The organism is Bifidobacterium sp. W8104 (assembly GCF_016100735.1).
GTDB classification, from domain to species: domain Bacteria; phylum Actinomycetota; class Actinomycetes; order Actinomycetales; family Bifidobacteriaceae; genus Bombiscardovia; species Bombiscardovia choladohabitans.
Genome location: NZ_JACFRW010000001.1, coordinates 576,716 through 692,058, shown reverse-complemented (window position 1 = coordinate 692,058; position 115,343 = coordinate 576,716). Strand labels below are relative to the sequence as shown.

Annotated in this window: 89 protein-coding genes and 3 tRNA genes (2 of these 92 running past the window's edge); 54 read left to right on the top strand and 38 right to left on the bottom strand. The window is 58.8% G+C overall.

Annotated elements, in window-relative coordinates; translation table 11 throughout:
- From H3U89_RS02655 to H3U89_RS02630, 6 genes are all read left to right on the top strand, one after another.
- Nucleotides 1-1,888, top strand: the 3' portion of a protein-coding gene (locus H3U89_RS02655) for a family 43 glycosylhydrolase (protein WP_198178596.1). 947 nt of this gene lie to the left of the window's left edge; only the last 1,888 of its 2,835 coding nucleotides appear in the window; its start codon lies off the left edge, out of view; it ends in the stop codon at nt 1,886-1,888.
- Between the two features lie 138 nt (nt 1,889-2,026).
- Nucleotides 2,027-3,019, top strand: a complete 993-nt coding sequence (locus H3U89_RS02650) for a glycoside hydrolase family 43 protein (protein ID WP_198178597.1) — start codon at nt 2,027-2,029, stop codon at nt 3,017-3,019.
- Between the two features lie 228 nt (nt 3,020-3,247).
- Entirely contained in the window at nt 3,248-4,567 is a 1,320-nt protein-coding gene (locus H3U89_RS02645; RefSeq protein WP_045934945.1) for an ABC transporter substrate-binding protein, read from the top strand.
- 112 nt (nt 4,568-4,679) lie between these two features.
- Complete coding sequence (locus H3U89_RS02640; protein ID WP_045934946.1) at nt 4,680-5,630, top strand: carbohydrate ABC transporter permease; 951 nt, start codon at nt 4,680-4,682, stop codon at nt 5,628-5,630.
- Nucleotides 5,627-6,508: a carbohydrate ABC transporter permease gene (locus H3U89_RS02635; RefSeq protein WP_198176935.1), complete on the top strand. Its 882-nt coding sequence runs from the start codon at nt 5,627-5,629 to the stop codon at nt 6,506-6,508. Before H3U89_RS02640 ends, H3U89_RS02635 begins: the two co-directional genes overlap by 4 nt.
- 164 nt (nt 6,509-6,672) lie before the next feature.
- Entirely contained in the window at nt 6,673-7,404 is a 732-nt protein-coding gene (locus H3U89_RS02630) for a hypothetical protein (RefSeq protein WP_198178598.1), read from the top strand.
- 117 nt (nt 7,405-7,521) lie between these two features.
- On the opposite strand, the gene H3U89_RS02625 is transcribed toward H3U89_RS02630, so the two are convergent.
- Nucleotides 7,522-8,586, bottom strand: coding sequence for a glycoside hydrolase family 43 protein (locus H3U89_RS02625; protein WP_198178599.1), 1,065 nt, complete (start codon nt 8,584-8,586; stop codon nt 7,522-7,524).
- A gap of 198 nt (nt 8,587-8,784) precedes the next feature.
- Between H3U89_RS02625 and H3U89_RS02620 the strand changes: the two genes are divergently transcribed.
- The 3 genes from H3U89_RS02620 to gndA all read left to right on the top strand — a co-directional run bounded on the left by H3U89_RS02620 (nt 8,785) and on the right by gndA (nt 13,817).
- Entirely contained in the window at nt 8,785-9,741 is a 957-nt protein-coding gene (locus H3U89_RS02620; protein ID WP_198178600.1) for a TatD family hydrolase, read from the top strand.
- Nucleotides 9,742-9,916: 175 nt separating this feature from the next.
- Entirely contained in the window at nt 9,917-12,238 is a 2,322-nt protein-coding gene (locus H3U89_RS02615) for a KUP/HAK/KT family potassium transporter (protein ID WP_198178601.1), read from the top strand.
- A gap of 112 nt (nt 12,239-12,350) precedes the next feature.
- Entirely contained in the window at nt 12,351-13,817 is a 1,467-nt protein-coding gene (gndA, locus tag H3U89_RS02610; protein ID WP_198178602.1) for an NADP-dependent phosphogluconate dehydrogenase, read from the top strand.
- A 69-nt stretch (nt 13,818-13,886) separates the two neighbouring features.
- Here the strand turns inward: gndA and H3U89_RS02605 are convergent, their stop codons facing one another.
- Nucleotides 13,887-14,921, bottom strand: a complete 1,035-nt coding sequence (locus tag H3U89_RS02605) for a LacI family DNA-binding transcriptional regulator (RefSeq protein WP_198178603.1) — start codon at nt 14,919-14,921, stop codon at nt 13,887-13,889.
- 185 nt (nt 14,922-15,106) lie between these two features.
- Here H3U89_RS02605 and H3U89_RS02600 point away from each other — a divergent pair, with 185 nt between their 5' ends.
- The 4 genes from H3U89_RS02600 (at nt 15,107) to H3U89_RS02585 (ending at nt 19,167) form a co-directional block, all read left to right on the top strand.
- Complete coding sequence (locus H3U89_RS02600; protein WP_198178604.1) at nt 15,107-16,357, top strand: ABC transporter substrate-binding protein; 1,251 nt, start codon at nt 15,107-15,109, stop codon at nt 16,355-16,357.
- Nucleotides 16,358-16,370: 13 nt separating this feature from the next.
- Nucleotides 16,371-17,300 carry a carbohydrate ABC transporter permease gene (locus tag H3U89_RS02595; protein WP_183122227.1) on the top strand — a complete coding sequence of 310 codons (930 nt, stop codon included), beginning with the start codon at nt 16,371-16,373 and terminating at the stop codon, nt 17,298-17,300.
- A complete protein-coding gene (locus tag H3U89_RS02590) occupies nt 17,297-18,154 on the top strand; it encodes a carbohydrate ABC transporter permease (protein WP_198176926.1) in 858 nt (285 codons plus the stop codon). Before H3U89_RS02595 ends, H3U89_RS02590 begins: the two co-directional genes overlap by 4 nt.
- Before the next feature lie 83 nt (nt 18,155-18,237).
- Nucleotides 18,238-19,167, top strand: coding sequence for a family 43 glycosylhydrolase (locus H3U89_RS02585; protein WP_198178605.1), 930 nt, complete (start codon nt 18,238-18,240; stop codon nt 19,165-19,167).
- On the opposite strand, the gene gnd is transcribed toward H3U89_RS02585, so the two are convergent.
- From gnd to H3U89_RS02570, 3 genes are read right to left on the bottom strand one after another with little or no spacing between them, the layout of a single operon-like run.
- On the bottom strand, nt 19,157-20,113 hold the full coding sequence (gene gnd / locus H3U89_RS02580; RefSeq protein WP_332460527.1) for a phosphogluconate dehydrogenase (NAD(+)-dependent, decarboxylating): 957 nt from the start codon (nt 20,111-20,113) through the stop codon (nt 19,157-19,159). The genes H3U89_RS02585 and gnd overlap by 11 nt on opposite strands.
- Before the next feature lie 9 nt (nt 20,114-20,122).
- Entirely contained in the window at nt 20,123-20,800 is a 678-nt protein-coding gene (locus H3U89_RS02575) for a gluconokinase (protein ID WP_232345454.1), read from the bottom strand.
- Nucleotides 20,801-20,836: 36 nt separating this feature from the next.
- On the bottom strand, nt 20,837-22,282 hold the full coding sequence (locus H3U89_RS02570) for a GntP family permease (protein WP_198178606.1): 1,446 nt from the start codon (nt 22,280-22,282) through the stop codon (nt 20,837-20,839).
- Nucleotides 22,283-22,514: 232 nt separating this feature from the next.
- Between H3U89_RS02570 and H3U89_RS08355 the strand changes: the two genes are divergently transcribed.
- Entirely contained in the window at nt 22,515-23,300 is a 786-nt protein-coding gene (locus H3U89_RS08355) for a FadR/GntR family transcriptional regulator (RefSeq protein WP_198202408.1), read from the top strand.
- A gap of 20 nt (nt 23,301-23,320) precedes the next feature.
- On the opposite strand, the gene pgl is transcribed toward H3U89_RS08355, so the two are convergent.
- The 3 genes from pgl to zwf all read right to left on the bottom strand — a co-directional run bounded on the left by pgl (nt 23,321) and on the right by zwf (nt 26,678).
- Entirely contained in the window at nt 23,321-24,112 is a 792-nt protein-coding gene (gene pgl, locus H3U89_RS02560; RefSeq protein ID WP_198178608.1) for a 6-phosphogluconolactonase, read from the bottom strand.
- Nucleotides 24,113-24,192: 80 nt separating this feature from the next.
- Complete coding sequence (locus H3U89_RS02555; protein ID WP_198178609.1) at nt 24,193-25,200, bottom strand: glucose-6-phosphate dehydrogenase assembly protein OpcA; 1,008 nt, start codon at nt 25,198-25,200, stop codon at nt 24,193-24,195.
- Nucleotides 25,197-26,678 carry a glucose-6-phosphate dehydrogenase gene (zwf, locus tag H3U89_RS02550; protein WP_232345712.1) on the bottom strand — a complete coding sequence of 494 codons (1,482 nt, stop codon included), beginning with the start codon at nt 26,676-26,678 and terminating at the stop codon, nt 25,197-25,199. Before zwf ends, H3U89_RS02555 begins: the two co-directional genes overlap by 4 nt.
- A 231-nt stretch (nt 26,679-26,909) precedes the next feature.
- Here zwf and H3U89_RS02545 point away from each other — a divergent pair, with 231 nt between their 5' ends.
- Nucleotides 26,910-27,575 carry an HD domain-containing protein gene (locus H3U89_RS02545; RefSeq protein ID WP_198176919.1) on the top strand — a complete coding sequence of 222 codons (666 nt, stop codon included), beginning with the start codon at nt 26,910-26,912 and terminating at the stop codon, nt 27,573-27,575.
- Here H3U89_RS02545 and H3U89_RS02540 read toward each other — a convergent pair.
- The 4 genes from H3U89_RS02540 to H3U89_RS02525 all read right to left on the bottom strand — a co-directional run bounded on the left by H3U89_RS02540 (nt 27,554) and on the right by H3U89_RS02525 (nt 32,286).
- Entirely contained in the window at nt 27,554-28,435 is an 882-nt protein-coding gene (locus H3U89_RS02540) for a hypothetical protein (RefSeq protein WP_198178610.1), read from the bottom strand. The genes H3U89_RS02545 and H3U89_RS02540 overlap by 22 nt on opposite strands.
- A gap of 82 nt (nt 28,436-28,517) precedes the next feature.
- The gene (locus H3U89_RS02535; protein ID WP_198178611.1) at nt 28,518-29,480 is read right to left on the bottom strand and encodes an ATP-binding cassette domain-containing protein; all 963 of its coding nucleotides are present in this window, start codon (nt 29,478-29,480) and stop codon (nt 28,518-28,520) included.
- On the bottom strand, nt 29,477-30,712 hold the full coding sequence (locus H3U89_RS02530; protein WP_198178612.1) for an FtsX-like permease family protein: 1,236 nt from the start codon (nt 30,710-30,712) through the stop codon (nt 29,477-29,479). The genes H3U89_RS02535 and H3U89_RS02530 overlap by 4 nt, the downstream gene beginning before the upstream one ends.
- Before the next feature lie 101 nt (nt 30,713-30,813).
- Nucleotides 30,814-32,286: a DHA2 family efflux MFS transporter permease subunit gene (locus tag H3U89_RS02525; protein WP_198178613.1), complete on the bottom strand. Its 1,473-nt coding sequence runs from the start codon at nt 32,284-32,286 to the stop codon at nt 30,814-30,816.
- A 160-nt stretch (nt 32,287-32,446) separates the two neighbouring features.
- Here H3U89_RS02525 and H3U89_RS02520 point away from each other — a divergent pair, with 160 nt between their 5' ends.
- From H3U89_RS02520 to H3U89_RS02505, 4 genes are all read left to right on the top strand, one after another.
- Nucleotides 32,447-35,941: an SNF2-related protein gene (locus tag H3U89_RS02520; RefSeq protein ID WP_198178614.1), complete on the top strand. Its 3,495-nt coding sequence runs from the start codon at nt 32,447-32,449 to the stop codon at nt 35,939-35,941.
- 617 nt (nt 35,942-36,558) lie between these two features.
- Nucleotides 36,559-38,586 (top strand): alpha-glucuronidase, encoded by a 2,028-nt coding sequence (locus tag H3U89_RS02515; protein ID WP_198178615.1) that lies wholly within the window; start codon nt 36,559-36,561, stop codon nt 38,584-38,586.
- A gap of 13 nt (nt 38,587-38,599) precedes the next feature.
- A complete protein-coding gene (locus H3U89_RS02510; protein ID WP_198178616.1) occupies nt 38,600-40,234 on the top strand; it encodes a glycoside hydrolase family 43 protein in 1,635 nt (544 codons plus the stop codon).
- Nucleotides 40,231-41,001 (top strand): MIP/aquaporin family protein, encoded by a 771-nt coding sequence (locus H3U89_RS02505; protein ID WP_198178617.1) that lies wholly within the window; start codon nt 40,231-40,233, stop codon nt 40,999-41,001. The genes H3U89_RS02510 and H3U89_RS02505 overlap by 4 nt, the downstream gene beginning before the upstream one ends.
- Nucleotides 41,002-41,084: 83 nt before the next feature.
- Here the strand turns inward: H3U89_RS02505 and H3U89_RS02500 are convergent, their stop codons facing one another.
- On the bottom strand, nt 41,085-41,501 hold the full coding sequence (locus H3U89_RS02500; RefSeq protein WP_045934962.1) for a hypothetical protein: 417 nt from the start codon (nt 41,499-41,501) through the stop codon (nt 41,085-41,087).
- A 236-nt stretch (nt 41,502-41,737) separates the two neighbouring features.
- Nucleotides 41,738-46,864 (bottom strand): Spy0128 family protein, encoded by a 5,127-nt coding sequence (locus tag H3U89_RS08485; RefSeq protein WP_198178618.1) that lies wholly within the window; start codon nt 46,862-46,864, stop codon nt 41,738-41,740.
- Between the two features lie 205 nt (nt 46,865-47,069).
- Here H3U89_RS08485 and H3U89_RS02490 point away from each other — a divergent pair, with 205 nt between their 5' ends.
- Nucleotides 47,070-48,320, top strand: a complete 1,251-nt coding sequence (locus tag H3U89_RS02490; protein ID WP_198178619.1) for an MFS transporter — start codon at nt 47,070-47,072, stop codon at nt 48,318-48,320.
- On the opposite strand, the gene H3U89_RS02485 is transcribed toward H3U89_RS02490, so the two are convergent.
- The 6 genes from H3U89_RS02485 to H3U89_RS02460 all read right to left on the bottom strand — a co-directional run bounded on the left by H3U89_RS02485 (nt 48,307) and on the right by H3U89_RS02460 (nt 55,699).
- Nucleotides 48,307-49,011 carry a hypothetical protein gene (locus tag H3U89_RS02485; protein ID WP_198178620.1) on the bottom strand — a complete coding sequence of 235 codons (705 nt, stop codon included), beginning with the start codon at nt 49,009-49,011 and terminating at the stop codon, nt 48,307-48,309. The two genes, H3U89_RS02490 and H3U89_RS02485, sit on opposite strands and share 14 nt — an antisense overlap.
- Before the next feature lie 89 nt (nt 49,012-49,100).
- Nucleotides 49,101-49,469 (bottom strand): TIGR02328 family protein, encoded by a 369-nt coding sequence (locus H3U89_RS02480; protein ID WP_045934968.1) that lies wholly within the window; start codon nt 49,467-49,469, stop codon nt 49,101-49,103.
- Nucleotides 49,470-49,580: 111 nt separating this feature from the next.
- Nucleotides 49,581-50,321 carry an SDR family oxidoreductase gene (locus H3U89_RS02475; protein ID WP_198178621.1) on the bottom strand — a complete coding sequence of 247 codons (741 nt, stop codon included), beginning with the start codon at nt 50,319-50,321 and terminating at the stop codon, nt 49,581-49,583.
- A gap of 190 nt (nt 50,322-50,511) precedes the next feature.
- Nucleotides 50,512-53,664 (bottom strand): DUF3427 domain-containing protein, encoded by a 3,153-nt coding sequence (locus H3U89_RS02470; protein WP_198178622.1) that lies wholly within the window; start codon nt 53,662-53,664, stop codon nt 50,512-50,514.
- 72 nt (nt 53,665-53,736) lie between these two features.
- Nucleotides 53,737-54,174, bottom strand: coding sequence for a (deoxy)nucleoside triphosphate pyrophosphohydrolase (locus tag H3U89_RS02465; protein ID WP_198179444.1), 438 nt, complete (start codon nt 54,172-54,174; stop codon nt 53,737-53,739).
- A 199-nt stretch (nt 54,175-54,373) separates the two neighbouring features.
- Nucleotides 54,374-55,699 carry an MFS transporter gene (locus H3U89_RS02460; RefSeq protein ID WP_198178623.1) on the bottom strand — a complete coding sequence of 442 codons (1,326 nt, stop codon included), beginning with the start codon at nt 55,697-55,699 and terminating at the stop codon, nt 54,374-54,376.
- 162 nt (nt 55,700-55,861) lie between these two features.
- Between H3U89_RS02460 and H3U89_RS02455 the strand changes: the two genes are divergently transcribed.
- Complete coding sequence (locus H3U89_RS02455) at nt 55,862-56,848, top strand: glycosyltransferase (protein WP_232345452.1); 987 nt, start codon at nt 55,862-55,864, stop codon at nt 56,846-56,848.
- Here H3U89_RS02455 and H3U89_RS02450 read toward each other — a convergent pair.
- Complete coding sequence (locus H3U89_RS02450) at nt 56,821-58,857, bottom strand: DUF6541 family protein (RefSeq protein ID WP_198178625.1); 2,037 nt, start codon at nt 58,855-58,857, stop codon at nt 56,821-56,823. The two genes, H3U89_RS02455 and H3U89_RS02450, sit on opposite strands and share 28 nt — an antisense overlap.
- Before the next feature lie 18 nt (nt 58,858-58,875).
- Nucleotides 58,876-59,757, bottom strand: a complete 882-nt coding sequence (locus H3U89_RS02445; protein WP_232345450.1) for a glycosyltransferase — start codon at nt 59,755-59,757, stop codon at nt 58,876-58,878.
- Nucleotides 59,758-60,019: 262 nt separating this feature from the next.
- Between H3U89_RS02445 and H3U89_RS02440 the strand changes: the two genes are divergently transcribed.
- A complete protein-coding gene (locus tag H3U89_RS02440) occupies nt 60,020-60,766 on the top strand; it encodes an SDR family oxidoreductase (RefSeq protein ID WP_198178627.1) in 747 nt (248 codons plus the stop codon).
- Nucleotides 60,767-60,784: 18 nt separating this feature from the next.
- On the opposite strand, the gene H3U89_RS02435 is transcribed toward H3U89_RS02440, so the two are convergent.
- On the bottom strand, nt 60,785-61,405 hold the full coding sequence (locus H3U89_RS02435) for an isochorismatase family protein (protein WP_198178628.1): 621 nt from the start codon (nt 61,403-61,405) through the stop codon (nt 60,785-60,787).
- 353 nt (nt 61,406-61,758) lie between these two features.
- On the opposite strand from H3U89_RS02435, the gene H3U89_RS02430 reads away from it, so the two are divergent.
- Nucleotides 61,759-62,529 (top strand): GNAT family N-acetyltransferase, encoded by a 771-nt coding sequence (locus H3U89_RS02430; RefSeq protein ID WP_232345449.1) that lies wholly within the window; start codon nt 61,759-61,761, stop codon nt 62,527-62,529.
- Between the two features lie 26 nt (nt 62,530-62,555).
- On the opposite strand, the gene H3U89_RS02425 is transcribed toward H3U89_RS02430, so the two are convergent.
- Both H3U89_RS02425 and H3U89_RS02420 read right to left on the bottom strand, forming a co-directional pair.
- Nucleotides 62,556-63,977, bottom strand: coding sequence for an ATP-binding cassette domain-containing protein (locus H3U89_RS02425; RefSeq protein WP_198178629.1), 1,422 nt, complete (start codon nt 63,975-63,977; stop codon nt 62,556-62,558).
- Between the two features lie 847 nt (nt 63,978-64,824).
- Nucleotides 64,825-65,262 carry a MarR family winged helix-turn-helix transcriptional regulator gene (locus tag H3U89_RS02420; RefSeq protein ID WP_198178630.1) on the bottom strand — a complete coding sequence of 146 codons (438 nt, stop codon included), beginning with the start codon at nt 65,260-65,262 and terminating at the stop codon, nt 64,825-64,827.
- A 524-nt stretch (nt 65,263-65,786) separates the two neighbouring features.
- Between H3U89_RS02420 and H3U89_RS02415 the strand changes: the two genes are divergently transcribed.
- Nucleotides 65,787-66,236, top strand: a complete 450-nt coding sequence (locus H3U89_RS02415; RefSeq protein ID WP_198178631.1) for a MarR family winged helix-turn-helix transcriptional regulator — start codon at nt 65,787-65,789, stop codon at nt 66,234-66,236.
- Nucleotides 66,237-66,299: 63 nt separating this feature from the next.
- The gene (locus H3U89_RS02410) at nt 66,300-67,733 is read left to right on the top strand and encodes an MDR family MFS transporter (protein WP_198178632.1); all 1,434 of its coding nucleotides are present in this window, start codon (nt 66,300-66,302) and stop codon (nt 67,731-67,733) included.
- A gap of 441 nt (nt 67,734-68,174) precedes the next feature.
- Here the strand turns inward: H3U89_RS02410 and H3U89_RS02405 are convergent, their stop codons facing one another.
- Nucleotides 68,175-69,023: an HNH endonuclease gene (locus H3U89_RS02405; RefSeq protein WP_232345447.1), complete on the bottom strand. Its 849-nt coding sequence runs from the start codon at nt 69,021-69,023 to the stop codon at nt 68,175-68,177.
- Nucleotides 69,024-69,208: 185 nt separating this feature from the next.
- Between H3U89_RS02405 and H3U89_RS02400 the strand changes: the two genes are divergently transcribed.
- A complete protein-coding gene (locus H3U89_RS02400; protein WP_198178633.1) occupies nt 69,209-71,623 on the top strand; it encodes a hypothetical protein in 2,415 nt (804 codons plus the stop codon).
- Between the two features lie 175 nt (nt 71,624-71,798).
- Here H3U89_RS02400 and H3U89_RS02395 read toward each other — a convergent pair.
- The 3 genes from H3U89_RS02395 to H3U89_RS02385 form a co-directional block, all read right to left on the bottom strand.
- A tRNA-Ser gene (locus H3U89_RS02395) sits at nt 71,799-71,886 on the bottom strand.
- Nucleotides 71,887-72,012: 126 nt separating this feature from the next.
- The gene (locus H3U89_RS02390; RefSeq protein WP_198178634.1) at nt 72,013-73,455 is read right to left on the bottom strand and encodes a catalase; all 1,443 of its coding nucleotides are present in this window, start codon (nt 73,453-73,455) and stop codon (nt 72,013-72,015) included.
- Nucleotides 73,456-73,776: 321 nt separating this feature from the next.
- The gene (locus H3U89_RS02385) at nt 73,777-75,219 is read right to left on the bottom strand and encodes an Nramp family divalent metal transporter (protein WP_232345445.1); all 1,443 of its coding nucleotides are present in this window, start codon (nt 75,217-75,219) and stop codon (nt 73,777-73,779) included.
- Between the two features lie 176 nt (nt 75,220-75,395).
- On the opposite strand from H3U89_RS02385, the gene H3U89_RS02380 reads away from it, so the two are divergent.
- Entirely contained in the window at nt 75,396-76,097 is a 702-nt protein-coding gene (locus tag H3U89_RS02380) for a metal-dependent transcriptional regulator (RefSeq protein WP_198178635.1), read from the top strand.
- Between the two features lie 19 nt (nt 76,098-76,116).
- Here H3U89_RS02380 and H3U89_RS02375 read toward each other — a convergent pair whose 3' ends face one another.
- Nucleotides 76,117-77,094, bottom strand: a complete 978-nt coding sequence (locus H3U89_RS02375; protein ID WP_198178636.1) for a glycosyltransferase family 2 protein — start codon at nt 77,092-77,094, stop codon at nt 76,117-76,119.
- 118 nt (nt 77,095-77,212) lie between these two features.
- On the opposite strand from H3U89_RS02375, the gene H3U89_RS02370 reads away from it, so the two are divergent.
- The 3 genes from H3U89_RS02370 to H3U89_RS02360 all read left to right on the top strand — a co-directional run bounded on the left by H3U89_RS02370 (nt 77,213) and on the right by H3U89_RS02360 (nt 82,038).
- A complete protein-coding gene (locus H3U89_RS02370; RefSeq protein ID WP_198178637.1) occupies nt 77,213-78,910 on the top strand; it encodes a glycosyltransferase in 1,698 nt (565 codons plus the stop codon).
- Nucleotides 78,910-79,851 (top strand): glycosyltransferase family 2 protein, encoded by a 942-nt coding sequence (locus tag H3U89_RS02365; RefSeq protein WP_232345443.1) that lies wholly within the window; start codon nt 78,910-78,912, stop codon nt 79,849-79,851. Before H3U89_RS02370 ends, H3U89_RS02365 begins: the two co-directional genes overlap by 1 nt.
- Nucleotides 79,852-79,959: 108 nt before the next feature.
- The gene (locus H3U89_RS02360) at nt 79,960-82,038 is read left to right on the top strand and encodes a DUF6541 family protein (RefSeq protein WP_198178639.1); all 2,079 of its coding nucleotides are present in this window, start codon (nt 79,960-79,962) and stop codon (nt 82,036-82,038) included.
- A gap of 6 nt (nt 82,039-82,044) precedes the next feature.
- On the opposite strand, the gene H3U89_RS02355 is transcribed toward H3U89_RS02360, so the two are convergent.
- Entirely contained in the window at nt 82,045-83,289 is a 1,245-nt protein-coding gene (locus H3U89_RS02355; protein ID WP_198178640.1) for an acyltransferase family protein, read from the bottom strand.
- Between the two features lie 74 nt (nt 83,290-83,363).
- Between H3U89_RS02355 and H3U89_RS02350 the strand changes: the two genes are divergently transcribed.
- The 10 genes from H3U89_RS02350 (at nt 83,364) to rplI (ending at nt 91,496) form a co-directional block, all read left to right on the top strand.
- Nucleotides 83,364-84,203, top strand: a complete 840-nt coding sequence (locus H3U89_RS02350) for an ABC transporter permease (RefSeq protein ID WP_198178641.1) — start codon at nt 83,364-83,366, stop codon at nt 84,201-84,203.
- Nucleotides 84,203-85,480: an ABC transporter ATP-binding protein gene (locus tag H3U89_RS02345; protein WP_198178642.1), complete on the top strand. Its 1,278-nt coding sequence runs from the start codon at nt 84,203-84,205 to the stop codon at nt 85,478-85,480. The genes H3U89_RS02350 and H3U89_RS02345 overlap by 1 nt, the downstream gene beginning before the upstream one ends.
- A 38-nt stretch (nt 85,481-85,518) precedes the next feature.
- Nucleotides 85,519-86,277: an IspD/TarI family cytidylyltransferase gene (locus H3U89_RS02340; protein WP_198178643.1), complete on the top strand. Its 759-nt coding sequence runs from the start codon at nt 85,519-85,521 to the stop codon at nt 86,275-86,277.
- Nucleotides 86,277-87,407, top strand: a complete 1,131-nt coding sequence (locus H3U89_RS02335; protein WP_198178645.1) for an NAD-dependent epimerase/dehydratase family protein — start codon at nt 86,277-86,279, stop codon at nt 87,405-87,407. The genes H3U89_RS02340 and H3U89_RS02335 overlap by 1 nt, the downstream gene beginning before the upstream one ends.
- Complete coding sequence (locus H3U89_RS02330) at nt 87,376-88,548, top strand: LicD family protein (RefSeq protein WP_198178647.1); 1,173 nt, start codon at nt 87,376-87,378, stop codon at nt 88,546-88,548. Before H3U89_RS02335 ends, H3U89_RS02330 begins: the two co-directional genes overlap by 32 nt.
- Nucleotides 88,549-88,609: 61 nt before the next feature.
- The gene (gene rfbB / locus H3U89_RS02325; RefSeq protein ID WP_198179452.1) at nt 88,610-89,605 is read left to right on the top strand and encodes a dTDP-glucose 4,6-dehydratase; all 996 of its coding nucleotides are present in this window, start codon (nt 88,610-88,612) and stop codon (nt 89,603-89,605) included.
- Nucleotides 89,606-89,744: 139 nt separating this feature from the next.
- Nucleotides 89,745-90,041, top strand: coding sequence for a 30S ribosomal protein S6 (gene rpsF / locus H3U89_RS02320; protein ID WP_015021308.1), 297 nt, complete (start codon nt 89,745-89,747; stop codon nt 90,039-90,041).
- 88 nt (nt 90,042-90,129) lie between these two features.
- Nucleotides 90,130-90,747, top strand: coding sequence for a single-stranded DNA-binding protein (locus H3U89_RS02315; protein WP_029677658.1), 618 nt, complete (start codon nt 90,130-90,132; stop codon nt 90,745-90,747).
- Nucleotides 90,748-90,783: 36 nt separating this feature from the next.
- Nucleotides 90,784-91,032, top strand: coding sequence for a 30S ribosomal protein S18 (rpsR, locus tag H3U89_RS02310; RefSeq protein ID WP_015021310.1), 249 nt, complete (start codon nt 90,784-90,786; stop codon nt 91,030-91,032).
- Between the two features lie 14 nt (nt 91,033-91,046).
- The gene (gene rplI / locus H3U89_RS02305) at nt 91,047-91,496 is read left to right on the top strand and encodes a 50S ribosomal protein L9 (protein ID WP_045934996.1); all 450 of its coding nucleotides are present in this window, start codon (nt 91,047-91,049) and stop codon (nt 91,494-91,496) included.
- 118 nt (nt 91,497-91,614) lie between these two features.
- Here the strand turns inward: rplI and H3U89_RS02300 are convergent, their stop codons facing one another.
- The 3 genes from H3U89_RS02300 to H3U89_RS02290 form a co-directional block, all read right to left on the bottom strand.
- Nucleotides 91,615-91,962, bottom strand: a complete 348-nt coding sequence (locus tag H3U89_RS02300; protein ID WP_045934997.1) for a phenylpyruvate tautomerase MIF-related protein — start codon at nt 91,960-91,962, stop codon at nt 91,615-91,617.
- 108 nt (nt 91,963-92,070) lie between these two features.
- Nucleotides 92,071-92,577 (bottom strand): GtrA family protein, encoded by a 507-nt coding sequence (locus H3U89_RS02295; RefSeq protein WP_198179455.1) that lies wholly within the window; start codon nt 92,575-92,577, stop codon nt 92,071-92,073.
- 78 nt (nt 92,578-92,655) lie between these two features.
- Nucleotides 92,656-93,993, bottom strand: a complete 1,338-nt coding sequence (locus H3U89_RS02290) for an MFS transporter (RefSeq protein WP_198178649.1) — start codon at nt 93,991-93,993, stop codon at nt 92,656-92,658.
- A 214-nt stretch (nt 93,994-94,207) separates the two neighbouring features.
- Here H3U89_RS02290 and H3U89_RS02285 point away from each other — a divergent pair, with 214 nt between their 5' ends.
- Nucleotides 94,208-94,864, top strand: coding sequence for a histidine phosphatase family protein (locus H3U89_RS02285; protein WP_198178651.1), 657 nt, complete (start codon nt 94,208-94,210; stop codon nt 94,862-94,864).
- 81 nt (nt 94,865-94,945) lie between these two features.
- Nucleotides 94,946-95,806 carry a hypothetical protein gene (locus H3U89_RS02280; protein WP_198178653.1) on the top strand — a complete coding sequence of 287 codons (861 nt, stop codon included), beginning with the start codon at nt 94,946-94,948 and terminating at the stop codon, nt 95,804-95,806.
- A gap of 50 nt (nt 95,807-95,856) precedes the next feature.
- On the opposite strand, the gene H3U89_RS02275 is transcribed toward H3U89_RS02280, so the two are convergent.
- The 3 genes from H3U89_RS02275 to H3U89_RS02265 all read right to left on the bottom strand — a co-directional run bounded on the left by H3U89_RS02275 (nt 95,857) and on the right by H3U89_RS02265 (nt 98,971).
- Nucleotides 95,857-96,909 (bottom strand): DUF805 domain-containing protein, encoded by a 1,053-nt coding sequence (locus tag H3U89_RS02275; protein WP_198178655.1) that lies wholly within the window; start codon nt 96,907-96,909, stop codon nt 95,857-95,859.
- 179 nt (nt 96,910-97,088) lie between these two features.
- Nucleotides 97,089-97,877 carry an ABC transporter permease gene (locus H3U89_RS02270; RefSeq protein ID WP_198178657.1) on the bottom strand — a complete coding sequence of 263 codons (789 nt, stop codon included), beginning with the start codon at nt 97,875-97,877 and terminating at the stop codon, nt 97,089-97,091.
- Nucleotides 97,874-98,971: an ABC transporter substrate-binding protein gene (locus H3U89_RS02265; protein WP_198178659.1), complete on the bottom strand. Its 1,098-nt coding sequence runs from the start codon at nt 98,969-98,971 to the stop codon at nt 97,874-97,876. Before H3U89_RS02265 ends, H3U89_RS02270 begins: the two co-directional genes overlap by 4 nt.
- A 320-nt stretch (nt 98,972-99,291) precedes the next feature.
- On the opposite strand from H3U89_RS02265, the gene H3U89_RS02260 reads away from it, so the two are divergent.
- From H3U89_RS02260 to H3U89_RS02205, 12 genes are all read left to right on the top strand, one after another.
- On the top strand, nt 99,292-100,296 hold the full coding sequence (locus H3U89_RS02260) for a LacI family DNA-binding transcriptional regulator (RefSeq protein WP_198178661.1): 1,005 nt from the start codon (nt 99,292-99,294) through the stop codon (nt 100,294-100,296).
- Between the two features lie 349 nt (nt 100,297-100,645).
- A complete protein-coding gene (gene nrdD, locus H3U89_RS02255) occupies nt 100,646-103,042 on the top strand; it encodes an anaerobic ribonucleoside-triphosphate reductase (protein WP_154313218.1) in 2,397 nt (798 codons plus the stop codon).
- Between the two features lie 69 nt (nt 103,043-103,111).
- Nucleotides 103,112-103,834: an anaerobic ribonucleoside-triphosphate reductase activating protein gene (gene nrdG, locus H3U89_RS02250; RefSeq protein WP_154313217.1), complete on the top strand. Its 723-nt coding sequence runs from the start codon at nt 103,112-103,114 to the stop codon at nt 103,832-103,834.
- A 56-nt stretch (nt 103,835-103,890) separates the two neighbouring features.
- Nucleotides 103,891-105,417 (top strand): glutamate--tRNA ligase, encoded by a 1,527-nt coding sequence (gene gltX / locus H3U89_RS02245; RefSeq protein ID WP_198178663.1) that lies wholly within the window; start codon nt 103,891-103,893, stop codon nt 105,415-105,417.
- A 68-nt stretch (nt 105,418-105,485) separates the two neighbouring features.
- Nucleotides 105,486-105,558 (top strand) — tRNA-Glu (locus tag H3U89_RS02240).
- Between the two features lie 41 nt (nt 105,559-105,599).
- Nucleotides 105,600-105,671: transfer RNA gene (locus tag H3U89_RS02235), tRNA-Gln, on the top strand.
- Between the two features lie 315 nt (nt 105,672-105,986).
- Nucleotides 105,987-107,162 (top strand): NAD(P)/FAD-dependent oxidoreductase, encoded by a 1,176-nt coding sequence (locus H3U89_RS02230; protein WP_198178665.1) that lies wholly within the window; start codon nt 105,987-105,989, stop codon nt 107,160-107,162.
- Between the two features lie 54 nt (nt 107,163-107,216).
- The gene (locus tag H3U89_RS02225) at nt 107,217-107,447 is read left to right on the top strand and encodes a hypothetical protein (protein WP_198178667.1); all 231 of its coding nucleotides are present in this window, start codon (nt 107,217-107,219) and stop codon (nt 107,445-107,447) included.
- Nucleotides 107,444-108,496 carry a cytochrome d ubiquinol oxidase subunit II gene (gene cydB, locus H3U89_RS02220; RefSeq protein WP_198176868.1) on the top strand — a complete coding sequence of 351 codons (1,053 nt, stop codon included), beginning with the start codon at nt 107,444-107,446 and terminating at the stop codon, nt 108,494-108,496. The genes H3U89_RS02225 and cydB overlap by 4 nt, the downstream gene beginning before the upstream one ends.
- 61 nt (nt 108,497-108,557) lie before the next feature.
- Nucleotides 108,558-110,522 carry an ABC transporter ATP-binding protein/permease gene (locus H3U89_RS02215; protein ID WP_232345441.1) on the top strand — a complete coding sequence of 655 codons (1,965 nt, stop codon included), beginning with the start codon at nt 108,558-108,560 and terminating at the stop codon, nt 110,520-110,522.
- Between the two features lie 25 nt (nt 110,523-110,547).
- Nucleotides 110,548-112,407, top strand: coding sequence for a thiol reductant ABC exporter subunit CydC (cydC, locus tag H3U89_RS02210; RefSeq protein WP_198178669.1), 1,860 nt, complete (start codon nt 110,548-110,550; stop codon nt 112,405-112,407).
- A gap of 261 nt (nt 112,408-112,668) precedes the next feature.
- Nucleotides 112,669-114,162, top strand: coding sequence for a cytochrome ubiquinol oxidase subunit I (locus H3U89_RS02205; protein ID WP_198178671.1), 1,494 nt, complete (start codon nt 112,669-112,671; stop codon nt 114,160-114,162).
- 252 nt (nt 114,163-114,414) lie between these two features.
- Here the strand turns inward: H3U89_RS02205 and H3U89_RS02200 are convergent, their stop codons facing one another.
- Nucleotides 114,415-115,343, bottom strand: the 3' portion of a protein-coding gene (locus H3U89_RS02200; protein WP_198178673.1) for a polyprenyl synthetase family protein. 31 nt of this gene lie beyond the right edge of the window; the window shows 929 of its 960 coding nt (coding positions 32-960); the start codon falls outside the window, past its right edge — the gene reads right to left on this strand; its stop codon occupies nt 114,415-114,417.

The following is a 115,343-nucleotide window of genomic DNA, read 5'->3' as shown; positions in this document are numbered from 1 at the left end:
GGCTCCCGGAACGGTCAGCGTCAATGCGGCCACGGGCAGGGCGCATGTGGTCCCCGGCAAGCGTGATGTCCCCGTTACGCTGACGGCCCGGCTGCAGGCGAACAGGGCCTCGAGGTCCTCCCTGAAGGCCAAAGCCATCCAGCAGGACTACCGGCTTGTTGTCAGGGGCACCTCCAAGGACGGTCAGAACGCCTACTCGCGCGTCTCCGTACATGACCCCTCCGTGGTCAAGGCCGGAGGGCGCTACTACGTCTTCGGCTCCCACCGGGCCTGGGCCCGCAGCACCGACCTCAAGCATTGGGAGCCGTTCACCAACAATCTGAGCCGGGATTACCAGCGCATTCTAGATCCCATCTGGAAGGCATGGCCCAAGCAGTCCTCCAATCCGGACGTGACCGGCAACATGTGGGCGCCCGAGGTCTACTACAACGCCACCATGAAGAAGTGGTGCATGTACCTGAGCCTGAACGGGGGAGGATTCCCCTTCCAGAAGTCGGTCATCGTCCTGCTGACCGCCGACGACATCGAGGGGGACTGGAGCCTGGTGGGACCGGTGGTCTACTCCGGCTTCCAGAAGTCCAACGTGGCGGCCACCGACGTGCCCAAGGTGCTGGGTCCCAATGCCGATCTGTCGCGCTATGCCAGCCTCACGGATACGGGTATCAATGCGATTGACGCCTGTGTCAAGGATGACGGGCAGGGGGGCCTGTGGATGAGCTTCGGCTCCTGGTTCGGCGGCATCTGGATGATCCGCCTGGACCCCAGGACCGGGCTGCGCGACTACTCCACCACCTACCCCACCCAGGCCAACCAGTCCGACGCCTACTACGGGCACAAACTCGCCGGAGGCTTCGGCAACTCAGGCGAAGGCACCGCCCTGGTCCATCAGGGCGACTGGTGGTATCTGATGCTTTCCTACGGCGGACTCGGGCAGACCGGGGGCTACCAGATGCGTGAATTCCGTTCCCGTTCCATTACCGGCCCCTACCTGGACCAGAACGGCAAGCCGGCCGTCTATGGGCGTGCAATGAATGATCTGGATGCCAACCGGGGCCTGCGTATCGACTCCTCCTTCGCCCAGCCCGGACAGGACCAGGTGCTGACCTCCCAGGGGGGCAACGCGCTGTTGGTTGACGACGATCGTGTCTTTAACGTTTACCACACACGCTTCGTGCGTGCTGAGGGCAACCTGGAAGAACATCAGGTCCGGGTCAAGCAGATGGTGCAGACCCCTGACGGATGGCTGGTCATGACGCCCTTCGAATACCGGGATTCGGTGGGCAGGGTCTCCGCCAGCCAGGTGGTCGGCGACTACCAGGTGGTGGTCCATGATCCGGTCCGTTACTATGCGGGGTCCGGTCTGTCCAGCCCGGCCATCTACCGGTCGGTGTCAGTGAGCCTGCTGGCCGGCGGTCGGCTGGGCGGCCAGGTGCAGGGCTCCTGGAAGGCGACCGCCGGCAATCTGACCATCAAGGTGGACTCGGCGGATCCGGGCACCCTGTTGCACGGCGTCTATCGGGCCAGGCTGGGCCGACAGCTTGATGAGCAGGGCCATCCGGTCGTCTTCTTCTCAGGGCTGGGCGGCGATGTCTTCACCGATGCCGGTGCCGATGTCTCCAGGGCAGCAGGTGCCGCGGCAATCTGGGGTTCGCGTCCCCTGACCGATGCCAAGGTTCAAGAGGAGGCCGATGGCGATGCCAATCATGCGACTGTTCCCGCCGCGGACCCCACTCCTGCACCCGCAGATCGGTCCGGCAAGGAAGGCAGGGCCGGTCGCCTGCCCTTGACCGGATCGGCCCTGTCGGCTCCCGTCGCTGCTGCATCTGCGGCACTTGTCCTGGGGCTGGGCGCACTGGTGTTCACCGCCATTCGCCGAGCCCGGGGCTGAACCCGAACGGGCCCGCTGCACAAGCCACCCTCCGCCTTCAACTTCGTTCGCCCGGCGGAGGGTGGCGGCCCGTTAATATTCAACGTTGTATATTGGTCATACAGACCAGTACCTCTGTCTTCGTGATAGGAACACATGATGAGCGCATACCACAATCCCCTGGTACTCCAGCGGGCCGATCCCTGGGTCATCAAGCACAGGGACCTCTACTATTTCACCGCCTCCTACCCGGCCTACGACAGGATCATCCTGCGCGCCGCCGCCAGGCTGGACGACCTGCAGGCCGCCCCTGAGCGCACCATTTGGCGCAAGCACGAGTCCGGTCCCATGAGCAGGTACATCTGGGCGCCCGAACTCCACCGGGTCAATGGGGCCTGGTACATCTACTTTGCGGCTGCAGAGGAGGACTTCGGCTCTGCCGATCTGCCCACCCACCGCATGTACGTACTGGAGAATACCGGCGAAGACCCCATGGATGGCGAGTGGACCGAGAAGGGGCAGATCCATACCTCGATCGATTCCTTCTCCCTGGATGCCACCACAACGGTGATCGGGGGCAGTCAGTACCTGATCTGGGCCCAGAAGGATCCGGCCATCGAGGGCAATTCCAATCTCTACATCGCCCGTATGGCCGATCCTTGGACGTTGGCCACCGATCCTGTCCTGCTCTCCAAACCCGAATATGACTGGGAATGCATCGATTTCAAGGTCAACGAGGGGCCGGCCGTTCTGCTTCACCAGGGCATGATCTACCTGACCTACTCAGCCTCGGGCACCGGGGTCCCCTACGCAGTGGGCATGCTGACCGCCCGTGAGGATGCCGACCTGCTGGATCCGGCCTCCTGGACCAAGAGCGATCATCCCGTCTTCAAAACGGCTGAGGAGAACCACCAGTATGGGCCCGGCCACAACTGCTTCACGGTCAGCGAGGACGGCAGCCAGGACCTGATGGTCTATCATGCCCGCAACTACACGCATATCGAAGGGGACCCACTCTTCGATCCCAACCGCCATGCCAGGGTGGGACTGGTCACCTGGACCGACCATGGCCCGGACTTCGGACGGCCTCTGCCTGACGATCGGTGGACCCCGACGAGCCGCCAGATCCTGCCTCCCGATGGCAGTCATTGAGGGCATTGCCGGGCCATGCCCGACACGCTTGTACATCGTTGGAGAAGCGAGTATTATATAATTTGCAACGTTAGAAAGATGTCGGTTTACAAAGGCGTGGGCTACGTTCACGTATCTGGGAGCGTGACCAGGCGATGCAAGCCATTGGACCAGATGGGCAGGACATGGTTGTTCCGGTCGTCATCGGTTCCTTTGTAACCGTTGCTTGATGTCGAAAGGACAGAGACAATGAAGGCAATCAGAAAGGCTGCGGTAGCCGCAATCGCGCTCGCCACGCTCAGCACCGTGGGGCTCTCGGCCTGCGGTTCCGGCAGTGGTGGCAAGGATGCCAAGGGCAAGGACGGCGTCACCAACATTGTCATGTGGCACGGATTCTCCGAGGCCGATGGCAAGACTCTGAAGAAGATCGTCGAGAACTTCAACAAGTCGCAGAAGAAGTACCACATCGACGCCCAGCTGCAGCCCTGGAGCACCATCGGCGAGACCATGGTCACCAAGGTCACCTCGGGCGACGGCCCCGACTTCGTCACCACCGGCGCCGACAACGGTCAGGGTTGGTCCATCGACGGCACCTTCCAGTGCGTGCAGGACTTCTATGACGATCCCTCCAACGAGACCAAGAATTATCTGCCCAACGTGACCAAGCAGACCGAGTTCACCATTGACGGCAAGAAGCAGCAGTGCGCGGTCCCCATGGGCTACGCGCCCACCACCGTCTGGTACAACACCGATATGTGGAAGGCTGCCGGTCTGACCGATCAGGACTATCCCAAGACATGGGACCAGCTCCTGGATGTGGCCAAGAAGCTGACCAAGGGTGACGGTTCCCAGTACGGCATGGCCCTGTCCGACTCCGGATGGGCGGCCTTCATGAAGGGCAACGGCACCGGTCTTTACGACACCAAGGGCAAGGTCACCATCAATTCCGAGCAGAACAAGGCCTTCCTGCAGAAGATGCGCGAGTTCTACAAGGGCGGTTACTCCAAGACCGGTATGGATGACACCGCTGCACGCGAGTCCTTCGAGTCCGGCCAGTCCGCCATGGTCATCGTCGGCCCCTGGGAGGACCAGGCAGCCACCGACAAGGGTATCAATCACGATCTGTTCCCCGTACCCAACGGAGATGGCACCTATGTCTACCCCGACGGCAGGAAGGGCTCCAACACCGGTTCAACCGGACTGTATTGGTGGGTCACCTCGCAGGTCAAGGACGAGGCCAAGAAGAAGGGCATCTACGCCTTCTTCAAGTACTACAACAACCATGACAATCAGGTCATGTGGTCCCTGGGCTCCGCCTATCCGCCGAACAACAAGACCGTGACCACCGAAGAGCTCTCCAAGCGCCCTCTGATCGCCAAGGTCTCCGAGAACACGGACAACTCCTACATCGGCATCGCCGGCCTCAAGGGCGGCTTCGGGGATATCTCGGCCACCCTGGATTCGGTGACCCAGAACACCGCCCGTACCGACGATGACATTTCCGCCTCGCTGTCCAAAGCCTCCAACAAGATCCAGAAGTATCTGGACGAGTACAAGGCTGAGGACTGATTGACCATCCACCCCTGAGGAGCCGGTCTGGCGGCCAGTAGTGCCGCCGGCCGGTCCCCTCATGGCTGACCGTCGCCCGGGCCCGGCGTCCGGGCGGCACTTTGGAGTACCTATGTCCACTACCACTGGGATCCCACCCGCGCAGGGCGCCGACGCGGTCATCAAGGACAACAAGAAAACCCTTTCAAGGCGCAATATCCGGATTGGGCTGAGCTTTATAGCCCCGGCCCTGATCGTCCTGTCGGTCTTCGTCTTTTACCCGACCATCAAGACCTTCTTCACCTCGCTGACTACAGACCGCATCAACCGCAAGGGCATCTTTGTCGGTCTGCACAACTATGCCGAGCTTTTCACGAACGCGGACTTCTGGACCGACTTCCGCAACACGGTCATCTACGCGGTCGCCTACGCGCCGCTGGTGGTCATCGTGGCCCTGGCTTTCGCCCTGTTGCTCAACCGCAAGGACATCAAGGGGGTCGGTTTCTTCCGCACCTGCCTGTTCATGCCCTACATCATCTCGCTGACTGTGGCCTCCATAGCCTGGAGCTTCATCCTCTCGCCCTCCCTGGGTCTTATACCTTACTGGGGCAAGGTGCTCTTCGGCATCCAGCACATGGATCTGCTGGGAACCAAGTCCACGGCCTTGGCCACCATCATCTTCATCACCGTCTGGAAGAACTTCGGCTATTTCATGGTCATCTTCCTGGCCGGTCTGCAGGGGATCAACCCGGACCTGTACGAGGCGGCCTCCCTGGATGGGGCCAACGCCTGGCAGCGCTTCCTGCACATCACCCTGCCCGGTCTGCTGCCTACCTTCAACTACGTGGTCATCTTCGGACTGATCGGATCCTTCCAGGTCTTCGACCAGGTCTTCATCCTGACCTCCGGAGGCCCCGACCGTGCCACGGAGACCATCGTCTACCGTATCTACACCGAGGCCTTCGGCAACGGCAAGATGGGCTATGCATCCGCCCTGTCCTATGTCCTGCTGATCATGACGCTGATCATCGGTGTCATCCAGCTGGTCTGGAACAACAAGCATGAGAAGGAGGAAATCGGATGAGCCAGTCGACTCCTACCGCAATCGAGCACGATAAGCTGCTCAGGAGGGCCCATGCCAGGCACATGGTGGCCAGGGTCCTGACCTACTTCCTGCTGATCCTGATGACGGTGATCATCATCTTCCCCTTGTTGATTGTGCTGATCACCTCCTTCACGCCCAACAAGCTGACCCAGACCTGGCCGCCCAAGGTGATTCCCTCCTCGTTCACCCTGGACAACTACACCTCGCTCTTCCAGCGGATGCCCATCGGCAAGCAGCTGATGAACACAGTGATCTTCGCCGGGGCCGTGACGGTCTTCTCGGTCTTCTTCGACTCCCTGGCCGCCTACGGGCTCTCCAGGATCGACTTCAAGGGGCGCGGCTTCCTGCTGGGAATCCTGATCGCCACCATGATGATCCCTGGCATGGCCCTGCTGATCCCGGTCTACAAGCTGCTGGCAAGCATGGGTCTGGTCAACTCCTACTGGGGCATCATCATCCCCAGGCTGGCTGATGTGGGCGGCATCTTCCTGCTGCGGCAGTTCTTCATCTCCCTGCCCAAGGATCTGGACAACGCGGCCCGCATCGACGGTGCCGGTGAGTTCCGCATCTTCTGGCAGATCATCCTGCCCAACGCCAAGTCCGCGGTGCTGGTGGTGACCATGTTCAACTTCATGGGCAACTGGAACGACCTGCTCTGGCCATTGATCATGACCAGCCGCCCGGAGACCAGGACCATCACCGCCGGTCTGGCCATGCTGACCGGCCATGGCTCATCGGTCACGCCTTACGGCGTGGTCATGGCAGGTGCCCTGATTTCGGCGCTGCCTCTGCTGATCGTCTTCTTCTTCATTCAGAAGAGCTTCGTGCAGGGCATCGCCATGACGGGCATCAAGTGAGCGACGAGGCAGACATCATCGGCACCAGGTACAGGGCCCGTTGAAGGATGGGTCGCTGTGCTTGATGCCTAAGGGGCCGACGGGGGATGACCACCCTCCGTCGGCCCCTTGTTTGTTCCGAATCTAGACTGGGCTGGTGAGCGTCATGGACGGGGAGGTCAGGCATGGATGAGCGTCAGGATGATCAGTATGGGCTGAGCTCCGACCAGGAGGATGCCCTGGGGGTTCTGGCATCGGCGGATCCCCACGCCGGTCAGTCCAAGTGGACCATCTTCAGGCAATTGCCGCCGGGCAAGCGTTGGCCCTACTTCGCCCAGCACTTCCTTCCGGGTATTCTGACCGCTGGTCTGGTACTGGCCCTTCTGGTCAGCCTGGTCGTCACCAGACTGACCAGGCCGCCGGACCCGCTTATTTCAGTCCAGGGCTTCAACATGAGCGCCCAGGAGGAGGGGTTCGACCGGCTCAAACAGGGATTCATGCGCGACAGGGGAATCAAGGATGGTCGGCTGGTCGACATGGAGGCGACCCTGACCCTGAATGGCCAGGGCTACGACGATTCGGCCAAGGCCCTGACCCAGGTCACTGCGGGTCAGATCAACATGGTGATCGCCCCCACAGACCTCTTTCCGACCCTGTGTGAGCGCGGGCTGGTGGCTAAGCCCTCGCAAGGATTGAAGGACGGCGACCTGCGGCGATTGGCTGGACAGGGCGTTCTGGTGGATTCCAAGGGCCGGCAGGTATCGAATCCGTCCCATGCCATGGGTCTGGATCTCTCCCGATCATCACGCTGGAGGCAGGTGCCCGGGCTACCCGATCATGCCATCCTGGGGCTGAGCAACGTAGCCGACACCGTATCCTACATCCGGGCCTTCGTCGACTACATGGACTTCGGCTGAGTCGGCGAGTATTTATTCATATACCTGCATGGGATGGAGAGGGGATTGCCGTTACGCCCATGTGGGCACGACTGACAGGCACGGACTCACGCGTGCCCGAACCTGCCGAGAAGCCGTTCAGCGGGTCAGGGTCCGCTTCAAAACCCGATACTCGCTCTGAGTGATGGGCATGATGGAGCCGTGGCGCTTGGTCAACCGACCGAAGTCCATGTCCGTGACCAAGGCCCAGTCCTGTTGCCGCCTGGATGACAAATCCGCCGAGCGGAAGGGCAGGTAGCCCCGGCCCTCCGCGAACTGGTCGCAGATCAGGCCGAAGGGCATGGCCCGTCCGTCAGGTCCAGCGGCATCGGCATCGTTGTAGAGGAAGAGCTCGGGGCCCTCCAGATAGCGTGAGGAGTAGCGTCCCTGGCCGAAGATGTCGGTCAGGTTGGACAGATATGACCAGGCCTGATCGTCGTCCGTGCGCACCAGCTCATGGGTGACCGCATAGGGGTTGTGCGTGCGTTCCAGGGTGATCTGGTCATCCTTGGAGGCCCGGTACCACCAGCCGTCGGGCGCCTTGAGCATGGTCGTGTCGATGATTCCGTCGCTGCGGTCGATCCACTTGACCGGGCGGGAGAAGGTGATCAGATCGGTGCTGGTGGCGTAGTACATGTTGATGCCGTCGCCCAGCTCGTTGGCCAGATCGGCTGCAGCCGGATCTTCGGCGCTGTCGGCCGCCGCCGTGGCCCAGAAGACTATCCATTGCTCCCTGTCGGCATCCCAGCAGGCCTCCGGTGCCCAGGCCATGCCGGCCCTGGGAATGGCCGAGGCCACATCCACCAGGCGGGGCCTGCCCCAGTGGGCCAGATCAGGCGAATCCCAGATGACCAGGCCGGTGGATCCGTTCACGGTGGCCCGGCCCTCCTGCCAGCCGCCCCTGTGGTAGACGGACAGATCGGTGGCGATGATGTGGAAGAGGCCGTCTGGTCCCCGGACGACATAGGGGTCGCGCACGCCGCCCTCGCCCTCGCTCCAGGTCAGCACCGGGTCTCCCAGGGCCCGCAGGTCATGCCAATGCAGGCCATCGCGGCTGAGGGCGAAGTAGAGCTGCTCGTCCGTCTCAGCCTGTTCGTGGCCGGTGAAGTGGACGAAGAGGTAGGCGCTTGTCGCCTCCAACGAGGGTTGCCAATCCGTAGACATGTTTTACCTTTCCTGCTTACGGCAACGGTACCGCAACGGCGGGGGACTGGCGGGACGGACGACGGGCGCTTCTTCGCTCTTCCGTTCCGGCCGTTCCGGGGCCGTCATGAGCGATTCTAGCTGCCGACCCTCCCTTTGGCGGAGCGGCCGTCCGGGCGGGTCGTGGTTTGGGCCGCACGGGTTCCTAGACTGTGGACCATGAGCAGGCATCATCGCGACCGCAGCTGGGCTCCCGACCCCGAGCCGCTGCCCGAAGGCATTGGAGTCATTGACGATCACACCCACATGGCCTCCGTGGTCCCCTTCGCCCAGGAGATGGATCGGCAGGCCAGGGAGCGCGGGCAGGATCCGGTCCCCGTCCGCACGGTCGACCAGCAGTTGGAAAGGGCCCGGGCTGTGGGCGTGATAGGGGCCATCGACGTAGGCTGCGAGCTGCCCCACCTGCAGACGGCTGTGGACCTGGCCCTGGCCCATCCCGGGGTGGTCCACGCGGCCCTGGCCATCCACCCCAATGAGGCAGTCCTTCACGGCCATCGGGGGGTGCCGGGACCGGACGGCCTGCCACTGAAATATCAGCCCTGGCATGAGGTCACCTTCGAGCAGGCGCTTGAGGAGGTCGCCCGCCTGGCTCGCGCATATCCCGATCAGGTGGTGGCCATCGGGGAAACGGGCATGGACCTCTTCCGGACCGGTCAGGGGGCCGAAGAGATCCAGCGGCAGGCCTTCCGCGATCACATCGCCTTGGCCAAGGAGCTGGACCTGCCCATGCAGATCCACGACCGCGACGCCCACCGCCAGGTCATTGAGACCCTGCTGGAGGACGGCGCTCCCGGGTTCACAATCTTCCACTCCTATTCGGGGGATGCACGGATGGCCCAGGTGGCTGCCGAGCATGGCTGGTATCTGAGTTTCTCGGGGACGGTCTCCTATAAGGGCAACGAGGGAATCCGGCAGGCCCTGTCCGTGGTCGGCATGGACCACATCATGGTGGAGACCGATGCACCCTATTTGAGTCCCATGCCCTACCGGGGACGTACCAACTCCCCCTACATGATTCCCTACACCCTGCGTGCCATGGCCGATGCCTTGGACTGCCCCCTGGAACAGGTGGCCAAAGCGACGGCAGCCACCACGCGCCGGGTTTACGGCCTGTGAGGGATGTTGGACGGACGGTGCCGGACCGGGATTAAGCTAATGGTGTGTCGCGGTCTGAATCGCCCCTGCCAAGTGTGGGGGGAGAGTGCTACGGTTGTCGTCGCACGTGTGCGCAAACAGCAACATACGGCACCCGGAAGTAGATGAGTGAAGGCATTGGCCGATGGAGGGCTCTATGGCGGATGAGCGGCATGAGTTGGCGGCTCAGGATGATGGCAGGGGCGCTGACGAACCACCCCGGTTATCCGGTGAAAAAGCGGCGAAGCCGACGGCAGCCTCTCGTAAGGGTCGGCTGACGAAAGAATCGATACTTCCTCCGGAGAGCTTTACCAAGGCTCCCAAGATCTCAGCCAAGTCCCGCACGCGCGAGGAGGAGAACGAGCTCAAGCGGGTCCGGCGCGAAGCCCAGAGGGCGGCCCAGCGTCGCCGTACCCCGCCGAAGGGCCCTCTGGGCCGCTGGTGGCGGCGGGTGCAGTCCTCGCCGGACAGGATCAGCCTGGGCATGTGCATCGTGGCCCTGGGCGTGGTCTACGGCGACATCGGCACCTCGCCCCTGTACACCATGCAGGCCTTCGTGGCCGGGCAGGGCGGCATGGCCCGTGTGGACAGGGCGGCCGTGCTTGGCATGCTCTCCCTGGTCTTCTGGTCCATCACGCTGATCACCACGGTCAAATACGTTCTGGTGGCCATGCGCATCGACAACAAGGGCGAGGGCGGCATCTTTGCCCTGTACACCCTGGTCCGGCACTACGGCAAATGGCTGGCCATCCCTGCCATGGTCGGTGGCGCAGCCTTCCTGGCTGACTCGGTGCTGACCCCCGCGGTCTCCATATCCTCGGCAGTGGAAGGCCTCAAGACCATCCCTGTGCTGACTCCGATCTTCCGTGAAAACGGAAATCTGACCATGGTCATCACCTTCGTGATCATCCTGATCCTGTTTGCGGTCCAGTCGCGTGGAACTGAGCGGATCGGCAAGGTCTTCGGCAGCGTGGTCATGGTCTGGTTCGCCTTCCTGGCCCTGATCGGCATCTACTGCATAGACAACGACTGGTCCATCTTCGAGGCCCTGAATCCGGTCTACGGGATTCGCTTCCTCTTCAGTCCGCAGAACCCGGTGGGCCTGACCATCATGGGCACGGTCTTCCTGTCGACCACGGGAGCCGAGGCTCTTTATTCCGATATGGGCCACGTGGGCCGTGGCAACATCTATGCCACCTGGCCCTTCATCAACGTCGCCCTGGTCTTCAATTACTTCGGCCAGGGGGCCTGGATCCTGCGCAACAGCGACAATAAGGCACTGCAAGGTGTGGACGGGCTCAACCCCTTCTTCCAGATGATGCCCACCACCGTGCGTTACGTGGCGGTCCTCCTGTCGGTGACGGCCGGTGTCATCGCCTCGCAGGCCCTCATCACGGGCGCCTTCACCATGGTCTCGGAGGCCACCGGACTCAACTGGATGCCCCACCTGCAGGTGCGCTACCCGGCGCGTACCCGCGGCCAGCTCTACATCCCCACCATCAACTGGGTTCTGTGCGTGGCCACGCTGACTGTGCTGGCCATCTTCAAGGATTCCGAGCACATTTCGGCCGCCTACGGACTGGCCCTGACGGTGACCATGATCACCACAACCGTCCTGCTGGCCGACTACATCTGGCATGACGGCAAGAGGGCGCTCTCCCTGCTCTTCGCCCTGGTCTTCCTGGCCATCCAGATCCTCTTCTTCATGGCCTCCATGGCCAAGTTCATGCACGGTGGCTGGTTCACCATGCTGCTGACCGCGGCCATCCTCTACATCATGTACACCTGGGACGTGGGCACCAAGGTGGAGCGCTCGCAGCGGCGGCATATGACGGCCAAGGAGTGCCTGCCCGCCCTGGAGATGCTCCACAACGACTTCCGCGTCCCCTACTATGCGGACAACCTGGTCTATCTGACCTCGGACGCGGAGATGCGGCGGCTGGACACCGACATCTTCTTCTCCATCTTCGCCAACCGACCCAAGCGGGCCCGGGCCTGGTGGGCGGTCTCGGTCCAGACCACGGACGCCCCCTACACCCGCAAGTACTCGGTGGAGAACTTCGGCACCAACTACCTCTTCCGCGTGCGCATGAGGCTGGGCTTCAAGGTGGACCAGAATGTGGCCACCTACCTGCACCAGATCATGCACGAGCTGATCGATAGCGGCGAGCTGCCCAAGCAGCCCTCCATCTACCCCAAGGTGGACGAGGACCCACAGATCGGCACAGTCACCTATGTGCTGGTCCACAAGGCCCTGATGCCCGAGTCCAAGATCGACTCCCGCGGTGCCTTCTCGCTGAAGGTCAAGTACGCCATCCGCAAGGTGGCGGGCTCGCCGATCAAGTGGTTTGGTCTGGCTCCCTACAACCCCATCGTGGAAGTGCAGCCCCTGTTCGTCTCCACGCGGGCGGTTCCCAAGCTGACGCGCGTGGTCCTGCCATCCCGCAAGATCAAGGGCGGCAAGCATCACAAGGGCTGAGTGAGTGGAATCTCACCCTATGGAGCCTGGCTCAAATCGGGTCCGGGCCATAGAATTGACGGCATGGAACCTGGTGCCCGGCCTTTCCGGGCTACCGTCGAAAGGTGATGTGATGACACAAGCTCAAGCCAATATCGGAGTCGTGGGTCTGGCCGCCATGGGTGCCAGCCTGTCCAGGAACCTGGCACGGCACGGCAATACCGTAGCGGTCTACAACCGCCACTATTCGCGTACCGAGACCCTGATCCACGATCATGGCCAGGAGGGCCACTTCGTTCCGGCCAAGACCCTGCAGGAGTTCGTGGCCTCGCTGACCAAGCCCCGCACGGCCATCATCATGGTCAAGGCCGGGGATCCCACCGACCAGATGATCAACGACCTGGCCGACCTGATGGAGCCGGGTGACATCATCGTGGATGCCGGCAACGCCTACTTCAAGGACACCATCCGCCGTGAGAAGGCCATCAGGGCCCGTGGGCTGCACTTCGTGGGTTGCGGAGTCTCCGGAGGCGAGCAGGGCGCCCTCCTGGGTCCCTCCATGATGCCCGGCGGGACCGATGAGTCATGGAAGACCCTGGGACCCATCCTGGAGTCCATCGCCGCCAAGGTCGATGGCGAACCCTGCGTCACCCACATCGGCACCGATGGGGCGGGCCACTTCGTCAAGATGGTCCACAATGGCATCGAATACGCCGATATGCAGGTTATCGCCGAGTCCTATGACCTGATGCGTAGGGGCCTGGGCATGGAGCCCGAGGCCATCGCCCAGGTCTTCGAGGAGTGGAACCGGGGGGATTTGAACTCCTACCTGGTGCAGATCACCGCCGAGGTGCTCCACCACACCGATGCCGCCACCGGCAAGCCCTTCATTGACATCGTCACCGACCAGGCTGGCATGAAGGGCACCGGCACCTGGACCGTGCAGACCGCGCTGGATTTGGCCGTGCCCGTGACCGGCATCGGCGAGGCCGTCTTCGCGCGGGGGCTGTCCTCCTCGCCCGAGCTGCGCAGCCAGGCTGCCCAGGAGGGCCTGAAGGGTCCGCAGCCCAAGGCCGTCATGGCCGACCTGGCCGCCGATTCCGAGGCCCGCAAGTCCTTCATCGAGGACATTCGCCAGGCTCTCTACGCTTCCAAGATCGTGGCCTATGCCCAGGGATTCAACGAGATGCAGGAGGGCGCCCGGGTCTATGGCTGGAAGCTGGACATGGGGGCCATCGCCCGCATCTGGCGTGGCGGCTGCATCATCCGGGCCAAGTTCCTGAACCGGATCTCCGATGCTTACGCCTCTGGCCGTGAGCCGGGCTCACTGCTCTTCGACCCCTTCTTCAAACAGGCGGTCGAGCAGGCCCAGGATTCCTGGCGGCGTGTCGTGGCCCGCGCCACCCAGTCCGGCATCCCCATCCCCGTCTTCGCCAGCTCGCTGTCCTACTACGACGGGCTGCGTTCCGATAGGCTCCCCGCCGCCCTGATCCAGGGGCAGCGCGACCTCTTCGGCGCCCACACCTATGGGCGCGTGGATCAGCCAGGCGCCTTCCACACCCTCTGGGCCGAGGACAAGTCCGAGATCAAGCAGGACTGAGCTTCTCGCCGGAATCGCAAGGGTCCGTACAGCCGCTGAGACGGCAGTGCGGACCCTTCTGCCATCCTGTCAGCGGATCCTGGCTGTGGATTCCCGGACCACCAGTCGGCATGCGGCAGTCGTCCGAGTGGGAGGACGATCATCGTCCTCGCCCTGCAGACGGGCCAGGAGGGCATCCACCGCCTTGCGGGCCAGGTCCTCCTTGTCGGTGCTGATGGTGGTCAGCGAAGGGATATAGGACTCTCCCTCCTGGATGCCGTCGAATCCCACAACGGCCAAGTCCCGGGGAACCTCCACGCCGCATTCGTGCAGTCCTCGGATCAGGCCCAGGGCCAGGGAGTCGGTCATGCAGAAGATGCCGTCAAAGGGCAGGTCGGACGTGTCCGTCAGATGATGGCCCAGGTCGCGGGCCATCTCCCCGTCCCAGCGCTCCAGGGGCAGGAAGTCTTCGCGCCGGGCCTTGATTCCGGCGGCTTTAAGGGTCTTCAGGCAGCCGGCCACCCTGCGGCCACGGACCGAGTGCCGTTGGACCGGATCGGTGCTGTCCGCCATGTCGGCACCCACCACGCCTATCCGTCGGCATCCGCAGTCCAACAGGTGCCGCACGGCCATGGCGGCTCCCTCGAATCCGGCCGTCATGACCGAATCGAAGACCGGCTCGGCTGAGGGGTCGTCCAGCAGGACCAGAGGCTTGCCATCGGCCAGCTCCTGCATCTCCTCATTGGTGATGCTGCCTGGGCTGAAGATGGTCCCGTCGCAGAGTTGGCTGGTCACATGCCGGAGGATGGAGACCTCGTCCTGTTTGGAGTTGGAGGTCTGCTGGATGATGGCCTGCATGCCGTGGGCATTGATCTGCCGGGAGATGGCCGCGCTCATCTGCGAAGGGTAAGGCTTGTCCAGCTCGAAGATGGCCACGCCGATGATGCCGCTCTTGCCTGAGCGCAGGCTTCTGGCCGACAGGTTGGCCGAGTAGCGGAGCTTGTGGGCGGCAAGCAGGACCCTGCGCCTGGTGTCATCCGCTATGCGTCTATCGCCTCGAAGGGCATAGGAGGCAGTGGCCCGAGAGACCTGCGCCTCCTTGGCCACATCGCTCATCGTCACCATCTCGCACCTTTCCCGGGGTTCAGCCATCATCTTAGGCACCCGGGTGGCCTTGTCGGCATATAATTGACACGATTCAACCAACGTGCTATACCATATTGTGACAGCAGTTGAATCGTGTCAATTCCCGGGTCTCGACGTTGAACAGCCCGGACGGATGTTCAGAGGATTGATTGCAAGGAGGAGTCATGAAGCTGAAGCGAGCATGGAAGGGCATAGCTGCGGCGTTGGGGGTCGGCGTGTTGGTGTCGGCCATGGGTGCCTGCGGGGCTGGTGGCGCTGACGGGTCCAAGACCACGCTGACCTTCCTGTCATGGAACAACGAACAGGTCATGAGGCCATACATCGACCAATTCGAGCAACAGAACCCGGGGATCAAGGTGGACTTCAGCTACTCGCCGCCGACCCCCGAGTACATCCAGACCCTGCAGACCCGACTGGTCGGCAACCAGGCCCCGGATGTGTTCATCATCACCTCCGAGAACAAGGCCGACCTGATCAAGAACGGCTACGTGCGGGACCTGACCAACGAGCCCTTCATGCGCAACATCTCCCAGGCCAACAAGGACTTCGTCAGTCATGAGGGCAAGGTCTACGGTATGTCTGTGTCCTCCTGGGCCTCCGGCATCGTCTACAACAAGGACCTGCTGGCCAAGGCTGGCGCCAAGGAGGTTCCGGAGACCTGGGACGGGTTCCTGCAGCTGTGCAAGAAGCTCAAGGCCGCCGGGGTCACGCCCTTCCTGGAGACCATCGCCGATGGCCCCAGCAGGATTCCCGATGCCTTCATGGGCTCGCAGTTCGACAGGGACAAGGTCGATGTGACCAGTCTGATCGACCGTCGCCCCCAAAAGCCCGGCAGCGACCAACGCGAGGCGGCTGCGGCCTGGATGAAGCTCTACGACCAGGGCCTGGTCACCCGGGATACGGTCGGCATCAGCGGCGACGACATGAAGACCCAGTTCATCAATGGCCAGGTGGCCATGATCTGCACCGGCCCCTGGGACCTGCCATCCATCGGCCAGGCCGGGCTCAAGTATGGCATGGCCCCCATGCCGCTCATGGAGAAGGGCATGGTCAATTACGCCCAGGGATCGCCATCGCCTGCCTACGCCATCTACTCCCATCTCAAGGGCGACAAGCTCAAGGCCGCCCGGAAGTTCCTGGCCTTCATGGACAGCCACTGGGCCCTGCAGCGTTCGGCCGACAACGGGGATGCCATCACCGTCCAGGGGTTCAAGGCCAAGGTCAAGCCCGAGTACGAGCAGGTCTATCGAGCCAACGTGCAGCCGGGCCATTACTTCCTGTTGATGAACTTCTATGCCAAGCCTGATGTGCTGACCACGGTCCGCCAGTCCGAGACCCAGCAGCTGGTGCAGGGGTCCATCAATCTGGATCAGTGGGCCAAGGCCATCGACGACAAGATGGCCTCGGTCAAGTAGGAAGGGCTGGAACATGGCTTCCCAATCCTCGGCAGAACGTGCCAACGCCCATCGGCGGCGCATGGTCGGCCTGCGGCAGGATCTGACCTCTTTCTGGTTCCTCCTGCCCATTCTGGCCGTCTTCGTCATCCTCTTCGCGGTGCCGCTGGTGCAGACCATCATCTACTCGGTGACCGACTTCAACGGCTACAGCCTGAACATGCACTATGTGGGCTGGAAGAACTATCACAGCGTGTTCACCGATTCCTCGACCATGCAGGGTCTGGTGTTCACCATCCTGTATGCCGTGGCCCAGACGGTTCTGGTGACCATCTTCGCCATCCCCCTGGCCGTCACCCTGAACCGGAAGTTCTGGGGCCGCAACTTCGCCCGTTCCCTGTTCTTCTTCTTCAGCGTGCCTTCGCTGGCCATCATGGGCATGGTCTGGAAGTACATCTTCTCGCCCATGAAGTCAGGTGTCTTCAACACCATCCTGGGCGTCTTCGGCCTGGGACCGGTGCCCTGGCTGTCCAATTCGACCCTGGCCCGGTGCTGCGTCATCTTTATCGCAGTCTGGGCGCAGATCGGCTGGCATGCCACACTCTACCTGGCCTTCCTGCAGTCCATTCCCGGAGACCTCTATGAGCAGGCCACGGTGGACGGGGCAAGCAGCCGCCAGCAGTTCGTCCACATCACCCTGCCCCAGCTGATCCCAGGCATCGTCACCTCCAGCTTCCTGCTTATGTCAGGAGGCCTCAAGGTCTACGACCTGCCCTACACCATGACCAAGGGCGGCCCCGGGTACTCCACCTATACGGTGACCCAGTCCATCATTCAGCAGGGCATCGGCCAGTCCCAGTACGGGCTGGGCTCGGCCCTGGCGGTCCTGTTCACCGTGGCCACGGCCCTGGTGGTCTTCGCTCAGATGGGCGCCGCCAGTCTGATTTCCAGGAGGTTCCAATGAGCAGCAGCAAGAGCTCGACCCTGACTCTGAGCCAGCGGGAACGGCGGCGTTCGGTGATCAGGAGCGTGGTGGTCCTGATCATTGCCCTGATCTGCGCCGTGCCCCTCTGGTACATCCTGATCAACACTTTCAAGACCGTGCCCGATATGGCCACCAATCCACTGGGTCTGCCCAAGCAGTGGACGCTGCGCAACTACACGCGGGCCTTCGCCACGGTGCCCATCGTCCGCAGCCTGGTCAACACCCTGATCGTCACCTTCTTCGGCGTTCTCTTCCAGGTGCTGATCGGAGCTCTGGCTGCCTACGGGATGATTCTGCGCAAGTCGATCTTCACCTCGGTCATCGGGGTGATCCTCATGATCGCCTTCGTCATTCCCACCCAGTCCACCCTGATCCCCCTCTACCGGATGGAGTCCAGCGTGGGGCTGGTCAACACGCTCCTGGGTCTGATCATCATGTACCTGGGCGGGGCGGTCTTCTGCTACTTCCTGATCGTGGGCTACATGCAGTCCCTGCCCTTCGAGGTCATCGAGGCCGCCAGGATCGACGGGGCCGGCCCCCTAAGGATCTTCTGGAGCATCGTGCTGCCCCTGATCAGGCCCATCCTGACCACGGTGGTGGTCTTCCAGACCATGTCGACCTGGAACGACTTCATGACGGCCAACGTCTTCATCAGCAGCTCCAACCTGCGCACCATCGTTCTGCAGGTCTATAACGCAGTCGGCCAGTTCACCACAGATTGGCCTAGCTTCATGACCATTACGGTCCTGGCCCTGATTCCGGTCTTCGTCTTCTTCATCTTCTGCCAGAAGTGGATCGTCTCCGGACTGGTTGCCGGTGCGGTCAAGGGGTAAGGCGGCCCATCGGAAGGTCGTAGTCAATGGCGGCGGTCGGAGGTTCCGGCCGCCGCATTCATGAAGGATCGGAGTCAAAATCCATGCAGGAATTCGCAAGCACACATCAAGGGTCGGAGGGGACGGGATTGGCGAGCAACCCCCTGCATCGCTACTGCGCGGACCCGGATCTGGTCATGATCGGGGACCGCTGGTACCTCTATTGCACCGAGGATGGTCTGCCTGAATGGTCCTCGCATGCCTTCTACGTCTATGAATCAGGGGACCTGTGCCACTGGACCCGCAGAAAAATCCTGGACCTGGACCAGGTTCCCTGGTGGCATGGGGGACAGGGTGCCTGGGCTCCCTGCCTGTTGGTGCGCCGGGGACGCTGCATCCTGTATTTTGTGGCCGACGGGCAGATAGGCCAGGCCGTCGCTCCTGGGCCAGCCGGTCCCTTCCGGGCGGCCCAGGAGCCATTCATCGCCCGGGGGGACTACGACTGCCTGCCCATCGATCCCTCGGTCTTTGTGGATGACGGCGATGTGCCCTATCTGCTCTGGGGCAATGGCCGTGCCTACATGGCGCGGCTGAGTCCGGACGGCCTGCGTCTGGAAGATGGCTCAGTGCGCTCCGCCGTGCCTGACAACTTCCGCGAGGCCGTCACCATCTGCCGACGTGGGGACACCTACTATGCCTCCTGGTCGGAGAACGACACCAGGGATCCGAGCTACCGGATCCGCTGGTCCAGCGCGCCATCGCTGGATGGGCCCTGGACCGCGCCTCAGATTCTGATAAAGGCCGATCGTGCCAAGGGGATTCTGGCTACTGGGCACCACTGCATCACCCGTGTGCCGGGCCGGGACGACTGGATTGTGGCCTACCACAGATTCGCCAGGGACGGCCAGGGTGACGGTTGCCATCGCGAAATCGTCTTTGCCCCCCTGAACTTCACTGATGACGGCGCCCTGGTCCAGGTCCGTCCGCAGGTGGGATCCTACTGGTATCCGGCCCGGAATCCGGTCACTCCCTGACGATGGGGTGGCCGCCGAAGGCGCTGCGCAGGGCGGAGACCACCTTCATGGTCATGGGGTCCTCGATCTTGGAGGACTGGCGGGCGTAGAGGGCCGAGGTGATGGCCGGTGTGGGTACTCCCAGTTCCAGGGCATCCGCAATCATCCACTTGGTCTCGCCGGTCTCATCGGCTTTGCCGGCGATTCCGCTCAGGTGCGGGTCCTCCTTCAGAGCCTGGGCCAGCAGGTCCAGCAGCCAGGACTGGATGACCGAGCCCTTGCGCCAGGACTCCACCACTTCGCCCGGCTCCTTGATCAGGTCGGAGGCCTCCAGGACCGCATACCCCTCGGCCAGGGCCTGCATCATTCCGTACTCGATGCCGTTGTGGACCATCTTGGCATAGTGGCCTGCACCGGTGCCTCCTGCGTGGACCAGACCATAGTCGCCCTCGGGCTTCAGGGTGTCCAGAACGGGCTGGATCCGGGCCACGTCCTGGTCCGATCCGCCGACCATCAGGGCATAGCCCTTCTCTTTGCCCCAGATGCCGTTGGAGGTGCCCACGTCCACCAGGCCTATGCCCTTGGCGGCCAAGGCTTGGGCGTGCTCCTGGTCCTGGGTGAAGCGGGTGTTGCCCCCATCCACGACCAGGTCGCCGCGCTCCATCAGCTCGCCCAACTGATCAAGAGTGGACTCGATGGGCTTGCCGGCCGGGACCATGACCCAGATTACCCGGGGGGCCTCCAGGGCCTGGACCAGGGCCCCAAGGCTGTCCACATCCCTGCCCGAGTCCGGCGCGATGTCGTAGCCGACCACCTGGTGGCCGCCGGTGCGCAGGCGGTCCGCCATGTTCTTGCCCATGCGTCCCAGGCCGATCATGCCAATCTTCATAGTGTCAGTTCCTCTCCATTGACTGCAACAGTGTGAAGTTGACCGCGATGGTTGGTGGTCGGCCGCGGTCGGGCCGATTTGTCGGTGCTACTGGCGGGCTGCCTGCCGGGCGCGCTCGGCCTGGACCTGGGTGGTGTGCGCCTTGACGTCGCACTGCAGGCCCAGGGTGTCGATGACCTCTTCGGCCTCGATCTCAGGAGACATGCGCAGACCCACGTCGATGGTCAGGTGAACCTCGTCCGGTCCCAGGGGCTCCAGGTCATCGAACTGGGAGCGCAGCATCTGCGGCTTCATGAAGTGGCCCTTCCGCTTGGAGAGCCGTTCCATGATGGAGTCGTAGTCCCCGCTCAGGTGGATGAAGACCACGCCCGGCATCCGCAGCCGGTCACGATAGATCCGCTTCAGGGCCGAGCAGGTGACGGTCCCAGGCACCCCACGGCGTATGTGGTCCTCAATCCATTCATGGATGCTGTCCAGCCAGGGCCATCGGTCCTGGTCGTTCAGGGGGATGCCACGGGCCATCTTGTCGATGTTGGCCTGGGGGTGGAAGTCGTCGGCCTCGGCCATGTCCCAACCCAGCTTGTTGCCCAGGTGCTCGTTCATGGTGGTCTTGCCGCAGCCGGCGACCCCCATGATGACCAGAACAGGGGTGCGGCCTTGGAAGTAATCCGGGGGAACCGTGTTGTCCACTGCTGAGGGCACCTGGGGTTCCGGGTGGACTTCTGCGCTCAGTGCGTCTGAATTCTTCAACGATGTGTCGACCATGTGCAACCTTTCTGAAAAGTGATCCGGCAATGATGCTCAGGCGGTGATGGGCACAAAGATGCTGGCGATCATGACCAGGACCAGGACCACTACCGACAGCAGGCATTCCAGAACCGACCAGGTCTTCAGGGTCTCGCCGACACTGAGGCCGAAGTACTCCTTGATCAGCCAGAAGCCCGCGTCGTTGAGGTGGGAGAGGAATATGGATCCGGCGCCGATGGCGATGACCAGCAGGGTGGTGGCCGTGGAGCCTGCATGCATCATGGTCATGGCGTTGCTGAGGATGCCGGCCGTGGTCAGGATGGAGACGGTGGCCGAGCCTGTGGCGATGCGCACGAAGACGGCGATGACCCAGCCCAGCAGGAAGATGGAGATGTTGGAGTGCTCCACAAAGGTGCCGATGATCTTGCCGATGCCGGTGGAGACCAGAACGCCCTTGAAGCCACCGCCCGCGCCCACGATCAGCAGGATGCCTGCCACAGCGGGCAGCGAGGCTCCCAGGGAGTCATTGACGGTCTTCCAGGAGATGCCCGAGGCGGCCTTGAGGACCAGCATGGAGACGATCAGCGCTATGGCCAGGGCCATGACCGGGTTGCCGATGAAGTTGATGGTCTGTGCCAGGCCGTCAGTGCGATCCTTGAACCCGGGGACGGCGATTTCGAAGATGGAGGTCAGCAGCATGAGGACTGCCGGCAGCAGGATGCAGCAGACCGAGAGGCCGAAGGAGGGCAGCCGGGTCTCCTCCTTGCCCGCCTGCTCGCTCTTGGCCACGAAATCTGCCGGTGCCTGGATGGGCACCCAGCGGGAAGCCAGCCGGGAGAAGGCCGGGCCCACGACGACCAGGGTGATCAGGGCGAAGGGGATGCCGAACATCATGGTCAGGCCCACGTTGCCGGTCTGCTTGAACTGGCTCAGGGCAGCCAGGGGACCAGGGTGGGGAGGCACGCAGGCGTGCATGATGGACAGGCCTGCCAGGGTGGGGATGGCCACCCGCATCAGGGGGAGCTTGGTGCGGCGGGCCACCAGAATGATGACCGGGACCAGAATGACCAGACCGACCTCGAAGAACATGGGCAGGCCGATCAGGGCGCCGATCAGGGCCATGATCCAGGGGATGGTGGCGGGCTTGGACTTGGCCACCAGGGTGTTGACCACCTGGTCGGTGGCTCCGGTGTCCATGAGGACCTTGCCGATCATGGCTCCCAGGCCGATCAGAATGCCCACGGAGCCCATGGTGGAGCCGAACTCGCCGGTAAAGCTGGCCAGGGTGGCCACTGGACCGTAGCCGGAACCGATGCCGACCACCAGGGCGGCACCCAGCAGGGAGACAAAGGGATGAAGTTTGACGACAGTGACCAGGAAAATGAGCACCGCCAGGCTGAGCACCAGGCTGATGCCCAGTTGGGTGGTGTTCAGGGAAACGGCCTGACTCGCCGCCAGGGTCAGGTACCCGTCGGCTGTCGGCTGCGACGCTAAAAGCATGGCTGCCTCTTCTCTGAGGATGCGAACCGTCCGGCCTGATCAGCTTTCCGGCTCTTATTTTTGCATTACTTAATATCGACAGCGTGATATTAAGTATGCCTTAACAGACAATATCTTACACGAACCTGGGACGGATTGGAAGATGGCATGCTGAGGGCAGGATTGAGCCTCTGCTTGTCTGCAGAATCGTCTGATGGCTCTGGGCGCGAGTCCGGTTGCTAGAGTGGAATTCGTGGAAAGCGCGAGCAAGCCTGATGACGAAACGGCTACAGAAGGCACCCTGCATGACCGGCTGCTGGACCAGTGGGGGGCAGCCATCGTCGACGGCACCATCGCACCGGGTGACAGGCTGCCCGCCCCGGACCTGGATAGCCAGAGGCCTTCGCGCACAGTGACCCGGGAGGTCACCAGGGTTCTTGAGGCCATGGGTCTGGTCACTGTCAAACGCAAGGTCGGTGCCACGGTCAACCCCTGCCGGCTCTGGAATATCTATGACCCGCGGGTGATCGAGTGGAGGCTGCGCGGACCTGACCGGGGGCGGACCCTGCATGAGCTGTCCGAGCTCAGGGCATGCGTGGAGCCCATGGCTGCCCAGCTGGCGGCCAGCCACGCTGATCATGATCAATGGGCGAAGCTGACGCGGGCCGCTATAGACATGGTGGCCAACGCTGACCGGGCCGACGGGCCAGACTATCTTCGGGCTGACGAAACCTTCCATCGAACCCTGCTCGAGGCATCGGGCAACGCCATGTTCGCGGCGCTGGGCGATGTGATTGCCTCAGTGCTGTCTGGGCGGACCCGACATGAGCTTATGCCCAGGAGGGCCGACGAGAAGGCTCTGAGGCTGCACGGCGACGTGGCTGCCCTGATACGTCGGGGCGACGCAGAGGGGGCACGGCATGCCATGGATTGGATCGTCGACGAATCCGATCGGGCTGTCGAACAAATGACACGAAAGGACTCCGAAGATTCCGCTCGTGCTGCGGATAAGGAATCTTCGGAGTCCCCAGGTCTGTAGAGGTTTTTGGCGCAGAGGGTTCAGCTCAGTTTCGAGGCGGCATCAGCGTCCAGGAGCCAGAGGGTCTCCAGGGTGCCCCTGGCATATGAGGAGGGGACATGGGGATCGTCCGTGGTTCCCAGGGCGGCAGCCACGGCCGAGGCCTTCTCTGCAGTTGAGGTGAAGAGCCAGACCTTGGGGGTCCGGCGGATGAATGGCGTGGTCATGGTGACCCTGAGCGGGGGAAGCTTGGGGGAATTACTGACACCCGTCACCAGCAGAGCGTCGTCCTGCAACCTGACCTCGGGGCGGTCGGGGAAGAGAGAGGCATAGTGACCGTCGGGGCCTACGCCAAAGACGGCCAGATCCATCCGGCCCTCAGGCCCCAGCTGGTCGATGATCTCCTGTTGATACGCGGCTGCCGCCTGGGTCAGAGCCCGTTCGTTCTCCTGCTGGTCGGCGGCCTCAACCTGGGCTGGGCTGCGGGTATCCACAGGCATGGAATGCACGTTGGCCTGCGGCAGCAGCCCCTGGTCGATCAGCGCGCCGTACCAGGCCCGTCGTGCCTGCTCGTCGTTGCGGTCCGGGTCTTCCAGGCCCACGAACCGCTCATCGCTCCACCAGAGGTGGACCCGACTCCAGTCCACGCTCTGGCTCAGGGGATCAGCGCCCATCAGGGCATAGACATCCGCCGCGTCCCGCCCGCCGGTCAGCGCCAGGTCGGCCCGATCCTGACGGGCCAGGAGGTCTCCCAGCTCCAGCAGGATGCGGGCTGCTGTAGCCTGGTTGAGCAACTTGGTTGTGGTATAGGTCACGGTACGACGATCGGTCATCTGATCCTCCTTGCATGCAGGTGATGCTGGCCTCAGCCTACACCCGGGCATTTGCATTGAATTGAGTCGCTGCGGGGCGCCTACTGGTGGTCGACCATTCCCCAGCCGGTGTGGATGACCTCCTGATAGACCTCGTCAGGATCCAACCGACCCAGTTCCTCGCTCATGCAGTCCACAGCAGTGCGCAGGGGCATGGAGATGGTCTGTGGGGCTTGGTCGGGCTGGTTGATCCGGGCCTGGTCGTCGTGATGGCGCTCCATGCTCATGATCCCGTCCGGGCGTTCGAAGTAGACGCCGGTGACGGCCTGGGCCTTCGGGTCACGCTCGACAGAGACCGGCACCTGCAATTTCAGGGCCAGCCACGAGGCCAGCAGCTCCAATGGCAGGTAGTGGGCCTGGCCGGTCACCTTGACTGAACGGATGGGCAGGTGGGGCGGCTGCTGCACCATGGAGGTCAGCAGTGCTCGCCAGATGGTGATCCTGGTCCAGGACAGGTCCACGTCCTGATCGCGCGAATGGGCCAGTAGCCCGGCGAAGGTGGCCTGGCGATCGTCGGCATCCATGGCATCGGTGATTCTGCTGGCGGCCATGGTCCCGATGGGATCCTGTGAGGGATCCTGGGGCGGATTGGTGGGCCACCAGACCACCAGAGGGGCATCCGGCACCAGAAGGGGGATGACCAGAGCATCGGAATGGTCCAGCAGAGCAGCCACTGGTCGCAGGACCACCACCTCGCCGGCACCGGCATCCGAGCCGAAGCGGATTTCGGCATCCAGTGTGCGGTCACCGTCATGGTTGGTGTCCTTGTAGGAGACGCAGTCTTCAGAGGACTGTGCCGCAGCGGTCCGCTGGTCCGCCTCCTGCCCGGCCTGATGGTCTTCGGCATTGGTCACTATGGCGATGACCCGGCAGGGGTGTTCACGACTTGCGGCGTTTACGGTCTCCAGGGCCGTCTCCAGATGGGCCTGTTCGGTGACGATGACCAGGGTCAGCACCCTTCCCTGGGCGGCCTCTCCGCGTTCAACGTGGAGCTCGTCGATCTCCCGGGCGATGGCGGAGGTAGTGGTGTTGTTCAGTCTGACGATCATGGCATCCTCCAGTGGTATCCGTCGCGGGCCAGCATCAGATCAGCCTCCTGCGGACCCCAGGTGCCGGCGCGGTAGGGCTGGGGCTGGCCCTGTCCGGCCCAGAACTCCTCGATGGGGTCCAGGATCTTCCAGGAGAGATTGACTTCCTCGGTGGTGGGGAAGAGGGGCGGGTCTCCCAGGAGTACGTCCAGGATCAGCCGCTCATAGGCCTCGGGGGAGGCCTCGGTGAAAGAACGCCCGTAGGAGAAGTCCATGTTGACGTCACGCACCTCCATGGCCGATCCAGGGGTCTTGGCCCCGAAACGCAGGGTCACACCCTCGTCGGGCTGCACGCGGATGACCACTGCATTGGCGCCCAGTTCCCGGGTGGCCGTGGCCTCGAAGGGCAGGTGGGGGGCACGCTTGAAGACGATGGCGATCTCGCTGACCCGCTTGCCCAGGCGCTTGCCCGTGCGCAGGTAGAAGGGGACGCCGGCCCAGCGGCGGGTGTCCACATCCAGCCTGATGGCCGCATAGGTCTCGGTGGTGGAGGAGGGGTCGATCCCGTCTTCATCCAGGTAACCGACCACGTGCTGGGAGCCCTGCCAGCCTGCCGTGTACTGGCCTCGGGCGGTGTGGGCCGCCAGATCCTTGGGAAGACGGACGGCGGAAAGAATCTTGGTCTTCTCAGCAGTCAAATCTGATGCCGAGAAGGAGACAGGCTCTTCCATGGCCGTCAGGGCCATCAGCTGCAGCAGGTGGTTCTGGATGACGTCCCTGGCTGCTCCGATTCCGTCGTAGTAGCCGGCCCTGCCGCCGATGCCCATGTCCTCGGCCATGGTGATCTGCACATGGGAGACATAGTTGGAGTTCCAGACCGGCTCGAACATCATGTTGGCAAAGCGCAGGGCCAGGATGTTCTGCACGGTCTCCTTGCCTAGGTAGTGGTCGATGCGGAAGACCGAATCCGGTTCGAAGACCTCGGAGACCACCCGGTCAAGTTCCTTGGCAGAGGCCAGGTCGTGACCGAAGGGCTTCTCGATGATGACGCGGCGCCAGGCCCCTTCAGTGGAGTGGGAGAGTCCCGACTCGGCCAGCTGACGGGCAACCTGGGGGAAGGCCTTGGGCGGCACCGACATGTAGAAGGCGTGGTTGCCACGGGTGCCCCGGACCCGGTCCAGCTCCGAGACGGTGGCCGACAGGCGGCGGAAGGCCTCGGCATCGTCGAAGCTGCCCGTGACGAAGCGCATGCCCTGGCTCAGATGTCGCCAGGTGGACTCGTTGAAGGGTGTGCGGCAGTGGGCGCGGACGTTCTCCTCTGCAAAGGCGACGAACTGTTGGTCGCTCCAGTCGCGCCGCCCGAAACCAATCAGCCCGAAGCTGGCTGGCAGCAGTCCCCGGTTGGCCAGGTCATAGACGGCCGGCAAGAGCTTTTTCTTGGCCAGATCGCCGGTGACGCCGAAGATGACCAATGAGCTGGGTCCTGCGATGCGCGGCATGCGCAGATCGCGCGGGTCCAGCAGGGGGTTGTGCCAAGGCGCCTGTCGGCCGCCGTCCTCATCGGGGGGAGCGGGCTGGTCGGCGGAGCGCACAAGTGGTGAAGTGTCCATAGTGCTCCTCGTAAAATACCGTGGCTCCCAGTCTACTGTCGGCAGTGGAAGGGCAGGGCTGATTATCCGCTGAAGTGTGCATAGCGTCGCAAAGGTCACATTTGCGACAGGGTTCCTAGAATGGTCGGTATGATTCCCAATGTTCCCATGGCTGAGGCCCTGCATCGTCAGTACGCGCCCTCCCGAGCCGCCTATGAACTGATACACACCCACTGCCAGATCATCGCCGCCCTTGCGGTGCGTATGGCCGACCAGGTCAACGAACGCCTGCTGCGTGGTGACGACCCTGATGGGATCCTGCCCGAGCGGCCCCTGAATCGTGACCTGGTACGCACAGGTGCCCTGCTGCACGACATCGGCACCTACCGGATTCTCAAGGATGACGGCTCCCAGGGCCGGCCGCTGACCTTCCAGGGCGAGCGGTACATCGAGCACGGCCTGGAGGGTTATCGTCTGCTGCTGGATGCCGGGGTGGACGAGTCGGTGGCTCAGTTCGCCCGCAACCACACCGGGGTGGGGCTGACCCGTCGCCAGGTGGAGGAGGAGCATCTGAACCTGCCGCCGGACGACTACCTGCCGGTCAACCCTGAGCAGGAGGTGGTCATGTACGCGGACAAGTTCCACAGCAAGCACCAGCCGCCCATCTTCGTCTCCGAGCCCACTGCCGCCAAGCGCACGGCCAAGTATGGTCCCGACAATCTGGCCCGCTGGAGGCAACTGGTGGCCCGGTACGGGGTGCCGGACCTGCAGCCCCTGGCCAAGCACTACGGCATGACCATCGTCTGATCCTGCCGGACCGGACCCCAGGAACTGCGGAAGCGACCGCTGAATTCGCGCAGCATCCACGGGTCTGGTTGATAGGGGTCAACTGGATCGGTTCGGCAGGTCGCTACGGCTTTCAGGAAAGAGACCATGCCCTGTGGTCCGTAAGCGTAAGGGGCTGCGCACCAGACCGGGTTTCCCTCCAGGACGAGAGGCCGATCCGACCCACGGAGGAAGGCCAGATCCACGCTGATTGGGGCAGGAGATCGACCCTTGGCTGCCTGGAGGGCGCAGTCTTCGGCGATTGTTCGATGCCTGGGATCGAAGACGGCACCGTCAAAGACCGTGGTGATGACCCTGGAGTCCTCGCCCTCATGCAGGCAGTATCCGCTGGAGGCCGCAATTCGATCCCTGTCGATGATGACCCGCCACTCCTCATGGATATCGGGCAAGTGGGTCTGGATGCGAATCAGCGATTGCGGAGGGGCTGTCCGTAGATTGCGCTGCAGGTCTTCAAGGGTTCGTCGGGCTGCAGGCAGGCCTGATACCCGGCCGGCGGCCAGCTGCGACCAGGGGCGCTGCCCCAGGCCCGATGGCAGTAGGTGCCAGGCCAGGATGGTTGCGGCCGTCACGGTCAGAATCCTGCGTTCGATCAGGGACCGGTCCAGCCCGTCCAGCCACATGGTCGGTGGCGCTGACAGGGCCCATGAGGGACGACCTTGGGAGGCCAGCCAGGCGTTCTGGGCGATCAGGAGCCCCGGGGTGATCCATATGGCTTCCTTGGCGCCGACCCCCCGAACGGGTCCGAATCCATGGTGATGGTGCAGGATGATGCTCCGCTGCCGGTGTAGGTCCTTGCTGCACGAATCGATTTGTTCGGCCATGACCCGGGGTATCCACTCCTCATGGGTGATGACCGAACAGACCAGTGCAGTGCCGTCCGTCCCCGGCCCGGAAGGTCGGGGCTCAATCCACGATGAATCGGTCGTCGTAGGTACCCTCGTCTACGGTGTCCGAACCGCCCGAGGTCAGGATGATCACGGTGCAGTCATGACGGCGGGAGACCCGCTTCAGTGTGGCCAGCAGGGTGTCCCAGTCGCCAGGCTCCAGCCCCTCGGTGGGTTCGTCGGCGATGAGCACGTCGCACTCGCAGCACAGTGCGCGGGCCACGGAGGCCAGACGGAAGTCCAGGTGTCCCAGATCAACGGTCAGCGTGTCCTGCAGACGCTCCGGGAAGCCCACCTCGTCCAGCAGTTGACGGGCCAGATTGTCCTTGGGGCCCAGGAAGGTGCGCCCGCTGGCATCCATGGTGTAGACAAGATTCTGCACGGGGGTCAGGTCGCGCCTCAGGGCATCGGTGCCAAAGATGGCCCCGATCTGGTGGCCGCGATAGTCGGAGGCCAGCAACTGGCGTAGATCCGTGCCCCGGAAGAGCACGCTGCCCTGTGTGGGGGCGCGCAGGCCTGTCATCAGGGCCATCAGAGCGGCCCGTCCGGAAGGCGAGGTGGTCTCCACCGAGTAGATGCGGCGGCGCTGGAAGTCCAGATCGACATCGTCCAGGATCTGTTCGGGGCGGCCCTGGACCTTGCGCGTGTAATCCACATGCTTCAGGGAAAGCACGGGGTAGCCGCCAGGAACCAGCACCCGTTGGTCATCGGTCTCCAACAGCGGGTCCTCCTGATCGCCGTCGGAATCTTCGGCGTTTTCATGTTCGATGACCACTTTGAAGGCAGCCAGCGGGACATCTTCTTCCGAAGAACCATCCTCTTCGGACTTTTCGTCCGTCTGAGCGGCTGCCTCTTCCCCGGATTCGGGCAGAGGTTCGGCGCTGGTGTTCTCGTCGGTCTTCTGCTCAGCGTCGGCCGTTGTCTGATCGGCCTTTGCCTGGGACTCTTCGTTAGGCTGCTGGTCCGATGTCTTTTCGCTCATGCCTCGTCCTCCAGGTCGTTGGTGTATAGCTGGGCGGTTCTGAAGGCCGCTACCCTGGCGGCTGCTGCCAGAGCGAGGACCAGACAGACGGCCAGGCCAATCAGGATCATTTTCCAGATCAGACCAGCATGAGGCATGCTGGCCAGGCTCCCCAGCCGGAAGAGCGACCGGCCCAGCGGTCGGCTGATTGCGGCACCCAGCGCCAGGCCCAGGGCCAGACCGGGCAGGGTGGGCAAGAGGGTCTCCAGGGCGAACTGCCAGCCCAGCCGGGCCTTGTGGACTCCGATGGTGACAGCCATGCCGATTTCGTTGGTACGGCCGCGCAGCATGAGGATCAGGCAACCCAGCAGAATCAGCCCGCCCAGCAGGCAGACCAGGATGATGGTGGTTCGTGCCTGGCCGGCAGCCTGGTGGACCGGCTCCATCCGCCGCTGGTAGTCCTTCAGACTGGGAGAGTCGATGTCGTACTGCGAGGCCTTGAGTCCGTCCTTGCGCAGCTCCTTGATGAACTTCTGGTAGGTGCTCGGCGAATCCAGGACGAAGGCCACTAGTAGTTCATGGCCAGGGTCTCCCGGCTTGCTGGCCGTATCCAGCCCCAGCATGGCAAAGGTGGGATAGGCCGTGTAAATGGCCCGGTCGGCTGCCTGGCCGGCGGCCTTGCGGTAGTGATAGATGCCCGAGACGGTCAGCTTGACCTGCTGATCCTGCTGACGGGGATCCTTGATGGTCAGGGTGTCGCCCACCTTGAGCTTGTTGGCCTGTGCCATCTGCTTGGAGATCAGCACGGTCTGGGTGCCTGAGACATTCTGCGAGGCGTAGTCCAGTCCCTTGCCCTGGTCCAGCACGAAGGGGCCGTGAGGCAGGGTGGGCTCGGCCGCCTTGTCGGAGACGCCCACCAGGGAGTAGCTGCCTGACTGGGGCAATCCCTCCGGGTCGATGTTCGCGGTCTCATGGAAGTAGGCCTTGTACTGCATGCCATCCATCTGCAGGCGCTGGGCGTACTTGGAATACTCGTTCCAGCCCAGGGGGGAGACCTTGGTCCCCTTGCGCGGGCTGATGACGGCATCCACCTGTTGGGATTCGTAGTCGGTGGTACGTGCCTTGGTGTCAGCCTGGAGCACGGTGGCCGCCGTCGTAGCCAGCGCCGTCACGACCAGGCAGGCCAGAACCATGACCAGGCTCCGCGCCGCATGCCGCCTGATGGTGAACCAGGCGTTCTTGAGAACGAACATGACACCCTTCCTGATAGCGTTCCAGGGATGACCGGGCGGCCCTCTATGACGGGCCTTAAGTCCGGTCGTCGTCCTCCAGTCTAGCCAGGGACGTTCCCAAGCTAGCGGTGCGAACTTGGAGCTTGCTGAATGTCCTGCTCGGCCTCTGGCTGCTCGGCGTGGGAGAAGTTGCGCACCTTCAGGGAGACGGCCAAGGCGGCCAGAATCAGCACCAGGGTGAAGACCAATCCGTAGTGGGTGCCCCTGGTGAAGGCCTGGGCTTTATCAACTCCGGCTGCCTGTCCTTCGCCCATGGCCAGCAGGGAGGTGGTGATGGCCGTGGCCACGGCTCCCACAATCTGCTGCATGGTGTTGATGATCGTGCTTCCGTCGCCGGACTGCGGGCCGCTCAGGGAGTTGAGCGCGTAGGTCTGGGCCGGTGACATGGCCAGGGGGCAGCCGATCATCAAAATGATGTGGGCCGTCACCACCAGGGCCACAGGCGTGTGCGGGCCGGTGAACAGAAGGATGACCGTGCCCACCAGTGCGATAAGGAATCCGCAGCGGACGGGCACACGAGCCCCGAAGCCGTCATAGAGCCGGCCCGCGAAGGCCGAGACCAGGGCGTTGATGGCGCCGCCGGGCAGCATGAGGATGCCGGTCATCGCCACGGGCAGGAGCAGCCCCCGCTGCAGGAACTGGGGCAGTAGATACATGGAGGAGAGGATGACTGCGAAGTCCAGCATGACCAGGGTGGCGCCGTAGCGGAAGGCCGGGATGGAGAAGATGCGCAGGTTGAGCACCGGGTGTTCCAGGCCCAGCTGACGACGAATATAGAGGACCAGGGCTACGAGGGCTACAACCAGGATGGTCAGGGTGACCGGGGAGAGCCATCCGTACCGGCTGGCCAGGCTGACTCCTGCCACCAGTCCGCCGAAGCCGACAATGGACTCCAGAATAGATGCCAGGTCGGGCCGCTGGTGGGTGATGGTCCCTACATTCTTCAGGAAGCCGACGGCGAAGATCAGGGCCACAACCAGGAATGGGGTGAAGAACCAGAAGATCCAGTGCCAGGTCAGCTTGCCCAGGATGATCCCGGTCAGGGTCGGGCCGATGGCGGGGGCGAACATGATGACCAGGGCGCACATGCCCATGACCGTGCCCAGTCGCGCCGGCGGGAAGATCAGCATGGCCACGGTGAACATGAGCGGCAGGATCAGGCCTGTGCCGATGCCCTGGATCAGCCGTCCAGTCAGAAGGACGGGGAAGGTGGGGGCCATGGCCGAGACCACCGAGCCCGCCAGGAAGGCGACCAGGCCGAAGATCACGGTCTGCCTGGTGGTGAACCACTTGGAGATCAGACTGGAGAAGGGCAGGACGATGCCGATGACCAGCATGTATCCCGTGACCAGCCACTGTACGGTGGCAGCCGGGATTCGGAAGCTCTCCATCAGGTTGGGCAGGGCGATATTGAGCGAGGTCTCGCTCAGCATGCCCACGAAGGCCCCGATCATCAGCGCGGCGATGGCCGGCCAGGGATGGGGGACGGCCGGGCGTGACCGGTGAACGGAGGCAGAGGTGGACGTGTTTTGCACGATAATGATCTCCTTCTTCAGACAAACAGCACGCCATCTTAGGGAGACGGTCATTTTTTCGTAAGTCGGCATGTCTACTCGCTTCGCCGAAGGCGTGCCATATCGGGACGGAAAAGGTTATGCTCGGGAATGGTCGTCAGAGACCATAAGGAGGGTGTGTGTGGATTGGCATGCAGCGGTCTACGGGTCAAGAGCGGGTGGTTCAGGAGGACATGGCTTCTATGATCCGGGCGATGAGGAGGAGGGACGGACCTTTGGCGACCCGGACACCATCTCTGACGCCGCTCTGCGCCGGTTGGGCGGCAAGGCCTACTTCCGTGCCCATCAACTGCTGGATGACCGCCGCTTTACGGACCTGCGCCTGCGGCACCTGGGGGCTTTGACCGTTCTCAAGGGGCGTGTGCCCGCCACCTATCAACCGGATGGCGACTGCATGGTCCAGGCTCGGCTGGACGAGCAGGCACATCGGGTCATCGACTCCTCCTGCACCTGCCGGGCCTTTGGGCGCCAGGGTCCTGCCTGTAAGCATGTCGTCGCCCTGATCATGGCCTACAACGAGTCCAGCCAGGCCTTCGCGGGATCGGATGATTGGGCCGGCGATCAGGGTCGATCCCGGTCCGCCCGGTCGACCTCGGGACCGCTGGCAGCCTACATGCATCGGCAGGAGGGTCGGCGGCGGCAGGCCTTCCGTGACCGTCAGCTGAGCCTGCTCAAGCAGGAGAACGGTCCGGTCGGCGGTCGTCACCTGCCCATCGGCTCGGTCGGGCTGATCCCCGACCTGACCAGTGAGCGCGGAGGCTGGCTGGTCCGTCTGCACATCACCATGTCCTCCCACGGGGTCGCCTATCTGGTCAAGGATCTGCCTGCACTGCTGCGCGCCGTGGACCAGGGCGAATTCATGTCTTACGGACGGCGGCTGGCCTTCATTCATTCTCGTGACACTTTTGACGACCGGGCCCAGGCTCTGCTGACCATTCTGGAAAGGGCCGGCGCCATCCGCCGCAGCCTGGCCGAACAGGAGGGGGGCATGCGCCGCCGTCTTACCCGTGCAGGGTTGGCGGGGATCCGGCTCAGTGACGACGAGGTGGCGCAGATCCTCGACCTGTTCGTGGATTCCGGGCTCACCCTGGACTACACGCCTCCCGAGGATTCCTTCCTGCAGACCATGCCTGCCCCCGTGGTCGATGGAGACCCGGACCCCGGCATCGCAGTCAGCAAGGAGGCGGACGGCTACCGGATCACCCATGCCCTGGCCGTGGAGCGCTTCATCGTAGGCCAGGCCTCTTCCTTCGTCATCGTGCGGCCTTCGCAGCCCGGCTTAGGGCTGGATCCAGGGCCGGTCATCCACCGTTGCAGCACGCGTTTCATGCGTCATCGGGACCTGTTGGAAACCCTCTGCCGCCCTGGCGAGGATCGGGATCTGCACCTGGATGCCGACGACCTGGACCTGTTCGCCTTGACCGTCCTGCCCGACCTTGATCAGGGTGCCCGGGAAGGATCCGGGCTCTCCGCCAGTCTGCCCGAGGAGCTGGATGCCCGGCGGCGGCCGCCCTGCAGGATCGAGCTTTACCTGGACAGGGATCGGCAGGGGGTCAGCTGTGACCTCAGGGCCCGCTACGGGGACCGTCTTCTGTCCGTCGGCGTCGACCCTGCCTCGGAGGATGAACCCGGCAGGGACCGGGAGAGCGAGTCTTTGGCCCGGCAGACGGTCCGCCGCTATTTCCCTCTGATGGAGGAGGGGCTGGCCCGCATCCCCGAGGAGAACGAGGAGGCCATCCACACCCTGCTGACCCGTGGCCTGCCCGTGCTCAAGGGCCTGGGGCGGGTCTTCTCCACCCCGGCCTTCGACGGGCTGAGCGTCGTCTCTCATCCGCAGATCCGCGTGGGTGTGCGAGTACGTTCCGGTCTGGTCGAGATTTCGCCCATCGCCGATGAGGTACGGCCCGAGGAGGCTGCTGCCATTCTGGCCGACCATCGCCGCCGTCGGCGCTTCCATCGCCTGCGCAACGGGGCCTTTGTCGAGTTGGCGGATCTGAATACCGAGGCTGTGGACACCCTGGCCCAGGACCTGGGCATCGACCCGGCTGATCTGGCCAAGGGGCCGGTCCGGGTGCCCGAATTCCAGCTCGGCTACCTGGATGCACTGGTGCCTGATCAGGACCGCGATTCCAGCTTCCGCGATTACCTGAAGGAGCGCAAGCCTGATCCTCAGGGGTTCAAGGTCCCTGACGGGTTGCAGGGGCAGCTCAGACCCTACCAGGTCGAAGGGTTGCGTTGGCTGTGCACTCTGAGCGACCGTGGATTCGGTGGCATCCTGGCCGACGAGATGGGCCTTGGCAAGACCATACAGATGCTGGCCTACCTGCTCTCCCGTCGGGATCAAGCCAGGGATCGAGGGCCTTCGCTGATTGTCTGCCCGGCCTCCTTGGTCTACAACTGGGAGGCCGAGTGTCGTCGTTTTACACCGGATCTGCGGGTGGCGGTCCTGGCCGGGGGGCGCAGCCAGCGTCAGACTTTGCTGGATCAGGCCAGGTCCTACGACTTGCTGATTACTTCATATGACCTGCTCAGGAGGGACCTGGACCGGTATCGGAGCCTGCCCTGGTATGCCTTGGTTCTGGATGAGGCCCAGTACATCAAGAACCATGCCACCAAGGCCGCCCGGGCTGTGCGCGCTCTGGACAGCCTGCACCGGTTCGCCCTGACGGGCACACCCATCGAGAACCGGCTTTCCGAGCTTTGGAGCATTTTCGACTTCCTGATGCCTGGGATGCTGGGCCCCTACTCCCGGTTCCGGGATCGCTTCGAAATGCCCATACTCAGCGGCGACCAGGACGCCCAGTCCAGGCTCCAGGCCCTGGTGGGGCCCTTCATTCTGCGCCGGCTCAAGTCACAGGTGCTGACGGATCTGCCCGAGAAGATCGAAAACGTGATCAGCGTGCCCCTGCAGGGTCGTCAGCGCAAGCTCTATGCGGCCCTGGAACAGGAGCTGAGGGCCACGCTCAACAAGGAAAGGGATCAGGAGTACGAGGTCGGCAAAATCCAGGTCCTGGCCCAACTGACCAGGCTACGGGAGGTCTGCTGCGATCCGCGTCTGGTCTACCAGGATCAGGGTCGGGACCGGCGTGGCGATTCGGCCAAGCTGGACGCCATCGAGGATCTGGTGGTCTCCTGCCAGGATGCCGGGCGCAAGATGCTGATCTTCTCCCAGTTCACCTCCTACCTGGACCTGATAGCCCAACGCCTACGTCGGCTGGACGTGTCCTATGATCTGATCACCGGCGCCACATCCAAGAAGAGGCGGCTGGAGCTGGTGGAACAGTTCAATAGGGATGCCACGCCGGTTTTTCTGATCTCCCTGAAGGCCGGCAATACCGGGCTCAACCTGACCGGAGCCTGTGTGGTGGTGCATGCGGACCCCTGGTGGAACGCCGCAGCCCAGGAGCAGGCCAACGACCGCGCCCACCGGATCGGCCAGACCCAGGACGTCAACGTCTACCAGATCGTGGCCAAGGACACCATCGAGGAACGCATCCTCAACCTGCAGCACAGCAAGAGCGACCTGGCATCGCGCTTCGTCGATTCGGCCGCCTCCACCGGCGCTTCCAGCGTGGGAAGACTGAGCAGAAAAGACCTCCTGGCCCTGTTGGGTTGAGCGGCTTGGACTGGGCGTTGACAGTCTGTATACACAGTGTCATCGATGGCGAGGTTGACGGATACCTGGGAGTCGGAGCAGAAGCGGCAGACTTCCACTGATTGGGAGTCCTAGGCTTTTTATTGATTCATATTCATATGAGGCGTAAGCCAAGTGTTTGGATGACGCGGCAAAGATTGATAGAGATCCGCTTGTGCTTATTCTTGCCCCCTGCATTAGCGCTCGATGAGGTCGAGCATCACAATAATCGGGCCTCTTCCGTCTGCCAATGGTTGCTATGTCCTGGCCTGTTGGGTTTTGTTCTTGGATATATCCGTTTACAGCATGCGGCCTGATTTTCGCAGGGTCATATTTCATTACCCGAGATGTAATCTGCTTGCCATTTGGACATTTCTGGTTTTCCTTGTGAGCTGACAGTGGTTGAGATGTTGATTGTCATCCTGCCGAATTCAGTCTTCTCCCCTGTCTAGTTCCATGCCAAAAGGACGGATTCTTTTGTGTTGTTTCCGTCGTCGCAATCTTACTTGTTTAGGGCGGGACTATAATAAATTTACGGTATTGATATCGAAAGTTACGTTATAAATTATGCGAGTTACTGCAGCGAAGAAGGAATGAGCATGTTTGAGCCCATGTGGCTATCGCCAAAAGTCATAAGACCCATAGTCGGCACCCGCAGGTTCTATATTGAAGGTCTTGATTTTCAAGATCCTGTCGCGACGCGCATATATAGAGAACTGCATGATTTCTTCGGGGCTAGCCAAGCGGCTGACCGGCAGTGCGCGGATTTGGTCTTCATAATGAATTCCGCTGCCCTACCTGCAGAACGGGACGGGGCCTATCGCATCCACACAGAGGGGGATTGTGTCTGCATCGAAGGCAATACGGCCACGGCCCTCCTCTATGGCCTATACGGATGGGTGCGCAGAAAGGCATGTGGGCAGCAGATCGATGACTTTGAGTCAGTGCCGAATCAGGCATTGAGAATGATTGATCACTGGGATCAGACGGATGGTTCGGTTGAGCGCGGGTACGCAGGCGAATCCATCTTTTTCGGCGTTCTGGGTTCTAATAGCCATGCTGATTTTCGTAATTTTCCTGATCGGCGCCAGGATGATCCTTTCCGAGGTGATCTGGCAAGGGTGACCGCCTATGCCCGTCTTCTGGCGTCAATCGGTATCAATGCCATAGCTTTGAACAATGTGAATGTGCGAGGCGAGGCCAAGAAACTGATTGTCGAACCATACCTCGACCGGGTTGCAGTGCTCGCCGACATCTTCGGTCAATTCGGCATTCGGGTCTTCCTGTCGGTGAACTTTGCTTCGCCCATCGATGTCGGCGGTCTGTCCACGGCGGACCCCCTTGCTGATGAGGTCTCGGCTTGGTGGGAAAAGATAGTCGATAATGTATATCAGCGTATTCCCGCCTTCGGCGGTTTTCTGGTCAAAGCGGATGCTGAAGGAGAACCGGGCCCCATGCGGTATGGGCGCACACACGTCGATGGGGCGAATATGCTGGCTCGACCCCTGTCCAGGCACGGCGGCCTTGTCATATGGAGAGCTTTTGTCTATGACTGCAATCAGGACTGGAGGGATAGGAGCCTGGATAGGGCCAAATCCGCATATGAGAATTTCATCGGTCTTGACGGGCTGTTTGCTGAAAATGTCGTTCTCCAGGTCAAATTTGGCCCCATCGATTTCCAGGTCAGCGAGCCTGCCAACCCTTTGATAGGTCGCATGACCCATACGAATCTTATGATCGAGTTCCAAATCACCGCTGAATACCTAGGACAGCAGATTGACGTCAACTATGTCCTGCCGCAGTGGCTGGCAATGACCAATTGGGATACCTGTGCCCCACAGGTTGATGCACGTGTCAAGGCCGTGGTCCCGAAGCTGTGCCTGGTTTCCGCTCATACGGGTTTCGCAGGAGTCAGCAATGTGGGCATGGATGACAACTGGACAGGAAACACCCTGGCTCAGGCCAACCTTTACGGGTTCGGTCGTATGTGCTGGGATCCCGATGCAACGGCTGGCTCCATTCTGGATGAATGGATGACGCTCACCTTTCCTGATTTGCGCGGCCCGGCAAGGGAGGCCATCAGTGAGATCATGCTCACTTCGAACAAGACCTTCAAGAACTACACCGCTCCTCTGGGCGTAGGGTTCATGGTCAAGCCCGGTTTGCACTATGGCGTGGACGTGAACGGATATGAATACGATCGGTGGGGCACGTATCATTTTGCTGACCGAGACGGAATCGGCGTGGACCGAACGCAATCAACTGGGACAGGCTTTACGGCCCAGTATCATCAGGCTCTTGAGGAGCGGTTCGAGCATGCGGAAACAACCCCGGACGATCTGCTGCTCTTCTTTCACCATCTGCCTTATGACCATGTGCTTCATGATGGGCAGACGCTCATCCAGCACATCTACAGCTCCCATTTCGAAGGCGTAAAGGAGGTTGAGCGATATATAACGCTTTGGAAGAAAGTCAAAGGCTCGATTCCCCAGGCTGACTGGGAGAACGTGGCAGACAGACTCCAGGCGCAGAAAGCCGACGCAGTCGAATGGCGCGATCAGATAAACACATACTTCTATCGCATGAGCGGAGTGCCCGACAGGCTCGGCCGCAAGATTTACGCATAAGGGGGAAATACAGATGATCATTGACAATCCGGTGTTAAAGGGCTTCCATCCTGATCCATCCATGATTCGTGTTGGGGACACCTACTATATAGCCACTTCCACATTCGAGTGGTTTCCCGGCGTACGCGTCCATTCTTCACGTGACATGGTCCACTGGCAATATGTGACCAGCATCCTGAATTCCGAGAGAATGGTCAATCTGCGTGGTGACCCCTCCTCGGGCGGCGTCTGGGCTCCTGACCTCTCCTATTCCGATGGACGGTTTTGGCTGGTCTTCTCGGATATCAAGACCGTCACGGGCACCTTCAAGGATGGCACCAACTATCTGACCAGCGCCGAGCGCATAGAAGGACCCTGGACCGATCCAGTGCCCATCAACTACGTGGGATTCGACGCGTCCCTCTTCCACGACGATGACGGCAGAAAGTATCTGATTCAGCAGACCTGGGATCATCGTGAGTATCATCATCACTTCGATGGAATAACACTGACTGAATTCGACACATCCACCATGCGGCTGTTGCCTGAGACATCCAGAACCATATGGAGGGGAACGGATGTCAGGTTGTCTGAAGGCCCTCATCTTTACAAGATCAATGGGTGGTACTACTTGTTCGCGGCCGAGGGGGGCACGACTTTCTCTCATCAAGAGACCGTCTCTCGTTCGCGGACGCTTCAGGCTGGCTCTTTCGAAACCATGCCGGGCGATGAGCCTTTCCTGAGCAATTTCGATACCCCACGGTCCTACCTGCAGAAGCAGGGGCATGGATCGCTGGTGGACACCCCCACGGGAGAGTGGTATTACGCATCGTTGTGCGCTCGTCCCTGGCACCGACCCCAGGAGTCGGTCGTGGATCCTCGAGGGTGGTGCACCCTAGGTCGCGAGACATCCATCCAGAAGGTGGAGTGGGACAAGGACGGATGGCCTCACATCCAGGGAGGCCACGGAGGCAGTCGGTATGTGGAGGCTCCCAGGGATGCCCCAGTGTCTTCGCAAGAACACGAGGAGGGCCATCAGCATGATGATTTCGAATCGGATACGCTTGGTCCGGATTGGTGTACGTTACGGGTGCCCTTCAATGAAAAAATGGGCTCAGTGGGTGCAGGTTCCCTTCGCTTGAGGGGCCAGGGGTCGCTGCATAATCTTTTTGACTTGTCTCTGGTGGCCAGACGCTGGCAGGCCTTCGACTTCGACGCTCAGGTGCGGATGGATTTCGAACCGAGGTCCTATCAGGCTATGGCGGGGTTGACCAACTATTACAGCGACGCAAATTTCAGTTGGATATTTGTCACCTGGGACGAAAGGCGTAGCACGCGGGTGATTGAGGTCGCCCAATCTGATGGAAATCGTTACGTCTCATATCTCAAGGATGAAGCAATTCCTGTGCCTACGGGCGCTCATGTCTGGTTCAAAACCAAAGTCCGCACTTCGTCCTACTCCTATCAATACTCATTCGATGGTCGTCACTGGGCCACGGTTCCGGTTATCCTGGATGCGGCAGTCCTTTCGGACGACCATGTGTATAAGCAGATTGACGGTTACTTTACCGGTGGTTTCGTCGGCTTGGCAGCGGTTGATTATTCGGGTTATGGGAGCCTGGCCACTTTCAGCTCCTTTGATTACAGGGAGCTAAAGGAGAAACCATGATCAGCGGTGTGCAGATGTTCTGCTCGGAGTTCATGGGCACCGCCCTTATGATGGCCATCGCGGTCATGGTTGCCGCCAGTAGGTCGCTCCCCAAGACAGGGGCCTATCGAGCCGACTGGATCAACGCCTCGTTGGGCTGGGGTCTTGCTGTCTATGTAGGCGTATATGCGGGGTGGAGAACGGGCGGCCATCTGAATCCGGCGGTGACCCTGGCCAGGGTGGTCGGTCACTGGATTGATCCACAGGCGACCTTGAACGGCCTGGCCATGGGCAAGGGCGGCATTCCGGTCACCTTGGCCAATGTGGCCATCTTCATTTCCGCTCAGTTCCTGGGGGCTTTCTTCGGTACCTGCCTGGGCTACCTGGGCACTCGCAAGCATTTCGAACTTCCGACCGATACAGATACCAAACTCATGGTTTTCTGCACCAAACCGGCCATACGTTCGAATTTCTGGAATCTGGCATCGGAGGCCATCGGCACGGCCATCCTGGTTACCTGGGTTTTCCTCAATGGAGGGACGCCTACCCAGGTCGGGCCCTTGGGCGTAGCCCTGGTCATCACGGTTCTGGTCATGGCCTTGGGCGGGGTTTCTGGTGCGGCCATGAATCCCGCACGTGACTTTTCCGCTCGATTGGCTTACTGCCTTCTGCCCATGTCCGGCGAGAAGGATGCGGACTGGAGCTACGCCTGGATACCCTTTGTCGGGCCGATCGTCGGAGCCTGCATCGGGGTGTTAGCGCCTGCCTGGATGGGGCTTCTGCCTTGATCCTCGGCATGGAAAAGCCCCTGGCCCTGTCAGGGGGTTATTACGACAGGACCGGGGGTCGAGTTGGTCAAGGTAGTTCGAGCTCAGTAGCTGGCTGAGGTGGGCTCCTGGAAGCGGACTGTCAGCCCGCGACCGTGATGAAGGAACATCTCTGCACCGTGGCGGTCGACGTCGCGATGGGTGAAGAGCATGCGGATGGCGAATGCCGTCTGGGCATCATCGGGCAGGTCCAGGAAAGCCTTATGGGCATCCCAGCCGTCGGCCGCGACAGCCTTGTTGGGTACGTAGGCGTATCCATAGCCGTCCTCGTCCACGTAGCCCAGGAAAGGCAGGTCCCATGCCTGGTGGTAGCTCAACTGATTCTTGTAATCCTCGACCTTCTTGAGGGCTTCGTCGCTGATGCCGTACTTGCGGGCGACCTCGTTGGCCTTGGCCGTCTTCGCGGCGGCATCTTTTCCGAACATGGAAGTATCAACAACAATGACTGTATCGTCTGCCATGACTGACCTTTCTGTATGACGGCCTGCACGTGTGACAATCGACATCATGACCGTGCAGGGCCATGACCGTTCAGGTGACCGTCCATCGTCGACGGTGACCTCTGGATGCAAGATTCCTTCCACTTGCAAGAATACCAAATTTCGTCTGCGAATAGGGGCAGGGAACCGTGAGGTTCGCCATAGGTGGCTGTCATTAGTGAGAAACGTGTCCGACTGTGTTCGCATGCGGTAAACTATCAGCCAAGGTCGGCCTCTCGATTCCTGCGATGCCGAAGCAAGCACATCAGCGCCAGGCCGAGGACGGCAGTGCCGAAAGTCAGCGCTGCAGGCATGACTGGGTCTGAGCCTGAGGCGGCTAGGGCCGGGGAATCCGTAGAGGACTTCGCCTGGCCATCAGAAGATTGGCTTCCCGGTGCCGTCTTTTGGCTATCGGAACCGGTTTGATCCGGTTTGCTGGGTGCACGATCGGACTCGCTCGGCTTGCTCGGTTCTACCGGCGGATTCGGCTTGTCATGCTCTCCGGAGTTGCCGGAGTTGCCGGAGTTGCCAGGGTCGGCGGGGTTATCTGGTTGATCCGGCTTATCAGGCTTGGCCTGGTAGGTATTGGTGAAGGTGGGGTTGTTGTCGGTGACGGTGGCTTGGAGCTGGCCTTGCTGGTCGTCGGTGACGTGGACGGCGATCTGGTGCGTGTTCTGGTCGTAGGTGATGCCGGGCAGGCTGCCCTGGGCCTCGCTCACGGAGTATGTGTAGTCGCCGGCCTCGGACAGGGTCTGGTCGGGGAATTCGACGGTCCCGTTGGCCTTGTTGGATGCTTGGGCCGGCTTCCCGCCTTTCTTGTCCTGCAGTAGGAAGTCGAACTCCCCGGCTTTCAGGCCCGGGCCTTCCAGGTGCTTGAAGGCGGTGAGCTTGACCGTGGCCGGCTTGGCCTGGTAGGTGTTGGTGAAGACCGCCGTGTCTATCTTGCTGCCCTTGCTGCCGGTCCACTGCGCCTTGGCGGTACGGTGTAACCGAGCTGCATCGGTTGTCAAAGTGATGGTCAGGATTGCAGCGGTCTGATCATACGTCAGGCCAGGAATGGAGCCGGTTTCCTGGTGGATACGATACCTGTAGCTGCCATCGCCGGGCAAATCATACACGTTGACGGGCACCTGGGTATTTTGGTTGTCGGCGTTGATGGTGATTTGGCTGGGCAACGCTGCGGACGGTGCGCCATCCAGGGGCTTGACATTCAATGCGAAGGAGTCTGTACCGAGCCAGTTCCTGCCTTGGATCCGTACTTCGACTCCGGCAGACACTTCATCGGTGTCCATCATTCCTGTCAGGCCACAGTTGTTGAAATCCAGGGATTGGCTGGCCGCGTCCACCATATCCTCGGCCTTCTGGAACTCAATATCGTTGATGACGGCGCCTTTCATGGTTCCGTCCTCCAGAAAGTCGCTGGCTGAGGAGTTTTCGCTCTGGGTGGCTGTGTCGGCCTTTTGGATTGTTGTAGTCAGGTGGGTCCAGTTCGTGTTCGGAGCGGGGTCGAAGCGCAGGTGGAATTTCCCTGCCGGTATATTGGTCAGTTCGTACTTGCCCTGGGAATCAGATTTTGTGCTCAGATCATCATGTGGGGTGACGACCGACTTGGCGGGCTTTTCGTCAGTATCGTTGAGCAGGGTCACTTTGACATCCTTAAGCAGAATATCTTCCGAGGAGCGGATGCCGTCCCCATTGACGTCGTACCATACGATGCCACTGATGGAACGCTGGACAACCATGGCCTGGGCAGGCATTTGGTTCAATGCATTGCCCCAGCGATTCCGATAGCGGTCACCGGAGGAGTTGTTTCCAGGGTTTATATGGAAGGTAATGTCATAGCGGAATTGGTTGGGCTGCCCATCGATGATGAAGGCCCAGGCGACCACGTTTTCAGGCATTTTCACTTCGCCACTTGTTGGGTTCAAGTCAGCCGCGTCCCAAGAGAGGTAATCCTGGGATTGTATGGAACTCGTGTCATTCACCCGCCATCGAGAATCTGTGGTGTAGCGGATGGTGACTCCGCTCAGACCAGCCCCCGCCGAGGCTTTTATGCTCATATCAGCAAAAGTAGGTTCCCCGTGGAAGTCGGGTTTGCCGCTTGTCTGCTTGTACGGCATGATGTCGATGGCATAGTGATGCTGCTTGCCACTGCCTGGGGTGCTGCTCAGCATGTTGGTGAAGCCGATTAGTGCACCGGCTTCATTGGTATCCTGTACGGCCGAAGTGGAAAGGCTGGTGGTGTTGGTCCGCCAGGCGTGGATGGTGAAGGAGTCGGCAGTCTTCAAGTATGTGTTGGGCTGGGACATATTGTATTTTGACTGGACTGTGGCAGAGGTCGTCAGGTCCTCGTTGGGACCGATGTCTTTGCCAGGGTCAGTCAGGTCGCCTAGGGAGGTGGAGAAGTGGATGACCCGGCTGTTGCCGTCCACAGGGATGTTGGTCAGTGTCCAGGACAGAGTGGTGATTCCGGTTGCGGAGTCCGTGCTCACTGATGGCTCACATGCGGTTCCGCCCTCTATGTGGCCCATTTCAGGCGTGGCTTCCGTATATGTGCCGCCCAATCGGGCGCTACCGGGGATGTAGTGGAGCTTTGCTGGTAGTTTGTCGGTGATGTAGAGTTCGGTTTGGGCGCCCTTGTTGGCTTGGGAAGCTGAACTGCCGGTGTTGATGGTTAGCCGCCAGTCAACGAACCGTTGATCGCTGTCTATGTCAAAGTATTCTTTGGGTCTGGAATTGGTGCTTGTTTGTGCTACGGCGTTGGAGATGGTGTTGGTTTCGCCGGCTACATAGAGGCTGTCCCCGTGTTCATTGCCGCCGGTGTCCCCGCCCAGGTAACCGTTCATTTGATCATAGCGGGCCTTGGTATAGCCGCCGACCGACGTGGCCAAGTCGGGAGATTTGATTTTGGCCAGATCATAGGGGTTCTGTTTCCTGGCCCAGTCCTCCCATTCCTGATCGCTTGAGTTCTCAGGGTTCAGCCCGGCCATAGCTGCTAATTGGCTGCGGGTGAAGGTGCACGAAACCGATGTCAGCTGGGCTACCGAACCTACCTTGGCGTCGGGGAGGACGTTGATTACAAATCCGCCGAAGCCGAATCGGGAATTCTCTTCGGCAAACCTGGAGGGCGCGGCGGTGCGCCCGCCCAGCAGTATGCCTATAACCGTGCCATGCTTCTTTGCTTCCTCCTGTGTGCTATAGAAGTTCAGATCCTCTATGTTGGCATTGGCCTGCTCAGTGTCGTTTTCCCAGTCCTTCCCGTCGGGTTTGGTGGCGTACATGACCAGGTCCAGCAATGGGTTTTTATCGCTCGTTGTATCATTGTATTTGCCGTTCTGCCAGATGCCATTGCCCCAGGGAAGATCCAGGCCGTCGGAGTCCGGCAGCCCAACTACCTTTGGATCGATCTTGACCAAGGACATTCCCAGCAGTGGCAGATCGGCCTTGCTGGTTTTGAAGTTAAAGCCGGCCGTTACCCGCACTTTGGTCCCTGCGACTGCTGAGTCGGTCCCCCGTAGATTGTCAGGAGCGGTCCACCATCCGCAATCCACGCCGTTATCGAAATAGTTAGACGCCGTCATGCAACTGTACTGGATGATGTTGCTGATGCCTGCCTTCAATGTGCTGGAACCTTGCGTGAAGATGACGTTGTGCCACATGTCATCGGACTGGTCGGTTTGGTTTGACGTGTCCGTGGGGCCAGAGGCAGGGGGTAAAGACTGGTTTGATAGCGATTTCGCGCTCAGGTCGCCGTCGTCGACCTTGCTCTGCAAGCTGAGACCGGTCTGTCCATAGTAGTTGGCCACGTCCTTGCCGCCGACAGTGGAGGGGTTGAAGACATATAGGTAACCAGTGGAGATTTCGGCCACTTCCTGTCGCGTGCAGTCAGTCGAGGCCAGGGCAGGCGTGCACTTGGCGTCTAGTGCATAGGTGTGTCCCAGGTAGGGGAAGGGGTCGTTGGTTTTATAGTCCTTCAAAGTCAGGTCCAGCTTGAGTCCCTGGCTGTTGCGCTGTTCAGCCACGGTGTATTGACCATTGCCTTGGACTTGGTCCTTCCCAGCCGTGCCACCCGTGGATCGGGCATAGCCATAGTTGCTGAGAGTGGGTCTCCAGCCCTGATCGCCGGTGTTGCGCCCGCTGTTGTTGAAGTCGCCGTCGATGGTGCCGATGTCCCAGAAGTAGGGTTGCAGATCCTCTATCTTCGGGTAGGCATCTCCGCCAGCGGTTTGCCACAAATTGCTCAGTGACAGGGAAAAGGTTATGGGGCCAATGGGAGCCTCCAGACCCTTGAGACCCTTGGTCCGATCGGGCCAACGCATGTCAACGGCCCAGTTGAACTTGCTGATGATCCCCTTGCGCTTGCCCAGCTCATGGTTGGGGTAATTGCCGGCGGCTGGGGTGTTGAAGTCGAAGGTCTGGTTGCCGGAGCCTTCATTGGTTCCGCCAGTGATCCGCAGGTTCAGATTGAGCTTGGCCGATACAGTGACCGAATCGGACGTGGCCGAAGCAGGATCGGTCTTGGTGGTGGCATCCGGAGCGCCCCAGGCCTGGATCTCAGGGGCGAATTTGCTGCCATTGGGCATGCTTCGGACCCGGAGGACCAGAGTGACGCTGGAGGATCCCGGAATAACGGTGGACAAATTCTCTGTGGCGGTGAGTAGCCGGTAAACGGTTAGCACCTGTGTCGGTTGACCGTCGATGGTCTCTGTAATTTGCTTTGGCTGGTATCCCGGCGTATTGTCCGCCCAGCCCATGGAATCCACATCAAAGGTGACCCGATCCTCAGGCTGGCTCAATTTGAATTGGAAGCCTATTCGGCCCCGGCGGTAGCTGGTTGTCTCGCTGCGGGTATTTACGGCAAAAGAGTAGGTGTAGGACAACTTATCGAAAGTGCGCACTATGTCATTGTCCGCATCGTGGTCATTGCCGGGGTTGTTGTCCTTGTCGAAAGGAGCCGTGCCGGTGGAACGTGAGGCCTGGGACAGGGTGGTGACCACGGCGTCGTCGGTGTCCAGCATGTCCTTGATTGCCGATTTGGCGGTCGGCCTTCTGCTGGGTTGTATGGGCGCGGCCTGGTTCGAGGGGGTTGACTTCGACTTCTGAGTGGTTTGGGCTGCCCCGGATGTGGCAGTGTCCAACTGTGGAGTAGAGGTTTGGGTCGACGTGGACGACGTCTGGTTTGTCGCAGTCGCCTGCTGTACACGTGTTGTTGGGGATGTTGATATGGATGCGGCGGTCTGGGCATCAGCCGGCTGCTTACTGTCGGCTATGGCCATGGTGGGTATCAACATGGCCATAGCCATCAGGCCGGCCAGGACTTTACCGCTCAAATTACCCTTTGCCACGTTTCTCCTTTTGAGCGCCGACGACCGCTTGGGGCGTCGGGCCGGGCATCCCCTTCGGGTCATCCGGTCGACTGTCTACGATGGTTCTCAAGTCATCCGATAAAAGTGCTGTGGAACAGTATACAGAATCCTTGGCTATGATTCCGCTATTGCTGTGCGTCTCCGGAGAAAAAGGGTCAACTATGGACAGAGCAAGGAGGCCCGCATGAGTGAACGGGATCATCATGGGCTCTCGATGGCCGATTTTCCGGGTCATGGAATGCGTGAGCGGTCGGCTGTTTATGGGTTCTTCATCATCATGGGCATCGGCACTTCGGCATGGATTTCTCGACTGCCAACAGTCAAGGCCAGTCTCGGTCTGCAACCTTCGGGCCTGGCTCTGATGAGCATCCTGGGCGGCTGTGGCGCCCTGGTCGGCATGCTGGTCTCAGGGGTTCTGACCGATCGGCTGGGTGTGCGGCGGGCCATGCTGCTGGCAGCGTCCACCTGGTGCCTGGGCATGGTAATCGCGGCCCTGACCGTCACTCTGCGTTCGGTGCCTGGGGTGGTTTTAGGGCTGCTCTTCAATTCGGCGGGAATCAGCCTTTGGGGAACGGTCAACACCGTCGAGGCCGGTGCGGTGGAGCGCTTCTCCTCTCGGTCCATAATGCCGCGCTTCCATGCCTCATATAGCCTGGGCATGTTTCTTGCTTTGGGATTGGGCTCGCTCCTGTCTCATCTGGGTGTGGCCATAGGCGCGCACCTGGCGGTCAATGCGTTGGTCAGCCTGGCTCTGGTGGTCGCCTGCGTTCGGCTCTGCCCGGCTCAGCCTTTAGGGGATTACAAGGGTGGCGCTGACGACGAACGCTCGGATCGGCAGGAGGGGGAAGGGCGATCGTCCGCCTTCGGCAAGCAGTTGGCGGCCTGGGGCGATGCCCTGGTTCTCATGCTTGCCCTGATCAATGTGGCCCTGGAGGCCAGCGAGGGTGCCGTCAATGATTGGAGCGGCATTGGCCTGGTCGATGCCTTCGGTGTCCCTGAGTCTCAAGCCGGTCTTGCTCCCACGATCTTCGCTGCAGCCATGATCGTCTCAAGGTTGCTGGGGACGCATCTGATCGAGCGGTTGGGGAACATGCGCTCGCTGGTCCTGACCCTCCTGGTCTCGGCTCTGGGCATCCTGGTCTATGCTCTTTCGCCCTCTTTTGTGTTGAGCCTTGCGGGCACTGGAATCTGGGGTGTCGGAGCTGCTCTGGGCGTGCCCATTGTCACTACTCTGGCAACCAAGGATCCAGCCGTGGCGGCCCAGCGTGCTTCGGTCATCTCGACTGCCTACTACGGAGTCTCCTGGATCATTCCTCCGGCTATCGGATTTCTGGCCGACCATACCGGTGTCCGGCCGGCGCTGCTACCTTTGGCGTTCTTGCTGGCGGCGGTTACCCTCTTGGTGCCCACGGTGTCCAGACTCACTCGGGAATGATGCTCTTCGGTTGGCAAAAATCCGCCAACCGGTTGTCGGGCGAATACAAGAGATGGAGATCGGCAGTATGGTCTTTGGGCAGATACTCGGATTCAAACAGTCGTTCCCAAATATTGCCGTACACGTCAGTGAATTTTATGGCCACAGCAGCCAGTCGGCACCTGCCCTGAGGATCGCCTTTGTCCAAAAAACGGGGGGATTCGAAGATGTCCTTAGGGCAGATGGTAGGCAGGCTCCAGACAAATCTTTTGTCAGGATCCATAGATATAACCCAGTCTGCTGTTGGCAGTGTCCGCCAGGCATGATGATATCCGAATCCAGGCACCCCGTAATAGTTGATCGTGTTGTTTTTAAGGCTGATCGGTCGTAAATGGGAATTCTTCAGCAGATCCCAGTGGACCAGGATTGAGACCTGGCGGATGGTTCCCTCGCTGTGGTTGGTGATAATCAGGTGCTCGTCGGTCCCGTCTTTCTGGTCTTTGTCTTTGACTGTCTTGGACTCCCAGACGTCGACTCGGGAGGCCTGTTTGAACATGGTTTGGTAAAGGTCGTAGCTGCGACGTTCATCGTCCTTGGCGAAGGTTCTTCTCGTCTGCCGGGCGGAATACACAATGGTCGCTGGAATCGCCACCACAGTGGCTATGGCTGTAATGGAGTTAATGATGAGATTAATAATGTCGATGATGGGCATGGGCACTCCCCTAAATATCTGCAGCATACTCCAACACATGATTGTACATCGTTGTTATAAGCGATCCCATGCCGTCTGAAGGGTGACAGTCAGAGGGGAAGATGGATGCCTTTCCCTGCCAGATTCTCCAAGCATTCCTGCAGATAGGCTGCATCGTGCTCGGGGAAGATGGGATCTGTCAACGGCACGGCAGTTAAATCCTTGTATGGTGGGCAGTGCCTGCCGCGGTAAAGCGGGTCGTGCCAGGCAGGATCGGGATGATAGCCACGCTCGTGCATCGTTGCCATGACCAGAAGATGAAATTGAAAGAGCTTGTACGGGGAGTGGTGGAAGACATAGTCAACGGTGGCATGCCGCCGACCCCAGCCCAGGCCCCGCAGTGCAGTGATCTCCCGATGCTGGCCCAGCAGCTGCTGTCTGGGAAGCAGTCGGATCAGATCCTGATGCCACAGTCGCATGACGCCCCCTCGTTGGGGTCATAGATGAACCCCTCCTTCAGCCTAGCTAATTGCATTACTGTGAGGCGGATAAGCGGGGGAGGGGTTGAGGCAATTTCCTACTGCAATTCCTTACTGGGCGATGAATCCGCCATCCACAACGAATTCGGCACCCAGCGCGAACTTGGATTCGTCGCTGGCCAGATAGACACAGATCTCACCGATGTCCTGGGGCTCGCCGATATGGCCCAGGGGCGTCAGCTTGCTCATCCTGTCCTCAAGGCTCTGGCTGATCAAAGGGGTCTTGATGAATCCAGGATGGACCGAGTTGACGCGAACGCCGTAGCCGTTGTTGGCGGAATCCAGGGCGGCGGACTTGGTCAGCAGCCTGGTGCCGCCCTTGCTGGCGTTGTAGGCTCCGGCCCGGCTCAGGCCCACGAATCCCTCGATGGAGGAAATGTTGATGATGGATCCGCCGCGGCCCTTCATGACCCTCATGCCATGCTTGGTGCCCAGGAAGGTCCCGTTCAGGTTGATGGCGATGATCTTCTTCCAGTCATCGTAGCTTTCCTCGTCCATAGTGACACCCTTGTCGCCGACGCCGGCATTGTTGACCACGGTGGTCAGCTGGCCCAGCTCCTTTTCAACGGTGTCGATGGTGGACACCCACTGGTCCTCATCAGTCACGTCCAGGGTGTGGAAGACGACCTGCCCGGGATGCTCCTGCATGAGGCTGCGGGAGGCATCGCTCTCCTTGATGTCGGTAAGGGCCACCTTGGCTCCCTCACGGACGAAGCATTCGGCGATGCCCACGCCCATGCCGCCGGTTCCTCCGGTGATGATTGCTACCTTACCTTGTAGACGATCAGTCATATCCACTCCTTTATAGAGATGTGCTGTCGTATTCCATCCTATGGGATGGCATGCCCACTTTGATGGCCGACGTACGGATGATCCCGGTTCGCTATTTCTCCGAAGCTGTCCTTGGGATGCCAACAGTTCTGCGGGGTCACAATATATTTTCCGCTGAAACAGTGCACCTCTTCTGCTGACTGGGCTGCGCTTAGACGTCGAGCAGATGGCGATAGAGTTCATGATCCACAGGTCGGTCAAGACCGAGGTTGGTGATGGTGACAGGTACTCGGCCTTTGCCGTCCGGCCCTGGTTTCTCCGCGGTCTGCGATGGCCCTATCTCGGTGACATGGCCCAAATAGTAGTAGCGACGGTCTGCCGCCTCCTGTCGACGCATGACAAAAAGCGGAATGAAGTGATTCTCCTGCCAGCCCGGCTGTCCCAGACCCTGACGCATCCACTGGAATTCTCTGGATTCAGGTCTTCTGTGATTCTTGCTGAACCAGCGTAAAATTTGATCGCTCAGGAACTGATCCTGGTACTGGCTGTTGGCGTACTTGATGAAGATGGGCATGGTGCCTGTAGTACGATCCACCATGTATCCCCCGATGCTCTGGCCATTGACCTCGTGATCCCAGCCCAGCAGGCGCACGACTTCGGCCATAGTGTATTGCCTTCCCCTAAGGAATCCGTGCCCAGACTGCAGGTCCTGGGCGGAGGCATCTCTGAGCGCATCCTGGCAGTTGAGCAGGCCGGTTTTCAGAGTATCCACGAAAAAGTTACGGAAGGTGCTGTGCTCCTCGATCAGCCCGGCGAAGGTCGGGTTGAGTCGGATGGATCCGTTCTCCATCTGGTTGATTAGTGGAAGACCGCCGAACCGGCGGGCTTGGGTCGGTGTGAAGTAACTGCCGTCCAGGACGCGCAGAGCCGATGCGATCTGGGTGGGATTCCGATAGGACTGCGGAAATCGTTCATTCAGGGCAGCCTTTAGCCTTCCAACGTCGGTCGGTGTGTTTGCATGCTCGCTCCTGGACAGTTGGCACAGTTGCTCGAGGATGACAAGCTCCTGAGGCCTTAAACCAGGTAGCAGGACTTCGGTGGCCAATTTAAGAATGCCTGTTTCGGTTGTGCTGACAGGATCAGGCGGAGTGCCATCCTTGCCCAGGTTGCGCTCGCGAGAACGTACGAAAGAGTGATAATCACCCAATTTGGCGGCCATGGTACGCGTGAGCGATGGATCATGAGCATGGACGTCAGTGAGCATAGGGATACGTCCTAGTTCGAACCTTAACTGGCGATATGCTTCGGTCAACTTTTTCATAGCCGACCAATCTGCTGTGTCCAGAGATCGCAGGATACGTGTCCGTGCGATGGGGTCGAAGCTGATGGATGACAGGCCTATGGTATGGCGTTGCAAGTTGCGACGGGCCATGTCGCGATCGCCTGTATTCCCGTACAGGGCCACGGGGATCAGATAGTTGTTTGCATAGTTGCCGATGAAGTCTATGACAATGACGCTCTCTTTATGATCGTAAAGCCGCAGTCCTCTTCCCAGCTGTTGAGTGAAGACTATGCTGGACTGAGTGTTGCGGAGCATAACTATTTGGTTGAGCGCCGGAATATCGATGCCTTCGTTGAACAGATCAACGGTGAAAATGTAGTCCAGGTCGCCGTTTTCCAAGTCCTGGATAGCTTTTTCGCGTTGCGGAACCGGGGTATCCCCGGTGACTGCCTGGGTGCGATAGTTTCGCTCGGCCTGCTGATTGGTCTCACTGTTGAACAGCTTTGACAGTTGTTGAGCCTCTTCGCGTCTGCTACAGAAGACGAGGCCGGTGATCTGCTGATGGTAGGGGCTGAACTGCTGCAGCACATCGATAATGTATCTGACCCTGTCGGGGGTGGCCAGCTGCCCTATTTCATATGTCAACTGGCCGCGGTCTCGGCTGTGGCTATCATCATTGACGGTGATGCTAGGCCGGTCATTGCTGCTAGCGGGATCGGACCCCAGATATTCGGCCACACCGTAATAGTGGAATGGACAGAGCATACCCTCGTCCAATGCTTTCTGCAGTCGTATTTCGTAGGCTACGTTGTATCCGAAGAGTTCGAAAATGTTGAAACCGTCGGTGCGCTCAGGTGTAGCCGTCATGCCTAGAATGAAGTTTGCTGCGGAGAAGTGGTCGATGATTGCTTGATAGCTTTTAGCTCCGGCATGGTGGACCTCATCGATAAGGATATAGTCAAAGGCGTCAGATGAGAACTTTTTCAGAATATCAGGACGACTCATGGTCTGCACCGTTGCAAATAGGTAGCGTCTGTCCTTCTTTTCGTCCTTCTTCCTGTCGCTGCCGGTATATAGACCGGTTTCCTCCTTGGAGCAACCCAGAATTTCCTGATAAGAAGACTGTGCCTTCTCCAATATCTGCTCCTGCTGAGCCAGGTAGAGCATCCTGGCCGGACCGACCTGCTTGACATCCAGGGCCGATAGGTAGGTTTTGCCTGTTCCTGTAGCTGAGATAATGATAGCCCGGTGCTCGCCCCGAGCCCTCAGTTCTCTCAGGTTCTTCAGAGCCTCTCGTTGCATGGAATTGGGGCGTATGTGCCTGTGCTGGCGTGCGGTCTCGAGTTGTTTTCTGGGTGGGGCGTAGCGGCGAAAGTCCTCCTCATACTGCTCGATCCAGTCTTTTGTCAGAGGCTGAGATTCAGCCACTTGTCGATTAATTTCATGGCTGATTTGGTCGATCAGCGTTCCCCTGTCCAGAGAGGACAAGCGTAGGTTCCACTCACGTTGATTCGTCAGGGCCCGTTGGGTGAGATTGGAGCTACCAATATAGAGGTCATAGTATGGTTTGCCATTTTTTAGGCGCTTGGCGAAAATATAGCCTTTGGGGTGGAAAGGTTGGCCCCCTGATGTGACTTGGTCAGTTGAATCCTCTAACTCTGATTCCTGCTCGCCTTGCCAGACTCTTACATCGGCTCCGGTAACGTCCTTGAGTTTGAGCAGCTCCCAGAAGGCTCTTGGAGGATTGAAATAGTTTTTAGTAGAGGTGATGATCCGTCCAGGTCGGCTGCCAGGTCTGGCTTTCTGGTTTTTGAACTCTTGGAATAGAGAAAGCAGGGTCTCGGCGGATACGAAGGCGACCGAGATGTCGAAGGTCTCGCTTTCCTGGAGTTCTTGGCAAAGCGCGTCCTGCATATTATCACCAGGTTGGTTGGTGATCAGCCGGGGTGTGAAGTCTTGGGTTCCAGAAGATATCTCATGAGTCGGATCGTTGCCGATAAGGCCTGTAACCACGCCTTCTAATATCGATGTTGAATCAGGATCTATTTGCAGATGAATGTCGGCATTCAAATTAGAATCCATATTTTCCTCGATTCCTTTGCAGGTTTCAGTTTCTCCGGTTTGACAGACTCGACGAATTGGATCTTCGGGCGTTCATTGATGATCATGGTGGGGATTCGCAAAGCACTGATCCATGGCCGTAAGGATGGCCACGGCCGGCCTGTCGGCTGGAGCCCAGTTCAAAGATGGAAGATTTTTTGGAGCCAGCCAGCGAAGAGCTCGGTGTTCGCTGCGTTGCGGCCGTCCTTGGATAAGGCGGCAAAGTTGAATACAGAGGGCGATGCGGCCGAACAGATAGGTGTACATGGTCGTGCAAACTGGTTCCAATACCTGAACCGTGCAATCAAGTTCCTCGAAAATCTCACGACGCAGGGCTTCCGAGGGTGATTCGCCGAGCTTGATCTTTCCTCCAGGAAATTCCCAACAACCTTCGAGGGTACGGCCTGGTCCACGTTGAGCGCATAGGATCAGCCCGTTTTCAAGAATGGCTCCGCCTGCTACGTTTGTTGTCTTTGTCCGATTGGTCCGCATCGTGGTCATGAGTGCTCAATCGCCTTTCCGCCTTTGGGCGCCAGGTCCAGGATACAACTAGTTGACTTCTAATAAGTGTTCAAAAGCCAAGGTCTATGACTGTGGAGAGTATAGGGATCACCCGTCAGCTGTGTAAGGGGGCAATGCAACGAAGGCAGGGCGGCGAAATGGTTGTGGGGCCGATTGTTGCAGGGCTCGGTCAGGCGGTTTGAGTGGCCGACTTTCGCGTACCTTTCAGGGGGATAATGCCCAGGAACAAGGCCGCAACCATAATCAGGATGCTCAGACCGAACATGATGATGTAGCCGTGGGGTTGGTCAGCGATGGCGCCCCAAAAGAGAGCGGCGAAGGCCGAGGCCAGGGACCCCACCATCTGGATCCGGGCATATATGTTGGTGTAGTCACGCGAGCCGAAGACCGCAGTGACCAGGATTGGCGTCTGCACTGTAGTGCAGGCGTAGACCAGGCCGAAGGCGAAGGCCCCCAGCAGGAGGAGTGCGGGCAATCCGGGGAAGGCGACCATGAGGCAGACGCCGAGGATGCCGCCGCCGATGCCGAGGCATAGCCCGCCCACGATGCTCCCGTCGTTGACCATGCCCAGGATGACCTTGCCGATAGCCTGGCCGGCCATGCAGGAGGACGCTATCAGGCCCGTGTATGCTGCCATGGATGGCAGGGATGCCGCATAGGATGGCAGGAATTGGTAGATGGTCTGATTCATGGTTATCAGGCCGCAGAAGAGCGCCAGCGCCCAGAAAGCGGGGGAGCGCAAGGCCTGGGAAGCGGTCATGCCCACAGTCGAAGCGGCAAGCTTTGAGTCCTTTTTGTCTTTGCTTCCAGAGTCTGCGCTGTTGGAGGCAGCCTCAGCTGCAGCAGGCTCCTGGTCCTTGGCGCCGTAGGGATGCAGACCCATCTGTTCGGGCGTGCCGCGAATGACGAAAATGGTGAAGGGCAGGGTGACCACCAGAATCAGGATGGCAAAGACCAGGTATCCCCGCCGCCATCCATCAGGGGCGGACCTGATGATCATGGTGCCTATCTGGTTGAAGATTACCCCGCCTATGCCGGTGAAGGCCATGCACAGGCCGATGAAGAATCCGACCCGTTTGCGGAACCAGGCGTTGATGAGTGTGGGTACTGACAGATAGAGGATGGGCGGCATGCCGATTCCCAGAACCACTCCGCAAAGATAGAACTGCCACATGGCGGATGATCGGGACATGCCCAGGCAGCCCAGTCCGGCCAGGATGGTGCTTGCCGTCAGGACGATGCGCAGATCGTAGCGGTGCATCAGCCATCCGGCTACGGGCAGGAAGATGACCATGGTGATGCTGAATATGCTGAAATATCCGGTGAATGCGGCCTTGGGAACATGGAAGTAGCTGCTGACAGGAGTGAAGAAGATGCCTGCACAACTGCAGACCAGCGATACCGGGATGGCCGTGAAGACGATGCCCGACAGCACGATCAGGTAGGGATAAACAGCCTGTTTTCGTGATGAGGGCTGTGTCGGTGTCGTCGACATGACTGGGGCCTTCCTCTCGCGGAATCGGGACTAGCCAATTAGTGCTTGGTTTGTATGCTCCCATTGATCTGAGGCTCGTCTGTTCTGAATGTCCACTATGGGAAATTTAAGAACTAATTGTAGTTCAATATTTGACCTTCACCTATCGTTACAATGCAGACTATGAGGTTTTTTGTCGTCGCTGTTGTTGTCTCCTACAACCGCTCCAAACTCCTTCAGGAGTGCCTGGATGGCATAAGTGGCCAGTCCCGCAAGCCTGATCGAGTCCTTGTCGTAGATAACGCAAGTGTGGACGGATCGGTGGATGTGGTCTTGTCGCACCCCTTGAAGCCTGACTTGATCCCTTTGCATCACAATATGGGCGGTGCAGGAGGATTCGTGGCTGGCATGGCAGCGGCCCTGGCGAAGATTCCTCCTCAGTCTGAAGCCTACCTGTGGCTGATGGATGACGATGTGGTGCCCCAGCCCAATGCCCTGTCCGGTTTGCTTGATGCTGCCTCCGAGGCTCGAGCCGATAACGGCTCCTGGCCGGCCGTTTTAGGCTCTGAGGCTGTGTGGGTTGACGGCAGGGTGCATGGGATGAACAAGCCCCGTCGGCGTCTGCCGATCAGAAGAGGCAGACCACAGTTGCAGGCCAGCGCCCATGCCTACCAGGTCCGTTCCTTGTCCTTTGTCTCCTGCCTGGTGAACGTCAAGGCCGTCCAAGCTGCAAGAACCCTGCCACGTGCCGCCTTTTTCCTTTGGAATGACGACTTCGAATACACTTCCAGGCTGCTGAAAACAGGCATAGGCTATTACGTTCCTGCCAGTCGGGTATGGCATAAGACCAAGGTCTTCGGCTCCAGCGATGCCGACCCGGGTTCCCGCTTCTTTTACGAGGTGCGCAACAAGATATGGATGTTCCGATTCAGCAGGGGCAATTTCACAACGATTGAATTTCTGGCACTGCTCCTTGCTACTGGCAGACGGTGGATTCTTACCCTTATCAGGGCGCATGATCGGCGACTGATCCTGCATTGCTTGTCTCGAGGATTAAAAGTCGGCTTGGCTACACGCCCTGGCAGCAACCATGATCTGTTTGCCCAGGAATCCGAGGCTCAGGCACTGATAGACCGTGTCGATCAGGGATGGCAGGCGGTAATTCGGTAGAGCTTCGCCCGACCCTGGCTGTCGACCAGTTGTAGGGCTTGCGGAACGGGGTGGAGGCCATTGAAGATCTGATGCTGGGGATCGTTGGCAACGTATGGTCCGCCCATATCCGCATACCAGTCGATGTGATGATCGGTCAGGATCCTGCACACCTGCGGGTCTGAGTCGATGTGCTCGAAGTTTGTGGCCAGATAGGCATGGTCATGGTCCCAATTCATGTTCAGATGGGCGTAGAAGGGTGTGGTGCCACCGACAGCCAGCATGTAGCCGCTGCCGTTCCATGGATCGGACAGGACTTGCTCGCTGGTCGAGACATGGCGGCCCATTCTCTTCATCAGCAGGAATTCGTCGGTTGACAGCATCGGGGCATCGGCGTCGTTGGCTGCGAAGGCATATGTTGAGCCCAAGGTCTTCTCCATGGAGTCCAACTGCGGATTCACGGCGCAGATCAGAACAGCTACCGTGGCTGCCAACATCATAATTGGCATTGATATCATTTTCTCAGCCTGAGGCGTATATCGTTTCAAGACTTCGATGCCATGCTCCAAGGCCATGCCCATGATGGGGATGGCTACTACAGGCCAAGCAGAGAACAGGCGGCGTTGATCCTTGTACCACAAGGCTGTAAGAATCTTGGCCCAATCGGCATGGGTGCCCGCACAGGCGATGAAGACCAGACCCAGCAGCAGGAAGGAGGAGACAAGGAGCATGTCCTTTCTGTTGTGGTGCAGGCAGAGCACGATCAGAGCCAGGACCAGGGTCAGAGCCAGGGGCCAGTAGACCGGCAGTCGGCGGTTGCCTGAATCGATGGGCTGCCCCAGCAGAAAGCGCACTATGGCGGCTGGCAGGTCTTCCGTGGGCTGTGCCGGGCCGCCGTTGAGATGATCCGATATTTTCCGTGCAGGGCCACGCAGGTACAGGTTGTGAAAGATTTTGAGGCCTGTAGCCAGTAGGATCAGGAATCCGGCAGCCAACAGCCCGGCGACTAGACGGAAACGGTGCTTGTTGGTTTGGGCCAGTTGCCTTCCTGACCTGATCAGCCAGATGAGAATCACTGGCAGTACAAGAAGAGCGCCGGTCATCATGACCCTGAAATGGCAGAAGGAAACGGCAACGACGCTGAGAAAAATCCAGGCAAGGCCGGCTAGGGATCGGCGGCCTTCCCGCCACCCGTCTGTACACCAAGCCCAGGTAAGCGCGACGAAAACAGGCAGTATGACCTGACCGGCGAACATGGAATACAAGGTGCCCCAATCCAGCAAGAGGAAGGGGAAACCCGCGCAGCATGAGGCGAGTACCGGTGTGAGCAGATCGCTCCAGGCATGTCTGCCCAGCAGGATTCTGATCAGGAAGAGCATGGAAATCGGCCATATCAGAGCAGCAAAGACCAGCCAAGTGCAGGTGACGGCGCTGACTGCGGTGGCAGGTCTGTAGGCCATCGCGCCCATGGCAGCGAACTGCTGAAATGCGATTGGGTATATTTCCCTGATGGGCGGAAGAGCATGCAGTGATGAAGCCTGGCCAGTGAGCACAATTCGTGCCACTACGTTGTAGTGGAAGACCGAGTCGTAATTCTGCGTGACCTGATCCGGCGAAGGCGCAGCTTGCATCAGTCTGATGCCGATGTTGCAGGCGGCCAGTGCTGTGCCGATGACTGCCGGAAGGAAGTGTCTTAATCGAGGTTTGGTTTTTCCGCCTTCGCTTGCCAGTGCCGAGGATTCTCGGCCAGCTCCATCAGGATGACGAAAATGATTGAAGAGCTTACGTGCTAGAAGAATGACGGCAATGAGTACTATGGCCGAAAGCCCGTAGGAACGCCAGTTCCAGGATATGCCGAGCGGCTGGAAGAGCACGCCATCGATGCCGGCCAGTGCAATGGAGGCCACAGGGCCAAGCGCCGCTAAGAAGATGGGTTTGCGGCTACCCAGTGCTGCCACCAACAGGCCGCCGGGCAGATACAGGGCTGCGATGATGAACAGCAGCAGTGGCCAGGATTGTTGCCAGGTCATCAGGGTTGATTGCATGATTCACTTCTTTCGGCTGTCATTCACCGACTTCCCATGGAACCGGTTGAGCAGGGTGGTCATGATGGCATACAGACAGCTGCGTACCTGGTCGGGCAACAGACGGTAGCAGGCGCGGATGAGGATGTTTCTGACGTATTGTATGGGGCTGATGAAGCCGTCATGCAGAAATTCGTTTTGCAGGCGCAGCTCGTCACGAAACATGCGCATGCCGCCTCTGCGGTGATACATAGACCTATCGGATCGATAGAGGACCAGAGGTTCCTTGATGTTGCCAATATGCTCGCTGGCGACCAGCATGGTTTCCCAAAGACGGTAATCTTCAAAGCGCCCGGCATTCTCTGGGTAACCGCCCACCCTGCACACGCTGGTCTTGCGAAAGGCCACACTGGGGTGGTGCAGCGGAGAATGCAGGGTGGCATATGTCCGAAGTTCGGATCCTCCGCTTGGCAGATAGCGGATCCGGCCGGGAGTGTGCTCGTCATTTGAAAACTCCTGGATGGCGCTCCCCAAGGCGTCTAAACCCGATGAGGCCAGCAAGGGGATGAGAACGTTGAATCTCGATGGGCGCGATATGTCGTCGCTGTCCGCTCTGGCCACCAGTTCGTATTTGCAGGACTTCAACCCGAGATTCAATGCATGGGCAAGGCCTCTGTTGGTTGGCAGCCGCACGATTGTGAACTCGGGCGTTTCCTTGGCCCTGTCGGTCTGGAGCAGCTGCCTCTTCAACTCGGCTGGATATCCATCAATCAGCTGGGCCAGTTCTCTGCCCAATGGACCGTCGCACACAATGACGACCTGATTGGGCATGAGGGTTTGTTCAATGGTGTCGGATTTCAATGCGCGGGCAACGAAGGAGGGTGTGTCCCCGGCATAGACAGCCATCAGGAGGGAAAACGGAGTATGGCTCTGATTCCTTGCGCTCATGGCAGTGCAGCCGCCTTTCTTCGTGGATTACTGCGTCGATTCTACATGTGCCCGGCCAGCGCAGTCCTGACTGACCTGCCCTTCTCAATAGATTCAGTCCCATGCCACGCATTTGATCACGATTGTTGGTTTGGGCTTGGCTGTAGCAGGATTTGCACTTCCAGCGACTCGAGGTTGTACCATCAGGCCGATTGAAGATCAAGGAAAGGTGGGACTTGTTATGACTGTTGCTGATAAGACAGTGCTGATCACCGGAGCTTCGTCCGGCATAGGGGAGGCCACGGCGAGGCTGTTGGCACAGCGAGGGGCCAAGGTGGTGCTGGGCGCTCGCCGCAAGGATCGGCTGGATAAAATCGTCGACGACATCGTTCAGGCGGGTGGTCAGGCGGCCTCCATGGCTCTGGATGTGACCGATCGCCAGGCCAATGAGGACTTCGTGGCTTTCGCTAAGAAGCAGTTCGGCGGGGTGGACGTGGTATTCCTCAACGCCGGGCTCATGCCTAACTCGCCCCTGTCGGCCCTGCATGTGGACGAGTGGGACCGCACCATTGACGTCAACCTCAAAGGTGCACTGTACGGCATTGCTGCGGCCCTGCCGGAGTTCATCGGGCAGCGTCACGGGCAGTTCATCGCTACCTCTTCGGTGGCTGGGCTCAAGGCCTACCCGGAAGGAGCGGTCTATGGGGCAACCAAGTGGGGTCTGCGCGATCTGATGGAGGTGCTCAGGATGGAGTCCGCCCAAGAGGGGACCCATATTCGTACCTCTACCATTTACCCGGCGGCCATTCGGACTGAGTTGCTGGATACCATAACGGACAAGCAGACCCTGGCCGATATGAACAAGACCTACGACAGCTACCAGATTGATCCAGAACGGGTGGCCCAGGTGGTGGCCTTCGCTATCGATCAGCCTGAGGATACCAATGTATCGGAGTTTACTGTAGGCCCTACCATCCAGCCCTGGTGAATTCCTCTGTCGCTGCCCCTAGTCGCTGCTGGAGGAAAGCAGACGAATGCCGGCTTGGGCCATGGCCTTTCGAGCCTCAATGCCCTGATCCTCGCTGACCGGTACGGTCAGATCCTCGAAGACCGTGACCTGGTAGCCAAGTTTTATAGCATCCAAGGCCGTCTCCTTGACGCAATGGGATTCGGCGATGCCTACTACATCCACTTGGTCGACGCCAGCTTGTGCCAGGGCATCGGCCAAGGTGACTCCAGATGCTTTGGCCGCAGCGAATTCCTCCCTGCTCTGGATTTTATCGGTGTTGTCTTCGATGCCTTCGAATCCAGAGTAGGCGGCTGAATACTGACCCTTTTTGAAGTGATTGGTGATGCCCAGCTGCCGAATCCTGGGATGCAGTTCCGCCCCGGGTGAGCCCGCCACGCCGTGCTTGGGCCAGGTGTCCACAAAATCCGGGTGATCGGACCAATGAGTTCCAGGCTCGATGTGCCAATCCTGAGTGGTGGCCATGTAGGTGTAGTCCCCGGCATGATCGTGGACATAGTCGGCGATTTTGCCAGCCGTGGCGTTACCTCCCTCGACTCCCAGTTCACCTCCTTCGCAGAAGGTCGGTTGAACATCCACGACGATCAAAGCCTTGGACATGGTGATCGCTCCCTTGGTCGATGCTGACGGTAGACAGAGGAAATACTGGTTGAAGTTCGGCGAGCATTCTTCTTATGCATCAGTCTAATTCCAGCGGAGCCGCCGGTTCTTCGGCTTCTGCCCATGTGGATAAATATGCCTGGGAATCTGCATCGTGTGCACAATGTGACCAGCCAGGTAACAAAGGGGATTGAATGTGGCCGCTTGTGGTTGTACCCATGCGGATTTCCAGGGGGTTTGCTTGGTATCCTAAGTGCCAGGATTATGCGCAGTTATAGCAGGTGCTTCTTTTCGGCCTGTCTCTTTATTGCCAAGCCGGAGCCAAGCATCATCCCAAGGAAGGAGATGCGGATATGAGGATCAATGAATTCGGACAGTCTATCGGAGATGTGGTCTCGTTCGCGGGGGCTATGATGCCGGAACCTGCCGAGTTGATAGGTAGGACGGTTCTGGTGGCGCCCTTGGATGCGAACCAAGGCAATGCCTTCTACGAGCGGATTTTTGGCCCGGATTGCGACGAATCCATCATGACCTATAGCACCCACGATCTCTACCCTGATAGACCAGCATTCGACTCAGACTTTGCATCGATGATTGCAAGCCGGGATCCTCTCTTCTTTGCTATTCTGCGTAAGCCGTCCGCATCCCATCTTGGTGTTGGACAGCTTGCGGGCGGGGAGGATCCGGATTTACGGGAGCTGGTGAAGCTTGATCATTCGCCAGATCTGTTGGGCATGTATGCCTTGATGCGGATTCGGGCGGATATGGGAAGCGTCGAGATGGGCCATGTCATCTATACCAGAGAGTTGCAGAGAAGCAGACAGGCAACTGAAGCCCAGTATCTGATGGCTCGGCATGTCTTCGAGGACTTGGGCTATCGCCGATACGAGTGGAAGTGCGACAGTCTCAACGCGCCCTCCCGGGCGGCTGCGCTGAGGCTGGGATTCAAGGCTGAAGGCCGGTTCAGAAACGACATGGTCTACAAGGGCCGAACTCGGGATACGGATTGGTTTTCCGTAACAGATAGTGAATGGCCGGCCGTGAAAGAGCGGCTGGAGACCTGGCTTGATGATGACAATTTCGATCAGAATGGCAGGCAGAAGCGCCGTCTGCAAGATTGCTGAACTCTTGTTGATCTGAATGCAGCCGCTTATGGTCGCACCGCTGCATCCTTGATAAAGCTGAAATAGGCATTCATGGCTCGGGCTGTGGGAGTGTCTTTGCGGCGCATCAGTGCAAGCGGGGCTCCTTCGAACAGCACCTTGCCGCCCGAGCTTCCGGCTCCTGGGCCCATATCGATCACCCAGTCGGCCTGACCGATGAAGCGCAGGTTATGTTCTATGGCGATGATAGTGAGTCCTTTGCTTGCGATGAGTTTGCGCAAGAGCGCAATCTGCTGCAAGATATTGGATTCGTGCAGGCCACTGGTGGGCTCATCCAAAATCAAGGTCTCACGAATTCCGTCTTTGAGCAGCTTGGCCAGTTTGAGGCGTTGCAACTCACCGCCTGAGAGCGTATCGAGAGCTTGCCAAATGGATAGGTAAGACAGCCCGACGTCCTCCAGTGTCTTCATGGCTGGCCCCAGCACTTCACGATATTGGTGCATAGCTTCGCTGGCAGTCAGTTTCAGCACCTGAGCGATGCTGAAACCGCGATATCTGGCAGACAGAGCCTGCGTTGAATACCTGGTTCCATGGCAGCTTTCGCAGACAGTGCTGGTATCCCCCATATAAGCAATATCCAGGGTGACGACTCCCTTGCCCTTGCAAACCGGACAGGCTCCAGCAGCGTTGAATGAAAAGAGTGAAGGGGATTCGCCTGTGGCCTTGGCGAAGGTCTTACGCAGCGGGTCGAAGACGCCCAAGTAGGTCAACAGGTTGGAGCTTCTACTGGCCTTGATCGGCTTCTGATCCAGGAGTATGGCATTGTGCTGAGCCATGAAGCCTTCCCTGATCAGCGTGCTCTTACCTGAGCCGGCCACTCCGGTCACCACAGTCAGCATATACCTGGGTATTTTGGCGCGGGCTTCTCTGACGTTATGGGCAGTGACCTTGTCTATTGTGTAAAAGCCATGTGAAGGCGCCGCTGGTTCGCTCACTACGCCTGGATCCGACAGGGCTCTGCCAGTGGTTGTGCCGCTTTCCAGCAGAGACTGGTAGTCCCCCTCGAAGACGATGCGTCCGCCTTCTCTGCCTGCTCCTGGCCCCATGTCGACGATATGATCGGCGATGGCGATGAGCTCGGGGTCATGGTCCACGATCGCCACCGTATTGCCCTTGTTCCGCAAGCCCTTGAAGATTTTCTTGATCCCAGTCAGGTCATGGGGATGCAAGCCAACGCTCGGTTCGTCAAAGATGTAGAGAACATCATTCAAAGGGCTGTTCAGGCAGTTGGCGATTTTCAGACGCTGTCCCTCTCCTCCGGAAAGCGTAGAGGTGCCACGCTCCAAACTCAAGTAGCCCAGACCAACCGTTATCAGGTTGACTATCTTGCGCTTCAGGTCCTGCAGAATGGTGTCAGCCTGATCGTCATGAATTTTTCCCATCCAGTCCTGCAGGTCAGCCACGCTCATGGCGGAGCAGTCAGCTATGTTCAGTCCGCCGATCTTGGCTGAGCGGACCTTGGCGTTGACCCTGGCCCCTTGGCAGTCAGGACACTGGGCGATTCGTGTAACCTGCTCGAGCTCATGCCGGTATTTGTCGGTGTTTTGGTTGATAAAGGTCTTGGTGATTCGGGGCACCAATTCCTCAAACATGGCCGTTTTGTGCCAGTTGGGACTAGAGTCTGCCGGTCTTTGCTTCTTCCCGTAGAGCAGGAGGTCAAGATCACTGCTGGTCCACTCACGTAAGGGCAGATCGTTGTCAAAATAGCCTGAGTCCGTATACCTGGTCAGTCTCCAGCCGCCCGGCTGGAAGGTGGGAAGGTTGATGGCGCCCTGATTCAGCGAGAGATCCACGTTGAGCAGGCGATCAAGCACTAGGCTGCGTATAGTTCCCAGGCCCTGGCAGGTCGGGCACATTCCCGCAGGATTGTTGAAGGAGTACGTCATGGAGTACCCGATGAATGGCTGGGCCATACGGGAGAATAGCAGGCGCAGGGCAGTGTAGATATCAGTGTAGGTGCCTACGGTTGAGCGAGCATTGCCCGAGAGCTGCTTTTGGGTTACGACAATGGAGAAGGGCAGGTTGTCGATTCGGGCGACTTCCGCAGGCTCATACTTGGGCAGGAGCTGCTGAATGTAGAGCTGTAGCTGCGATTGATCATGCGCTGTGATTCGGCTGCCAGCGTGGAAAACACAAGAGACGACTTTCCTGAACCTGACATGCCGGTGACCACGGTGATGGCCCTCTTGGGTATGGCCAGCGAGACTTGCTTGAGGTTGTGCGTGGAGGCCCGATCAATAAGAATGCACTCGGTCCTCATTGGGCGACTCGCTCCTGACGTAGCTTGTTGATAAGCCTGTTGGCAAGAGTAGCGAACTCTTCCTGTTCGTCTTTAGACCAGACCTGTCGGGCATCTTCCTCAAGGGTTTTATGCTGTTGATCGATGATGTCGAGCATGTCCCGGCCATCCTGGGTCAGATTGGTCTCCAGCTCTCGCCGGTCGTGGGCGTCCGGCACCTGTCTGATGTATCCGAGATCGCGCAGAGTGCTGAGGTTCTTGGAGACCTTGGATCGGGTTATGCCGAGTCGCTGACCAATCTGTGAGGGCGTGGACGCTCCTGTGCGCAGAACGGTGAGGATGTCGAACTGTTGCCAGGTGATGTTCCCCGGGTTGACCCTGTTGCGCTCTGCTACGAATTCGCACTGCAGATACATGAGAGCATCGTAGAGGGAGGACGGATTATTTGATTTCATTATAGAAACTATATCATATCGGAAACTATCTATTACCCGGATAGCTTGCTTTTCTCTGAATTCGTTCTTATCTGACTGTATTGACTGATGAAGCCACGTCTCAGGAGGTTCAATATTGGCCTTGTGTTGTTGAAAGAGCTTCTTGCATGAGAGTAGGCGTGTGTCTGCCTGGTGGATCCCTTGATGCGGTTTAGCAATTTTCTCTGTTGGTCGCTCCAAGGTAAAGGAGGTCTATTGGACTAAAGGCTCGTGATTTGTTGACAGCGGCGGTGGGATGGAGTGTCAACTTATCATCCTATCAGTATTGCTTAGCCAATCGGCTATGCAGAACGACGATACTGAGGCCTAAATGCTAGGTAAACCAGCATGCCCACCGGTCGGAAAGGCTGAGCTAAGGCTCTTCTTTTGCTCGAGCCTCCTGTATTAAGAACGTTGATGAATAGGTTCTTGTATTTCCTTGATTTGACAGCATGTCTTTCTTCGCTAATAATGTAGCATGCTACATTTTGGAGAGGTGGTATCTTTTGGAGCTCTCGGAGAAGCGGCCGGAGGGGCTGGTCAAAATAGCCAACACCCTGCTGGAAAAGCACATGAATGAGTGTGTGCGGAGCATCTTTCCCAATCTGACTGGTCCCCAATTTGTCATGGTCTATTACCTGTATGAGCATGAGGGCCTGGAGGTGACGCAGAAGACGGTGGGCGACAGGTTCCGTTTGAGCCATCCTACGGTTCGGGGAGTTGTCAAACGGCTGGTCAAGGCAGGATGGCTGACGGCAAAGCCGCAGAGTGATGACCGACGTCAGATGGTTCTTAAGCTCACCGGGCAGGCGCGGAGCGAGCTTGACGCCCACCAGGTCGAGATTCGGCATGTATTAGAGGCCACGGGCAAGCTTGCCTTGAAAGGGTTCGATGAGCGGGAGAGCAGACAGCTGGTCGGCTACCTGGAACGGATCATTAGAAATATGGAATCCTGATCTGTTTTTAGTCGGAGCATGCAGGCTTTGGACCGAGCCGGTGAAGGACGGGGAGGATGCGGTATGAATAAGGATGGCCGCAAGAGGGAAGGCAGCCAAGGCGGGGCTGAGGGAAGTCGCACTGCGATGATGGGCACGCTTTTGGCAGGGGCTTTCCTGGCCTTGATGGCGGAGACCTTCCTTAACAATGCTCTGCCCACCATTATGGCGGAATTCCATGTGTCCCAATCCACTGCTCAGTGGCTGAGCACCTCCTATCTGCTGGTGGTGGGGCTGATGATATCCGTATCGGCTTGGGTGTTTTCCAACTTCCGGTCCAAGCACACCTTCATGGCCATGATGGCTATTTTCCTGACTGGCTCCCTGGTCTGTGTCTTTTCCGAAGGGCATTTCCCGCTGCTGTTGGCGGGCAGAATCATCCAGGCTGTGGCCGCTGGATCGTTGATGCCTTTCATTCAGAATGTGGTGCTGCTGCTTTTCCCGCCGGATAGGCGCGGTGTGGCCTTGGGCATGGTGGGCCTGGTGGTGGCCTTGGGTCCTACGGTTGGCCCCACGCTCTCAGGGTTTGTTTTGGAGCACTGGTCTTGGAGGGCTTTGTTTGTGCTGCTTGCTGCCTTGAGCGCCGCGATTCTGGTGGCCTCGTTCTTCTTGGTCTACACGGTCAACCGCCAGGTGAGAACCCGGCTGGACGTGCCTTCCGTGGTATATTCCTGCTTGGGTTTCGGGCTCATTCTGTACGCCCTGTCGGCCATTGGGGACGCGGGCGGTGCGTCAGTGCTTGACCTGGGATTGCTTCTGGCTGGTGTGCTGGTAGTAATCCTGTTCTGTCGGCGTCAGCTTCATCTGAAGTCTCCGCTGGTGAATTTGCGTGTTTTCATGAATGCCACCTTCAATCTGACCAGTCTGCTGAGCACCCTGAGCAACATTGCCATGGTCGGGGTGGAGCTGGTGCTTCCCCTGTACTTGCAGAATACGCGCGGGTCAAGCGCGCTCACCTCTGGTCTGGTCATGCTGCCGGGAGCCATTGTCATGGGCGTATTCAACCCACTCTCCGGTCTGATCTACCAAAGAATCGGGGCGAGGAGAATCGCCCTTTTGGGATACGCGGTGTTGCTGACCGGAACCTTGCCAATGATATGGTTCGGCACCACTACAAGTCTTATCGTGATCGCCTCCTGTTATGCTCTGCGCTTGGCAGGAGTGGCGCTGGTCATGATGACTACTTTCACCGAGGGCATCAACGCACTGCCTACAGAACTCACGGCCCATGGCAACGCAGCTGCCTCGACTGTCCGCCAGGTCGGCGGTTCACTGGGTACGGCCGCAGCCATGATGATTGTGACCATCGGCACTCAGCGCGGCAGTCTCAGCGGAGCCACGTCAGCCCAGGCTCTCGACCAGGGCTACCAATGGGCCTTCATCTTCCTTGCAGTCATAGCCCTGATCGGCCTATGCGGCTCGCTCTTCCTTAAATCGAATAGAACTGAGAATGAGTAAGAAAGGTATCTTTTCGCTTTCAAAGCAGGGATCGTTGCTGACATCGATTGACTCATAATGTTAACGAGCAGGATTCCGGATTGGCGAAGTGAACCTTTGCTGCCAGTGGATACAAGAATTAAGAGATTCATTACAGGCCCCAGACACGCATGCATAAGAGACGATGAAGATAGAAGAATCAACTTATCCATCGTCTTTTGCAGTGCCCTGCAGCCCATTTCGGATCCAGACTGCTTCTCGGGCGCAGACCAATACCATCCGGAATAACTCAAGCCCGAAGAGATCCCAGAATCAGTCAAGCAGGGAACACCGAAGAGGTAGAAAACGACTATTGTGCAGGGCAAGGCCAGGAATTCGACAAGGAAGAGAAAAGTGGGAGAGTTACGCGTCCAATATTTTCTGGTAGAGCCGAGCGTGTAAGGAGAGGGACAGTCCCCGCAGTTATGCAGCATCGGTAAGGAAGATGTGTTTGTGATGGTACTCGATGAATTCATGCGAGGGTTGGCTGATCGATGGCAAGGTGATTCTCTGGCCTTCGAAGACGTAGAGCCATTGATCGTTGATCGGTGAGTGCCTTACCTTGTCATGGTTGACCATGATGCGGTAATCGTCGTCGATGGAGATGAGTCCTTGATCAAACGCTCGGTCGTGGAATGCATTGAGCAGCAGGCCGTTCGATGCGGCGGTTTTCTCGGTCGGGGTTGATGCTTTCCATGGTTTGATATGGCTGGCAATTAGCATCGAAGGTATCTGCATGCCAGTGATGCAGCATGTGCTCTGGTAGTTCAAGAGCAGCGAATTGCGGAAGTAAGACTGGTTGATCCGCTGAATCGTGGTTGCTTCGCGCTCGCCGCCTTCTGGATTGCGCTTGTCAAGCAGCATTTTTGTTGCGGTTTCGAGCGTAGAATATCGGTCAGAGGCCAATGGTGCTGGGTGGAAGTGTTGTTTGTTCGTTTGCAGGAGTGCGTGTTGGAGCAAATCGAGGCACTCCGCCATGAAGGCATCAGGATTTTCTGCGTACCATTGCCAGACTTGGGAATCCAGCTTGCTGCCATGCTTCATGCCCGCCTTGCCTTGGGCCCTCCGATTGACGTCATGGGCTGCGATGTTCCAGATTTTCAAGGCAATAGAGTCGGGAGTGCGATGCAGGAATGACGCCAGACGCTGTACGTCTAGCCCATTGTCGTCACACTCCCTGGGCTCAAGCACGATGTACAGGGCAAATGCCATCATCGTTTCTTCGCGCGACCAGTTGCGACGGCGTGATGCGACATTGACGTTCATTGCCATACTCCCAGGATAATCGGTCTTGAAGTTTGAGGGATGTGTATCAGCGGTAATTTTGAAGTCTGCAAAGATAAATGAGAATAACGAGCGAGGGAAGTGCTGGTTGACTGTTTGCAGACGCTCCAACTGCTGTTTTATTCTGGCTATATTGCTTTGTTCCCATGCGCACTGTGGAGGGAGAGGGACGGATGACAAGGGAGTTGGAGCTTTCGCAACGGCACGGTGGTGATTTGGTCTCTGTTGAGTATTCCTTGGAGCTTGCTAATGACAAAGGTATAGATGCTGGATTCGGCACTGATAAAACGACCGAAGATTTTGGTGATGGAATCTATGTGGAATCCATTGAAGAAGATGCTGCAAGTGACCAGGTGCAAGATGAAGCGCAGCTTGATTACAAGATAGCTGCGGCTTGTGGAGTGGTTGCGGGTTTATGTGATTCGATTTTTGTTGGTAAGTTCTCTCTGGACAGGGCGAACGAGTGGGGTTCGGAGAAAGTCAATGAATTCGTGGTTTGGGTGGCAAAGCAGCATTCTGGTTTTAAAGGGGAGTCCCTGCGTGATGCCATTCATTTCCTAGAAGATCAATATCCTTTTGTTGGTGATAAGTACACGGCCGAATTTGGCGGCGGTTTGCAACATCATCTCAGAGACTTTTCTCACCACTTCTCCCTTGAAGGATTGGTGTTCTCGATACTCACTCAATTTACAGGAAAGGTATACGGCACCAATCAGAACGGAGATTTCATTGCAGTCCCGGTGGAAGAACAATGGTTTAAGGAAGGTTTGATCGGCGATACTGTCTGCGAAAAGCTGTTCTTAGGCACGGTGCGATGGTTCTTTCACATGGCGTCAGACGCGCCGGGGTCAAGTTCGAATCCCGGTGAGGGCACGGGAATACCTGGGCCTTTTCTTTCTATTATTAAGGAATTGTCCGCCTTGCCCATGTTTAAAAATGCCATGGATTCCGGCATGAGGTTACGGAAACTTCTTTCCAAGATGTTCAATGGGACCTTATTCGCTCAAGTTGACGATGAAGGTCGTAAAGTCCTTCGTAGGTTTAACCTGCGAACCGAAATCGGAATTGTGCATGTACTGGGGCGTCAGGCGCTTCCAGTGTTACTGAATGAGTGCCTGACACGGGGCTGCTATTTTCTTCATCATCTTTATCTGGAGATGAAAAACAATGAAGTTGACTCTTTGGACGACCTGTCACAGCTGGATATGGGTGTGGTCCTTCCATTCAATAATTCCAGAGTAGTCCGCATGGTATCCATTGCTTCGGCTACCTTTACTGCAGTGGATCTAGCGGATGCCGCTATTCGGGCCGCCTTGGTCGGGATTCTAGTAAGGGGATTCGATGGCAAGCTCTTCCTGCTGAAAATCAACTATGTAGGTGTGACTCGTCTGGTTTTCGCAATAGGTGTGGATGTCAAAACGGTGTGGGAACGAAGAGCAAGCCACAGGCAGCGGCGGCAAAACGACGATTCGGCCGGTCGGGTGACAATGGAAATGCTCTCGTTGAAGCCGGAGCATTTATCTGTATTGTTCTCGATAGAGCGACTCGCGCTTTATGAGGACATAGATCGAAGTAGGGCAGTGGATCGAAGAGAAAAGGAGGAATGGTTTGACAGGTGGTCTGAAAACCTGCCTGATGACTGTGATCTCCTTAATCGCGGGCAAGTGAAACGGAGAATTGAAGAACTTGTTGCGCGGGACGGGAACACATGGAAAGCCTTGGTTCTGATTGAACTTGCACGGTTCACTCCGTATGACCTATATCGTTTTGAAACGGAGTCAGAGAATCCTGAGGGAGGGCCGGACTCCTCGATCAAGAGAACTAAACGCCTAAAATTTGATTCAAAGATTCTCGAAGAATTATGGCGTGACGTAAGCGGCGATTCGGATAAAACCCCTGTGCAGCAGACCGCCAAGGCGCTGAATAAGAATGCCGGCGTATTGAATGGTAGCCGAACCAAAAAAATTGTCGGTGCTGCGGGAACTGCTGCGGTTGCGGTTGCTACGGGAGGTGCAGCGTTTACATTGGCACCAGTCATAGCGCCGTTAATCGCCGGATCGGCTGTTGTCGGCCTATCTGGTGCTGCTCTTACCAGTGCGAGCCTTGCGGCGGTTGGCGGTGGTGCATTGGCTGCTGGAGGCCTCGGTATGGCAGGCGGCACAGCCATAATCGCTGGTGGTGGCGCGGTGTTGGGTTTGGTTGCTGGTAGTGGGGTAACTGCTGTTACTTCGCTTCTCACTGATTCTAAAGGAGCGTTTGCCCTTGACGAGTGTTCGAAGCTCCTAACGTTTTGCCAATCTAACTTCGCTCAAGCTGATACGAAGCCAGAGACGATTGAACGGATTCGACAAGGCTTGCTCGATCAGATTGAACGAACGGAAATTCAGCAGGAGGTTCTCTCTAGGCGTTCTGAGAATAAGGATTTAAAAAAGGCTGAGAAAAAAGAAGCCAAGAAAGAGCTCTCCGGCCTTAAGAAGAGCTTGGGTTACATGCGTAACTGTGAAAAGGAATTGGTGAAGCTGATTAATCAGAAAAGTCGCTCAAAGGAGACTGTGACAGTTTCGAAAGGCCATGTTGGGTCGGCCTGATCAATGACGGCGTTGGGATGGGAATCATGCCGAGATGAGTGTGCATCGGATTCTGTGCCTTGTCGTATCAGTCGATAGGGATGCGACGAGCCTTTGCCGACTTACTATTACCAATCCTCTTGGGGCCGTGGAGGTGAGTAACAAAAAGGGGTTTTGGAACCCCAAAACCCCTTTTTGGCGGAGGATACGAGATTCGAACTCGTGAGGGCGTGAACCCAACACGCTTTCCAAGCGTGCGCCATAGACCACTAGGCGAATCCTCCAAGGCTGCAATGAACGGGGTCGTAGCCTACGTGACCCTGATCAAGGCAACTAGGAAATAGTAACACAGGGCGGGGATTGCAGGCCAGTCCAGACGTGTCGCCGACAGTTCCCGCCCTGTTCCTGTGTTACTTGATCTGATCCATGGAAAGGCCGAGAGCCTCGGCCACGCGCTGGCCGTAGTCAGGATCGGCCTGGTAGAACTGCCTGGTCTCAAGGACCTGGATCTCCTGATCATCGACGGATCCCAGGGTGTTCTTGATGGTCTGGATCAGGCGGTCCTTCTCCTCCGGGCTCATCAGCCTGTAGAGACGGCCGGCTGCGGAATAGTAGTCCTTGTCATAGGGGCGGGAGTATTCGGTCTGCCCTTGGACGGCATCGCTGTGCATCCGGGCATCGTTGTCCTCCACGGGGCCGCCCTTGCTGTTGGGCTCATAGTTGACCGATCCATCCTGCCCCTGGGACATGAAACCGTCCCGCTCGTAGTTGTGGACCTCGTTGACCGGGCGGTTGATGGGCAGCTGTTCGTAGTTGGCACCCAGACGGTAGCGCTCGGCATCCTTGTACCCGAACAGGCGGCCCTGCAGCAGCTTGTCGGGCGAGGGCTCGATGCCTGGGACGAAGTTGGCGGGTGAGAAGGCCGCCTCCTCCACATCATCAAAATAGTTGGTCGGGTTGGTGTCCAGCACGAACTCGCCTATCTCAATGCGCGGATAGTCCTTCTTGGAGACCACCTTGGTCACGTCGAAGATATCGTCCTTGTAGCCCAGGCCCTCCTGGTAGGGCAGGATCTGCACGCAGACCTTCCACTTGGGGTAGTCGCCCCGGTCGATGGCATCGTAGAGATCGTGCAGCAGGAAGTCAGTGTCCTCGGAGGCGACCTTGGCGGCGGTCTCATCGGTCATGTTCTTCACGCCCTGCTCGCTCAGGAAGTGGTACTTGACCCAGAACTGTTCACCCTTGGCATTGACCCACTTGAAGGTGTGGCTTCCGTAGCCGTTCATGTTCCGGTAGCTGGCCGGGTTGCCCCTGTCGCCCATCAGATAGGTCACCTGATGTACCGACTCGGGGGAGTGCGACCAGAAGTCCCACTGCATCTCCTGGCTGCGCAGGTGGGTGGCCGGGTCGCGCTTCTGCGAGTGGATGAAGTCGGGGAACTTCAGGGGGTCGTTGACGAAGAATACGGGGGTATTGTTGCCCACCACGTCGTAGTTGCCCTCCTGGGTGTAGAAGCGTAGGGCGAAGCCGCGCACGTCGCGCAGGGTGTCGGGATAGCCGGATTCGCCGGCCACCTGGGAGAAGCGCAGCAGGATGGGCGTCGTCTTGCCTGCTCCGTTGAATACGTCGGCCTTGGTGTAGGCGCTCATGTCCTTGGTCAAGGTGAAGGTTCCCTTGGCTCCGGCTCCCTTGGCGTGGACTACGCGCTCTGGTATGCGCTCGCGGTTGAAGTGGGCCAGCTTTTCGAGGAGCTGGTAGTCCTGCATGAGGATGGGCCCCCGGGTGCCCGCTGTCTGGCTATGGTTGTTGTCTGCCCAGGGCTGCCCTTCGTTGGTAGTAAGTTTGTCGTTCATGTCTGCTCGATTCCTCTGACACCTATGATTTTCGCGATTGACGGTCCCATGCAAGCCAGGTCCGCGACCCAGCTCCTGGTTGACCACTCGATCGCTGATGGCAGGACTCTTGATAAAATCCTGCTATTCTCCACCGTATCTGACGGGGGATGGAGTTGGTGGATATGCGCGCTGAGCGAGAGTCAGATATCTCACTAATCAAGGCAGTGGTTCATGAAACCCAAAGGCGGTGGGTCTGTTGTAGACAGAGTCATAGGAAAGCCGCCGGCACTGCCTTATTCAATCGGCAAATGGCGGCGGCTCTCATCAGAGCACTGGTGCTCAGAGCATCTGTATCAGTTCGCCCACATCCTGGATGACCAGCTGGAGGTTGAGCCCGGTCAGGACAGCCACGACAATCCATGCCAGGAAGGCCATCCATCGAGGGTTGGCGTACTTGCCCATGATCTTCTTGGAGGAGGTGAACCAGACCAGGGGGATCATGGATATGGGCAGGGCCACGCACAGGAAGACCTGGGAGTAGACCAGCAGGCTATCCAGGGCGGACTCCTTGCCGCCGAAGGCGATGGTGCAGATCAGCACGGGGATGATGGAGATCACACGGGTGACCAGCCTGCGCAGCCAGAGAGGAATCCTCATGCGGATGAAGCCCTCCATGACGATCTGCCCAGTCAGAGTGCCGGTGATGGTCGAGTTCTGACCGGAGGCCAGCAGGGCCACAGCGAAGAGGGTGGAGAGCAGACCGGAGGCGACCGGACCGGCGATGGTCTTGTCGCCAAGGGCGTTGTAGAGGGCGGTGAAGGTATCCAGCCCTTCGCCGTGTCCGAAGAACATGGCCGCACCCAGCATCAGCAGCAGGCAGTTGACCACGAAGGCGGCGGACAGCTGGATGTTGGAATCCCAGGTGGCGAAGCGGACAGCGTTGGCAACCTGACGGTCATCGCTTCGGTCGAAGTCGCGGGTCTGGACGATGGATGAGTGCAGGTAGAGGTTGTGGGGCATGACCGTGGCGCCCACGATGCCCAGAGCCATGGTCAGCTGTCCGTTGCCCAGGATGGCCTTGTCGGGGATGAAGCCGCGGAAGACTGCGGGCATGTCGGGCCTGGCCAGGAAGACCTCGTAAAGGAATACCGCCATGATGACCAGAATCAGGGTGGCCACGATGGCTTCGATGCGGCGGAAGCCGATCTTGGTCAGCAGCAGGAGGATGAGCACATCCAGCACGGTCAGCGTCACGCCCAGGATCAGCGGAATGCCGAAGAGTAGTTTCAGGGCGATGGCCCCGCCGATCACCTCGGCGATGTCGGTGGCCATCACAGCCAGCTCCGTGCAGATCCAGAGGACGAAGCTGAGCCGGCGGCTGGTGTGCTGGCGGGTGGCCTGGGCCAGGTCCAGACCAGTCACGATTCCCAACTTGGCCGACATGTACTGCAGCATCATGGCGATCAGGCTGGAGATGAGGATGACGCTCATGAGCAGGTAGCCATACTGGGCGCCGCCGCCGATGGAGGTGATCCAGTTACCGGGATCCATGTAACCGACTGCCACCAGGGCGCCCGGGCCGGAGAAGGCTGCCAGGTTCTTCCAGAAGGAGGAGGTTGAGTTGGGTACGGAGACCGTGGCGTTGATCTCTTCCAGGGAGCGCCCATTGGCCGTCTCGATGATGGGATGGGATTGGTGCTGCCGACTGGACGGCGGAGTCCTGACTTCGGATCCGGCTGGACTGGCGGACCCTGAGGCGGGTCGGGTCTTAGTGTTCGGCATGTCACCTTCCTTGATTCTGGACCGTGGTGGTCGTGTGGCTGGCTATAGACTTCGACCCTTCGAAGTCTAGTGGCGCTCGATGAAGAATACCAGAGGTGATCTGTGACAATCTCAAAATATGCCTGCAGGGGTTGCTCGCGGGTCGTGCCATGGATCTGTGCTATAGACTGTGGAACATGGGAATTGCCGAACTGTCCTCCAGCGCCCAGGATTATCTTAAGGTCATCTGGGATCTTCAGGAATGGGACAAGGGCCCTGTCCAGCCCACTGCGGTGGCCGACAGGACGGGTATGAAACAGTCGACGGTCTCGGGTGCACTGGGCCGTCTGGTCGATGCCGGTCTGGTCACCCACAGGCCTTACGGCAAGGTCGAGCTGACTGAAACCGGTCGTCGCTACGCGGTGACCATGGTCCGGCGCCACAGACTGCTGGAGACCTTCCTGGTGCAGGTTCTCGGTTACGGATGGGATGAGGTGCATGAGGAGGCGGACAGCCTGGAGCACGCCGTCTCCGACAAGATGGTCGACCGCATCGACGAGTATCTGGGGCACCCCACAGCTGATCCGCATGGAGATGCCATACCCTCCCCTGAGGGGGACCTTCCGCCAATACCTACCACCACAAGGCCTCTCTCGGAAGTATCTGCAGGGACGACGGTAAGGGTGCAACGAGTCAGCGATGAGAATCCACAAATACTACGCACGCTCAGCAGTTACCGCATAGGGCCGGGCTGTCTGGTGCAGGTGGAAAGTAGGCAGGCTGATGATGAATTAGCCGTAAGCCTGACGGATATGCATTCCAGCTCCGACTCCGCTTCGGACGACCTTCTTGTGCTGTCTAAAGACCAGGCGGCATTGATTCAGGTCAGTCTTATCTGATTTGTCGTACTGAACAGCGTTACTGTTCGCTGCGGTTGACCTCGTGCTCTCGTTGATGACGGTGAAGATACGCGAATAAGTTTGAAGTATGAATGTAGGCTCTTCTGTCGTTTTTCGCGAGAACATCGAGAACGATACCGGCGATGATGGATAGCAGACCGACAAGAATCAACAAGACTGATCCGATAAGGGTAGGAATACGCGGGACCGATCCTGTGTGCCAGAACTCGATCATTACCGACAAGAGAAAACCGAAACCGACCAGGTCTATCAGCAGTCCGCATCCTCCAAAGAAGGGAAGGGGTTTGTACTCCCTGATCATTCTGAAAATGGTGGAAAGTACGCGGATCCCATCGCCCACAGTGTTAAGTTTGCTGTGGGAGCCCTTAGGGCGATCGCGGTACTGAACGGGCATTTCGTACAGCCGTAGATTCCTGTCCAGGCTGTGTATGGTCATTTCCGTTTCCACTTCGAATCCATGGGACAGGATTGGGTAGCATTTAACATAGGTAAATGAAAAAGCCCGGTATCCCGTCATAATATCCTTGACCTGTGCACGGAAGATGCCGTTGATTGCCGAGCGAACCAATCTGTTGCCGACGTTGTGGAAGGGTCTTTTATTTTCTTGGAAGTAGGTGGAACTTAGTCTGTCGCCTATCACCATGTCATAGCCCTCGAGGATTTTATCCACCATAGCGGGAGCGCTTTCCGCTGGATAGGTGTCATCGCCGTCTGCCATGACATATACGTCGGCATCGATATCTTCAAACATGGCTCGTATGACGTTGCCCTTGCCTTGGCGCGTTTCCGGTCGGACCACTGCGCCCTTGGATTGTGCTATGGAAGCTGTCTTGTCTGTGGAGTTGTTGTCATAGACGTAAATGGTCGCTGTGGGAAGTGCTTTATGGAAATCGTCAACGACTTTTCCTATCGTCTGCTCTTCGTTATAGCAGGGCAAGAGAACGGCAATGGTGGCTTCTTCCAAGGCAGGCTTCATGGTTAACACTATACATATAGGGATTCTCAGATTGAGGTCGATATGGGATTATGAAATTTGTGGGCAATAGCAGATGTATATCCATTGCGCGTACTGCGCTCAGGTTAGCATAGACCACATGCAGCAGCTATTTGAAACTGGACCTGATGTCTGGAAGCAACTTGATGGCTTGAGCAAACGGCAACGTCGATTGGTTATTTCAGCAGTCAATTATCATTCGTTGATGCAGCCTGGTCGAGAACTGCTCTACAAGATCTATATGGGTGAAGACTGGCAGTATCCTCGCTTGACAGATACTTCGACTTTGAATGGTTATCTAACCAAGGGAGCCGGACTTAAACCTATAGTCGAATTCAAAGCACGGTCCGTATCCAAGCCTAAGACTGCTTTTACGTCGCATTATTTCGGCTTGCATCATCAGCTGGTTGATTGGAATGAACGCTATGTGCTATTGACTCCGGACGATGCCACTGATATGACGGTCAAGGCCCGGAGTCTGTCTGCCCGATTGCCCATGCGCAACCAAATTTATAACTACTGTGAGCTGCATTTTCCACTTCTGTTCGATCAAGTACGTGAATTGCTAAGGCGTAAGCGCGAGAAAGCGGGATACCAGGCTATTGAGACTTATCGTCCCGATTCGACCAGCGACCTGTTCGCTCGTGGGGCTGTGCATCATCCAGGCAGTTCAATCGAACCTGGGCAACCGGACTCTTCGGCTTCCAAAGCTGTCATTATTGCCATGCATTGGCTGCAGCCCGGGGGAGCCGAGCGTTGGGCCATAGAAACAGTCGCTCTGGCTCGAAAAGCGGGGCTATTGCCCATCGTCATCACCAACAATGACAGTCATCAGCCATGGATTGTCAGCAAGGACTTGGATGATGCCCTCGTCATCAATCTGACCTTTCCTGCGCAGGAGGGCATCGGCGACGTGCCCCTGCTCAGGGCTCTATTTGAGCAGTACAACATCCGTGCTGTCATGATTCATCACAATCAGTGGATGTACGACCGGCTCTGGTGGATCAAGCGATATTACCCGCATACGTTCATTATCGACTCCCTGCACATTCTTGAATACCACGACCGTGGTGGCTATCCCAACCAGAGCGTGAGCCGTGACCCTTACATCGATTTACACCATGTCATTTCACCCCAACTGCAGGATTGGCTGGTAAATCGTCATGGTATAGCGGCAAAAAAGGTGGTTATGGCGCCCTTGGTTGGTCTGACTGCCGATCAGATGAATCCACAGTACAAGGACCGGGTACAGCAGGATGTGTTCCACGTCGCCTTTGTAGGAAGGATGACCAGGCAGAAGCGCCCGGAGGCATTTATCAATGTCGCCAAGGAGATGGAGCGTCGTTTCCCGGGTCGTTTTCGCTTTATCATGCATGGCAGCGGCGATATGGACTTGGAGGTACGCAAACTCCTTGCGAAATATGGCTTGGGTCATGTAGTGGAACGTCGTGATGTCTCTCAGCCGGTTTCTGCAACATATGAGTGGGCGGACGCCCTGCTGATTACCTCGATCAATGAGGGCATCACTCTTACGACCATCGAGGCTATCAGTCGGGGCATGCCGGTGTTGAGCGCTGATGTCGGTTCCCAATCGACGCTGGTTCCTGTCCAGGGGCTTCTGCCTCGAGAATCGCTAGGCCTTGTTCGCCAATCGGTCCGTTCCCTGCTGAGGATGAACGATCATGAGCAGGATCGCAGTCGGTTGTGGGCGGCGGAGCTGGAAAGGCTTCAGGAGTTTTCAAGGAAGGAATCGGCCGACTCCTTCTTCACCCGAATGTTGGGAGAATGGGCGCAGTGATGAATGCTGTAGATAACCGGAGGAATGTGGCCGCTGTCGTCGTCACCTTCAACCGTCTGGAAAAGCTGAAGAAGGTTCTGGCTTCCCTGGAGTCCCAGACCTTTCTGCCCAAGGCCCTGATTATTGTCGACAATGCTTCGACCGATGGGACTGCGGATTATCTGCATGAGTATCAGGACGCATTCCCCCTGGAAGGGAAGGTGGAGCTTCGCATTGTCACCCTGCCCGAGAATGTCGGCGGGGCCGGTGGTTTCTCTGCTGGCATGCGCGAGGGCTACCGGATGGGTTTCGACTATGTGTGGATCTTCGATGATGACGGATATCCTGAGCCGGATGCCTTGGAAAAACTGCTCGGAGGCTACGAACAAGCCACCCAGGCTTTGAGCCCGGATATTCCCTTTGCCTGCTCCCTGATCAAATACATCGACGGAACCATTTCAGAAATGAACAATCCTGTACCTACCTGGGACTGGGGTCGGTTGCGGGCCATGGGGCTCAGGGATCTGGTGCTGATCAATCAGGCATCCTTCGTATCTGTGCTCATCCCACGTTGGGTCATGGAAGCCTACGGCCTGCCCTACAAGGAGTACTTCATCTGGTTTGACGATGCTGAGTACACTCTCCGTATCACGGGAGACTGTCCCGGAGTCCAGGTTCTCGATAGCGTAGTGATTCACGATATGGGTGAGAATAAGGGGGTCAATTTCTCAATGATAAACGAGAAGAACGCCTGGAAGTTCGCCTATGGCATCCGCAATCAGGGATCCTACAGACTGCATCATAAGAGCCTGGTCCATTACTTGCTCTTTTGTGCTCAGGTTTGGTATGCCATGCGGTCCGGAGGAGTCGATAAGAAACTGCGTCGGCAGATGTACTGTAAGATGGTCGAGGCTATTCGATTCAATCCGTCGATTGATTATCCGCAAGTCGGCAATCAATGATACCGGGGTTCCAGAGGGATAATATCTGCCATTTATGATTTTCCTCACTCTGCAACCGAGCGTTCGAATCAATCGTGACTGATATCGCGAAAGGAAACAGTAGAAAAGATGATGTGGCTTTCCTTCCTAGCATCTATGCTGCTGACTGCGGGCTTGCTATATATTCCGGGTTTTCTGCTGGTTTCCGCATTTGGGTATCCAAGACGGACCTCGTTATTGCTTTCTCCGCCAATAGCTCTGGCACTGTATGGGATTTTGGAAATAATTGAACAGAAGATAGGCATAAAAAGTTCTGTCGGAAGTGTGGTGGGTGTCTCACTCTGTATATCAATCATTCCCCTGCTGGTCAAGGTGGTAATGCAGAGACTGGGCATGAATGCAATGAAGCGCTATGCAAATGTTATTGGTCCAGACGGTGATATTCAGAAACCGCATGACTGGCTGGTGCTGTTTGGCTTCTGGACAGTTGGCATCTTTATTACCACCCTCGTGTTGGTTCGCAATTTTGATGGTCCGGATTCATATTCGCAACTATTCGATAACGCATGGCACATGGGTATAGTCAGGAAATTCCTGACCACTGGAGATATGTCGCCTTTGACTTCCGGAAATATTGTTCCAACAGTTGGGTCATCTTTCTACCCAACAGGTTGGCATTCCCTAGTCGCATTGGTGGCTGCTGCCACAGGTGTGAGTCCTTTGATTGCGGCGAATGCGGTCAATGCTTGCATTATTGCTGTTGTATTCCCTGGCTCCATGTTCCTTTTGTTGAGAAAAGTGCTGTCTGGTTTGCGTCCAGCAATGATTCTTTGCATGTGCACTACATTGATGTTTACCGCATTTCCATGGCGATTTTTGGCCTTTGGCCCCTTGTATTCCAATCTGTTGTCGTTTGCGGTACTCCCATTGTCTATGGTTCTTTTTCTGAACATCCTTGACGCAAGGAGCAGCTGGAGGCGTAGAGCTCAGGACGGGGCATTGCTGATAGCAACTATGATCGGCGTGGCAATTACTCAGCCCAATGCAGTATTTACCATGGGGATCTTTCTTGTTCCATATCTGATGACTCAAATACCGAGATATTGCGATGCCTCAAGGTTAAGAGCCAATCGGACTTTGGCGGTATCTGTATTGAGTGCAGCGGTGCTGTTGCTGATAGCCTGTGTATGGGTCGGTCTTTACAAGGTGCCATTTATGCAACGGACCGTAGGCTGGGATTGGCCATCGTTTGAAACCAAACCTCAGGCTATATTCGATATCGTCTTCCTGGGTTTCCGTGATGCCGAGCCACAGTTTATGCTTGGTATATTGGTCATACTGGGGTTCTTGTATGTGCTATTTCATAGAGAATATCTATGGCTGGGATGTGCCCACTTATTAATGTGTTTCCTCTACTTCCTTTCGGCCGCGACTGATGGTCGAGCCAAGGCTGTGCTTACAGGATTCTGGTATCATGACGCCTATCGTTTAGGGGCGTCGGCGGTGTTCACAGGCATACCATTGGCGGCAATTGGCCTGTGGTCACTGATGAACGTAATCGTCAAATTGCTTGATGGTGTTATGCTCGACGGCCATGACTCGAGACAGCGGATCGTGTTGTTTGCCGCCGTGCTTGTCGTCGTGGAAATTATCAATTTCTTCCCGAATTACCATATGCGCGGCAGCCATAGCGTCGATACGCCTTTCGGCGCCGTAACCAGGGATCTGCGGTACACAAATTCAAGAAACGAGCCCAAAAGCTACACCGCTGACGAGCGGCGTTTTGTTGAAAAGGTCCGTCAGATCGTTCCACCGGGTTCCTTGATTCTCAACCAACCATATGACGGCAGCGTCTACGCGTGGGGAATCGATGATCTCAACGTCTATTACAAGGCATGGCAGGGCAATTGGCTGGGTAAACCTACGGCCCAGAGCAAGTTGATCATGAACAGCTTGGACAGCATGGATGATGATCAACATGTATGCCGAGCTGTCAAGGAATCACATGCGCAGTACTTGATGCTTCTTGACCGTACCGACTATAAGCCGGATCCCGATGACAAGGCCAAAGTAATCTCCGACTATGCCAGCTATAAAAGGCGCGATTGGCGTGGCGTCGATGCCGTTCATGATGGCACACCTGGTTTCACTCCGGTTCTTCAGCAAGGAGTTATGCGATTGTATAAAATTGATAATCACGCGTGCTAACTGAAGCTATTCAATAGGATTGTTGTGTGCGGTCTGATCATCTATGCCTATATGCCCGCCAGTTGTCCTATCAGAGAGATGAATCCGCGAGACTACTCTTATAGCGGGATTTACTATGAGGAAATTGTATACATAACTGACAAGCATGAGCATGAGGAAGACAAGGGTTATAGCTGCTGCTGAAAAGATCAGCTTGGCAAAGAGCCCTACGGGCTCGGGGCTTTTGAAGACTGTATCCCATAGCAGTGGTTTAATCAGGAAGTTTTCATGAATTAAATATATGCCCAGCGTGGATGGTGCAAGAGCGATGATGAGCCTGCTCCAGACGGTATTGGCACGGTTGCATGTGCGAATCTGTGTTACCCAGATGAATATGACGGCACCGGATATCACGGCAAGTATTGGCGAGGCACCAGGTCCAGCGGTCAAAAGATTGGTCGGCGGATTGCCTAGGATAGCGGTCATTGAGTTCTGCCTGCCAAGTGCGTGTGTGCCCACTACGCACAGGCCGAAGCTGATCACTGTGCAGATAAGGGCAGAATACCAATGGATGCGCGGCAGTCTTTCAGGGTAAAGCCTGATGTTTGCACCAATAAGGTAAATGGAAATCAGATAACCGCAATCGGTATAATACTGGCTCTGCGCATTGAGTATTCGCCATATGAACGTCACCCATATGATCATGGCAGTTAAGATCCATGATTGTGCAGAGGTTAAATGTTCCATAAGTTTGTTGATGAACGGGCTGAAAGCGGTCATGATGAAATATGCGCTGATGAACCAATAGGCTATTTCGGTGATGGGGAGGAAAGAGACCAGGCCACTTTTGACAGTCACTCCAACTAGGTAGTGTTCAGGAATAGCATGGTTCCATTTCAAGAAAAGAAACAGTAAAAATATAGGTGCTGAGTAGAGAAAAATCTGTATCCACAACTTCCACAGACGTTTGATAGGGCTAGTCGTTTTGGTGGCTACAAAATAGGCTGATATGAGTACAAACAGGGTGACGCCTACCTGTCCAAGGAAACTGAGAGCATTATGAGTCGCTCCCGCCCACGTTCCCGTTTGGGCCGGATCGGTATGTACTGCCCAGTTGTCATCGGCGAAAAAGTGAGTCGTAACAATAAGCAGCATCGCTACGATTCTTAGGAACTCAAATTTCCAGTCTCGTTGCTTGTTCGGCATAAGGCCTCCAGAACGTTTATCAAACTTGGTCGTGGATCGCTGCGACTCTTCCTTGATAGTACTCAAACCATTGTGTTAGTAATGAACAAAGGAAGTAGGAGAGCTCTTGTCATTAGTGGGCTCTGGTAGTCTGTACGCTTGTGAGAAGCATCGTAGATAGATTACGCCAGCGATACCACTATTCATTGGTTATCCTGCGTGAGCTTGTCAAGACCGATTTCAAGCTCAGGTATCAGGGATCCTTCCTTGGGGTTGCCTGGTCCGTTCTGCAGCCGCTGATGCTCTTCGTGGTTATGTATCTGGTCTTCGCCAAATTCCTCAGGATGACCGATGGCACGCCGACCTATCCCGTCGTGCTGCTTCTGGGTATAAGCTCCTGGCAGTTCTTCAACGAGTCCACTTCCATAGGCCTGCGTTCTATTGTGGACCGTGGCGACCTCCTGCGTAAGGTGCACTTCCCAAATTATATTGTGGTCGTGTCGGCCACCATGGGGGCGCTGATCAGCTACGGTATCAACCTGATCGTGGTTCTCATCTTTGCCATCTTCTGCCGGGTGCATTTCACTTGGAGAGTCCTGTTGCTGCCCATCAGCGTATTCCAGCTGTATATTCTGGCCTTGGGCTTCACGCTGATCATGGCTACCATGTATGTCTACTTCCGTGACGTCTCGCATATCTGGGATGTGCTGCAACAGGTTATCTTCTATTCCATCCCTGTCATCTATCCTCTGACGGCTGTTTCGGGAATCCACCATTGGTGGGGTCCTGTCGTAGCCAAGCTGCTTCTGCTCAACCCTATAGCGCAATCCATTCAGGATATCCGGCATTCATTCATCGCTCCGGAAACCACCCCCACTGTATGGAACCAGATCAGCAATCCCTTCGCGACCATGATCCCCATCCTGCTCACTGTGATCATGGTGGTGCTGGGTGTATGCGTATTCCGCAAGTACAATCACAAATTCGCCGAGGTGATGTGATGAGCAAGGCTGGGGAACCAATCCGTCAGGAAAAAGACGATCGGCCCGTGGTCCTGTCTGTGGAGCATGTGGATAAGGTCTTTCGGCTGCCTACCGAACAAGCCACAGGACTCAAGCAGGCCTTTATCAACTGGACACGAGGAATCAAGGGATACAAGGAACAGCAGGTGCTGCAGGATGTGTCCTTCCAGGTGCGTCGGGGTGACTTTTTCGGCATCGTTGGACGCAACGGCAGCGGCAAATCAACCCTGCTCAAGCTGATTTCGGGCATCTACTATCCTGAACGCGGCCGCATCTCCTATACGGGCAAGCTGGTGCCTTTTATCGAATTGGGCGTCGGCTTCAACCCGGAGCTGACAGGCCGTGAGAACGTCTACTTGAACGGAGCCCTGCTGGGATTCACCCGCAGCGAGGTCGATGCCATGTACGATGACATCGTGGACTTCGCTGAACTGGGCGAGTTCATGGATCAGAAGCTGAAGAACTACTCCAGCGGCATGCAGGTGCGCCTGGCTTTTTCCGTGGCCATCAAGGCCCAGGGCGACATACTGATCCTGGACGAGGTTCTTGCCGTCGGCGATGAGGCTTTCCAACGCAAATGCGATGATTACTTCACCGAGGTCAAGAAGGATCCCAACAAGACGGTCATCCTCGTCACCCACGACATGGGTGCCGTGAAGAAGTACTGCGACCGGGCGATCCTGATCAAGGACGGCCATGTGGTGATTAATGGCGACAAGGATGATGTCGCCAACCGGTACACCTTGGAGAATCTCAAGGCCCCCGACAAGCAATCCGATGGCAAGAAGCAAGGGGACGAATATCCGACCGGTCTCAGCGCCCAGGTACCCCTCCTGCGCGCCTATCCGGTATCATCCTCGGTCTGCAAGAGCTCGGATACCTTCCGTTTTGACGTGGAATACGACTGCGCTGAGTATGACAATCTCTATATGGCCATCGCCATGCACGACACTCGACGCGGCGGCATAGCCTATGACACAGGTTCCGATGTCATCCGTCTAAAAGCCTGTGGGCATCAGGTGGTGCATTGTTCGGTGCCCTTGAACATTTTCAACAATGGCGAATTTCGTCTCGTCGTATCCCTGCGCGTGCGGGATGCCGCGCAAGCGGACAAAAACGCCCCCACAAAAATGATTGCCTTCACCAATGACGAGAACTCCTGTGTCTTTGCCATCAGAGACAAGCGAAACAGGGAGTACGCCTTGTTGAGCGACCGTGGGTTGCAGATCAGTCTTTTGGGCGAGGAATCACTCTGACCTGTCTGTACCCGCAGCACTTTCGATAGAATCGGAATATGAGTCACGAGAGTTGGGGAAAGAGGAGCATGGATTCCCCGGATGAGCCCACCGTCAGGGTCGTAGCCTTGGTGCTGGCCGGTGGGGTTGGCGCCCGTATGCGCGGACCGGTGCCCAAACAGTTTCTGGTAGTTCGGAACAAGCCGGTACTGGTCTATACCCTGGAGGCTTTTCAACGAGCAGTGGCCGTCGAGGACATCATTGTCGTATCCCTGCCCGAGTGGACAGGGATTGTTGAGCAATATGTCAAAGATTGCGGACTGACCAAGGTCCGATCTGTCATACCTGGAGGTGCCAGCGGTTTCGAATCCATACGTTGTGGTCTGCGTTATCTTGAGAAACAGTATTCACCTGAGGACATCATTCTGATCCATGACGGGGTTCGTCCCTTGTTGACTGAAGAAGTGATCAACGCCAACATCGCTGGCGTGGAGAAATACGGCAATGCCGTCACTGTAGTGCCGGCAACCGAGGCTTTGCTCCATACCGATGACGGCGAATCCAGCAGCAGAGTGGTTGAGCGCTCTCACATCATGCGAACCCAGACCCCGCAGAGCCTGCGTCTGCGCGAACTCTCGCTTATCCATCGCCAGGCTGATGAGATGGGTATTCATGATTCGGTAGCTACCTGCACGCTGCTGATCGAGACTGGTCATGTGGTTCATGCGGTAGCTGGTGACAATTCCAACTTCAAGCTCACCAGTCCCGAGGATGTGGCGCTCTTCGAGGCCTATCTCGATGCCAAGGGAATGGCCTGATGACTGGGGTAAGACGAGTCGATGCAGACATTCTGCAACAGGATGTGAATGGTCTGGCCGACGCCCATCCGGACTTGTGGCGGGAGCTGGATGGCTGCAGGATACTGATTACCGGCGGAACAGGCTTTGTGGGTTCCTTCATTCTGCATCTGATAGCTGCTTTGCGTCGTCGCCATGGCCTGCATATCGATGTTCTTGCTGTGGTCAGGAGTCGGAAACGTCTGCGAGATGTTTTGGGCGACGACTGGGAGGACTCATGGCTGCAGGTCGTGGAACAGGATCTTCGCGCCCCCCTCTCGCTGCAAAATGAAGGTCTGATAGAGTATTGCATCCACGCCGCCAGCAATGCCGACCCGGTGGCCTACCAATCCGATCCCATGGGGACCATGATGACCAACGTGGTTGGGACTGAGCAGATTCTGCAATATCTGGCGGATCTGGACACCAAGCCCTTCCGAGTGGTTTATCTGTCCAGCGTCGAAGCCTATGGAGGTCATAGCCAGGAGGAGATCCTCAAGGAGGGGGACAGGGGAAGCTTTGACCCGGCAGTGGTCCGCAACTGCTACCCAATCAGCAAGCTAGCCGCTGAAAACCTTTGCGCAGGGGCACGTCTGCAGCTGGGCCTTCCTGTGACTGTGGCACGTATGGCCTACCTGTATGGCCCGGGTGACCGGCTGGACGATCCCAAGATCATTACGCTTTTTCTGCGGATGCTTCAAGAGGGCAGGGACATCGAAATGCACAGCACGGGTCTGCAGCGACGTAGCTACTGCTATATCAAAGACGCGGTTTATGGCATCATGCTGCTTCTTTTGCGCGGCCAGGATTCGACATACAACATCGCCAATGGCGGGGAGGAAGTCACCATTGCCGGGGTGGCCCAGAAATTGACCCAGCTTTTTGGACGTCCGGGCGGTCTGGTGCGGTATGAACAGCCTGATCAGGATGAGCTTGCGCGCTTCTCTCCTCCGGAGGACAATATTCTTGATACTTCCAAAATACGGGCTCTGGGATTTGAGGCAGAGGTCGGACTGGCGCAAGGACTGGAACGCACCGGCCGGTATTTTGGCATGCGGCCGTCAACATGGCAGACCGGCAATGTCGCAGGGAAAGGCATGGACAATGAATAGCCGTCTGATCGCCGGCATCAAGGGGCGCCTGCCCATCTCCTCACGGTCTTTGCGAGGCTTCCGGGCGCAGGATGATGCCAGATACGCCCAACTCCTTCAGGTGATTGATGATCAACGGAAGGCCCTGGATAAGGCTCAGGAGAGTCTCGATCGCCTGGAGAAGCAATGCCGTGCGCTAAATGAAACCTTGGAATACGTCCATGATTCGAATAGCGTCATGTACTGGCAATTGTTCCGGGGAGATCATGAGACGACTGAGCAGGCACAACTCAGATTCTTTAGAGGGTTGCCCAAGGCCGAAGGCATCCATGCGCTCTTCCAGGATGCGGAGGCAAGGCTGTTCGAACTCTTTGATCAGTTTTGCCGGGATCATGAGATATCCTATTGGGGTACCGGCGGCACAGTGCTGGGCGCCTTCCGTCAGCAGGATTTCATCCCCTGGGATGACGATATTGACGTCTACATCACTCGCGAACAGTTGAGCAGGTTGGAAAAAGCCGTGCACGAGGATGGACGTTTCCGTGTCACGGTCGTCTGGGACTGGTACGTGCCTTGCAAGCAGATCAGATTTCGGTCAATAGATAAGGCCAACCCCTGTTTTGTTGATCTTTTTCCCCTGGATTGGGTATCTGGCGATCCGGAAGATGCATGGCAGGTCTGCACGCAGGAACGTATACAGTTTGCCCAGGGAATCCGCAAACAATACCAGAGTTCCTCCTGGAGCCGGGATATTTATATTTCCGGCGCAGATCCTCTGATCCCCGCCTTGGAATCCGACCTGCAGGCACACCTGGAAGAACTGGCGACTCGCATATCCATCCTGCCCACGGCTGATGGCGCTACAGGATTGATCAGAGGCATTGAAAACATTGACGAGGTGCGCCAATCCGGTCCCTACTTGACCGGTGACTGGACCGGTTCGACGACTCTGCCCTTCCGCGGGATCTCCGTTCCAGCGCCCAGGAATTATCGTGAGTACCTGAGTAAGGCCTATGGCGATTACATGGCTCTGCCGCGCGACATGCATTCCCATGAGCATGTCGCTGATGAGTACATTGCCTCGCCCGAATCGGTACGAGCCATGCGTCGGATGCTGTCGACTAACGGGGAACGGGCCCTTGGCGATGAAGAACGAAAGTGAGGCGTCCGGGCTTCGTTCGGGCAGTGTTGAGGACCTTCAGTCGTCCGGGCTCTCATGCCTGATGGTGACGGGGGGTGCCGGGTTCATCGGCACGAATTTTGTGCGTTATGTGCTGGCCCACCATCCCGACACGCACATCGTGGTTTACGATCTGCTCACTTATGCGGCCAAGATCGATAACCTCCATGGCCTTATTCCCGATCGGATCGATATGGTCCATGCCGATATCTGCGACGCGGAATCTGTGGAACAGGCCATTCGCCGGTTTCATGTCGATGCCGTCGTCCATTTTGCGGCTGAGTCGCACAACGACAACTCCATCCAGGATCCAGCGCCCTTCATCAGGACCAATCTCTATGGCACCTATGTTCTGCTGGAGGCCGCCCGTCGCCACGGCCTTCGCTTCCATCAGGTGTCCACTGATGAGGTTTTCGGCGATCTCGGCTTCGATGATCCGCACCGTTTCACCGAGGCCAGCCCCTACCGGCCCTCGAGTCCGTATTCGGCCACCAAGGCAGGGGCGGACCATTTGGCGCGAGCCTGGTGGCGCACCTATGGGACCCGCGTGACCATCTCCAATTGCTCCAACAACTACGGTCCCTATCAGCACATTGAAAAATTCATTCCTCGGCAGATCACCAACATCCTGTCCGGAATCCGTCCACGAATCTATGGCCAAGGACGTGCGGTCCGGGATTGGATCCATGTGGAGGATGACTGCCGGGCCATTTGGAGCATCCTGGTTCATGGAGCGCCTGGATCAACCTACCTCATCGGCGCGGATGGCGAGTTGAGCAACATGGAGGTGCTCAGGATGATCCTGCGCCTCATGGGCCGTGGACCAGACGAATTCGATTTGGTGGCAGATCGACCTGGAGGGGATCGTAGATATGCCATCGATGCCGGAAAGATACGACGGGACCTCGGTTGGCGGCCTCTGCACCGGGACTTCGAGCAGGGTCTGGCAGAGACGATCGACTGGTATCGCCGTCACCGCAGGTGGTGGGCAAGTGATAAGCAGGCAGTCGAGGCTCGCTATCGGGAGCAGGGACACTGATATTTGTGGCTGTACCACCCTTGGATGTAAACTAGTCGGGTTCCCGTCGTGGCCAGAGGATCGTTCAGCCACGATTGGCGTGCAATACACCCTCCTGTCACGGAAGGTCCGTGACCTGTAAGTCCAAAGGAGGTGGGTGATGTCTGCGCATAAGTATGAATTGATGTTCATTGCCGATCCGGCCATGGATGAGCGCTCGCTGAAGAAGCTGACCGACCAGTATCTCGAGGTGGTCACCAAGGAAGGCGGCTCCGTCGACAACATCGATGTCTGGGGCCGTCGCAAGCTGGCCTACGAGATCGACAAGCATAAGGAAGGCAACTACGTGGTGGTCGAGTACACCTGCGAGCCCTCCGCCAGCGCTGAGCTCGATCGTGTGCTCAACCTGAACGAGTCCGTCATCCGCACCAAGATTCTTCGCAAGGATGACAAGTAAGTAAACAGCAAAAGGACGTCGGAGCGTCGGCTGACATTCGGCCCAGCAGGCCCATTCCCAAGTCCTCATTCCGAGGAAAGGTCGTGACATGGCGGGAGATACATACATCACCGTGGTGGGTAATCTCACTGCGGATCCGGAGGTGCGTACGACCTCCAATGGAGGCACGGTGGCCAACCTGACCATCGCGTCCACGCCCAGGCAGTTCAACAGGAACTCCGGGCAGTGGGAGGACGGCGACTCGCTCTTCATGCGCTGCTCGGCTTGGGATTCCACCTACAGTCCCATGGCCTCCAACATTCAGGCCAGCCTGACCAAGGGCATGAGGGTGATCGCTCAGGGTCGTCTGGTGCAGCGCTCCTATCAGGATCGTGAGGGCAACAACCGCACGGTCGTGGAGCTGCGTTTGGACGAGATTGGACCCGCACTGACACGGAACACCGCCCAGGTCACCAGGAACGCCAACACTGGTGGCGGAGGGTCCCGTGGTGGCTTCGCTGGATCCAACAACGGCGGCTACCAGGGCGGGGCTTCCTACCAGGGCGGCGCCGGCGCGGCATCGGCCCCCATGGGTCGTCAACAGCCAGCGCAGAGCCAGCAGGCCCCTGCTCAGGATCCCTGGTCATCGACCGGGTCCGGCGATTCCTTCGGATCCTTCGGGTCCACAGGTGAGTTCGGTGGTTCCGGGGACGAACCCGAATTCTGAAGTTTCATAGCGTCATCATTCATTTAAGGAGTACCAATGTCACGTAAAAGGCCGCAACCGCCGGTCAAGCCCTTCAAGAAGAAGCCGAATCCTCTGAGGGCCGCCAAGATTCATACCATCGATTACAAGGACGTGGCTCTGCTGCGCAAGTTCATCTCTGACCGCGGCAAGATCCGTTCCCGCCGCATCACCGGCGTCACCGTCCAGGAGCAGCGCGAGATCTCCAAGGCGATCAAGAACGCCCGTGAGATGGCCCTGCTGCCCTACGCCACCAACGGTCGCTGAGGGAGGTCCGGATTATGGCAAAGGAAACCAAGGTTATTCTGACCGATACCGTGACCGATCTGGGTCACAAGGGCGACGTCGTCGCAGTCAAGCCCGGCTATGCGCGCAACTTCCTGATTCCCCAGGGACTGGCTTTCGCCTGGTCCAAGGGCGCCGCCGCGCAGATCGAGTCCCTGCAGCGGGCCCGTCGCGCCAAGTCCATGGCCACCCGTGAGGATGCCGTGGCCGCCAAGACCGCCATTGATGGGCAGACCGTCGAGATCGCAGCCAAGGTGTCCGATTCGGGCAAGCTCTTCGGCGGCATCTCCAATGATGCCATCGCCCAGGCCCTTCGCCCCCTGGCCGACGTGGATCCCCGCGCCATCTCCGTGGAGACCATCAAGACCACTGGCGAGTTCCCGGCCACCGTGGCCCTGCACCCCGAGATCTCGGCCGCTTTCACGGTCAAGGTCGTCGCCGAGTAGCAATACGACCTATTCCATGAGGATTCTTTGAAATAAGGATCTGGGCTTAAGCAGGAGGCCTTCCCGCAGCGAATATATGCGCGGGAAGGCCTCCTTTGTGTCCTTGGGGATTGCTCGCTTAGAAGTTTCCGCCGTTCCAACCCCAGTCAGTAGTGGCCGTGTAGCGAATATAGGTGCGGTCCTTAGGGATGGACAGTTCAGATTCCAGCGTGTCCATGATGGTCTTGGTCAGGCTTTCCCAGGCGGACTTGGGGACGTCGCTGCCGAAGACGTTGACTTCCACATAGGCTGCGGGCTTGCTGTCATCACCACCGAAGTAGATGGGCATGTCCGACTCGAAGGGACACATGAGCCAGCCTTCGGACTTGCCAGGGACAGCGGTGATGGCCTTGCCGTAGGCGGTCTTGATCCGCTCGCGCTGTTCGGCAGTAAGGGGTGTGCTTACGTGAGTGTGGATAACGGGCATGGTGCTTCCTTTCCGGTCCATCCGGCATGACCGATCAGGATGATTCGGTACGCCCGGCGGATGGCTGACTATTCCCGTCCCATAGTAGCCTCGACTGGACGGGCTGGTTCAGCGCCAGCCGAAGGGGCGATGACTTAGGGACCAGGCACCCAAACGGTGGGCAACCGAATGCGGGTTGACCGGCTTGCCGGGGGCTGGTGCGTCCAGCAGCCACTTGCGGATCAGGAAGTTCCAGATGGCCACCACCACGGTGGCTGTGATCTTGGCGATGTTGGCGTAGAGCAGGTAGCGGGCGTGCATGGTGGTGATGGCATCCGGGGGCAGCATGGCGGTGCCCATCCATAGGATCACCTCGTTGATTCCCAGGCCGATGACCGAGGAAACCAGGAAGACCGCCATCTCCATCCACCGGGCCATGTCCTCCCGATGCTTGAAGACGTAACGCATGCTGGCCAGATAGTTGAAAACCAGGGAGATCAGGAAGGAGATGGCTCCTGCCAGGACATTGTTCAGGTGCGGCCCCATGATCAGCAGGTTCATGATGCCGATGTCGATCAGGAAGGCGATGATGCCCACGATGCCGAACTTGAGCAGCTGTCCGATTAATCTACGCACGGTAGCCCATTCAACCATTCCTCCTGCGCTGTCGGGGTACCGGGAGCCGCTTGTGCGCAAAAGCCTTACGTTACGGTCTTAGGCGGACAGCTCGGTCAGAATGGGCTCCTCGGTGCTGTTGCGGATCTGACGGAAGCCTACAAAGGCGATGGCCAGCGAAGCCAGAGCCAGAGTAGTGACCACCCCGAATCCGCCCTGGGATCCGTAGCGGTCGATGAACTGACCGGCCACAGCCGAACCGGCCGAGGACCCGATTGAATTCATGGCGCTCAGCCAAGCCATGCCTTCGGTGAAGCGGATGGGCGGCACCAGGTGGAGCATGAGCTGGTTGCCGTTGATCCAGGTGGGTGCCTGGCAGACGCCGATGATCAGGTAGATGACCATGATGGTCCACAGATTCCTGGCGAACATAAAGGTTCCGATGCCCAGGTTGACCACCAGAAGGCAGAAGTAGAAGCGCTTCCAGAGTGGAATGGTCCAGTTCTTGGCCCCGTAGAGCAGGGCGCCGACCAGGGAGCTGAAGGAGAAGCAGGCGAAGACGAACCCGGTCATCTGTTTCATCCCTTGCTCGGTGGCGAAGGCGATGATGGAAATGGACGCCGCGCTCTGGAAGGCTCCCAGGCCGAACCAGGTGGCGCAGACGGCAATCATGCCGGCACTCCAGAAGGCGCCGCTACGGCCGTTCCGGCCCTCCTGGTCCCGCAGACGTGCCACCTGCTGAGCCTGACGCTCCCGGTACTCTTTGCGGGTGATGCCCTGGGCGCGGGCCATGTCCGTCTGCGAGGGCGGCTCGGTCTCTCGGCAGGAGAGGAACATCAAGGCTCCCACCACCACGCAGATTCCGGTGAAGGAGAAGGCCAACACTCCAGAGATGACCGCAAGGATGGAAGCCAGTGGGTTGCCGATCACCCACATGGCCTCGTCGAAGACCCCTGACAGGGACAGGGCCTGGTTGGTGGCTCGGTGGTCACCGCGCAGCAGATGCGTCCACCGGCTACGGCTCATGGCTCCCCAGGGGGGAATGGCCGCCATGAAGGGGGTGACCAGGTAGAGCACCCAGGTGGGAGCGTGGGCGGTGATGGCCGTAATCAGGACCGTGGCGGCCACAATCCAGACCAGAACCGTGGGGATGGAGACCTGCCTCTGGCCGAACTTGTCGACCAACTTGCCCAGCATGGGGCTTATCAGGGCCAGGGCCACGGCCTGGATGGCGGTCAGGGCGCCGGCCAGGGAATAGCTGCCGTAGTAGTGCTGCACCGAGATGGTGATGGTCATGCCCACCATGGGGAAGGGCATGGAGGCAATGACCGACCCCACGGCGAACCGTGCCGTGTGTGGCAGCCGCAGGAGCGCCGAGTATCCTCCGAAGACCCTGTGACCGGCTTCGACCAGAGCCGCCTTCAATTGCCGTGGCATGGGCTGTTCGTCTCGCTTTCCGTGGATGTTTTCACAGTCCCGAAGCATGTTTTTCCGCCGGACCTTCCAGGGGCATGAAGGGATGTGGGGCTGCTGGGGGAACTGCTACAGTGGTAACCATATCGGCGCCCGATGGGTGCCATTCGGATACTGATAATTCTACCCTCCGCCATGGTCACTTAAGGGGCCCGTCGGGGAGTTTGGGAGGTGGGTCGTGCCTGCGACGACCATTCATTTCGTCCGTCATGGCCAGGTTGATAATCCCGATCATATTCTCTATGAGCGATTGCCTGGATTCCATCTGTCCGACAGAGGCAAGGCCATGGTCGAGGCCACGGCCCGCTTTATGGCCGAGGCTCCCGGCATGCGCGATCTGGAAGCCGTTTACTCCTCTCCGCTGGACAGAACCCGGGAGACCACGGCCATCCTGCTTGAGCGGATCAACCCCGCTCGTGTCCATCATGGCTTGAAACCATTGGAGCCTATTTACGATCGTCGTCTGATCGAGGCCGGTAACGAATTCCGCGGCAAGCGCATCGGTCACGGGCAGGGGGCCCTCTGGCGACCCTCCAACCTGCGGCTGATCCTGGACCTGCGCCGTCCCAGCTGGGGGGAGTCCTATCGGCAGATCGCCCGGCGAGTGGGGGATTTCGTCCGGCAGGTGGTTCGCAGCCATCCTGATGCGCAGGTCCTGGCCGTCTCGCATGAGTCGCCCATCTGGTCGTATCGTCATCTGTTGGAGACCGGCCACCCCGAGCACAATATGCTCCTCCGGGCCACCGCCCTGGCCTCGGTGACCTCCATTACCTTGGATTGTGAAACCGGCAAAGTGCTGGGAATCACCTACGCGGACCCGGCGGCAGGCGTGTAAAGACCGCTTGCACGGCCTAGGATGACTGAGGATACTGTCGTGGATGACTGTCCGAGAACCCTATGAAGGAGCGTGATGATCATGGTGGATGTACAGGCAAGCGCGAAGGCGATAGCCGGACGGCCCGCCGTGGCCGAGGCAGCTGAACAAGGGGCCAGGCTGGTAGACCTTTGGCCCTTGACGAATGCCGAGCATATGGCCAACGATGCCAAATATGCGGAGGACCTGCAGGTGCGCATCAGCATGGTGCTGGCGCAACTGATGACGGGCGAGGATGTGACCATCCCCGACGCTGAATACGTCTATGAGGGTGCTGAGGACATCCCTGGCCGTCCCCAGGATTTGGTGGACGCACTCATGGCGGCCAACGATGCCATCGAGGCGGCTGCACAGGCGCAGGACGACCAGTCCAAGACGCTTGCGGATTTGGCCGAAACCCTGGGAAGCGGCTGGGACCAGGCTCGGCAGCAGGATGTGGCTGCCGGCGTGGCCAAGGCCGAGCAGTCTCTGGATGGTCAGAACAAATCCCCCGAATCCTCTCGGGGCAAGGAGGGAGTGGCCCAGGCTCTGGCTACGAGTCTGGAGATTTGCAGAGATCTGCTTCAACGCGCAGGCGCCGACTCTGACCATGTTGCGGCCGCCGCGCCAATTCTGGTCTATGTCAATGAGCTCAACGAACGGCTGGGCATTCCCCAGGCCTTCCTGTCTGACGCGGATGTCATTCATGCCTTGGGATTACTGGATGATCCTGAGGCTTTCGCCGACCTGCTGGCTCCTCTGGTGGGTGCTGAATGGGACCACCATCGTCAGGAGGTGCTCTGGGACCCCGAGGAAGCCAAGCGCAAGGCCAAGGAGGATGACGAACGCAAGAGCCGCGAAGCCCTGCAGGCCAAGTTCGCCCATGTGCCCGAGGACCCCAACAAGCCTCCTGTGGAGCTTTAAGACCTTCTGCCTTTCGCCTTGCATCAGTCAAGGCGAAAGGCAGATTGGGCTCAGCGGTCGAAGCGTGCTCCTCGTGGATCGCTGGGCCTGGCCAGCAGAATGATTCCGGCGACGGTTCCGGCGAGCATGATCAATGCGCCCAAGCCGAGCAGGGAGAGCGAGGATCCTGGATGTCCGTCTGCAATAGCCACGATGGCGAAGATCACAGGGATACTGCCCACCAGTTCGCTTACGAAGGGCAGGAGTATCCAGAAGCCGGACATATTGGTGTCATGAAGGCGTCGTATGCTCACGGCCAGATTGGGTATGAAAAGTCCTATGGTGACCAGGAGGGACAGGATCCGTCCTACAAAGGTGGATCCTGAGCTGACGATCGAGATTGCAAGGTTGATGAGGAAGATCATCAGAAAAGCCCACCAGAATTCCCCACGGGAGGCCCTCCCGGAGAAGACGGAGTATTTGACGAAGAAACGCTTGCAGGCGTTTACGAAGTCAATGCCGTACCAGGGTGCGTTCAGTGGTGGCTCACCGTTGAATCCGGCATCCGCATAGGGGTAGGCCGGATACTGTGGGACTTGGGGCCCGGGCTGGTAGCCTGCCTGATATCCCGATTGGTAGCCTGCCTGCGACCAACCTTCAGGCGGTTGATAAGAGTTGTCCGATGCATAGCCAGACGGCGGGGTTGTACCGTTGGGCTGGCCGTTGGACTGGCCGGGATTCGGACCCTGACTGTAAGGCGCCTGCTGCTGTCCGTAGTACTGCTGTTCATTGGGCTGTTGACCATAGGGCTGTTGCTGGCTGTAGCCTGGCTGTTGACCCTGTGGCTGTTGACCGTATGGCTGCCCTTGGTATGGCTGTTCCCGGTGGTAATCGCCGGCAGGGCTTTGGGCTTCGCTTGTTGGATGGTAAATGTCGCTCTGGTCCGAAGCCGGCTGTGCATAGCCGGATTGCCCTGGTTGAGGCTGATTCAGGTAGGCTGTGGTTCCTGAGCCGGTTCCGTCACCGGGGTCCTTCGGGGACCAGTCGTTGGCCGAACCCTGATCAGCCGAACCCTGGTCATCGGGGATCTGGTTCCCGTTGTTCGTATCATCTGGATGGCTCATGGATATCGTCCCTCTTATCTTCTGTTGATAATCCTGAATCTGACTTTGCCGTATATCCCTATTATGGCAGGCCAATTCTTCTGCTTGCTAGTCACGGCTTGTGCAGGGTATGGGGGACCCGTCACACTTACTTGAGCCATTCTGTCAAATTCGGTAGGTGATTGCTGTTGCAGGACTCTTCACTCGTCGTCCGGATTGACCATATGATCATCGCCGGCATCGCCCAGCAGCAGCCGCTCGGTCAGGGTGATCAGGCCCAGCAGGAGTGCGGTCAGCAGGATGATGACCAGGGTGGCCGAGAAGATCAGCGGGGTTCTAAAGGAGTTGAAGGCCGACTGCAGCCATATGCCCAGGCCGTTCCTGGCGCCCAGATACTCCGAGGTGGCCGCGGTGGCGAAGACATAGGCCGCGCTGATGCGCAGACCGCCAAAGATCTGCCCGGCGGCCACTCGCAGCTTGACGTGCCAGAGTGTCCAGGTTCGGGTTGCCCCGCAGTTCAGCGCTACATCCTGGTAGAAGCCGGGCACGGATTTGAGCCCCCGGTAGGTCTGGACCACTATAGGGAAGAGGGCAAAGACGGCCACGATGACCACCTTGCCCAGGGGTTCGAATCCGAACCAAATCACGAACAGGGGGGCGATGGTGATCAGCGGGATCATCTGTGCGCCGGCGATCAGGGGGTAGAGGGCGTCGTGCAGGGTGCGCCAGCTGTAGAGGGCCAGGCCGATCACTATTCCCAGGACCGAGGCCAGGAGGAAGCCCAGAAGGCCCTCAAGGGCGGTGATGGCGGTGGCGGGCAGCAGGTCCTCCCGGGATTGCACTGTGGCATCCAGGATTCGGCTGGGCGCCGGCAGAACCTGTTCACTGACTCCGCCCAGACGGGCAGCCAGCTCCCAGATAATCAGGAGCGCCAGCAGGGTGATGGTCGGAGGCAGCGCCCGGGTTCCGCTCTGCTTCCGCACCCTCATCGACCGGCTGCTTCCCGAACGTAGCGATCGGTCCACAGGTCCTTGGCCTGAGGGGCCTTGTTGGGGTCTCCCTTCTTGGCGTCCCGGTATGTGCCCGCCTTGAACTGGAAGTCCAGATAGTCCTGGGCATCCTTGACGTTGATCAGTCCGGTGATGCTCTTTTGCTCTGGACTGTCGACCCAGTACCCCTCCTTGACGATGCTCTCCATGGAGCGCTTGGCCAGGGTCGGGTCGATGGCCGATCCCTTGGTCTCCTTGACCAGGATGTCCGCCGCCTGGTCGGGATGATTCAGGGCGTAGTCGTATCCCTTCAGGCAGGCCTTGACGAATGCCGTCAGGGCGCGACGGTGGCCGGCCTGCTGCAGCCAGGAATTCTTGACCACGAAGCCCAGCTGGTCGGGGTTGCCGGGCACTCCCCAGTCGGCCTGGGTGAAGCAGTGCAGTGCCGGGCCCTTGAGCTCGCTCTCCACGCCCTCCCAATTGGCGTAGAAGCCAGCAAAGTCGCCCTTGCCGCTGGTCAAAGTGGCGAAGGTGTTGGTGCCGCTGGTCACCCGCTTGAAGTCGCCCTTGCCGCCCGCATAGCGGATCATCTGCTTGACCACGGCCGTCTGTTCGGCCGAGCCGAAGCTGACGAAGGTCTTGCCGTCGAAGTCCTTTGGGGTCTGGATGTCGGTGCGCGAGGCCAGCGAGCACCAGCGTGCCACGGAATGCTGGCCTATGTTGAAGACCTGCCGCAGGTCGGATCCCTGGGAGTTGAAGGTGGCCAGGTTGCTCAACTTGGAGAAGCCTACGTCGGCGACCCCGTTCTGAACGGAGGTCTCGGCTCCCGCCTGGGCCGTGGGCAGGATGGTCAGCTTCAGGCCGGCCTTGTCGAAGTAGCCCAGGTGACGGGCCACGTAGATGCCCACATGATTGGTGTTGGGCGTCCAATCCAGCATGAAGGAGAGCTTGGAGCCGTCATCGGCCTTGTTCCCTGCCCCCTTGGCCCCGCAGGCTGCGCTCGTGGCTGCCATACAGAGTGCCGCTGTCAGAGCGAGCGCCCGTACGATCAGTCTGTGGCCGGGAATCCTCCTGAAGCCGCTTTTCTCCGACATGCTCATCACTGTCACCTTGCCTCTCCGGCACCCCTGGTGCCCATCCGCATCGGGGCCGTTACGGGAAGGTGAGGAGCCCGCGCGACGATCCGATACGGTCTTGACCGATGGAATTCTGCGATGTGTGCCACGGCTGCTGCCACCAGCCGCGCGAACAAGACCACTCTAGTCCAACCCAGACGGTCCTGCCTCGCCGTGATGAAAGGTTGCATCATTTGCCCTTATACTGGAAACTCACGAGAGGTCTGTGCGGGCCGACCGCTGTCGGTCTCGTCCGGAGCAAGACATCCGATTTCGGTAGGGTACGACGGAGGGTTCCCATGTCGGTGACCATCAGTGATGTGGCCAAGCAGGCGGGCATGTCCGTATCCACGGTCTCCCAGGCGCTCAACGACAAGGGGCGCATCTCCCCGCCCACCAAGGACAGGGTCCGCAGGGCGGCCATGGAGCTGGGCTACATCCCGGACAGCCGGGCCCGTTCCATGCGATCCTCGCGCTCGCATGCCGTAGGTCTGCTGGTCCCCGACATCCGCAACCCCTACTTCTCCGAGCTGGTCTACGCGGTTCAGGACCAGCTCTACTCGGCAGGCTATGCGCCCCTGATCGGCGTGTCCTCTTGCCAGGCCCGCAGGCAGGAGGACTATTACCGCATCCTTCTGTCCCGACATATGGACGGCGTTTTGGTTGTCCCTGACGGTCCGACCTCGCCCATGCTGCGCACCATGCTGGCAAGGGAATTCCCCGTGGTCTTCGTGGATCGTCCGGACCGGACCCTGCCCGGTGTCCCTCTGGTGGATTCCGACCCTGTGCCTGGCATGGAGGCGGCCCTGGATGCTCTGGCAGCCAGGGGAAGCAGACGAGTGGCCTTCGTTCCGGGCCCAGAGAGCCGCTCCTACACCTTCCGCGAGCGCGAACAGGCTTTCCTGGACGGCGTGGATGCCCGTCAGGGGTTGACGGGGTTGGTGGTCCGCCAGGGGTTCGAGGACCGTCCCAGCGCGGCCTCGACCATGCGCCACCTGCTCGGTCAGGGGGTGGATGCCGTCATCTTCGGCTACTCGGCCGATGCCATCAAGGCCGTCGCCATGGAGTGGGAGGGCGATCTGCGTTCACGCGTGCCCCTGGTCTCCTTCGACGACCTGGAGGTCTTTCAGCTGATCAGTCCTCAGGTGTCGGTCATCTCCCAACAGGTGGATCGCATGGGCCGCCAGGGCGTTGACATGCTCCTGTCCATGATTGAGCCGGGGCGGCAGGCTCCGGAGGGCATGGGCGTGGATCGCCGTCTGCGCACCCAAACCCTCTTCGTGCCAAGGGGTTTGCTGGCTTAGGTCTGTTCCTGCTTGATGCAGGGGTCGGGTCTCGACAAAATATGTGCGTGTCGGGCGGCTGTGTTGTCCCTGTAAATGATTTTCAATGGCCTTTCGGCCATTTGCCGCCCTTGTCCATACCCCGCTATTTGTGACTCAGCTCACAAAACACGGGAATAACTAAATGTAGGAAACAAATCATCCTCAGGCACTACATATGGTGGTCACGACGTGATAGAGTGAATCTTGTCATCAAGAATGACATCCATGTGATTCGCCGTTCCCGGCATGGAATTCGGGAACGCCAAAGCAAGAGCACATGAACAGTTATTAGAAGACCATATGAGGAGTGACGATGGATACTGAGGTCATGACCGATAGCGTGAAGGAGCGTGGCATTTCGGATCGCGATGCTGTCGACGGCATTCTGGTCGAGAAGCGCGACGGCCGGATCGTCGATTTTGATCCCGTCAACATCATGAACGCCATCGAAGCTGCCTTCAAGGACGTCAAGCACGAGGTCAGTCCTGAGGATCGTCAGCAGATCCGGGGCATGGCTCTGACCGTTCAGTCCGAGATCACCGATCGCTACACCAACCCGGTCAAGATCGAGGACATCCAGACCCTGGTCGAGCACGCGCTGGTCAATGCCCACCTCTACGAAATCGCTCGCTCCTATACCTCCTACCGCCTCGACCGTGACATTCAGCGGGCCAAGGCCACGGATGTCAACGAGGCCGTCCATCGTCTGACCAGCAAGGACGAGACCCTGGTGCGGGAGAACGCCAACAAGGACGCCAACGTCTATGCCACTCAGCGCGACCTGCTGGCCGGCGCGGTCTCCAAGGCCTCGGCCTTCGCCATGCTGCCCAAGGATGTCTCCAACGCCCATATGAAGGGTGACATCCACTTCCACGACGCGGACTACTCGCCTTTTACGGCCGAGACCAACTGCTCACTGCCTGATTTCGGCGACATGCTGGCCCACGGTTTCGAGCTGGGCAACGCCATGATGGACTCGCCCAAGTCCATCGGCACGGCCGCCACGCAGATAACCCAGATCATCAAGGACATCGCCGGCTCTCAGTACGGCGGCCAGACGGTCAACCGTTGCGACGAGATGCTGGACAGGTACGCGCGTCTGGACTACAAGAAGAACTATTCCATGGCCGAGGCCGTCCTGCCGGACGAAGAGCCCATCGACGTGGCCAAGGATGTCGTCCGCGGCCTCAAGGCTCGGGAGGCTGACTGGCTCCACCTGGACGATCGTGCCCCTATCGGCGAGGACGCCCCCTTCGACCTGGACGCTCCGCAGATTGTTCGGCTGCGCCAGGTCTATGCCAAGATCCTGACCCGCAAGAACATCTACGATGCCATGCAGACCATGGAGTACCAGATTAACTCCAACCGTGTCTCCAACGGCCAGACCCCCTTTGTCACCGTGGGCTTCGGGCTGGGCACCTCCTGGTTCGCCCGGGAGATCCAGCGCGCCATCTTCCTGATTCGTATCCGCGGGCTGGGCAAGGACCGCCACACCGCCATCTTCCCCAAGCTGGTCTTCACCATCAAACATGGTCTCAATGCGGACGAGGGCGATCCCAACTACGACATGAAGCAGCTGGCCCTGGAGTGCTCGACCAAGCGTATGTACCCTGACGTGGTCTTCTACGAGAACCTGATCAAGATCACCGGCTCCTTCAAGGCCCCCATGGGCTGCCGTTCCTTCCTGCAGGCCTGGACCAACCCCGAGACGGGCGAGGACGAGGAGGACGGCCGCATGAACCTGGGTGTCGTCACCGTCAACATCCCCCGCATCGCTCTTGAGTCCCGCGGCGACAAGGATCGCTTCTGGAAGATATTCGACCAGCGCATGGAGGTGGCCCACCACGCCCTGCAGTTCCGCATCATGCGCTGCAAGCAGGCCACGCCCATCAACGCTCCCACCCTCTACCAGTACGGCGCCTTCGGCAGGCTGAAGCCGACCGACAGTGTAGACACCCTCTTCCGCAACAGCCGCGCCACCGTTTCGCTGGGTTACATCGGCCTCTATGAGGCCACCAGCGTCTTCTACGGCAAGGACTGGATGAAGGACCACTCCTGGGATCCGGAGGGCAAGGAATTCGCCCTGAGCATCGTGCGTCGAATGAATCAGCTCTGCAAGCAGTGGGAGAAGGCTGAGGGATACCACTACTCGGTCTACTCCACCCCGGCCGAGTCCTTGACTGACCGCTTCGCCCGGATGGACAAGGAGAAGTTCGGCGTAGTCGACGGCGTGACCGACCACGACTTCTACACCAACAGCTTCCACTACCCGGTCTGGCTGCGGCCCACGCCCATGGAGAAGCTCAGCTACGAGCGGGACTTCCCCTACCTGGCCTCGGGCGGATTTATCAACTACTGCGAGTTCCCCTCCATGCAGCAGAACCCCAAGGCCCTGGAGGCTGTATGGGACTACGCCTACGACATCGGCATCGGTTACCTGGGCACCAACACCCCCATCGATCACTGCTTCGTCTGCGGCTACGAGGGTGACTTCGAGCCCACCGAGGAGGGCTTCAAGTGCCCCGAGTGCGGCAACGACGATCCTGATAAGTGCAACGTGACCAAGCGCACCTGCGGTTATCTGGGCAACCCCGTCCAGCGGCCTATGGTCCACGGCAGGCACGAGGAGATCGCCCACCGTGTCAAGCATATGGAGGGCGAGACCGGCCACGTGGTCCTCAAGGACGGATCCACCAAGGAGTGGTTCGACGACAAGGCCGAATAGGCTCTGATAAGACGCAGTTAATGGCGGGCCAGGTAGTTTGCGGCCCGCCATTGTCATGAGGAGGACCAGATGACGGACAAACAGGGGAGCATGAGGAAGACGGGTGGCCACCGTGACTTCGCTGCTGATGAGCAGGGGCGTGGTCCGGGGGTTCCCTCTGCGCTGACCAACAATCCCAAGGCCGGCCAGTGGGACGGTCGCCGACTCAGTCGGGGAATCGTGGCGGATTACAAGCGTCTGGTCATGACCGACGGCGAGGGGATCCGCTGCTCCCTCTACGTCAGTGGCTGCCCCTTCCGCTGCCAGGGGTGCTACAACGCTTCCATCTGGGACTTCGGCGCCGGGCATCCCTATACCCGGGAGCTTGAGGACCAGATCATCAAGGACCTGTCGCTGTCCTACGTGCAGGGCATCACCTACCTGGGCGGGGAGCCTCTGCTCAACACCCCCATGCTGCTCGGCCTTTCAGAGCGAATCCGGCGCGAGTTCGGCCACGAGAAGGATATCTGGTGCTGGACCGGCTACACCTGGGAGGAGCTGAACCGGCCGGGGGAGACCCCGGACAAGGCCCAGCTGATCTCCTACCTTGACGTGCTGGTGGATGGACGCTACTTGGAGAATCGTAAGAACAGCCTGCTCCAGTTCCGGGGCTCGGACAACCAGCGGATCATCGACGTGCCGCGTTCCCTGGAGCAGGGCCGGGTGGTCATCTGGCCCAAACTGCACGACCAGACCAGGTTTATTCCGGAGACCTACAGCAAGGACCGGCAGCAGGAGCAGCAGCGGGGCTAATACCGGCTCCAGCTCTGAATTGGTCTACGTCGCCTTGCCGGGGCACAATGGGAGCCATGACTGATGAGCATGATCACGACGCCAAACCCGACCTGCCCAAGAACCCGAGGGTCCGCTTCTGCCCTTCGCCGACCGGCACCCCGCATGTGGGCATGGTCCGAACCGCACTCTTCAACTGGGCCCAGGCCCGGCACTCGCATGGTACCTTTGTCTTCCGCATCGAGGACACCGATGCCCAGCGCGACAGCGAGGAGAGCTACCAGCAGATTCTGGAGGCCCTCAAGTGGCTGGGACTGGACTGGGATGAGGGTGTGGAAGTCGGCGGCCCGGATGGCCCCTACCGGCAGTCCGAGCGTGGCGACATATACCGCGATGTGGCCCGGCAGCTTCTGGATGCCGGCTACGCCTATGAGTCCTACTCCACCGCTGAGGAGATCAAGGAGCGCAACCTGGCCGCCGGCCGTCCTGCCGCTTTCGGCTATGACGGCTACGACCGCGACCTGAGTGACGAACAGCGTCAGGCCTTCCGTGATCAGGGCCGCCGTCCAGCCCTGCGCATCCGCATGCCCGACGAGGACATCGCCTTTGACGACCTGATTCGCGGGCATATCGAGTTCAAGGCCGGGTCCGTGCCCGACTATGTGATCGTGCGCCCCAACGGCGATCCCCTTTACACTCTGACCAACCCGGTGGATGATGCCCTGATGCGCATCAACGTGGTCCTGCGCGGTGAGGATCTGCTCAGCTCCACCCCACGGCAGATCGTCCTATACCGGTACCTGATGAAGCTGGGCATAGCCCGGGCCATGCCCCTGTTCGGGCACCTGCCCTACGTCATGGGCCAGGGCAAGAAGAAGCTGTCCAAACGTGACCCGGAGTCCAACCTTTTCCTGCACCGGGAGCACGGCTTTATTCCCGAGGGCCTGCTCAACTATCTGGCCCTGTTGGGCTGGTCCATCGGCCCGGATCGGGATGTCTTCTCCATGGATGAGATGGTTGAGCACTTCGACATCCGCGATGTCAAGGCCAATCCCGCCCACTTCGATATCGACAAGGCCGTAGCCATCAACGCCGAGCACATCCGCATGCTGGAGCCACAGGACTTCCTGAATCGCTCCCTGCCCTACCTCAAGCGTGACGGGCTGGTGAGTGCCGAGCGCTGGCAGGACCTGAGCGATAGGGAGCAGCGGATTCTGAGCGCTGCCGCCCCCCTGGTCCAGCCTCGTGTGCGTCTGTTGGGCGAGGTCTCCGGCATGGTGGGGAGTCTGCTCAGCAAGGATGATTACCTGGAACCCGAGCCGGACGCCCGCAAACAGCTCAAGGACTCGGCCGGGCAGGTCCTGGACCTGGCTATTGCCGCCCTGCAGGATGTGTCAGACCAGGACTGGAAGACCGATCACCTGCACGACCTGCTCACTCAGGCGCTGGTGGATGAGGGAGGCTATAAGCCCCGACTGGCCTTCGGGCCGGTCAGGGTGGCGGTCTCGGGAAGACGCGTCTCGCCGCCCCTGTTCGAGTCCCTGGAGATTCTGGGCAAGGGCACAACACTCCGAAGGATGGCCAACTTGCGCCAAAACCTCTAAGCGGGTATATTTCTTTTTTGTTGTGCTACTGACCTGCTGAACCGGGTTCGTACGCGGCGAAAAGTGAAGCCCCCGTCGTCTAGCGGTCTAGGACTACGCCCTCTCACGGCGCCAACACCGGTCCAAATCCGGTCGGGGGTACGACATGTGGCAACTGTCCAAGCGGTTGTCGCACAGCCAATTGGGGTATGGTGTAATTGGCAACACAGGTGATTCTGGTTCATCCATTCTTGGTTCGAGTCCAGGTACCCCAGCGGTAGGGACATGAGGTCTCAAGGAGCGGAATGCCGACACGGTGTTCCGCTCTTCTTGTTTACGCATTACCATGGATTACAGGAATGCTTCTGTCCTGCAAAGCGGCGGACGGAGGCGTCCACGAGAGTTGTTCACGGTGTGAGCAAGCAAACAAAAAGAGGAGGCCCGGCAGACTGTTATGTCAGAGTTTCCGATGATGGAATCTGATACGTTGAGCATAGAAGCTTGAGTGATGAACCCAATCATCGGCTGATCGGGCAACATCACCCGGTATATGAATCATTGTACGATTTTTTCGGTAAAGGTGTGTGATTATGACGACAATCATGGTGTTGGGAGCTGGTTACGCGGGTCTTCGCGTGGTCAAGAAGCTGGCTCATGCAAAGACTGATGCCCGTATAGTCCTGGTCAATAAGAACGAGTACCACTATGAGTCCACTCAGCTGCACCAGGTGGCGGCGGGAACCAAGGAGCCGGCGGACGTGGTCTTCGACCTGCGCAAGTCCCTGCCCGATTCGGTGGAGCTGATTGTCGACAAGGTGGTCGGCATCGATCAGGACAACCGCCGGGTCAGCCTGGAGCATCACGATCCTCTGTCCTATGATTACCTGATCAACGCCCTTGGCTTCGAGTCCGAAACCTTCGGCATCAAGGGTGCCGATGAGTATGGATGGCCGCTCGTCGACGTGGACACCGCCTTGGCGGCACGTAAGAAGCTGGAAGAGACGCTGGCCCGCTACCAGACCAGCCATGATCCCTTGGATCTGAGCATCGTTGTCTGCGGCGCTGGCTTCACCAGCATCGAGTACCTGGGCGAACTGGTCTACCGTCTGCCTCAGCTCTCGAAGCGCCTGGGCTTTCCCATGGATCAGGTCAAGGTGGATTGCATTGAGGCCTCGCCCAAGATCCTGCCCATGTTCAGCAAGGACCTGGTCGACTGGGCTGTGGATTACCTGCGCAAGCGCGGAGTCAACTTCCACACCTCCACCCCCATTACCGAGGTCAGGCAGGATGCCGTGGTCTCCGATGATCAGGAGTTCAAGGCCCATACGATCATTTGGACAACGGGTGTGCGTGGTAGCCACGTTATTGCCGATTCCGGGTATAATCAGAAGCGTAACCGTGTAGTGGTCAGGGATGACCTGTCGGTCGAGCAGCATCCAGAGGAGTTCCTGGTGGGTGATGTCAGTGCCGTTCCCGACCCCCAATCGGGTCGGCTCTACCCGACCACTGCGCAGATTTCGATGGCCCAGGCTGATACCGCGGCCGCGAATGTCCTCGCCAGAATGCGGGGGCAGGAGCCCCAGCGGTTCACCTTCCGAAGCCTAGGGACCGTGTGCTCTCTCGGTCCTCATGCCGGGGTTGCCGAAATCGACCGTATGGGCACGCTGAAGCTCAAGGGCAAGGCGGTCTCGGTCCTGAAGTGGATCGTAAACGAGCGGTCGGTCCTGGAATTGGCCGACGTGCGTACCATGTTGGAGAGCAACTGAACCAGCGTCTCAAGGGACGCAAGGGGCTAGACGACGAGGGAGAGGAGGACGAACATGATTCAGGCCATGAGGATGCGGCACATGTTCGTCCCCTTTCAACCTCGGATCGGATCGTTCTGGGCGACGGTGGCCATCGGCCCTGCGTTCATCGACATCATTGACTACCTCCTGCTCCTCCTCATTCCGGCGGAAACCATGGCTGACTGCGGCCTCCGCCGGGATGGTGGAGGCCCCCGTGCCCGTTCGCGGATCGGCAGGAGCGAGAGGAGAGTGGCATTAGCATGAGTTTTCTACAAGGTTTGTGGTTCTTTGTCATCGGCCTGCTTTTCGCGGGCTTCCTTCTGCTTGAAGGCTTCGACTTCGGCGTTGGCATGGCTACCAGGTTCGTGGCCCGCGACGGTGATGAGCGCGCCACTTTCATGAGGGCCATCGGCCCCCACTGGGATGGCAACGAGGTCTGGCTGATCACTGCCGGCGGCGCTATGTTCGCCGCTTTCCCGCTCTGGTACGCCTCCCTCTTCTCGGGGTATTACCTCCTGCTCTTCCTGGTACTGGTTTCCCTGATTCTGCGTGGCGTCTCATTCGAGTTCGCCTCCCACGCGCTGACCAGCCGTGAGCGCGGTGTCTGGCAGTGGGCCAACTTCATCGGTTCCCTCTTTGCGCCATTCTTCCTGGGCATGATGCTGACCAGCCTGATCCAAGGCATCCCCATGGATAAGAACGGCGATGCCTGGCCCGGGTTCTTCGACGTGTTCAACTGGCTGTCCGTGGTCGGCGGCATTGCTGTCGTCTTCTTCAGCTTCGTTCATGGCCTGCACTTCCTGAGCCTGAAGATGGGTGTCATGGATTCCCGTCGGATGCTCAATGTCAGCGAGAAGGCCTACTGGATCGCCTATCCGGCCCTGATCGTCTTCGTGCTCCTGGCCATCTTCAACACCGACTTCTACAAGGCACGTCCACTGTCCACCTGGCTGATCACCGTCATCATCCTGGCGTCGGTTATCGGAGGCCACGTTGCCGTCTTCAAGAAGCGCGGCGGCTACGCCTTCACCTGCTCGGGCATCACCCTGATGGCTATCATCGCCTTTATCTTCAACGGGCTCTTCCCGCGGGTGATGATCGCTGATGATCCGGCACACAACCTGCTGATTCAGGATGCCTCGGCATCACCGCTGACCATGAAGATCATGACCGTGGTGCTTTGCATCTTCCTGCCCATCATGCTGGCCTACTTCATCTGGAGCTACTTCATCCAGCGCAAGCGGCTGGACACCGATGGTGCCCACCTGACCTCGCCTGTGGCCCCTTCGGTCACCGTGGCTGAGACCGTCTGAAAATCAAAGGAGGCAGGGGGGCAGTGCTGACAGGACCGGAGCGCATCCGGAGGATAATGCATTGATTGACAAAAATCTCTTCCGTTTCGACGGAGTCCGGTCCACCTTGGGCCTGCTGGCTGCACTGTCCCTGGTCCAGGGAATAGGCGTGGTGGTTCAGGCCTATGGGTTGACCCTGGCCCTGGTGCGCATCTGGCGCCTTAAGCACCTCGGGGTGCTGGTGGTGCCGGTGCTGATCTTTCTGGCCGCCTACACCTGCCGGCAGCTCTGCGACGTGGCCAAGGATCGTATTGCCACCGATCGTGCCGATGCCATCGTGGCTGAGCTGCGGCCCAGTATTCAGGACAAGGTCTTCTCATTGGGGCCCTCGGCTCTGGCTCGGCGTGGCACGGGCTCTGCCGTCACCATGTTGGTGGATGGACTTGATCAGGTACGCACCTACGTGCTGACGGTCCTGCCAAAGATGATGGACCTCATCTTCATTCCCCTGATTGTCCTGGTGGTGGTCTGGACCCAGGATGCAGGTTCCGGGCTCATCCTCCTGCTCATGTTGCCCCTGCTCATCTTCTTCATGGTCATTCTGGGTCTGGCGGCCAGGGATCGCTCCAGTCGGCAGTACGCTCAGTTCCGTAAGCTCAACACCAGGTTCATGGATACGGTCCTGGGCCTTCCGACCCTAAAGATGCTGGGCATTGACAAGGAATACGAGGACGAGATCTATTCGGTCTCGGACCGCTTCCGCAAGAGGACCATGAGCGTTATCAGGGTGGCCATGACCTCCACCTTTGCTTTGGACTTCTTCGCCACCTTGGCCATCGCCATCATGGCCGTCTTTTTGGGGAACAACCTGATCAATGCCAAGGTGGAGCTCTTTCCAGCCCTCTTGGCCCTGATTCTTGCTCCTGAGTACTTCATGCCCATCCGCCAGTTCGGCGATGATTTCCACGCCACGCTGAACGGCAAGAACGCCCTCGATGACATCGCGGACATGCTGGCCCAGCCAGAGCCCAAGCGCTTGGAGGAACTGGACTGGTCCGGGTGGAAGGAAGACAGTCACCTGCGCCTGGAAGGAATCGACTTCGTCTATCCTGGCCCCAAGCCGGTGGAGAGCAATGCTTCAGCCGGGGCGCAGATGGATGCCATGGCCAAGTCCGAGAGCCAAAAGACCAGCAAGAAGAGCCGCAAGTCCAAGGCATCCGAGGCTCATGACGGCAATGAGAAATCGGTTTCGGCTGAGTCCGGTTCCAATACGTCGCAAGGGACTGTAGTTGGTGCTGCTGTAGATTCACAGATCAGTGGGTCCGACGGTACTACGGAGGAACAGCCTCTGGCTCTGAGTGGTCTGGACTTCAACCTGCACGGTTTTTCCAAGGTGGCCATTGTCGGTCGCTCGGGAGCCGGCAAGTCCACGCTGATGGATCTACTGGCCGGTTTTGACCAGCCCAGGGCAGGCACCATCGACCTGGATGGTCATAGGCTGGAGCACTGCAATGTGGCTGCCTGGCAGCGGCACATCAGCTACATTCCCCAGAACCCCTTCATCTTCCATGGCACCGTATCCGACAACATCCGTTTTTATAACCAAGATGCAGACGATGCCCAAGTGGCCCGTGCAGCCGATCGGGCTGGACTGACCGACTGGCTGACAACATTGCCCGAAGGTCTGGGCACCCAAATCGGAGAGGGCAACCGCGGCATCAGCGGCGGTCAGGCCCAACGAATCGCCCTGGCCAGAGGCATCCTTGACCCTTCGCGCGAGATTCTGTTCTTTGACGAGCCCACCGCTCACCTGGACATCGAGACCGAATATGACCTGAAACAGACCCTGCTGCCCATCATGAATGGACATCTGGTCGTCCTGGCCACCCACCGGCTGCACTGGCTGGCCAATATGGACTGGGTGATCATGTTGGAACATGGACGAATTGTGGCCCAGGGCGATCCGCATGAGCTGATTGGACAGGGCGGTCCCTTGGATGCGCTGATCGATGAGATGGGAGGGAACCAGATTGCCGACTACCAGTAGGACTGAAACCGCCGAAAGAGACGGCATGGGATCGTCCAAAGCCTCCCGCCGCGGCCGCGGACTGTCGGGCTATATGCATATCTGGCACCGCGACCATTGGTTCTGGCCCTATCTGCGTCAGGACAAGGGTCTGCTTGCCCTTATCTTCTTCCTGGGGACCATCACCTTCGTATGCGCGGCCGGGCTGATGTTCACCTCGGGCTTCCTGATCAGTAGGTCGGCCCGCCACCCCTTCAACATCTTCGCCGTTTATGTGCCGGTGGTCCTGACCAGGGCTTTCGGTATTGGACGGCCCACATTCAAGTACCTGGAGCGCATCAAGAGCCATGACTGGGTGCTCCGAGTGGTTTCCAAGTTACGTGTTCAGCTCTACCGCACCCTCTCGCAGGACGCGGCCTTCCTGAACGAGCATGAGCGTACAGGCACGGTCCTGGGCATGCTCTCGGACGACCTGGACCATTTGGAGAACTTCTACCTGCGCACCATCTTCCCCACGGTCGTGGCCTACATGATGTGGGTGGTGGTCACCATCGCCGTGGGTGTCTTCTCCTGGCTGACCTCGCTCCTGCTCTTCCTGCTTTTCGCCCTGATCCTGATTCTGGTCCCGCTGGTCTCGCTGGCTTATTCAGACGGGCGTTACGACATGGAGAAGGCACGGCGGCAGGACCAGTACACCGCAGTGACCGAGAGCTACATGGGTCTGGGGGATTGGGTGATCACCCGCCGTCGGCGGCGTTTCGTCGACACGGCGTCCGGTGATTTCAACGACATTGCCTCCGGCCGTAGAGAGCAGAAGCGCTTCGAACGCTGGCGCAACTGCGGCATCCAGATGATTTTCGCCCTCATGGTGGTGGCTCTGATTGTTGGGGCGGATCTGCGTATGACCAGTTCCACCTCCATTGCTGACTTTGCGGCAGCCGTGGTCCTGGCGGTTTTCCCCCTGGTCGATTGCTTCATCGTGGTTTCCCAGGCTGTGGCTGAGGTCCCCCTTTACACGGACTCGCTGGACCATCTGAACGGTCTGACCGAGCGCGTCGAGTCCCGGCGAATCGAGCCGAGTGCACAGACCAGGCTGGAGGGGCCGATCAAGTCAATCGTCTTCGACCATGTCAGCTTCTCCTACGGCCCCGATGACCCCCTGCTGCTGGACGACTTCAGCCTGCGAATCGAAGGCGGGCAGCGGGTGGCCCTGCTCGGTCCCAGCGGCGAGGGCAAGACGACGGTCCTTCAGCTGCTCCTGGGCGACCTGCGTCCTACCAGTGGCCGCATCCTGATCAATGGAATACCGGTCGATGCCTTACAGGATCAGCGTCCTCAACTCTTTGGCTATCTGAATCAGCAGGCCTTCCTCTTCAACACCACCATCGCCTCCAACGTGCGACTGGGCGCTCCCCAGGCCGATGACGATCAGGTTCGCCAGGCCTTGAAGGCTGTACAGCTGGATCAGGTCGTGGATAACATGCCACAGGGAATCGACACGCCGGTGGATGAGGCCGGCGGCCGTCTCTCAGGCGGACAGCGTCAGCGTCTGGCCCTGGCCAGGATCGTGCTCAAGCGCACTCCGATCATCCTTCTGGACGAACCCACCATCGGTCTGGATCCCATAACCGAGCGGCGGCTCATGGCCATGATCTTCAAGGTCAGCCAGGATCGCACCCTTCTTTGGGTGACCCACCACCTGCAGGGGCTGGAGGAGGCCGATCAGGTCATTTTCATGCAGAATGGTCATATAGCCATGCAGGGTCGGCCTGTTGACCTGTACCATGAAAACGCACGTTTCCGTGAACTTTATCGCATGGATGTTTCTGACGTGGACAAGGGTGCCGGTCAAGGGATATACTTAAAGAAGCAGTCAGATTCAGATGGACGGAACCCTGTTGAATGACCATCAGGCTGTTTCCCGAGCAATGAATTTTGCACGGTTGTCGGGTCGCCGATCCTGGCGGATGGCTTCCCGGCCGGTCACCGTGCACCGTCGGTTCATGGACTGGACGGTAAGGAAACCGGAGCCCGTGGAAGCGACCGGGTCGCGAAGTCGGGGAGAGCTGAAAGGTTCTTGTGGGCACAAGCCTGGTCATATCTGAATCCGTCCGGATTCGACCCGTGTACCCGCGCCCGACGAACCCTGCAGAGATTGGGAGGAACGATGTTCACTGTATTGGGATTGTCTAGATTCCAGTTCGCCATGACGACGATATTCCACTTCTTCTATGTCCCTATGACCATCGGTCTGGCCCTGGCGGTCGCCATCATGGAGACCACCTATGTGGTGACCAAGAAGGATGTCTACAAGAAGATGACCATGTTCTGGTCCAAGATCTTCCTGCTCTCCTTCGCGGTCGGCGTGGTCACGGGCATCATCCAGGAGTTCCAGTTCGGCATGAACTGGTCCAACTACTCCAGATTCATGGGTGACATCTTCGGCGCCCCCCTGGCCATCGAGGCCCTGCTGGCATTCTTCCTGGAATCAACTTTCATCGGTGTGTGGATGTTCACCTGGAATAGGTTCAAGCCGGCCGTGCATGCGGTCTTCATCTGGCTGACCTTCCTGGGTTCCTCCATGTCGGCAATCTGGATTCTGGCTGCCAACAGCTTCATGCAGCATCCGGTCGGCTTCGAGATCAACCAGGCCACCGGCCATGTGCGACTGCGCAGCTTTGGCGACGTTATGTCCAATCCTCAGCTGTGGATCGAGTTCCCCCACGTCTTCTTCGCCGCCGTCTGCACAGGTGCCTTCGTGGTCATGGGCTGCAGTGCTTTCAGCCTGCTGAGGATGCATATGGGGAACAAGGACAAGGCCGTGGCCGCTGTCGAGGCAGACTCCGAGAAGCAGGCCAAGGTCAACCTGTTCACCAAGTCCATCCGTCTGGCTGCTCTGCTTGGGCTTATCGGCTCCATCTGCGTGATCACCTACGGTGATTTACAGGGCAAGTTCATTGTGACCGATCAGCCTATGAAACTGGCTGCCACCGAGGCCATCTACGAGGATACCGGTGATCCAGCACCTTGGAATGCCGTGGCTCTGATCAATGAGAAGGACCATAAGATTGAGGGGTCCGTCGAGATTCCCGGAGCCATGTCGCAGCTGGCTTATGGCAAGAAAACAGGCGCCGTCAAGGGCATGAACACCGTCAACAAGGAGCTGCACGAGAAGTACGATGCCAAGTACGGCAAGGACATGAACTACTACGTGCCGGTCACCACCCTGTTCTGGGTCTTCCGCCTGATGGTCGGGATCGGGTTTGCCTTTGCCCTGATATCGGCATTGGTGCTCTGGTTCACACGCAAGAAGAAGAATACGCTCTTTACCACGCGCTGGAAGCTCTGGATCATGGGCATCTTCACCTTCGCCCCCTTCGCTGCTACGACCAGCGGCTGGCTGGTGACTGAGCTTGGGCGCTATCCGTGGCTGGTCTATGGTTTCCAGACCATCGCCGATGGAGTTTCACCCACCAGTACAGTGCCGAACCTGCTCTTCACCTGCATTGTCTACTTCCTGCTCTTCCTGGTCCTGGGCGGAGTCATGGTCTTCTACACCAGGAGGACCCTGCACCAGGGACCCTTCTACAAGCCGGATGACGGTAATGGGCCACAGCCTGCCAAGGTTCATGGCGCACCGGCTAGGGTAGCCTTGGCCTGATGGTCGACTGATTTCAAACCCTTCCTTCCCCTTCGGTAAATCCCCCGCTTCGGACCGCATGGTTCGGAACGGGGGATTTGCTGTCATGGGGGGGGGGTGCCGCCAGCAGCAGCCAACGGCGGTGAGGTTTAAGAGCAGAGAGCAATGACGAGCATGAAGTGGCAGATGTGACGGATGTTCGTCTCGTGGCTGATATTAGGCTGGCATCACTCGCTCTCGTTAAGTTGCGCTGGTTCCGACGCGTCGATTCGTTCAGACCTGTGCGGACAGCCTGGCCACAATTCGCTGCAGCAAGTTGCGTACGCCCTCAGACATGGGGGAATCGTCGAGACCGCCCGCAGCTCGTTGCAGATAGTCCTTGGCGATTCGCCGACTGCTCTCCATCAACTGGGGGTGGGCTCTGAGGTAGTCGACCACCAGGTCGGGATCATCCTGTTGGACCAAAGTTCTGAAGTTCTCATCCTCCTGGAATCCCAGTAGAACCGGCAGAGTGTAGATTCCGTCGCGAATGTCCTCCAGCTTGGGCTTGCCTGTGTCACGATTCAGATCGAAATCGTTGATGTCGTCGATGATCTGGAAGGCCATGCCAAGATTGCCGCCGAAGTCTCTGGCGGTCCGTTCCAAGGCCGGGTCAGTTGGCTGGCCATCAAGGCGGATCCCGGTCAGGCAGGCCAGGCGGAAGAGGGCTGCGGTTTTTCCCGAGATGGCTCGGTTGTAATCGTCGATGGTGATGTGGGTGTGGTGACGGTCGGACTCTTGGTAGAGCTCGCCGCCGACAATCTCGCAGACCGTACCGGCCTGCTCACGGATAAAGGCTGTGTCAGGGGCGATGGAGGCCATGATCTCCATGTAGCGGGAGAGGATCAGGTCTCCCAGATAGATGGCGGCCTTGTTGCCCCGCATGGTGTGGACCGTGGGCTTGTTGCGGCGGATGGGGGCGTTGTCCAGAACGTCGTCGTGGACCAAGGTAGCCAGATGAAGCATCTCGATGGCGGCGGCGCCGGTGATGACGGTGTCGTTCAGCTGCCCTCCGGTCCCTGATCCGGACCGGGCAAAGAGGACCACCATGGCGGCGCGAATCATCTTGCCGTGGTTGTCCAGCAGTCGACGGTAATCCTCCTGATAGGGGGCCACATGGGTACGTTCCTGGTGCAGGCGGTCAACGACCAGCTCAAGATCCT

Excerpts from the sequence above, each read along its gene's own strand:
- H3U89_RS02650 (WP_198178597.1), top strand. The coding sequence starts at position 2,027 with ATGAGCGCATACCACAATCCCCTGGTACTCCAGCGGGCCGATCCCTGG.
- H3U89_RS02645 (WP_045934945.1), top strand. The coding sequence starts at position 3,248 with ATGAAGGCAATCAGAAAGGCTGCGGTAGCCGCAATCGCGCTCGCCACG.
- H3U89_RS02640 (WP_045934946.1), top strand. The coding sequence starts at position 4,680 with ATGTCCACTACCACTGGGATCCCACCCGCGCAGGGCGCCGACGCGGTC.
- H3U89_RS02635 (WP_198176935.1), top strand. The coding sequence starts at position 5,627 with ATGAGCCAGTCGACTCCTACCGCAATCGAGCACGATAAGCTGCTCAGG.
- H3U89_RS02630 (WP_198178598.1), top strand. The coding sequence starts at position 6,673 with ATGGATGAGCGTCAGGATGATCAGTATGGGCTGAGCTCCGACCAGGAG.
- H3U89_RS02625 (WP_198178599.1), bottom strand. The coding sequence starts at position 8,586 with ATGTCTACGGATTGGCAACCCTCGTTGGAGGCGACAAGCGCCTACCTC.
- H3U89_RS02620 (WP_198178600.1), top strand. The coding sequence starts at position 8,785 with ATGAGCAGGCATCATCGCGACCGCAGCTGGGCTCCCGACCCCGAGCCG.
- H3U89_RS02615 (WP_198178601.1), top strand. The coding sequence starts at position 9,917 with ATGGCGGATGAGCGGCATGAGTTGGCGGCTCAGGATGATGGCAGGGGC.
- gndA (WP_198178602.1), top strand. The coding sequence starts at position 12,351 with ATGACACAAGCTCAAGCCAATATCGGAGTCGTGGGTCTGGCCGCCATG.
- H3U89_RS02605 (WP_198178603.1), bottom strand. The coding sequence starts at position 14,921 with ATGGTGACGATGAGCGATGTGGCCAAGGAGGCGCAGGTCTCTCGGGCC.
- H3U89_RS02600 (WP_198178604.1), top strand. The coding sequence starts at position 15,107 with ATGAAGCTGAAGCGAGCATGGAAGGGCATAGCTGCGGCGTTGGGGGTC.
- H3U89_RS02595 (WP_183122227.1), top strand. The coding sequence starts at position 16,371 with ATGGCTTCCCAATCCTCGGCAGAACGTGCCAACGCCCATCGGCGGCGC.
- H3U89_RS02590 (WP_198176926.1), top strand. The coding sequence starts at position 17,297 with ATGAGCAGCAGCAAGAGCTCGACCCTGACTCTGAGCCAGCGGGAACGG.
- H3U89_RS02585 (WP_198178605.1), top strand. The coding sequence starts at position 18,238 with ATGCAGGAATTCGCAAGCACACATCAAGGGTCGGAGGGGACGGGATTG.
- H3U89_RS02575 (WP_232345454.1), bottom strand. The coding sequence starts at position 20,800 with ATGGTCGACACATCGTTGAAGAATTCAGACGCACTGAGCGCAGAAGTC.
- H3U89_RS02570 (WP_198178606.1), bottom strand. The coding sequence starts at position 22,282 with ATGCTTTTAGCGTCGCAGCCGACAGCCGACGGGTACCTGACCCTGGCG.
- pgl (WP_198178608.1), bottom strand. The coding sequence starts at position 24,112 with ATGACCGATCGTCGTACCGTGACCTATACCACAACCAAGTTGCTCAAC.
- H3U89_RS02555 (WP_198178609.1), bottom strand. The coding sequence starts at position 25,200 with ATGATCGTCAGACTGAACAACACCACTACCTCCGCCATCGCCCGGGAG.
- zwf (WP_232345712.1), bottom strand. The coding sequence starts at position 26,678 with ATGCCGCGCATCGCAGGACCCAGCTCATTGGTCATCTTCGGCGTCACC.
- H3U89_RS02545 (WP_198176919.1), top strand. The coding sequence starts at position 26,910 with ATGGTCGGTATGATTCCCAATGTTCCCATGGCTGAGGCCCTGCATCGT.
- H3U89_RS02540 (WP_198178610.1), bottom strand. The coding sequence starts at position 28,435 with ATGGCCGAACAAATCGATTCGTGCAGCAAGGACCTACACCGGCAGCGG.
- H3U89_RS02535 (WP_198178611.1), bottom strand. The coding sequence starts at position 29,480 with ATGAGCGAAAAGACATCGGACCAGCAGCCTAACGAAGAGTCCCAGGCA.
- H3U89_RS02530 (WP_198178612.1), bottom strand. The coding sequence starts at position 30,712 with ATGTTCGTTCTCAAGAACGCCTGGTTCACCATCAGGCGGCATGCGGCG.
- H3U89_RS02515 (WP_198178615.1), top strand. The coding sequence starts at position 36,559 with ATGTTTGAGCCCATGTGGCTATCGCCAAAAGTCATAAGACCCATAGTC.
- H3U89_RS02510 (WP_198178616.1), top strand. The coding sequence starts at position 38,600 with ATGATCATTGACAATCCGGTGTTAAAGGGCTTCCATCCTGATCCATCC.
- H3U89_RS02505 (WP_198178617.1), top strand. The coding sequence starts at position 40,231 with ATGATCAGCGGTGTGCAGATGTTCTGCTCGGAGTTCATGGGCACCGCC.
- H3U89_RS02500 (WP_045934962.1), bottom strand. The coding sequence starts at position 41,501 with ATGGCAGACGATACAGTCATTGTTGTTGATACTTCCATGTTCGGAAAA.
- H3U89_RS02490 (WP_198178619.1), top strand. The coding sequence starts at position 47,070 with ATGAGTGAACGGGATCATCATGGGCTCTCGATGGCCGATTTTCCGGGT.
- H3U89_RS02485 (WP_198178620.1), bottom strand. The coding sequence starts at position 49,011 with ATGCCCATCATCGACATTATTAATCTCATCATTAACTCCATTACAGCC.
- H3U89_RS02480 (WP_045934968.1), bottom strand. The coding sequence starts at position 49,469 with ATGCGACTGTGGCATCAGGATCTGATCCGACTGCTTCCCAGACAGCAG.
- H3U89_RS02475 (WP_198178621.1), bottom strand. The coding sequence starts at position 50,321 with ATGACTGATCGTCTACAAGGTAAGGTAGCAATCATCACCGGAGGAACC.
- H3U89_RS02470 (WP_198178622.1), bottom strand. The coding sequence starts at position 53,664 with ATGGATTCTAATTTGAATGCCGACATTCATCTGCAAATAGATCCTGAT.
- H3U89_RS02465 (WP_198179444.1), bottom strand. The coding sequence starts at position 54,174 with ATGCGGACCAATCGGACAAAGACAACAAACGTAGCAGGCGGAGCCATT.
- H3U89_RS02460 (WP_198178623.1), bottom strand. The coding sequence starts at position 55,699 with ATGTCGACGACACCGACACAGCCCTCATCACGAAAACAGGCTGTTTAT.
- H3U89_RS02455 (WP_232345452.1), top strand. The coding sequence starts at position 55,862 with ATGAGGTTTTTTGTCGTCGCTGTTGTTGTCTCCTACAACCGCTCCAAA.
- H3U89_RS02450 (WP_198178625.1), bottom strand. The coding sequence starts at position 58,857 with ATGACCTGGCAACAATCCTGGCCACTGCTGCTGTTCATCATCGCAGCC.
- H3U89_RS02445 (WP_232345450.1), bottom strand. The coding sequence starts at position 59,757 with ATGGCTGTCTATGCCGGGGACACACCCTCCTTCGTTGCCCGCGCATTG.
- H3U89_RS02440 (WP_198178627.1), top strand. The coding sequence starts at position 60,020 with ATGACTGTTGCTGATAAGACAGTGCTGATCACCGGAGCTTCGTCCGGC.
- H3U89_RS02435 (WP_198178628.1), bottom strand. The coding sequence starts at position 61,405 with ATGTCCAAGGCTTTGATCGTCGTGGATGTTCAACCGACCTTCTGCGAA.
- H3U89_RS02430 (WP_232345449.1), top strand. The coding sequence starts at position 61,759 with ATGAGGATCAATGAATTCGGACAGTCTATCGGAGATGTGGTCTCGTTC.
- H3U89_RS02425 (WP_198178629.1), bottom strand. The coding sequence starts at position 63,977 with ATGAGCGTGGCTGACCTGCAGGACTGGATGGGAAAAATTCATGACGAT.
- H3U89_RS02420 (WP_198178630.1), bottom strand. The coding sequence starts at position 65,262 with ATGAAATCAAATAATCCGTCCTCCCTCTACGATGCTCTCATGTATCTG.
- H3U89_RS02410 (WP_198178632.1), top strand. The coding sequence starts at position 66,300 with ATGAATAAGGATGGCCGCAAGAGGGAAGGCAGCCAAGGCGGGGCTGAG.
- H3U89_RS02405 (WP_232345447.1), bottom strand. The coding sequence starts at position 69,023 with ATGGCAATGAACGTCAATGTCGCATCACGCCGTCGCAACTGGTCGCGC.
- H3U89_RS02400 (WP_198178633.1), top strand. The coding sequence starts at position 69,209 with ATGACAAGGGAGTTGGAGCTTTCGCAACGGCACGGTGGTGATTTGGTC.
- H3U89_RS02390 (WP_198178634.1), bottom strand. The coding sequence starts at position 73,455 with ATGAACGACAAACTTACTACCAACGAAGGGCAGCCCTGGGCAGACAAC.
- H3U89_RS02385 (WP_232345445.1), bottom strand. The coding sequence starts at position 75,219 with ATGCCGAACACTAAGACCCGACCCGCCTCAGGGTCCGCCAGTCCAGCC.
- H3U89_RS02380 (WP_198178635.1), top strand. The coding sequence starts at position 75,396 with ATGGGAATTGCCGAACTGTCCTCCAGCGCCCAGGATTATCTTAAGGTC.
- H3U89_RS02375 (WP_198178636.1), bottom strand. The coding sequence starts at position 77,094 with ATGAAGCCTGCCTTGGAAGAAGCCACCATTGCCGTTCTCTTGCCCTGC.
- H3U89_RS02370 (WP_198178637.1), top strand. The coding sequence starts at position 77,213 with ATGCAGCAGCTATTTGAAACTGGACCTGATGTCTGGAAGCAACTTGAT.
- H3U89_RS02365 (WP_232345443.1), top strand. The coding sequence starts at position 78,910 with ATGAATGCTGTAGATAACCGGAGGAATGTGGCCGCTGTCGTCGTCACC.
- H3U89_RS02360 (WP_198178639.1), top strand. The coding sequence starts at position 79,960 with ATGATGTGGCTTTCCTTCCTAGCATCTATGCTGCTGACTGCGGGCTTG.
- H3U89_RS02345 (WP_198178642.1), top strand. The coding sequence starts at position 84,203 with ATGAGCAAGGCTGGGGAACCAATCCGTCAGGAAAAAGACGATCGGCCC.
- H3U89_RS02340 (WP_198178643.1), top strand. The coding sequence starts at position 85,519 with ATGAGTCACGAGAGTTGGGGAAAGAGGAGCATGGATTCCCCGGATGAG.
- H3U89_RS02335 (WP_198178645.1), top strand. The coding sequence starts at position 86,277 with ATGACTGGGGTAAGACGAGTCGATGCAGACATTCTGCAACAGGATGTG.
- H3U89_RS02330 (WP_198178647.1), top strand. The coding sequence starts at position 87,376 with ATGTCGCAGGGAAAGGCATGGACAATGAATAGCCGTCTGATCGCCGGC.
- rfbB (WP_198179452.1), top strand. The coding sequence starts at position 88,610 with ATGGTGACGGGGGGTGCCGGGTTCATCGGCACGAATTTTGTGCGTTAT.
- rpsF (WP_015021308.1), top strand. The coding sequence starts at position 89,745 with ATGTCTGCGCATAAGTATGAATTGATGTTCATTGCCGATCCGGCCATG.
- H3U89_RS02315 (WP_029677658.1), top strand. The coding sequence starts at position 90,130 with ATGGCGGGAGATACATACATCACCGTGGTGGGTAATCTCACTGCGGAT.
- rpsR (WP_015021310.1), top strand. The coding sequence starts at position 90,784 with ATGTCACGTAAAAGGCCGCAACCGCCGGTCAAGCCCTTCAAGAAGAAG.
- rplI (WP_045934996.1), top strand. The coding sequence starts at position 91,047 with ATGGCAAAGGAAACCAAGGTTATTCTGACCGATACCGTGACCGATCTG.
- H3U89_RS02300 (WP_045934997.1), bottom strand. The coding sequence starts at position 91,962 with ATGCCCGTTATCCACACTCACGTAAGCACACCCCTTACTGCCGAACAG.
- H3U89_RS02290 (WP_198178649.1), bottom strand. The coding sequence starts at position 93,993 with ATGCCACGGCAATTGAAGGCGGCTCTGGTCGAAGCCGGTCACAGGGTC.
- H3U89_RS02280 (WP_198178653.1), top strand. The coding sequence starts at position 94,946 with ATGGTGGATGTACAGGCAAGCGCGAAGGCGATAGCCGGACGGCCCGCC.
- H3U89_RS02275 (WP_198178655.1), bottom strand. The coding sequence starts at position 96,909 with ATGAGCCATCCAGATGATACGAACAACGGGAACCAGATCCCCGATGAC.
- H3U89_RS02270 (WP_198178657.1), bottom strand. The coding sequence starts at position 97,877 with ATGAGGGTGCGGAAGCAGAGCGGAACCCGGGCGCTGCCTCCGACCATC.
- H3U89_RS02265 (WP_198178659.1), bottom strand. The coding sequence starts at position 98,971 with ATGTCGGAGAAAAGCGGCTTCAGGAGGATTCCCGGCCACAGACTGATC.
- H3U89_RS02260 (WP_198178661.1), top strand. The coding sequence starts at position 99,292 with ATGTCGGTGACCATCAGTGATGTGGCCAAGCAGGCGGGCATGTCCGTA.
- nrdD (WP_154313218.1), top strand. The coding sequence starts at position 100,646 with ATGACCGATAGCGTGAAGGAGCGTGGCATTTCGGATCGCGATGCTGTC.
- nrdG (WP_154313217.1), top strand. The coding sequence starts at position 103,112 with ATGACGGACAAACAGGGGAGCATGAGGAAGACGGGTGGCCACCGTGAC.
- gltX (WP_198178663.1), top strand. The coding sequence starts at position 103,891 with ATGACTGATGAGCATGATCACGACGCCAAACCCGACCTGCCCAAGAAC.
- H3U89_RS02230 (WP_198178665.1), top strand. The coding sequence starts at position 105,987 with ATGACGACAATCATGGTGTTGGGAGCTGGTTACGCGGGTCTTCGCGTG.
- H3U89_RS02225 (WP_198178667.1), top strand. The coding sequence starts at position 107,217 with ATGATTCAGGCCATGAGGATGCGGCACATGTTCGTCCCCTTTCAACCT.
- cydB (WP_198176868.1), top strand. The coding sequence starts at position 107,444 with ATGAGTTTTCTACAAGGTTTGTGGTTCTTTGTCATCGGCCTGCTTTTC.
- cydC (WP_198178669.1), top strand. The coding sequence starts at position 110,548 with ATGGGATCGTCCAAAGCCTCCCGCCGCGGCCGCGGACTGTCGGGCTAT.
- H3U89_RS02205 (WP_198178671.1), top strand. The coding sequence starts at position 112,669 with ATGTTCACTGTATTGGGATTGTCTAGATTCCAGTTCGCCATGACGACG.